Here is a 112,648-nt window from a genome sequence, read left to right on the forward strand (position 1 = left end):
CGCCAGCTTCACGACCGTGGGCTATGGCGATATGTTTCCGATCACGCCGGGCGGCAAGATTTTCACCACCTTTGTGCTGTTCATCGGGCTGGGCGTGATCGCTGTCCCGTCCGCCATCGTGACGGCCGCGCTTCTGGAAAGCGAAACCAACATACAACGACGCATTCGCGAGGCCGCCAAAAACGGCGAGGACCGCGACGACGAAACTTCAGAATCTGCTCAAACCATCAAGGGAGAATGAAATGCGTGCAGTAAAAACACTTCTGGCCAGTGTGGCCGTGGCCGCCGGGCTGTCCGGCGCGGCCATGGCCGAGGACAAGACCAAGGTCGGCTTTATCTTTGTCGGCCCGATCGGCGATGGCGGCTGGACCTATGAACACAACCAGGGCCGTCTGGCCGTGGAGGAAGAGTTCGGCGACAAGGTCGAAACCATCTATCAGGAAAGTGTGCCGGAAGGGGCCGACGCCGAACGTGCGATCACCCAGATGGCTCTGGCCGGGGCCGACCTGATCTTCACCACCTCGTTCGGTTACATGGACGCGACCATTGCAGTGGCCGAGAAGTTCCCGGACGTGAAATTCGAGCACGCCACCGGCTACAAGACTGCACCCAACGTGTCCGTCTACTCGGCCCGTTTCTATGAAGGGCGCGCCGTGCAAGGCCACATCGCCGGCAAGATGACCAAATCGAACATCATCGGCTATATCGCGTCCTTCCCGATCCCGGAAGTGATCCGCGGTATCAACGCGGCCTATATCCACGCCAAGAAGGTGAACCCCGACGTTCAGTTCAAAATCGTCTGGGCCTATACTTGGTTTGACCCCGCCAAGGAAGCCGACGCGGCCAAAGCCCTGATCGAGCAAGGCGCCGACGTGATCCTGCAACACACCGATTCCACCGCCCCGCAAGCTGCCGCACAGGAAGCCGGGGACATCATCACCTTCGGTCAGGCGTCCGATATGTCAGAATACGCGCCGATGCCGCGGGTCTCGTCGATCATCGACAACTGGGCCCCCTACTATATCGCGCGGACCAAAGCCGTGATGGATGGCACCTGGGAAAGCAAATCGACCTGGGATGGCATCGGGGCCGGCATGGTCGGCATTGGCGAGATTTCGGATGCGGTGCCAGCCGATGTGAAAGCCGAAGCCGAGGCTCTGCGTGACGCGCTGGGTTCAGGCGAATATCACGCTTTCACCGGGCCGCTGAACAAGCAGGACGGCAGCGCCTGGCTGGCGGAAGGCGAAACCGCGGATGACGGCACCCTGGCCGGCATGGATTTCTATGTCGAAGGGATCGAGGGCGAAATCCCCTCCAGCTGACCTGACCGGCATACGCCCTATTGGACCTCGCCCTCGGGCGGGGTCTTTTTTTGTGGCAGGCGACGGAAACGCCGCGCCCGTGCGTTTGAGAAACAGGTAACAATGGAGCTTACAATGCACGTCTCGAAACCCCTTTCTGTCATTCTGCTAACTTTTCTTTCGGTTCCAGTCTTCGCCCAACAGCAGCCCGGCCTGCACTTCATCGAAAACTGGGATCTGAACGAAGACGGCGTCGTCACCGTCGAAGAAACGCGCGAGCGGCGTGGCGACATTTTCACCACCTTCGATGCCAATGAGGACGATGTGCTGACCGCAGAAGAATACGTCATGTTCGATGAAGCCCGCGAGGCGGATATGAATGAAAACGGGTATGCGGTGATGGGCGGTCAAGGTCAGGGCAAGGGTCAGGGCAAGCGATCCGGCATGGGGGAGCACGGCGCCGCGATGGCCATGACCCGTCAGAACGCCGATCTTGACGGCGACGGGCGCGTCACGCGGGCAGAGTTTCTGTCAGGCGTCGACCTGTGGTTTCCGACGCAAGACCGCAATGGCGATGGTGTTCTGACACAGGACGATTTCGGGCGACGCTGATCGCATTGCCCCGATGCCATGATTTCGATTGACCCGGCATTGCCGGGTCTTTCGCTTTTCACGTCCCCATGCAACTGTCCGCATCATCACTCAACTGAATCAGGATCGGGCGGGATCATGCAGGACTTTATCGTTATTGGTGGCGGGATTGCAGGCGTTTCAGCGGGCGCGCGGTTGTCCCGGTTGGGCCGCGTCACGTTGATCGAGGCCGAAGATGCCCTTGCCTATCACGCATCGGGCCGGTCTGCTGCGATGTTCGAAGAAAGCTATGGCGCGTCCAGTGTCATCGCGCTGAACCGCGCTTCGCGCCCGTATCACGAAACGGCAAATGGCGGCGTGCTCAGCCCGCGCGGGTTGATGATCGTGGCCACCATAGGGCAGGAGGATACGCTGGCGCAGGACCTCAAGACCATGAAGATGGACCCGATTACGGTAACCGAAGCACAGGCGATGGTGCCCATCCTGAATGCCGGGGCCATCCTGGGTGCGGGGTATCACGCCGACGCATGGGACATCGACACCGACCTTCTGATCCAGAACTTCGCCCGCGAGATCCGCGCGGACGGCGAGGTGATCACCGGCGCGCGCGTCGAACAGATCACGCGCCATGATGCAGGCTGGATGGTCACGACCCCAAAAGGTACCTTCTCATCGCGCATGTTGGTCAACGCAGCCGGGGCATGGGCCGATCAGGTGGCGGCGATGGCGGGGATCGCGCCCATCGGCATTCAGCCGTTCCGCCGCTCGATGGCACGCATTCCGGCACCGGGCGGACATGACGTGGCAGGTTGGCCAATGTTCATGGGTGCGGGCGAAAGCTGGTATGCCAAGCCGGATGCTGGCGCCCTGATCGTATCCCCCGCCGACGCCGACCCGCTCGACCCGCAGGACGCATGGGCAGATGACATGGTTCTGGCCGAAGGCTTGGCCCGATATGAGGAGGTGGTCACAGAACCCGTCACGCGGATGATCGCCAACTGGGCAGGGCTGCGCAGTTTTGCACCCGACCGCAACCTGGTGATCGGGCCATCGCCGCAGGACGCGGGTTTCCTGTGGTTTGCAGGGCAAGGCGGATACGGGTTCCAGACCAGCCCGGCGGCATCGCGTTTGCTGGCCGATCTCGTTTCCGGGGCGTCATCCGAACTGGACGCAGGCACCGTGGCGTCGCTTGATCCTGCGCGGTTTTGCTGATTACCCCAGAAGCACGTTCAGGTGTTTGACCACCGACCGGGCCAACACATCCGGTTCATATCCGCCTTCCAGCATCGACAGGATCCGCCCATCGGCGAACTCATCTGCCACTGCCTTCAACTCGCGCGTGACCCATTCATAGTCGGCATCGGTCAGTTGAACGCTGGACATATCATCGGCGACATGAGCATCGAATCCGGCCGAGATGAACAGAAACTCAGGTTTGAACGCCTTGAGATGCGGCAGCCAGTGGGCGCTGACGGCCTCGCGAAATTCGGCGCTGCCCGCGCCTGCAGACAGGGGAATATCAACGAGATTGTCGGTTTCCTTCTCATGCCCGGTGAATGGATAGAACGGGTGCTGGAAACTGGAACAGAACAGCACGCGGGGTTCGGTCTTGAAGATCTCTTCTGTGCCGTTGCCGTGATGCACGTCGAAATCAATGATCGCGACGCGCGACAGATCATGCGCGTCCAGCGCATGGGCAGCCGCCACCGCGATATTATTGAACAGACAAAACCCCATCGCCTTGTCACGTTCGGCATGGTGGCCCGGCGGGCGGATCATGCAAAAGACAGGGTTGGCCTCGTTCGACATCACCAGATCGACCCCCAGCACGCCCGCCCCGGCGGCCCGTTCGGCGGCGCGCAAGGTGCCAGGGCTCATCACCGTATCGCCATCCACTTCGACACTTTGCATCCCCTGCCCTGGTGCCAGCGCATAGACGCGGTCCAGATAATCGCTGTCATGCACCCGTTCGAGCTGCGCCCGTTCGACCAGCGGCGCATCGCGGTGGCGCACAACGTAGTCCATGCCTGACATGATCAACTGGTTGTTGATCGCATCCAGCCGCGCCTTGCTTTCGGGGTGCAGGGGGCCTGCATCGTGGTCTCGGCACTCTGGGTGCGATATGATGGACAGCATTCGGTCTCCTCTCCTGAACCTGCGTTGTGCCGGGCCTAAAGTTCGCGTTCGACGATCACCACATCATGGTCATCCGGGTCGGGCCGCTGGGTGAAACCCAGATCCTTCATCAGGCGCAGCATCGGGGCATTCTTGCGCAGAACCGTGCCTTCGATCACTTTCAGCCCGTGATCCTGCGCGGCCTTGAACAGCCCCTTCATCAGCTTGGTACCCAGCCCCTGATTCTGAATGCGGTCGGACACGACGACCGCAAATTCGCAGCTTTTCCAATCGGGATTGATCACGTATCGCGCCACGCCGACCTGAACCGGCGCGCCGTCGATCTCGGCCATGGCGACCAGCGCCATTTCCCGGCGATAGTCGATCTGGGTGAACTGCGCGAGCAGCTCCGGGCTCAGCTCGTTCACCGACCCCATGAAACGCATCATCTTCGCCTCGTCCGACAAATCGCGCATGAACTGCTTTTCATGCTCGGCATCTTCGGGCCGGATCGGGCGGATGGTCAGGGGCGTGCCGTCGCGCAGGAAGGTCTGGCGCGCAAGATGGCGCGGATAGGGGTGGATCGCCATGTGGTCATATCGGCCGTCATTGGATGGCGGTCGCGCCACGGTGATGCGCGCATCCACCGCCAGAACACCGTCCGGTCCGGCAAACAACGGGTTGATGTCCAGCTCGACAATCTCGGGCAGTTCGCTGACGATGATCGAGATACGCTTCAGCACATCCACCAGCGCCGCCTTGTCGACCGGGTCATAGTCGCGGAAGCTGTCCAGCGCCTTTGAGACACGTGTACGATTGATCAGCCGCTCCGACAGAACCGCGTTCAACGGCGGCAGGGCCACGGCGCTGTCTTTCATCACCTCGACCATCGTGCCGCCGGCCCCGAACAGGATCGTCGGCCCGAACACCGGATCGCGGCTGGCCCCGATGACAAGCTCGCGCGCCTGCCTGAGATGTGACATCGCCTCGACCGTGACACCGGTGATTTCGGCGTCGGGCTGGGCCTTTCTGACGTTGGCAACGATCTCGTGAAACGCGCGTGTCACTGATGCGGCATGAGCGACGTTGATCTTTACGCCCCCCACATCGGTTTTATGCGACACGTCGGGGGACGAGATTTTCATTGCGACGGGAAAGCGCACGGTTTCGGCAGCGATCAGGGCGTCGTTCGATGTCTTCGCCTCGAAGGTCAGGTTCACTGGGATGTTGAACGCGCTGAGCAACGCCTTGCTTTCGGTATCAGAGAGCATGCTTCGCCCGGTGGCCAAAGCGTTTGCAATGATCATTCGCGCGCCGTTCAGATCAAGCCCTTGCTCAAAGGCGCGCGCGCGCGGCACCTCAAGCGAGAGCTGCCGGTTGCGATTGTGCTGCACGAGGTACGAAAACCCCTCGACCGCCCGTTCAGGTGTCTCGAAGACGGAAATCCCCGCTTCGGACAACAAGTTGCGCCCTTCTGCAACCACGTCTTCGCCCATCCAGCAGGCCAGTACCGGTTTCCTGTTGCGCTTTGGCAAGGCCGCTTTCACGGCTTTGGCAGCGGCGGTTGCATCGGTCATAGCCTGCGGCGTCAACAGAACCAGAACGCCATCGACCTCGGGGTCGGTAATGGCGGCCTTGACGGCGGCACCATAAGCATCGGGCGTGGCATCGCCCAGAATGTCAACGGGGTTTGCGTGGCTCCAGTACGCGGGCAGCAGCTTGTCCAGCGTCTTGCGGGTGGCATCGGACAGGGGCGGCAGGCTGATATCCAGATCGCCCGCCCGGTCCGCAGCCAGCACCCCGGCCCCACCCCCATTGGTGATGATGCACAGCCGGTCGCCGGAGGTTTTCTTTGTGTTCGCCAAAAGCTCGGCGGCGGCGAACAACTGCCCCAGCGTGTTGACGCGCACAGCGCCCACACGTTCCAGCGCCGCATCAAACACCTGATCCGAGCCGATCAGCGCCCCGGTATGGGTATGCGCGGCCTTGGCACCGACTGCATGTCGCCCTGATTTCAGAACGATCACCGGTTTCAGGCGCGCCGCCCGGCGCATCGCCGACATGAAGTTCGGCGCGTCCTTCACCCCTTCGACATACAGCAGTATGGCGTCGGTCTTGGGGTCATTCACCAGATAATCCAGCGTGTCCCCGATATCGACATCCAGCGAGCTGCCCAGCGACACCATGGCCGAAAACCCCGAATGGTGTGGTCCCGCCCAATCCGCAATGGCCGAGATCAGCGCCCCCGATTGCGACACCATCGCCAACCGCCCCTTCGGCGCCTGCGACTTCAGAAACGTGGCGTTCAGCCCCAACCAGGGCCGCACCAGCCCGACGCAATTCGGACCCAGCACCCGAATGCCAGCCTTGCGCGCCTCGTGCATGACCTGGCTTTCATAAGCGCGACCCTTCTGGTCACCGTCGCTGAACCCGGCAGACAGAATGATCGCAGCCTTCACCCCGGCCTGGGCACAATCGCGCATGATGCCCGGCACCGTGCGCGCCGGGGTGGCGATAACCGCAAGGTCAATATCCTTCGCGATATCCGAAATGGTCGGATAGCACTCTGCCGCGTCGATTTTCTTGTGTTTGGGATTGATCGGATAGATGGCACCGTCAAATCCGCCTGCAACCAGATTGGCATAAGCAAGCGCGCCGACCGAATGGCCAGAGGGGCTGGCCCCGAACACGGCGACGGATCGAGGGTCGAACAGAGGGCTAAGTGGGCTTTTGTCCATGATATGACATCCTACGCGCAAGGCACACCACAGGGTGGCCGACTATTCCTCCTGCCACGTTTCTGCACCTGCAAAACCGGGCTGTCTTTGATGTGGCTCAAGACCTGCGGGCAGGACCGCCCGCATGTTCGATCCCTTTCAGGATTGGGCAGTCGGGCCGATCATCTCCCGAACAGGCGCGCACCAGTTCCGACAGCGTATCACGCATGGCCCTGAGATCCGCGATTTTCGCTTCGATTTCTTCCAGATGCTGAGCGGCGATGCGTTTGACATCGCTGCTGGCGCGGGACTGATCTTCATAAAGCGCCAGCAGAGCGCGGCAATCCTCGATCGAGAAGCCAAGCGCGCGCGATCTGGCGAGGAATGTCAGCTTGTGCAACTCCTGATCAGCGAAGACGCGATAGCCGTTGGTGTCGCGACTGGGGGTGACGAGCCCGATATCCTCGTAATAGCGGATGGTCTTGGCGGGCAATCCAGTGCGTTGGGCAGCCTGGGAAATGTTCATGAGGTCTCCTCCAGCAGCGGGCGGACAAAGCGCAGGCGCAAGGCGTTGGTCAACACAAGGACCGAGGACGCCGCCATCGCCCCCGCCCCCAGCATCGGGGACAGCAGCAAGCCCCAGACGGGATAAAGCACACCCGCCGCCACCGGGATCAGCAACACGTTGTAGCCGAAGGCCCAGAACAGGTTTTGCCGGATGTTGTTCATGGTGCGGCGGCTGATCTCAAAGGCGTTGACCACACCCGACAACGCGCCGGACGACAACACGACATCCGCCGCTTCAATTGCAACATCGGTGCCGGTGCCGATGGCCAGCCCCACATCGGCGCGTGCAAGTGCCGGAGCATCGTTTATCCCGTCACCGACAAATGCCACCTTGCCGAAGCGCGATTGCAAGACTTCGATCGCTTCCACTTTCCCATCGGGCAACACGCCGGCATCCACGTGGTCGATACCAAGCTGGTCGGCAATCGCTGCTGCCGTCGCCGGGTCATCGCCAGTGATCATGGCCAGTTGTTTGCCCATGGCGCGCAAAGCGGCCAAGGCGGGTCCGGTGTCGGGCTTGATCGGGTCGGACACTCCGATCAACGCGGCCAACTGCCCGTCAATCGCCACGAAAAACACAGTGTGGCCCTTTGCCCGCATGGGGTCCGCACGATCGGTCAGGTCGGACATGGGAACATTTTCGCGCGCCATGAACGATTGTGACCCGACAAGAACCTGAGATCCGTCAATATCCGCCTGCAATCCAAACCCGGTCACGGTCTGCACGTTGCTGGCTTGCAAAGGGGTAACACCACGTTCCTCGGCTCCGCGCAGGATCGCTTGCGCCAATGGGTGCTCACTTTGTGCCTCGGCCCCGGCGACCATGGCCAGCACGGTGTCTGCATCGCGGTCCCCCACGGTTTCAAATGCCGTCATCTCGGGCCGACCCTGTGTCAGTGTGCCGGTCTTGTCGAAGGCCACGACCTGCGCGGATTGCAGCGATTGCAACGCATCGCCCCGACGAAACAAGGCACCCAGTTGCGCCGCCCGTCCGGTGCCCACCATGATCGAGGTGGGCGTCGCCAATCCCATGGCACAGGGGCAGGCGATAATCAGAACCGACACACCCGCAACCAGCGCCAGACCCAGCGCGGGGTCGGGGCCGAACACCAGCCAGACCAGCACGGTCAATGCCGCGATCCCCATCACGATGGGCACGAACACTGCCGTGATCCGGTCGACCAGCGCCTGAATGGGCAGGCGCGCACCTTGCGCGTCTTCGACCATCCGCACGATCTGCGACAAAAGCGTATCTGGACCGACCGCCGTGACCCGCGCCTTCAGCGCCCCTTTCCCGTTCACGGTGCCGCCTGTCACGCTGTCGCCCTTCGCCTTGGCCACGGGTACGGGTTCGCCGGTGATCATGCTTTCATCAACAGGGCTTTCACCCTCGATCACCTCGCCGTCCAGCGGCACGCGTTCACCGGGGCGAATCACGACAATCTCGCCGGTGACGACTTGCGACACGGGGCGGGTCAGAATCTTGCCATCGGCGTCTACCAACGCCTCGTTGGGGGCAAGCGCGACAAGGGCGCGGATGGCCTCTCCGGTGCGGCCCTTGGCGCGCGCCTCCATCCAGCGACCGATCAGGATCAGCACGATGATGACGGCGGCGGCCTCAAAATAGACATTTGCCGTGCCAGCCGGCAGGATGCCCGGCGCGACCACCGACACGACCGAATAAAGATAGGCGGCAGAGGTGCCCAACGCGACCAGTGCGTTCATCTCGGGCGCGCCGCGCAACAGCGCGGGAATGCCCTTGGCAAAGAACACCCGACCCGGACCAGCCATGACAATCGTCGTCAGAACAAGCTGGATCCAGTGCGAGGTGCCAAGGCCGATGGTGCGCGCAATCCAGTGGTGGAAGGGCGGAAAAAGATGCCCGCCCATTTCAAGGATGAACACGGGCAATGTCAGGGCGGCGGCCAGAAGCGCCCTTTGCTTCAGGGCCAGTGCCTCGGCCTCTTTGTCGCGTGGTCCGTCGGCGGCGCCGTCGTCACGCGGGCGCGACGGAAATCCCGCCTTCGTCACTTTCGCGGCCAGATCATCCGGGGAAGCGGCACCGGCCAGATAGGTCACGAACGCCCGTTCCGAGGCCAGGTTGACCCGTGCCTCAAGCACACCGGGGGTCGCTGCTAAGATCCGCTCGACCCGCCCGACGCAGGAGGCGCAGGTCATCGACCCGACCTCCAGCACCGCGGTTTCGCGCCGCGCCGGATAGCCCGCGCGATCCAGCGCATCGGTCAACTTGTTGGCGCTGGCCGGATCCGAAAACACGACACGCGCGGATTCATTCGCCAAATTGACCGGGGCGCTTTCGACCCCGTCAACAGCGGTCAGGGCGCGTTCAGCCCGCCCGACGCAGGACGCACAGGACAGGTTTTCAAGTTTCAGGGTCAGGGTATTCGCAGCCGACATGGGGCACTCCGATTTCGTTGTGCAGTTTAGATAAGGCTTCCAGTAACTGGAAGGTCAAGATGTATCACGAAATTTCTTTCCCGCGCTTGACCCGTTGAAAATTGAGCGTATGGAAAGGGAAACACCGTTGCGAAAAGGGTTTCCATGACAACATTTCACGTGCCCGACATGAGCTGTGGACATTGCAAAGCCTCGATCACCGAGACCCTGACGAATGCCGGGGCCGAAAAACTGGCGTTCGACATGGAGGCCCGCACGGTCGACGTTCTTGGCCTGTCACCCGAAGAGGTGATCGAGAAGCTGGACCAGATCGGTTTTCCCGCCGAGCAGAAATAGAAAACCCCGGCACGGGCCGGGGTTTCTGTGAACCGGGAACGCTCCGGGTCAGATCACGTGGCAGGCCACCTGTTGCCCGTTGCCGCGATCCGTCAGCGGTGGCTTGGTTTCCGCGCAAACCTTTTCTGCCAGCGGACAACGGGTGCGGAACACGCAGCCCGATGGTGGATCAAGCGGCGACGGCAGGTCAGCATCCAGCAACATAACCTCATTCTCGGCGTGGGCCTTGGGATCGGGGATCGGAACCGCCGAGATCAGCGCCTGCGTGTAGGGATGGCCGGGCGCACGATAAAGCTGCTCGGCCTCGCTGATCTCAACGACATTGCCCAGATACAGCACCATCACCCGGGTCGAGATGTGTTTCACCACCGACAGATCGTGGGCGATGAAAATGAGGCTCAGCCCCATTTCCTGCTGGATGTCCATCAACAGGTTGATCACCTGCGCCTGAATGGACACGTCCAGGGCCGACACGGGTTCGTCGCAGATGATCAATTGTGGGCGCAGGATCAACGCACGCGCGATCCCGATCCGCTGACATTGCCCACCGGAAAACTCGTGCGGATAGCGGTTGATCATGTTGGGCAGGATGCCCACCCGGTCCAGCACCTCACGCACGCGGGTTTTCACCTCGGCCTTCGAGACCTCGGGGTAATGGGTCTTGAGCGGCTCGGCCACGATCTGGCCAATGGTCATGCGCGGGTTCAGGGACGCCAGCGGGTCCTGAAAGATCATCTGCATCTCTTTGCGATGCTCGCGCATGCCCTGTTTGTTCAGCGACAGAAGATCATCCCCCAGCCACAAAACGGTGCCACCTTCGGCCGGAACCATGCGCATGATGGCACGTGCCAGCGTGGATTTTCCGCAGCCACTTTCCCCCACGATACCAAGGGTTTCACCGGGCATGAGGTCGAAGTCGACACCATCCACGGCCTTCAGTTTGTCGGGTGACGTCCAGGGCATCGCGCCCTTGGGCTTGATGTCGAACCACACTTTCAGGTCACGGACGGACAGCAGAGGCGATTGGGCGTTCATACAAGCTCCTCCAATGGTCTGATACAGGCGCGCCGACGCACTTTACGACCCGCAACCCCGTTCAGAGTCGGTCGGATCGTGGCGCAATCCTTGATTGCAAACTCGCATCGGGGCGAGAATGGGCAGCCGATTGGCATATTCATCATGTTGGGCGGGCTGCCCGGAATGGTCGCCAGGCGCGGACTTTCAAGGTCAAGGCGCGGCACGGCTTTCAACAGGCCCATCGTGTAAGGATGGGTGGGCATCTCGAACAGGCCCTCGGTGGTGCCGTATTCCATCTGCTGCCCGCCATACATGACCAGCGTTTCCTTGCACGACCCGGCCACGACGCCAAGGTCATGTGTGATCAGGATGATCGACATGCCGAACTCGGCCTGCAGATCCTCAAGCAGTTTCATAATCTGCGCCTGCACCGTCACGTCCAGCGCCGTGGTCGGTTCGTCCGCGATCAGGATGTCGGGCTTGCACAGAAGCGACATGGCGATCATGACCCGCTGGCGCATCCCGCCCGAAAACTCATGCGGATACATGGTGACGCGCTTCTTCGCCTCGGGGATGCGCACCGCATCCAGCAACTCGACCGACTGGCGCACGGCCTCGGATTTCGAGATGCCTTTGTGATGAGTCAGCACCTCGGCCATCTGGTCGGACACCCGCATGAACGGGTTCAGACAGGTCATCGGATCCTGAAAGATCATCGCGATCTTCTGGGCCCGGATCTTGTTCAGCCTGCTGGTCGAGATGTTCAGGATCTCTTCCCCGGCCAGCTTGACCGACCCGGTCGCCTTACCGTTGCGGGCCAAAAGACCCATGATCGCAAAGACTGTCTGGCTTTTGCCCGACCCGCTTTCGCCCACAACGCCCAGTGTTTCACCCGCGGTCAGATCGAAACTGATCCGGTCCACGGCGGTGACTGTGCCGTCAGGGGTGTCGAAGTGAACGCTCAGTTCACGAACTTCAAGTAGTGCCATGTTGCGAAACCCCTATCGGTCTTTCGGGTCCAGCGCATCGCGCAGACCGTCACCGAAGAAAAAGAAAGCAAAAAGCGAGATCAGGAAGAAGAACAGCGGGAAGCCCAGCATCCACAGGGTGCCATAGCGCATCTGCCCTGCCCCTTCGTTGATCAACGCACCCCAGCTGGTCAGGGGTTCCTGCACACCCAGCCCAAGGAACGAAATGAAACTTTCGAACATGATCATCGACGGCACCAGAAGTGTGGCATAGACGATGACGACGCCCAGCAGGTTCGGCACGATGTGGCGAATGATGATCTTCGGTGTCGACACACCAGTGGCAATCGCGGCCTCGACAAACTCCTTGTTCTTGATCGACAGGGTCTGGCCCCGCGCGATCCGCGCCATGTCCAGCCACGAGATCAGGCCGATCCCGACGAACAGCATGAAGATCGACCGCCCGAACACCACTAGAAGCAGGATCAGGACGAACATATAGGGGATCGCCATCAGGATATCGACGATCCGCATCATGATGTTGTCCAGCCGCCCACCGATGAACCCGGCAGTGGCACCATAGAGCGTGCCGACGATCACTGAAATCAGCGCACCGACGATACCGATCATCAGAGAGATCTGCGTCCCCTGCACCACGCGGGCAAACAGGTCACGTCCCAGCGGGTCCAGCCCGAAATAGTGCTTGGTTTCGAACGACGGCCCACCAAGTGTGCGCACATCGCCCATCAGGTTCCAATCGATCTCTTCATTGGACCAGGGCGTCAGCATCCCGCCGAACAGCGCAAACAGCGAGACAAGGATCAGGATGACCATCGACGCGACGGCCGCCTTGTTGCGAAAGAACCGGGCCCGCGCGTCTTGCCACAGCGAGCGGCCCTTGACGACTTCGGCGGTTTCCACGTTTGTGACATGTGTCATGTGCGTGCCCCCCTCAGTACCGAATCCGCGGGTCGATCCATGCGTAAAGCACGTCCACCAGCAAGTTGAACATGATAGTCAGCATCCCGACCAGAATGGTGATCCCCATGATCACCGAATAATCGCGGTTCAGCGCGGCCTGCACGAAATCCTTGCCGATGCCGCCCGTGGACAGGAACATGTCCACCACGACCGAACCGGTGATCATGCCGACAAAGGCCGGCCCCAGATAGGAAATCACCGGAATCAGCGCCGGTTTCAGCGTATGACGCAGGATGATCGTGCGGTCCGGCAGGCCCTTGGCCCGCGCAGTGCGAATGAAGTTCGAGTTCATCACCTCAAGCATCGACGACCGCGTGAGTCGCGCAATCGACGCAAGGTAAGATGTCGCCAGCGCAATCACCGGCATAATCAGGTATGAGGTATAGGAGTTCGGATCCCCCGGCCCGCCCCACCAGCCGCCACCGGGCAGCCAGCCCAGCCAAAGCGTAAAGACAAGCACAAGAATGGGTGCCATGATGAAGTTGGGCAGCGCCTGCGCCCCGATGGAAAATCCGACCGCCAGATAGTCGATCCAGGTGTTCTGTTTCAACGCGGCAACGATGCCCAGCGCCCCCCCGACAAGAACGGCGAATACAAAGGTCCAGAACCCGTATGTCAGTGTCACAGGAAACCCGTCCGCGATGATTTGGTTCACCGTCCGGTCCTGATAGACGAAGCTCGGCCCGAAATCGAAATGGAACAGGATGTTTTTCAGATACGTCCCGATCTGCACAAGAAACGGGTCATCAAGCCCGTATTTGGCGTTGATATTTTCCAGCACCACCGGCGGCAGCGCGCGTTCTTTCGTGAACGGCCCACCGGGCGCGGCGCGCATCAGGACGAAGGAGAAAACGATCAGGATCAGGATGACTGGAACGGCCATCGCGATGCGACGAATAACAAAACCCAGCATGTGAAAGCCCCGCTATTAGGTGGGCGGCCCGGTTGCCCGGGCCAGCCCCGATTAAGTTTGAACAGGTCAGGCTTATTCAGCCACCTTGTACATCCGGCGGGAATAGATGTTGTTCATCAGATCTTCAAACGGATATCCCTTCAGATCCGGTTTGACCATGATCACGTTGGTGTATTGATACACCGGAACGATCGGCATTTCGTCGGCCAGGATCTGCTCCATCTGCTTGTATTCCTCGGCGGGGTTTTCCGATGTCTTGGCTGCTTTTGCCAGTTCATCATACTTCTCGTTCGAGAATTTGCCGTTGTTGTGCCCCGAGGTCGAGGTAAACAGATCGGTATAGGTCGACGGTTCGTTATAGTCACCGCACCAGGCGTAACGGGCCATGCCGAAATCGCCGTTGCGCAGCTTGTCCAAGTGAACCTTCCATTCGAAGTTGGCCAGGGTGATGTTCGCACCCAGCGTCTGCTTCCACATCTGCGAAGCCGCGATGGCGATCTTCTTGTGGGCTTCCGAGGTGTTATAGTTCAGCGTCAGCTCAAGCGGCTTGCCGCCTTCGCCGTACCCGGCTTCGGCCAGCAGTTCCTTGGCCTTGGCTTCACGCTCTTCCTGGGTCCAGGTCGCATACTCGATGTTCGGCATTTCGAACCCGGCGGTTTTCTGGTGCGTCCAGTTATAGGACGGATATTGACCGCCTTTCAGGATACTGTCGACAATCACGTCGCGGTTCAACGCATAGGACATTGCCTTGCGAACGCGCACGTCCTTCAGGGCTTCAGGCCCGTTTTCACCCAGGTTGAACATGTAGATGTAAGAGCACGACCGCGGCGTCGAATAGGTCTCGTCCGGCAGTTTTTCCTTCAGCGCCGGATACTGGCCTGCGGGAACTTCGGTCTTGTCCACCTCGCCTGCGTCGTAACGCGTCAGGGCGATGTTTTCATCATTGATGACAAGCGCGGTCACGGTTTCGAGGATCGTGTTGTCATTGTCCCAATACATCGGGTTCCGCTCGCGCACGACTTTTACGCCGGGCACATAGTCGGTCAGGACATAGGCACCATTACCCACCAGGTTGCCGGGTTTGGTCCAGTCGTTGCCATGTTCCTCGATCACCTTCTGGTTCACCGGGAAGGTGGACGCATGAGTCAGCATCCCAGGGAAATAGGGGCGCGGCGCGTCGATCTTGACCTCAAGGGTCTTGTCGTCAATGGCGGTCACGCCCAGCGTGTCAACTTCGGCTTCGCCTGCGACGATCTTGGTCGCGTTTTCAACGCCCATCAGTTCCATGTACCAGGCGTATTCCGATGCGGTGGCCGGATCGGCCAGACGGCGCCAGGCATAGACAAAGTCACCAGCGGTCACCGGGTCGCCGTTCGACCACTTGGCATCGCGCAGCTTGAAGGTATAGGTCAGACCGTCTTCCGACACTTCCCAGCTTTCGGCCGCACCGGGAACCGAGTTGCCCTGCGGGTCCGAGTTCACCAGACCTTCGAACAGGTCACGCAGGATATGCGAACCTTCCACGTCGGTGTTGATTTGCGGATCGAACGACTTCACGTCATCCAGCATACGATAAGTATAGGTCTGGTTGTCTGCCAGCGCCTCGCCCGTTACCGGGTGGGTGCCCGCAGCCATAGCCGGGCCTGCGACCGCAAACGCCGAACACAGAAGGGCTGCTTTGATTGTAAATTTCATGAAGGTTCTCCCTAGTCAGATATCAGGGGTGATGCCCTGAACAGTATTCTATCGTTCCGCGAGAGACTCAGCTCTCGGGCAATCACCGATGCAGCATCCTATGCGCATCCGACACGGGGTGACAACTCCTTGCGAGGCGACCGGTTTTTCAACAATCCGAGAGCCCGGATCGTCGTAACCCTCCGTCAACATCCGTGAAAACGACGTGATGTTTCGTCAATATGTCGGCGGGATTGACGTAAAGGCCGCTTGCGACCCTGAATATTGCCAATTCCCAAGCCACATGCGAACGTGACGTAACTAAGGCCACTGGACCAATCCGAGGGAAATCCGTGCAAAGCGAACAGACATCAACCCGCACCTCGAAACGGGATCGGGACACGGCGCAATTGCCGCAAGTGACCCCTGCCCGCAATCCGGGCATGGCGCTGGACATGAACTGGGTGCGTGCCGTCCAAGCCAACACGTCCGCCATCGAACGCCGCTGCGCGACCCTGCCGGGGCGGCGCAACGTCAAAAAGGAACATCAGGCCGCGTGGCTTCTGAAAGCCATCACCATGATCGACCTGACCACGCTTGCGGGTGATGATACGCCCGGGCGCGTGCGCCGCCTGTGCGCAAAGGCCGCGCACCCCGTACGCCCGGAAATCATGCAGGCGCTAGGCGTCGACGCCATCACCACCGGTGCCGTCTGTGTTTACCATGACATGATCCCCACCGCGGTCGAGACCCTGAAACACATGGGAGTCAGCTTGCCGGTCGCCGCCGTATCGACGGGATTTCCGGCGGGCCTGAGCCCCTATCACCTGCGGGTCGAGGAAATCCGTGAAAGCGTGCGCGCTGGCGCGTCCGAGATTGACATCGTGATCTCGCGCCAGCACGTGCTGACAGGCAACTGGCAGGCGCTGTATGACGAGATGCGTGACTTCCGCGAAGCCTGTGGTGACGCGCATGTGAAAGCCATACTTGCCACCGGCGAACTTGGCAGCCTGCGCAATGTTGCGCGGGCATCGCTGGTTTGCATGATGGCGGGGGCGGATTTCATCAAAACCTCGACCGGCAAGGAAAGCGTGAACGCGACCCTGCCCGTCAGCCTCGTGATGATCCGCGCGATCCGGGATTATTACGAAGCCACTGGATATCAAGTCGGCTACAAGCCTGCCGGTGGCATTTCGAAAGCCCAGGATGCCCTGACCTATCTGGCGCTGATCAAGGAAGAACTGGGCGATGACTGGCTGACACCCGACCTGTTCCGCTTCGGCGCCAGCTCGCTTCTGGGCGATATCGAACGCCAGTTGGAACACCACGTGACAGGCCATTACTCGGCCACCTACCGCCACCCGATGGGCTAAGGACACTGACATGACCGTGAAAGAGATTTTCGAGACCATGGATTACGGCCCCGCGCCGGAAAGCGCGAAAGAGGCGCTTTCGTGGATTGCCGAGCGTGACGGCAAGTTTGGCCTTTACATCGGTGGCAAGATGACCGCGCCGGGCGATCTGTTCGACAGCAAAAACCCCGCCACCGGCGAGGTGCTGGCGCAGGTCACGCAAGCCACCCCTGACGATGTGGATGCCGCCGTGTCCGCGGCGCGCAAGGCGCAACGAAAATGGGCCGCGTTGTCGGGGCATGAGCGGGCAAAATACCTCTATGCTCTGGCGCGTCTGGTGCAGAAACATTCGCGTCTGTTTGCGGTGCTGGAAACGCTGGACAACGGCAAGCCGATCCGCGAATCCCGCGACATCGACATCCCGTTGGTTGCGCGCCATTTCTACTACCACGCGGGCATGGCGCAGTTGCAGGACGCCGAACTTCCCGACCGCGAGGCATTGGGCGTTTGCGGCCAGATCATCCCGTGGAACTTCCCGCTTCTGATGCTGTCGTGGAAAATCGCGCCCGCGATTGCGATGGGCAATGCGGTGGTTCTGAAGCCCGCCGAATACACGTCTCTGACCGCGCTTCTGTTCGCGCAGATTTGCGAGGAAGCCGGGCTGCCCAAGGGCGTCGTCAACATCGTCACCGGCGATGGCCGGGTGGGCGAGGCGATCGTGACCCATGAAGAGGTCGACAAGATCGCCTTCACCGGCTCGACCGAGGTGGGCCGCGTGATCCGGCGTGAAACGGCGGGGTCTGGCAAGTCGTTGACGCTGGAGCTTGGGGGCAAATCGCCTTACATCGTCTTTGACGACGCCGATCTGGATTCAGCCGTCGAGGGTCTGGTCGACGCGATCTGGTTCAATCAGGGTCAGGTCTGCTGCGCCGGTTCGCGCCTGATTGTTCAGGAAGGCATCGCCGACCGGTTCTATGCCAAGCTGCGCGCCCGGATGGACAAGCTGCGCATGGGCGACCCGCTGGACAAATCCATCGACGTGGGCGCGGTGGTGGACCCGGTGCAGCACAAGCGGATCACCGAACTGGTCGACGCAGGCGCAGGTGACGGAGAGCTTTACCAAGCCCCCTGCCCGATCCCCACGGCGGGTTGTTTCTATCCGCCCACGCTGATCACCGGACTGTCGCCCGCATCCTCGCTGATGCAGGAAGAAATCTTCGGACCGGTTCTGGCCGCCACAACCTTCCGCACCCCGGCCGAAGCGGTCGAGATCGCCAACAACACGCTCTATGGTCTGGCGGCAACGGTGTGGAGCGAGAACGTGAACCTGACGCTCGACATCGCGCCGAAACTGGCGGCGGGCGTGGTCTGGGTGAACGGCACCAACATGTTCGACGCCGCCGCCGGGTTTGGCGGTGTGCGCGAAAGCGGGTTTGGTCGCGAAGGTGGATGGGAAGGCTTGCAAGCCTATACCAAGCCGCGCGGAGCGGCGAAGGCTCTGAAACCCATCGCCGCCGTCCCCGCCCCGAAAGAAGCCAAGGTCGACGCGCTGGACCGCACCGCGAAATTCTATATCGGCGGCAAACAGGCGCGGCCGGATGGGGGCTATAGCCAAGCGGTGTGGTCGAAACAGGGCGACCTTCTGGGCCATATGGGCGTTGCCAACCGCAAGGACATCCGCAACGCGGTCGAGGCGGCGAATGCGGCTGCCGGATGGTCCAAGACCACCGGCCACCTGCGCGCACAGATCCTCTATTACATCGGCGAAAACCTCTCGGCCCGCGCTGACGAATTCGCCGCGCGGATCGACGCCATGATGGGCGGACGAAATGGCGTGAAAGAGGTCGCTGCCACTGTCAGCCGCCTGTTCACCTACGCCGCATGGGCCGACAAATATGACGGCGCCGCAAAGCCCGTGCCACTACGCGGCGTGGCGCTGGCGATGCACGAACCGGTCGGCGTAATCGGCGGCTTCTGCCCGGACGATGCGCCGCTCTTAGGCCTCGTGTCGCTGATGGCCCCGGCGATCGCGATGGGCAACCGTGTGGTGCTGGCCGCAAGCGAGCCGTTCCCGCTGGCCGCGACCGACTTCTATCAGGTGCTCGACACATCCGATGTACCCGCAGGCGTGGTGAACATCGTCACCGGTAGCCACGCAGAACTGGCGTCGCCCTTAGCGGGCCATTTGGGCGTGGATGCGGTCTGGACGCAGTCTGGCAGCGATATCTCGGCCATTGTCGAAGCGGAAAGCGCGGGGAACCTGAAACGCACCTGGGTCAACAACGCGTCTGCGCGGGATTGGGTCGGGGCAGCAGGCGAAGGGCGCGAATTTCTGACCCATGCGACCGAGGTCAAGACGATCTGGGTGCCTTACGGCGAATGAAAACCAACTGAAAAGAAACGCCGCGCAGAACCTCTGCGCGGCGTTCTCTATTGCGTTACTTCTTGCGCCAAGACCCGAGCCAGCGCGAGAACCGGCCCCGCGCCTCGTCCGCACGTTCGTCCACGGCGTCCCATGCCTCGCCCGCATCCTCTAGCGCGGGATCAATCGAGCGTTCGCGGAACTGCCGCCACAGGGCGCGCACGAAGCCGATGATGGCAGCAAGCACGATGAAGAACAGGATGTTGAACCACGGGATGATGGTCACGTCCGGGCTTGCGACGGGGCGTATGGCGACCGCGTTGGGGAAAGCTGAAATTAGCTCGTTGCGCCACCCGTAATGCGTCATCACCGCCCATTTCGGGTTCTCGGCGGTGGATTGCAGGTCGTCCGCCTCGGTCTGTAGATTGGCGGTGTCAAACTTGAAATAGAAAGGCCAGCCCCAGCCGGTGTCTTCGTTGCGATACACCATGACCTCTTCCGCGTCGGTGCGAATGAATCCCAGAAGATAGGTTTTCTTCTTTCTGGTCTGAATGAACTGCACATCCCGGTTGACCAGGGTCGCGGATTGATCGTCCGGTTTCGCCCAGAAAATCCGGGTCCAGTCCCCAAGATCCTGCCGTTCCTGATAGGTGTTGACCACCCGCACCACGTCATGCTGCGGCAGAACATAGTGAAACACGCCGAACAGGATCAGGAAAATCAGGCTGCGGATGATGATACGAAAACGGCGCATGGGGAACCTCAGTTGATTAGGATAAGAGACATCAGCACGAACAGCGCGGGGATCACATAAACCAGCAGGATCAGCTTGGGACGAAAGCTTTTCTTGTAATCTTCCATCCCCTGTTGCAACCACGCCTCGCGATCGGTTTCATCGCCGTCGGGGTGCTCCTCGGCCCACTGGTTTTCCAGCTTTTCCAGCCGCACGGACCGGGAGTACAGACTGACCAGCACATAGACGACGCTGAGCCCGATAAACCCGAAAATGACAAGTCGCACCAATCCCATCGTTACCTCCTGTTCACAGCGCCCCATGGGCCGACAATCTCGATAATGTCGTCGCGGGTCTTTTTGCGGGCGTGACGCGGCACTTTCAACGGGTCTTTGCGCCCGCCAAACAGCGCCTCGCGTGCACCGGCCTTGTTTGCCATATAATCACGATGCAGGAATTCTGCCACAAAAACGCGCTTTTCATCGGGCCATGTGGCGTAGGAAGCATAGAAAAGCTCTTTGTGGCAGATGAAAAGCTGGCGGAAATCCATCGGGGCCAGTTCGGACAGCAGTCGGTTGATCAGGTCGCGGTCCGGGTGATCAGGACGCGCGCGCAAGGTATAGAAATAGGCCGGGTGGCGACTGTCGATCCGGGGCCATCCGCCCCCTGCTTCGGCCCAGCGCACCATTGCGGCCAACCCGCGAAACGCCTCGGGCAGATGCGCCCCCATGCGTTGCGCCACATGGCGCAAGGTGCGCGAGGACATATCGCCCAGATCAAGCCCCGCACTGGTGGCGGCATCGACCAGAATGAACTCCATCTTCTGGCGCAGAATTGCCGCGCCGCTGTCGCCGCGTTCCTTTACGACGGGTTCGACAAGATCATTGCGGTTCAGAAACCCCGCCAGACGGTTCGCTTCGCCAGTGTCCAGCACCTTGATGGATGGCGGCAGGGTCAGCCACGTCTTGTCGCCCGACACGATCACCGCCGGGTTTTCCACGTCGCGGAAGATGTAAAGCCCGCCGAAATGAGCGGTCCAGAAATTGCCCTGCTCGTATTCCTGCACGCCCAGATCGACCGGAACCTTGGTCACGTCCCCGGTTTCACGCGCCAGTTCAATCATCTCGGCGATCAGGTCGTCATCGAACCACGCATTTTCTTCGGTCTGGAACTGGTCGATCTTGTCGGCCAGAAGGCGGGCGTTCTTGACATGGCTTTGCGTCGTATCCGCCTCGATCGTGATCTTGCGTATGTCAAAAAGGCGCGCGGGATCCGAGATGTCATAGACCGAGTTCATCAACTCGCCCGCCACGGCGTCATGGGCGGTCAGCGCGAAAAGTTTCGCCTCGTTATCCATAATGAACTGGCGAATGATCCCGCGCGAGGTCGAGAACATGGCATTCAACAGCGGCGCGGTCTTCTGGTCCACCGTCAGAATGATGAACTGCCGGTTGCAACCATTGGGGTTGAGGTAGAGCGGGTCTTTGAATTCCTCTCCGATCTCAGGCGAAAACCCAGAGACGTCGATATGAAATTCCTTGAGCTTCGTCTGCTTGCCCGAAAGCCCCTTGAGCGCGCGGTTATACCGCTCGATCAGCGCCGGGCTGTCGACCCGGATCAGATTGCCAAACATAAGGCCGCGTTGGATGAGGCGTTTCATATGTTGGCACTCCGCTTTGATGCCCCATGGCGCAGGATGAAGGTGAAGACCACCGACCAGACCAGCAGGTAAAGCATGCCGTTGCCAATCAACATGCCGATTGCCAATTCGAAATTGTGGGTCATATCGGGCGCTCGTGGAATGATGCTTAGACCGGCGTCAATCGCCCAAACGGTCGTGGCGGCTGTGAACGCGAAAACGCCCGGTAGGGCCGAGAAAAACCGTGCGCCACGATGCATTGTCCACCGCGCCGTGAACCATGGCAGGGTCGCAAAGATCAACAGAGCAATTGCGTTCGCAACAAACGAGACTGGGTCTGAACCGTATGAGCCTTCCATTACGTGATCCCCTTGGCATAGCGCTCAATGCCTACAAAGCGATGCGCCCAGCCCGAGGGTGGGTGCGGAACGCGCCCGCTCACGCCAAAGGCGTGCTTCTCGCACGACGGGGTGGGTCGGGCGCGTCGCGGCGTTGCCGCGAAGGAGTTCCTCTGCAAATAATCGTAGCGGTAACAACGAGACATCATGAACGCACACCGCCTTTCGTCAGCGCAGGAGAAAACCGAAAAAGGAAAAACACGACGGCGGCTTGAAACACCCAGCCAACGATCAGAGTATTCGAGGTCAACAGTTTCTTAAAAACCATTAGTACGAGCATTGCGATATTTGAAAGACTGAGGCTGTAGTAGCTAGCGATGACCGTCACCATCAAGAATACGGTTACGAAAAACAGAACAAGATTGCTTGCAAGGGTTGCTCCGATCCCTCTTCGCCAACTGATCACCTTTTGCTTTCCCATGGCCAGTTTTGAGAACGCTACCGGCGCAAGGTTCAAACATACGACGACATAAAGAATATAAACCCAAGTCGGCAGTTGTGACATCAGTTCAGCCTTAAGGTTTATGTCGCCGCCGCCCATCTACTTCCCCTCCAAATACCGCTTCTTCGCCTCTTCTTGCCGCCCGAAACCCCGCACCATCGCGTCAATCGCTGCTTCGTCCGACTTGTCGGCATAGCGGAATTCTGAATCGGCGTAGCGGTTGATTTCCTGGATCACCATTTCGGTGGTGATTGGGACGCGCAGTTCCTCGATCATCGCTTTTTTGGTGTCGTAGTCTTTCACCAAGAACAACTCGGGGTTCTCCATCCATTCGTCGGGCAGTTCAAAATCCATCGCGCGGACTTTCACCGCGTCGGTGATGTTCTTGATCGATCGGCCGGTGAAGCGCTCATCCGCCTCCTGAATGGCTTTGAGATAGGTGCCCATCTTGGCGATGCTGTCCAACTCACCGATCTTGTCGTGCACCCGGTCGAAGACCTCCAGCAGTCCGTCTTCCTGTGGGCGGTTGTGCGCTGCAAAACTGCGGGCGACCGCCGATTTGATCTCTTGCGCGGCGTAAAGGTCATGCTCACCAAGCGGGATGTCGTGGTTCTTGCCCATCAGCAGATGCAGGATGTCGATGTAATCCTCGCGCGTCCGTGGCCCATCGACCAGGAACCGCGCACCGGCGCGTTGGCGCAGGGCGTCATCCACATTCTCGGGATAGTTCGAGAACATGCCAAAGGTGCAGTTCCCGCGCACCACCGTATTGGCGCCCGAGAAGCTTTCCATCAGGACCGCCGTGACCTCTTGCTGGCCCGCCGAGGACTGCCGATCCCCCCGCTTGCCCGCGATCTGGTCGATGTCGTCCACGGTGCCGAAGCCGATCACATTCGGGTCGAGCACATTGTTGATGAACGCCTTGGCGTTCTGGCCCGACTTGCCCTGATAGCTGTCGATATTGTCGATGCCGAAGTTCTGATAGCGGAACGGATAGCCCGCCACCGCGCAGTAATCATTGATCAGCCCGGCCATCATCTGGATCAGCGTGGTTTTCCCGGTGCCCGGCTTGCCGTCGCCCATGAAGGTGAAGATGAAACCGCCAAGTTCGGCAAACGGGTTCAGTTTACGGTCAAAGTCATAGGCCATCAGCATCTTGGCCAGCTTCATCGCCTGATATTTCGCGATGTGGTTGCCGACAACCTCGTGCGGTTTCTTGAAGGTCATCGTGAGTGTCGAGCCGCGATGGGCACGGGCAGGCGTGAAACCGGAAATCGTCAGGTCATCGGCCTCGACCCGGTAATTGGCGGATGTAAACGGGCCAAGATGCGACGCGGTCTGGGCGCGCAGGGCGACCTTTTCCATCAACTGTTCGACATAGGCGAGCACGGTGGGAACCAGCTTGTCTTCGGAGGTCACAAAGGTCGCAAGCTCCTGATCCAGCTCCCACAGCGCACCTTTCAGGGCAAGCGGCGCGTTGTCGGTCAGGATTTCTTCGACCGCGCCGACCTCGATCGCCGCTTCGCTAGCGTGATCGGCCAGCAGGAATGAGGTCGCGTTGGCGAACACGTGCAGGACGATCAGCGCCTCGGCGGTCAGAAGCTCGGAGAACGCGGTGGATTTGTCCGCACCCAGTCGCCCCTCCAGATTGGCGCGACGCAGCGCGGCCAGTTCGGTTTGCTCGGCAAAGCCTTCCCCCACGGCCAGCGCAACGGCAATCGCGCGGCGCAACCCGTGCAAGACAGTCGCCTGAAGCGGAGAGACCAGCGGGTCATCGCCGTCAGAAGCCTCGACCCGCTCGGTCAGATGGACGCCTTCCGGTCGGGCCGTCGATCGCGTCACAAGGCCCGGCGTGGTGGTGCGAAAGCGGCGGGTGCGGGCAATGCCGGGGCTGCGTTCAGCGGCGGGGGTGGCGTCCTTGGGCTTGGCAATGCGCGGCGTGTGGTCGAAGCCGTCCAGTAGCCCCGCAGCCGCGTCGTAATGTGCGCGGATTTCCTCTTCGCGAAGCTCCATAAGGTCGGCGGGTAAAGACATCGAATACTCCTAAAATCAACGGTATGACAGCACCCGGCCACCGGGGCTGACAACAAACTTGCGTACATCGTGAAAGCCAGCCGGGTTTTTCTCGGCCAGCACCTGAAAAGGGCGGGCAGGCATGATGATGGCGCGCTCCATGCTGGTTGCACCAATGTTCGACCCGGACCCGGCGAACGGATCGAGTGCAAAAATCTCGCGCTCCACCGTGCCGAACCAGCCGGACTTCTCTTCCTTGACACTTTGGCTTTTCAGTTCTTCGACGGTCCAGGCCAGCGCCCAGTCCTCGCCCGGCGGGCTTTTCGCCTCGGCCAGCACTTCGCGCAGCGGGCCGGTTTGCTGGGTGAACGTATGGCTATACATCGGGCCGACATGAAACCGGCGCAGTCGTTTGGGGTGCAGGTCGTCGAAATCCTTGTCGAACCCAGTAGCGATGGTGACAAGCTGCAAGCCGGCCATCGACTGCGCCATCAAATGCGACTGCATCTGCGGCCAGCGGCGTTCGTCCTTGGGCAGCGCGGTGCGGCCAGTGTCCTCAAGCTCCATCAGATAGATGGTGGGCAGGTTCACTTCGCTGTCATAGACCGCCCAATGGGCAAGATAAACGCGGCGGGTGTTGCGGCCTTCACCCTTATTGTGCCGCCAGACCACGTCCGGATGCATCTGCGGCCAGAACAGGTCGCCGCGCGCCAGTTCCTCGTAATAGAGCCGTTGAGACAGCGCGTATTGAAGTTGTTTGGGCACTGTCAGGTCGCCAACAATCTGGCTGACCATCTGGCTTTTCAACTCTTCGACCGAGGCCATGCCCTTCAGATGCGTGCCCGCCTGCGCAGCGTCCGACGCCATTTGGAGCAATTCCGCATGGATCGGAAACCCACTGTCGCGCCGATCAAAGGTCAAGGTCGCAGCACCCAGCCCATAGGCTTTGTCGGACATATGGTATTTGTTGGCCAACGCCTTGAAGCTCAGCCCCAGCTTGATGAGGTAACGTGCAAGCACATCAACCTCATCCCGCGCGAGCTTTCCCTCGACCTCCATCTGTCCGGCCACACGGGCCAGATGCGCGGTGATCTTCTCGAACTTCGAGAAATATCGCCGCGTGATCTGCGTGTCCGTCAGCTCGGCGTGGTCACGCGGGGCGAAACCGGCAGATGTGCGTTCGGAGGTTTTGATGTCAGGCATCGGCAGGCTCCTTTTGACCGTCCAACCCTCGCCCGATCTCACGCCCCATACAGGTTCTTGTCATGTTTCTCGACGATCTCAGCAAAACGGCGCGCGAAGCGTTCGTCGGCTTTGGCCTTCTGCTCCAACACGTCGCGGGCAAAGACCATCTGGTCTTCGTGGGCTTCCATCATGTCGGCCATGCGCTGGTTCGTCGCGGTGCCAATCGCTGCCATCGCAGCCTGCGCTTCCTTGTCGGTCTCGACCCCGATCTCGTTGATCCGGTGCGCCACGTCCTGCTGCTGCGCGGTCTTCAGTGACTTGGTCAGCGCATCATACAGCACCACGCGTTGCTTGGTGTCTGTCTGCAACTTGTTGATCAGCACCATCTGCGTGGCTGCCTGGTTTTGCAGTGAATCGACCCAGGTCTTGCCCTTCTCGATATAGCGTTCCAACGTTTGCGACTTCGCAAGCTTCACTTGCTCTTCCTGCACCATCTCGTTGTATTGAGTATTCAGGTCGGCCAGTTCAGTTTCCAATTGCGTGCGCTTGGCAGCGTCCTGTTCATTGGCAATCTTGCCCTCAAGCTCGATGATCTTGGGGTCCATGCCCAGAATGTCGGCGCGCAGGGCTTCCAACTCGCCCACCGTCATTTCGCGCTCGTCCAACGTGGCGGTCAGGTTTTCGCCGACCTTATCCTTCTGCTCGTTCAGCATAGCAAGCTGACCTTCCAGCAGGTTTACAATGCTATCCGATTGCGCAATCAGTTCCTGCAGCTTGTCGTCAATCGACGCGGTCCGCATCCGTTCCTGCCGCATGCTTTCCGATTTGGCTTTCGAGAACATGCCGACAAATGTCTCCCACCCGGTCTTCGACCGCATTTGATCGAAATCCTTGGAAAACCCGGCCGTCACATCATCCAGCCCCATAATCAACTCGGCGATGTTGGCGTTCATTGCCTCGGTGTGAGCATGGACATCCTCAAGCGTCGCGTTCTCGATATCGATCGAGATATCCTCGCCCGCCGCAGCTTTGGCGCGCGCGGTTTCGATCCGCGTCGTCAGCTCTGAAATCTTGGACTGCGCTTCCTGAACCTGCGCCTGGCTTTCGCGAATTTGCTTGTCAAAACTGGACATTTGCCCTCCTCGGCTCCACCAAATCCCGGCAACCCTGTCGAATTTTCGGAATAAAGTTAATCACTGTAACATTACAATTAGTCCGAGCTTAGCGCGATTTAAAGACCCGCAACAGAGATTTCGCTCATGCCTCGAGCGAAATGATCGTTCGCCATCGGTCAGCCATTGCCTGACCCGATCTTGCCGCCTAGGTTTTGAATATGGCCCATTCTACAGACCCCCTTCTTGCTGAAATCGCGCACCGTCAGGATGATCTGATCACCTTGACGCAAGAGCTGATCCGTATCCCGACCCTGAACCCGCCGGGCCAGAACTATCGTGCGATCTGCTCGTTCATCGCGGAACGGCTGGGGAAACAGGGCTGGACGGTCGAAATGATACGCGCCGACGGCACGCCGGGCGATTGTGCCGACTACCCCCGCTGGAATGTCATCGCCCGGCACCAGGGTGACACGCCCGGTGACTGCGTCCATTTCAACAGCCACCATGACGTGGTCGAGGTGGGCCATGGCTGGACGAAAAACCCGTTCGGAGGTGAGCTGGACAACGGGCGCATTTACGGGCGTGGTGCGTGTGACATGAAAGGCGGCCTTGCCGCATCAATCATCGCCGCCGAAGCCTTCGTTGCGCGGCACCCGGATCACAGGGGCACGGTGGAAATCAGCGCCACGGCAGACGAGGAATCGGGTGGCTATGGCGGCGTGGCCTATCTGGCCGAGAAAGGGTATTTCGATCCCGATCGCGTGCAGCACGTGATCATTCCGGAACCGCTGAACAAAGATCGTATCTGCCTGGGCCACCGCGGCGTCTGGTGGGCCGAGATCGAAACCAAAGGACGCATCGCCCATGGCTCGATGCCCTTCCTCGGGGATTCCGCGATCCGCCACATGGGTGCGGTGCTGGAAGAGATGGAGCGCCACCTGTTCCCGCTTCTGGCGTCGAAACAGACCGACATGCCGGTGGTGCCGGAAGGCGCAAAGCAATCTACGCTGAACATCAACTCGATCCACGGCGGCGAGGGCGAACAGGCAAACGACTATACTGGCTTGCCCGCCCCCTGTGTCTCAGACCGCTGCCGAATTGTCATCGATCGTCGTTTCCTGATGGAAGAAGACATCGACGAGGTGAAAGCCGAAGTGACACGGATGCTGGAAAAGATCCGCGCCGAGCGACCCAGCTTCGACTACGATATACGCGACATGCACGAGGTCATTCCGACCTTGACCGAAAAAGACGCTCCGGTGGTGACGACGACTGCCGCAGCGATCGAAAAGGTGCTGGGTCAGCAGCCCTCCTACGTGGTTTCACCTGGCACCTATGACCAGAAACACATCGACCGCATCGGCAAGTTGAAGAACTGCATCGCCTACGGGCCTGGCATCCTCGATCTCGCGCACCAACCGGATGAATGGGTGGGTGTCGACGACATGACTGACAGCGCAGGCGTGATGGGATTGGTGCTGAATGAACTGCTCAGCTGACGGAAGCCGCGCGATGCGCGGCCGATTTCAGGCCTCCGGCGGGGATATTTTCAGCCAGAAGAAACAGCGCGTCGGGGTCGGGCTTCTTCTGGCCTAAAATATCCTGGGGTGAGCGGTGCAGCCGCGAGGGGCATCGCCCCTTATTAAGGTCGACTATACCGGGATGTTGTCGATCAGGCGAACACCCCCCAGCGTCGCCGCAACCAGAAGCCGTGCTGGTCGGTCCAGTGCCATGACTGGCGACAGGTCGGCGGCGTCCCGCAGTTCAAGATACTCGACCGTATCAAACCCTGCCCGTTCGATCTGCGCCTTGGCACTGTTCAACACAACGCGTTTATCTGCTCCACGGCGGATGGCTGTGGCGGCGCGGTCCAGTTCGGTTTTCAGGGCCGGGGCAATCGCGCGGTCCTGCGCTGAGAGGCGCACATTGCGCGAGGACATTGCCAAGCCGTCTTTTTCCCGGATGGTCGGGCAACCCAGGACCTCGGTTTCAATGTCGAGATCTTCGGACAAGCGGCGCACCAGAAGCATCTGTTGATAGTCTTTTTCACCGAAACACGCCACGTCGGCGCGGGTTTGCAGGAACAGCTTTGCCACAACGGTCGCCACCCCGTCGAAGTGGCCCGGACGATGTGCCCCCTCCAAATCCTCGGTCAGGCCAGCGACGTGGACATTGGTGGCGAACCCGTCTGGATAGATCTGGTCCGGGGTCGGCACATAGAGCGCATCGACCGCGTAGGGGGCTAGTTTTTCGGCATCCTGTTCTTCGGTCCGGGGATATCTGTCCAGATCATCGGGGTTATTGAATTGTTTGGGGTTCACGAAGATCGTGACGATGACACGATCGGCATGCTGCCGCGCGACCTCGACCAGAGACAGGTGTCCCGCGTGAAGGGCACCCATTGTCGGCACCACGGCCACGCGTTCGCCTTTGAAGATCCAGCTGCGGCGCAGGGTGCGCAGATCGCCCTTCGACCGAATGATCTTCATTTTGTGTCAACCTCGTCGGCAAAGACATGCTCCGGGGCCGGGAAGCTGCGTTCGCGCACTTCTTTGGCGTAGTGAGCAATCGCCTTCTCACCCTCCTCGCCCAAAGCGGCGTAGCGTTTGGCGAATTTCGGTTTGAACGCCGTGAACAGGCCCAGCATGTCATCCACCACGAGGATCTGGCCATCGCAACCCGCCGACGCGCCGATGCCGATGGTCGGAATGGACAGCGCGTTCGTGATTTCGTTCGACAGGCCCTCTGGCACCTTTTCCAGAACGACCGAGAACGCGCCCGCCGCCTCTACGGCCTTTGCATCCGCCAGCACGCGGGCCCGGTCTTCGCCGCGCCCCTGCACCTTGTAACCGCCTAGCGTGTTGATGGCCTGCGGCGTCAACCCGACATGCGCCATGACCGGGATCGAACGGCTGGTCAGAAAGCGGATCGTGTCGGCCATTGTCACCCCGCCTTCCAGCTTGACCGCTGCCGCCCCGGTGACGCGCATCAGGCGCGCGGCATTGCGAAACGCCTGTTCGGGGCATTCCTCGTAGGATCCGAACGGCATATCCACGACCATCATGGCCTGCTTGAGCCCGCGTTTCACCGCTGCGCCATGCAGTTCCATCATCTCCATCGTGACCCCCAGGGTGTCGGGCAGGCCATGCACCACCATGCCTACGCTGTCACCAACCAACACGATGTCGCAATGGGCATCCATCATCTGCGCTGTAGGGGTTGCATAGGCGGTCAGGCACACCAGCGGCGTGCCGCCTTTGCGTGCAAGAATATCCGCCGGTGTGGGCACTGTTACCTTGGCCGAGGCGCTCATGTTTCTCCTCCCCTGATCCTCATCGCGCGTTCACTATAATGCTGCATTGCAGAAAATCAAAGAGACTTCAAAGGCGACTGACCCGAGGTCTTTTCCTTGCGTCGGAACGATTTCCCGCGTTTCATGTTGCCAATCCCGTTTCTTGGGCCAAGGAGGATCGACCATGACCAACCTGAAATTCACTGCTGCCGCATGGGCTCTGATGGTGACGACCGCGCTGGCCGATGGTGACACGATCACGCTGGGCATGGTGTTGGAGCCCCCCAACCTTGATCCGACCGCAGGGGCCGCCGCCGCGATTGACGAGGTGGTCTATGTCAACATCTTCGAAGGGCTGACCCGGTTCGGCCCCGATGGGTCGATCCTTCCCGGTCTGGCCAGTGAATGGTCGGTCAGCGATGACGGTCTGACCTATACCTTCAAGCTGCGCGATGGTGTGACCTTTCATGACGGCACCACGATGGACGCCGAGGACGTGATCTTCTCGCTTGATCGGGCGCGGGCAGAAGACTCGACGAACGCCCAAAAGGCACTGTTCAAGGATATCGAGGCCGTGACAGCACCCGATCCGCTGACCGTCGAGGTGAAGCTGGCATCGCCCAACGGCAATTTCCCGTTCAACATGGCGTGGGGGGATGCGGTGATCGTGGCCCCAGAAAGCATCGACAACGCTGCCACGGCCCCGGTGGGCACAGGGCCGTTCAGCTTTGTCGAATGGGCCAAGGGCGATCATGTGAAGATCAAACGCAATGATGCATATTGGGGCGAGGCACCCGCGTTGGCAGAAGCCACGTTCAAGTTCATTTCGGACCCCAACGCGGCGTTTGCTGCGATGATGGCAGAGGATGTGGATGCCTTTCCAAACTTCCCCGCCACCGAAACCCTGTCGCAGTTCGAGGCCGATCCCCGCTTCAACGTGATCGTCGGCTCGACCGAGGGTGAGACGATCCTGTCCATCAACAACACCGCCGGGCCGCTGGCGGATGTGCGGGTGCGCAAAGCCATCGCACATGCCATCAACCGGCAAGATATCATTGACGGGGCAATGTTCGGCTATGGCACGCCGATCGGCACCCATTTCGCGCCACACCACCCGGATTACGTGGACCTGACGGAAAACTCCGCCTATGACCCCGAACTGTCAAAAACCCTGCTGGCCGAGGCTGGTGCCGACAACCTGACCCTGCGTCTGATGCTGCCGCCGCCCTCCTACGCTCGTCGCGGGGGCGAGATCGTTGCGGCCCAACTGCGCGCCGTCGGGATCAACACCGAGATATCGAACCTTGAATGGGCGCAGTGGATCGAACAGGTGTTCAAGGGCAAGGATTTCGACCTGACCATCGTCAGCCATACCGAGCCTGCGGACATCAACATCTATGCCCGGCCGGATTACTATTTCCAGTATGACAATGCCGAATTCCAGGCGCTGATCGAGAAATTGTCGGTCACGTCCGATCCAGCCATGCGGTCGGAGTTGAACAAGCAGGCGCAGAAGGTCATCGCCGAGGACTATGTGAACGGGTATCTGTTTCAACTGGCGAAAACCGGTGTGGCGAACGCCAAGATCAACGGATTGTGGGAAAACGCACCCACGCAGGCCAATGACCTGACGGGGGTCAGCTGGTCAGAGTAAGGATTGAGCGAAACAGTGTCGGGGCGCCTGTCGCGGGCGCCCCGTTGTCATGACTTCGCCGCGTTGGGGTTCGGTGTCACACGGCGGTTCAACATCGCTTCGCGCCAGGTGATGTAGGTCACGGAGCCAATAATCACACCCGCGCCGGCGATCACCCAAACATCCAGCGGTTCGGCGAACAGCCACGCCCCCATCATCGTCGCCCAGATGATTTGCAGGAAGGTCACGGGCTGGGTGACGGACACCGGCGCTTCGGCAAAGGCGCGCGACATGGCGTAGTGTCCGGCGGTCGCGCAGAAGGCAATCAGAACGGACCACCCCAAATCTGTAAGGCTGGGCGGCACCCAGACCAGCCAGGCCGCCGGGGCCAGCCCGATCGTTACCGTGACCGACATGATGGCGACCACGACGGCTGCGGATGCTTCTTGCGACAGGCGTTTGGCAATCAGGTAGGAGATGCCCAGAAAGATGGCGGTGAACACCATCGCCAGATGGCCCGATCCAAGCTCCCGCACGCCCGGGCGCAGGATGATCAGCACGCCGAGGAAGGCGAAAACCACAGCGGTCATCCGACGGGTCGAAAACCCTTCACCCAGAAACAGCGCCGCCCCCAGCATGACATAGATCGGGTTGAGGTAGTTCATCGCCACGACCTCGGCCACGGTGATCTGGGTCATGGCATAGAACCAACACAGCACCGCGCCCGTATGCACCACACCGCGCAAGGCAAACAGCCGCCACATCGGGGGCGAAAACCGCGCCCGCTTCAACTGCCCAAGCGCGGGCAGTACGAAGATCAGCCCGAACAGGTATCGCAAGAATGCGGCCTGCGATGACGGCAGGGTCTGACCGACATACTTCACCAACCCATTCAGCAGGACAAAGAAAAACCCCGCCGCCAGCATCCACAGGATGCCATGCAGGGGTCTTTGTGATGTTGGGGTCAGGGTGGTCATTCCGCGACCTGACCCGAGTTTGGTCCGAAAGACAAGAGACCCCGGCACGGTGATCCGGGCCGGGGTCTTGTGAACAACGCGAAAGGGCGCGTGTCAGAGCTGGGCCAGGACCTCGTCCGTGGCTTCGAAGTTGGTGGTGACACGCTGAACGTCGTCGTCATCCTCCAACGCATCCACCAGCTTCATCAGTTTTTGCATCCCGTCCAGATCCAGTTCGGTGGTCATGTTGGGTTGCCAGATCAGCTTGGTCGATTCGCTTTCGCCCAGCGCGGCCTCCAGCGCGTTCGACACTTCGTTCAGGTCAGTGTCGGCGCAGGTGATGCGGTGGCCGTCCTCGGTTGTTTCGCAATCCTCAGCGCCCGCTTCGATGGCGGCTTCCATCACGGTGTCGGCGTCGCCGGCCTCCAGCGGATAGATCACCTCGCCCTTGCGGTCGAACATGAACCCGACCGAGCCGGTTTCGCCAAGGTTCCCACCGTTTTTCGAGAAGGTCGAGCGCACGGTCGAAGCGGTGCGGTTCTTGTTGTCGGTCATGGTTTCGACGATCACCGCAACACCGTTCGGCCCATAGCCTTCATAGCGGATTTCGTCGTAATTCTCGGCATCTCCGCCTTGCGATTTCTTGATCGCGCGGTCAATCACATCCTTCGGCACGGATTGCGATTTCGCCTCTTTCACCGCCAGACGCAGGCGCGGGTTCTTGTCCGGGTCCGGATCACCCATCTTGGCGGCGACGGTGATTTCCTTTGCAAGTTTCGAAAACAGCTTTGAACGGGCAGCATCCTGACGCCCCTTGCGGTGCTGGATGTTTGCCCATTTTGAGTGGCCAGCCATGGCGCCCTCCGAATTGATACAGATATGGATATGTTGCGCGGTTCAATACAGCAGGGCTTGGGGGGGCCGCAAGCCCCGCTTGTCTGTCGCCCGGGCGTCGTCAGGCGCGTTCGTCCTTGGGCGAGCCCATGACTACATGGGTGACGATCTGGTGCACCTGCGCAAGCGTGCCCAGCTTGTCGGTGTGAAATCGCTTGTAGGCCACCAGATCTTCTGCCTCGACCCTAAGCAGGTATTCCACCGTTCCGGTGATGTTGTGACATTCGCGCACCTCGTCGTAACGCGCGACCGAGCGTTCGAACCCTTCCTGCGCAGCCTTGGTGTGGTCGGACAGGCCAACCGTGACATACGCAACAAAGCCATTACCCAGCGCGACCGGGTCCAGAACCGCGCGATACCCTTTGATCACGCCCTGGCGTTCAAGTTCCTGCACCCGGCGCAAACAGGCCGAGGGCGACAGGCCCACGCGGTCGGCAAGCTCTGTGTTGGGCAAGCGACCATCGCGCAACAACTCGTGCAATATTTTCTGGTTTATCCGATCAATCTTCGCCATTTATTGCCAAATTATTTCTTTCCGAGACCTGATTGCAATTCTCTGCCCTCATTTTCAGTTGATAATTGCAGCCATGTCAATCGAACTTCTCTCGGCCTTTGTGGCCTTCGCCTTTGTCTCGTCAATCACGCCGGGGCCAAACAACCTGATGCTGATGGCCTCCGGGGCTAATTTCGGATTCCAGCGCACGATCCCGCACATGCTGGGCATCGGCATCGGGTTCACCTTCATGATCGTGCTGGTCGGCGCGGGGCTGATGACGTTGTTTGACCTCTACCCCATCAGCTACACGATCCTGAAGGCGGGCAGCGTCATCTATCTTCTGTGGCTGGCATGGAAAATCGCTCATGCCTCCGAGCCGGGCAGCGGCAAGACAGACGGCACACCAATGACCTTCCTGCAAGCCGCGGCGTTCCAATGGGTCAACCCAAAAGCCTGGGCGATGGCGTTGACCGCGATCAGTGTCTATGCACCATCCCGCGATATGGGGGCCGTCATGCTTGTCGCCGTGATTTTCGGGATCGTGAACCTGCCGTCCGTTTCGATCTGGACAGTTCTCGGGCAGAAAATACGAGTGATCCTGACCAACCCGGTACGCCTTAGGTCGTTCAACGTGACAATGGCCCTGTTGCTGGTCGCCACGCTTTTCCCCGTAATCTACGGGTGACGTTCCATTCCGCAGGCGCTAAGCCTTGGGTATGACAACTGATCAGATCATCCTGTTTTCACTTTTCGGTGCGGTGTTTGGCCTGCTGCTTTGGGGCCGCTATCGCTATGACCTCGTGGCCTTTACCGCCCTGATGGTCGGTGTCGTTTTAGGGGTTGTCCCCACCAAGGATGCGTTTTCGGGCTTCGGTCACCCGGCCACACTGATCGTGGCGCTGGTGCTGGTTGTATCGGCGGGGCTGGTGCGGTCGGGTGCTGTGTTTCTGATCACCCGCACCATGGTCGATGCCTCTCGCTCGCTGGGCGCGCATATTGCGTTGATGGGCGCGATTGGCGGCGTCTTGTCGGCCTTTATGAACAACGTGGCCGCCCTTGCCCTGTTGATGCCCGTAGATGTGCAGACCGCACGCAAGGCCGGTCGCGCGCCGGGGCTGAGCCTGATGCCGCTGTCCTTTGCCACCATCCTTGGCGGCATGGTCACACTGATCGGCACGCCGCCCAACATCATCATCGCCTCGATCCGGGGCGAGGCGCTGGGCGAGCCGTTCCACATGTTCGATTTCGCCCCCGTGGGCGGGGTGACGGCGATTGCGGGGCTGATCTTCGTCGCCCTGATCGGCTGGCGGCTGATCCCGCAAGCCGATGCGGCCGAGTCCAATGCCGACCCGATGGAGGCCTTCGGGCTTTACGTCGCCGAACTGACCATTCCGGAAGGGTCGAAACACATCGGCAAACGGTTGCAGGATCTGGTCGAAACGGCCGAAAAGAACGACGTTGCGATCCTTGGGCTCGTGCGCGACAACAAGCGACGTTATGGCACCCAGCGCGCGACCAAACTGGCTGCAGGTGACGCGCTGGTGATCGAGGCGCGCCCCGAAGCCCTGGACGAATTTCGCGCGGCCCTGGGGCTGGCCTTCACCGATGCCAAGCGCGAAGAAACCCTGCGCGCCGAAGGTGCCGGCCTGTCCAAGATCGAGGTCGCCGTTCCCGTCAACGCCCGCATCGTCGACAAGACCGCGCAATCCGTGGGGCTGCATTGGCGGCAACGCTCGGTCCTTCTGGGCATCTCGCGGTCGGGCAAGCGCATCACCAAGCAGGTGCGCAAGACCAAGATCCGGCCCGGAGATATTCTGCTGCTGCTGGTTCCGCAGGGATCGGAAAGCGATGTCACCGAATGGCTGGGCGGTTTGCCTCTGGCTGAACGCGGATTGACCGTTACGCAGGATGAAAAGGTCTGGCTGGCCATCGGCCTTTTTGGCGGCGCTGTGGCTGCGGCCAGCTTTGGCCTTGTCTATCTGCCGGTCGCGCTGGGTCTTGTCGTCGTCGGCTATACCCTGACCAAGATCGTCCCCCTGTCCGAACTTTATACCCACATCGAATGGCCGGTGGTCGTGCTGCTGGGGTCGATGATCCCGTTGGGGGCGGCGTTGGAAACATCGGGCGGCACGGAACTGATTGCCAATGGCCTGGTTGGGCTTACGCAGGGCATGCCCGCCTGGGCCGTGTTGACGGTTTTGATGATCGTCACCATGACCCTGTCAGATGTGCTGAACAACACCGCCACCACCATCGTTGCCGCCCCGGTGGGCATCCAGATGGCCCAGACGCTGGGAAAAAACCCGGACCCGTTCCTGATGGCGGTCGCAGTGGCGGCAAGCTGCGCCTTCCTGACGCCGATCGGTCACAAAAACAACACGCTGATCCTTGGCCCCGGCGGCTACAAGTTCGGCGACTATTGGCGCATGGGCCTGCCGCTTGAGGTGTTGGTGGTTGCTGTGTCGATCCCGGCGATTCTTGTGTTCTGGCCGCTCTAGCTGCCGCGCGATCACAGCGGCCAGATGAACGGGATCAGGAACGAGGCCAACAGCCCGACGGACAGGTTCAACGGAACCCCGACCTTCAGGAAATCCGAAAACTTGTAGCCCCCCGGTCCATAAACCAGAGTATTCGTCTGGTATCCGATGGGTGTCGCGAAACTGGCCGAAGCCGCCACCATCACCGCCACGACCAGCGGGCGCGGATCCAGCCCCAGCGCATTGGCAAGGCCGATGGCGATGGGTGTGACAACCACGGCGACAGCGTTGTTTGAGACAAGCTCGGTCAGGATCGAGGTCAGCAGATAGATCGCCCAGACGATCAGGAAGGGTGGAAGATTGCCCAGAAGCGGCGCCACGCTTTCCGCGACCAGACTGACCGCGCCCGAGTTTTCCAACCCCGCACCGATTGCCAGCATCGAGAAGATTAATACAAGCAAACGCCCGTCGACGGCCCCGAAGGCCTCGTCCGCGTCGATGCAGCGGGTCAGCAGCACCAGCGCCACCGCCAGCACCGTCAGATAGAAGATCGGCGCCACGCCCAGACCGGCAAGCACAACCAGGCCGACCAGCGTTCCAATAGCAATCGGAGCATGGCCGCGCCGGTATTCGCGCGCCGAAGGTTTTGACACGTCCAGCAGGTTCATGTCCTGCGCCAGCCGTTGAATATCCTCGGGGGCGCCTTCCAGCAGCAGGGTGTCGCCGACCCGCACCACCAGGTCATCAAGCTGTCGGCCGATATTCTGGTTCTTGCGATGCACCGCAAGGGGATAGACGCCATACCGCCGACGCAGGCGCATCCGCCCCAACTGCTTGCCGACCATGCCGCAATCGGGGGTGATCAGAACCTCGACCGTCGTGGTTTCAACCGCTGACACCTGATCCACGCGTTTCAGACTTTTGTCGCGCTGCAGGCTCAGAAGTTCGGCAATCGCCGTACGCAGAACCACCCGGTCGCCCACCTGCAGCGTCACGCCATCCAGATTGCGCCGAAGCGATGCATCGCCACGCACCACATCGATCAGCCGCACCCCGTCACGCTTGAACAGTTGCACCCCGTTGACCTCGCGCCCGATCAGGTTGCTTTCGGGTGGAACCACGGCCTCGGTAAAGAACTTCTTGCGGGACCGGTCCGACAGAAGCGAGGCCATGCTGTCACGATCCGGCAGGATCTTTGGCGCGATGAAGTAGATATAGATCATCCCCCAGGCGACCAGCGCGATGCCCAGGGGTGTGATCTCGAAAATCGTGAATGCCTTCAAACCGTTGGCGCGTGCTACACCATCCACCAACAGGTTGGTCGATGTGCCAATCAGGGTCAGCGTGCCCCCCAGAATGGCCCCATAGCTCAGCGGGATCAGCAGTTTCGAGGCCGAGGTGCCGATCTTCTTCGCCAGTTGAACAAAGACCGGAATCATCACCACGACAACAGGGGTGTTTGAGACGAAGGCCGACGCCAGAACCACAAAGCCCATCAAGGCCGAGAGGGCGATCGCCGGGCTTCTTTCCGCGCGTCGTTCAGCAATCAGGGTAAACCAGTTCAGCGCACCCGTGCGCACCAGCGCCCCCATCACGATGAACATGCCCGCAATGGTCCAGGGGGCAGGGTTCGACAGAACCTGCAAGCCTTTCTCATAGTCCAGAATGCCCAGGATCAGCATGATCGCGACCCCACCGATGGCCACGACCTCGGTCGGAAAGGTCTCGCGCAGGAACATCACGAACATACCAGCCACGACCAGCAGCGAAAGCACCGCCAAAGTCATATCGCCAAAATCAAAAAGGCCCATTGGTTGTCCCTGTTCGCATCGTCAGTGCAGTCTTGCCCCGTGCGCAGGCGCTGGGCAAGCACGGTTTTTGCCGAGAGCACGTAAGATACGTTCATAATGCAAGCGCAAACCGGCTTGCGTCGCCTGCGAAGATCAACCCGGGGCGCCCGGCGTCGACGGGGCAAGCCGTCCGCCCTCGCGGATCATCTGAACATGTGTGGCCTTGCCGGTGCGGTCGTCGGTTTCGACAAACAGACCCGACAGCGTCGCCTCGCCCGTGGCCGGGGTGAACCGGGATTTCGACATGCCGGTCACGAAGCGCCGCATTGGTTCTTCCTTTTGCATGCCGATCACGCTGTCATAATCTCCGCACATCCCGGCATCGGACTGGAACGCCGTGCCTTTGGGCAGGATTTGCGCATCTGCGGTTGGCACATGGGTATGGGTGCCGACGACCACACTGGCCCGCCCGTCGCACCAATGCCCCATGCCCATTTTTTCCGATGTGGCCTCGCAATGAATGTCGACAAGCGTGGCCTGGACCGCCCCCCCAAGCGGGTGGCGTTTCAACACCGCATCCACCGCTGAAAACGGATCGTCGAACGGGCGTTTCATGAACACCTGCCCCAGGACCTGCGTCACCAGAACCTTGCGCCCGCGCGCGTCCGAAAACACCCGCGCGCCCGTTCCCGGCGCGTCTTTGGCATAGTTCAGGGGGCGGATGATCCGCGTTTCCTGCTCACAAAAGGTCAGCATTTCACGTTGATCGAACGCATGATCGCCCAACGTGATCACATCCGCGCCCGCGTCCAGTATCGTGCGCGCATGGGCGGCGGTCAGCCCGGCCCCGCCCGTCGCGTTTTCGCCATTCACCACCACGAAATCCAGCTTCCATGCCTCGCGCAGAGCCTTCAGTCGTTCGGTCACCGCACGCCGTCCCGCGCGCCCCATGATGTCGCCAAGAAAAAGTATCTTCATGCCCAAGCCCTAGGTGGAATGGGCGACAAGGGCAAGCCAAAGCGTCGGGATCACACCCAATGCACACCATCTTCGGTGACTATGGCATCCAGCAGCTGGTCGGTGGGTTCCAGCGGCACCGCGTCCACCTCCTGCCCGCTATAGGCATAGCCGATGGCAAGGGTGGGCCGCTTGGCCCGCAGCCCTTCCAACGTGCGATCATAAAACCCGCCGCCATAGCCCAGACGCCCGCCCTTGCGGTCAAAGGCCAGCAGGGGCACGATCAGCACCTCGGGCTCGACAAACTGCCGGGTCGCGGGAATGAAGGCCCCGAAGGCCCCCTCGACCATTTCGCATTCCGGGGTCCAAAGCGCGAAGCGCAGGGGCTCGCCCAGCTTGCCGATGACCGGCACACAGACCGGCCCATGCGCGGACATGGCGGCCATCACAGGCACCGGCGTGATTTCGGTGCGGATGGGCATGTAACCGGACAGCACCCTGCCCTTGTGATCCATCACCACGGACAAAAGATGCGCCACAGCGGCGGCGGAACGTGCTTCGCTGTGCACCGCTTGCCGACGGGCAAAAGCGGCCTTTCGCGCGCGCGCCTTGGTTTCTTTCAAACCGTCCTGATCCATCGTCACAACAACATCACCGCAGCAAGTCCAAGAAAGGCAAAGAAGCCAACAACATCGGTGACCGTGGTCACAAACGCACCGGAGGCCAGCGCGGGGTCGATGTCAAAGCGTTCCAGCACCACCGGGATGATAACCCCGGCAAGCCCGGCAACCACCAGGTTCACGACCATCGCAACGGCAATCACGACACCCAGCATCGGCGTGCCGAACCACGCGTACCCCACACCGCCCATCACCACGGCAAAGATCAGCCCGTTGATCAGACCCACTGCGGCCTCACGCCGGATCACCCGCCAGACGTTGGCCGAAGTCAGGTCTTTCGTGGCCAAAGAACGCACGGCCACGGTCAGCGACTGCGTACCCGCATTGCCGCCCATCGAGGCCACGATGGGCATCAGGACGGCCAGCGCCACAAATTGCGCAATCACGTCATCGAATTGCGCGATCACCATAGATGCCATAATTGCTGTCACCAAATTGACCGCCAGCCAGGGAAACCGGCGTTTGGTGGTATCGATCACGCGGTCCGACAGGCTGCTTTCGCCCACGCCGGCCAGACGCATGATGTCTTCTTCATGCTCTTCGTCCAGAATAACCATCGCATCGTCGATCGTGATGACACCCACAAGGCGTTCATCGGCGTCGACCACCGGGGCCGATATCAGGTGATACTGGTTGAACGCATAGGCGACCTCGCCCTCGTCCTGCATGACCGGGATGGTGCGAAAACTGTCTTCGGCTATATCAACCATCTTGATTTTGCGGGCGCTGCCCATCAGACGGCCCAGCGTCACATACCCGGTCGGGCGCATCCGGGGGTCCACCAGAATGACGTGATAAAACTGCTCGGGCAGATCATCCTTGTTGCGCAGGAAATCAATGGTTTGCCCGACATCCCAGTGTTCGGGAACAAACACCAGCTCGCGCTGCATCAGGCGGCCCGCGGATTCCTCGGGATAAGACAAGGATTGCTCGACCACCGCCCGGTCGTCATCATCAAGCGCTTTCAGAACCGCCGCCGTTTGCGGTTCATCAAGGTCTTCGATCAGGTCGACGACATCGTCAGTCTCAAGCTCGCGCACCGCGTCGGCCAGAACCGTTGGCGACATGGCCCCGACGATTTCCTCGCGCAGCCCTTCGTCCAGTTCAGACAGAATCTCGCCGTCCAGTTCGCCACCATACAGGCGCACCAACGCGACGCGTTCTTCATGGCCCAACTGTTCGATGATATCGGCGATGTCTGCGGCGTGAACCGGTTCCAGCGCGCGGATCAACGCGTCAGCGTCTTCCGCTTCAAGCGCATCCAGAACCGGCTGGAACACCTCGTGGTCCAGCTCGTAATCCCCTTCTTCGAGCGCATCGTCGTTATGTTGATCGTCCAGCACCACGAAGCCCTCCGGTTTGGTGAGCGTGAACATAGGGCAAGGCTGAACGCTTGGGAACTGCAAGAAACTCGTTGCCACTGTATTTCTCAAGGCCTAGTCTGCCCGATGGCGCAGACGAAAGGCACGACATGCAGCTTCTTCTTGGTCAAACCATTCGCTTTACCGCGGATCCGTTCACAAACCCGCTGACCGACAGCGTGACATACGAGCGGCATGGCGCGGTGGCGGTCGAAAACGGACGGATCGCCGATGTGGGACCTGCGGACGACCTGCGCAACAAACATCCCCAGGCGCGCGTGATCGACTATGGCGATGCGCTGATTTCGCCCGGGTTCGTGGATGCGCATGTGCATTATCCGCAAACCGCCATCATCGCGTCATGGGGCAAGCGGCTGATCGACTGGCTGAACAGCTATACCTTCCCCGAGGAAAGCCGCTTTGGCGACCCGGCCCACGCAGCCCAGATTGCCGAAACCTATTTCGACCTCGTCACTGCGGCGGGCACCACGACCACGGTCAGCTATTGCACCATTCATCCCGAAAGCGTTGACGCCTATTTCACCGCCGCCGCCAAGCGTGGACTGCGGGTGTTGGGCGGCAAGACCTGCATGGATCGCAACGCCCCCGACACCCTGCAAGACACAGCGCCACACGCCTATGACGACAGCAAAGCCCTGCTTGAACGCTGGCATGGGCAGGATCGGCTGACTTATGTCATCACGCCCCGATTTGCGCCGACATCGACGCCCGATCAGCTGGCAGCCCTCGGCGCGTTGTGGGCCGAGCACCCGGATGTGCTGATGCAGACCCATATCAGCGAACAACACGAGGAAATCGCATGGGTCGCGGACCTGTTTCCCGACGCGCGTGATTATCTGGATGTTTATGAACACCACGGCCTTCTGGGGCCGGGCGCGTTGTTGGGTCATGCCATCCACCTGACCGACCGTGAACGCGACCGCATTCGCGAGGTCGATGCCAGCCTGATCCACTGCCCGACCTCGAACCTGTTTATCGGGTCCGGCCTGTTTGACATGCAGGGGTTGATGGAACAGGGCCACCGGATCGGGCTGGCCACCGACACGGGCGGAGGGTCGTCCTTTTCGATGCTGCGCACCATGGCGGCAGCTTACGAGGTGGGCCAATTGCGCGGCCACCCCCTGCACCCCGCGCAGCTTTGGTGGCTGGCGACCGAAGGCTCGGCACGCGCCCTGCACATGGCGGACAGGATCGGCACGCTGGAGCCGGGGTCCGAGGCGGATCTGGCGGTCATCGACCTGTCCTCGACACAAGCCATCGCTCAGCGCGCGGCACGCGCCGAGGATATATGGCAAGCCATCTTCCCCACCATCATGATGGGCGATGATCGCGCGATCAAAGCCGTCTGGGCAAACGGGTCATGCCTTAGAAGCTGACCAGAGCCACCCCGACCAGCACAAACGCCGCCCCCGCCAATTCCTGCCGCGACAGCCCTTCGCCGATGACGAAGGCATAGGCCAGCACAAGCAGAGATTCGGTGGCGATGATGGCGATATAGGCCAGGCCCAGTTCGACCTGTCGCAGCAAAAGCACCTCGGACACCACAGTACCCGCCAATACGGCGACCAGCAGCGCCAGTGGCAACAGCGCAAACCCATAGGAAAAATGCTTCATCAAGATGGTCGAGACCCCGTAGCCAAGGGCCGCAGCCAAAGCCAAAAATGTTTTGTCACTCATTACTGAAAGCATGGTGAGTCCATCCTTTCTGCGGCAATATCCGCGTGAGTTATGGTTCTAAAATACCATTGATCTTACCAGAAAAAGACTGCGCTGGCAAAGCGGCGCGGATTAGGGGTCAGCCGGCCACACGCGCCGCCAGCCTATTCTGATCTTCGACAAGGCGCGGCAGGTCGAGCGTCGCGATCCGCCCATCCTGCACAATCTGACGCCCGTCCACGAACAGGTCGCGCACCTGTCGTGGTCCGGCCAGAACCAGCGCCGCCGGGTCCCAACTGCCTGCGGAGTCCAACCCCGAAGCATCCCAAATCGCGATATCCGCGCGCTTACCGACCGCGATCTGGCCGCAATCGGGGCGGCCCAGAACCTCGGCCCCGCCGCGGGTGGCTATGCGCAACACCTCGCGGGCGCTCATCTTGTCGGCGCCGAAGGCCACGCGTTGCAACAGCATGGCCTGGCGCGCTTCGTCGATCAGATTGCCCTGATCGTTCGAGGCCGATCCATCCACACCCAAGCCAACCTTGACGCCCGCATCGCGCATCCGGCGCACGGGCGCGATCCCCGATCCAAGGCGGCAGTTTGAACACGGACAATGCGCCACCCCGGTGCGGGTATGGGCAAACAGGTCGATCTCGGCGCCGTCCAGCTTGACGCAATGGGCGTGCCAGACGTCATCCCCGACCCAACCCAGATCTTCGGCATACTGACCGGGGCGACAGCCGAACTGTGCCTGACTATAGGCGATATCCTCGTCATTCTCTGCCAGATGGGTGTGCATCATCACACCTTTGTCGCGCGCCAGAACGGCGGCGTCCCGCATCAACTCGCGGCTGACGGAAAAGGGGGAACAGGGCGCCACGCCCACGCGCAACATCGAACCTTCGGACGGGTCGTGAAAGGCGTCAATCACGCGAATGCAATCTTCAAGAATGGCGCTTTCACGTTCGACCAGCCCATCCGGCGGCAGGCCGCCATCGCTTTCCCCGATCGACATGGCCCCGCGCGTGGGGTGAAACCGCAGCCCAACTTCCTGCGCGCCGTCAATCGTATCCTCAAGACGGGCACCATTGGGGTAGAGATAAAGGTGGTCCGAGCTCATCGTGCAGCCTGACAGGGCCAGTTCAGCCAGCCCGACCATCGCCGACACGCGCATTTCATCCGGTCCGAAGCGCGACCAGATCGGATACAGCGTCTGAAGCCAGCCGAACAGAAGCGCGTCCTGCCCCCCCGGCACTGCCCGCGTCAGGGTCTGATACAGGTGATGATGCGTGTTCACCAAGCCCGGTGTCACCACCGCGCGGCTGGCATCCAACACCTCGGCATCTTGGGGCAGATCGGGGCCGATTTCCGTGATCACACCACCCGAGATGCGGATGTCGTTAGATGACAGCTCGCGGCCATCATCATCCATGGTCAGAATGGTTTGTGCATTGCGGATCAGCAGGTCCATGTTGTCTCCTCCCGCCCGTTTCGGTGAGACAGCATTGGCGGCGACAGAAAGGGCAAAGGACTCGCGCGCAGGGGCAAGGTGCCACGAGTAGCCGGCACCGGGCAAGGGTCTTGCTCGGTGGATCAGGTACCAGACAGGTGCTCCAATGCAGCCGCGTGAATCTGTGCATTGGCCGCCGCGACCACCCGTCCGCCCTGATGCGCCGGGCCACCTTCCCAATTTGTGACAACGCCACCCGCCGCCTGGATCACCGCCATCGGACCCTGGATGTCGTAGGCCTGCAAACCTGCCTCGACCACCAGGTCGATCTGCCCCGAGGCCACAAGACCATAGGCATAGCAATCCAGCCCGAACCGCGTCAGCCTTACCTGTCGCGACAGCCGTTGAAAGGCCTGACCTTCGGCAGGGGTGCCGACCTCGGGAAAGGTGGTGAACAGGATCGCGTCGGACAAATCACGTGGCGCGCGGGTTTTCAGGGCGCGCGTTCCCTGTGGCCCGACGACGCGAGCTTCACCGAGGCCCCCAATGAAACGTTCGCCGATATAGGGCTGATCAATGACACCCAGCAGTGGGCCGCTGGCGTCCGCCACCGCGATCAGGACACCCCAGGTCGGCGTGCCCGACAGAAACGCGCGGGTGCCGTCGATCGGGTCAAGCACCCAGGTCAGACCGCTTGTCCCTTCGGTCCGGCCGTATTCCTCACCCAGAATGGCATCTTCCGGGCGTTGTGCGGACAGGATATCGCGCATGGCGCGTTCTGCGGCGCGGTCGCCTTCGGTAACCGGATCAAACCCTTCGCTGATCTTGTTTTCGGCAGCCAGATCACTGGCCCGGAAATAGGGCAGAACGGCAATGCGCGCCGCGTCGGCCAAAGCCTCTGCAACGCGCAACAGGTCGTCTTTCACCTCGGATTTCAGATCGATCACCATGTCACCCCGGCAGTTTCCTGCCCGCGCGGTAGCAGGGCAACGGGTCTGGCGTCAAGCGCAGGCCCAAATGCAGGGCCCGCCTTCTGAGCCGGTGCGCTCAGGCCACGTCCGACAGGACACGCGCCAGTTCGAACAGGCGGCGGCGCTGATTGTCCGGAATGGCATAATAGCTGCGCACCAGTTCCAACGCTTCCTTGTCCGCCAGAATATCGCCGGGCAGGGCGTTTTCGGTGTCGGCATCGGGCTTGCTTTCCAGCCCTTCAAAGAAAAAGCTGACCGGCACCGAAAGGGCCGCTGCAATATCCCAAAGCCGAGACGCCGAGACGCGGTTCATGCCGGTTTCATATTTCTGGATCTGCTGGAACTTGATCCCGACTTTTTCAGCCAACTGCTGCTGCGTCATTCCCACCATCCAACGGCGATGACGCACCCGCTTACCAACATGGACATCCACCGGATGTTTCATTGAACCACTCCTCGTTACTAGATTGTATTACGCAACCACTGATCACGTGTCGACGCCGTCACTCAACCTGTCTTTTTGGTCAGCCTCCACGCCAATCATGAAAAACTTATTAATTACAACGCGATATGAGCATCTAATCGCATTTTCCACGCATCCACCACAACGAAAGTCGCACTTGTGGACGCACACGCAAAAGGAGATTAGCAAATTACTTCGCATTTTGCAAACCCACAACGCAGGGGTGAGCAGATGATTCTCGACTATCTTGCTCGATTTTTGGGGCGGAACCCACTAAGCAGTGATCAAAAAGGAGGCCGTATGAAAACCTTTCTTGTCACTGATTTCGACCACCCCGCACAGTTGACCGAAATTCCCACTCCCACCCCGACACAGGGGCAGGCCTTGGTGGACATTCGGGCCTGCGGCTTGAACTTCGCCGATCTTCTTATGACGAAAGGCAAGTATCAGGAGACCCCCACCCCACCCTTTTCACTTGGGATGGAACCAGCAGGGATCGTCACCGCCCTTGGGCCGGACACGGACGGACCTGCACCGGGCACACGGGTCGTCGCCTTTTCAGGGCAAGGCGGGTTGGCAGAGCAAGGCGTGTTCGATGCGGCCCGCTGCCTGCCCCTGCCCGACAACATGAGCTTTGAGGACGCGGCTGCCTTTCAGGTCGCCTATGGCACCAGCCACATGGCGCTGGATTACAAGGCGCGTCTGCAACCGGATGAAACCTTGGTCGTCCTAGGCGCCGCTGGTGGGGTTGGCCTGACCGCCGTCGAGGTGGGCAAGGTCATGGGCGCACGCGTCATCGCCTGCGCGCGCGGCGCGGACAAGCTGGAGGTCTGCCGCCGTGCGGGTGCGGATCACCTGATCGACACCGACACGCAGGACATCCGGGACGAGATCAAGGCGCTGGGTGGGGCGGACGTGGTCTATGACGCGATCGGTGGCGATCAATTCAACGCAGCCTTCCGTGCCTGCAACCCGGATGCCCGGATCCTGCTGATCGGATTTGCCAGCGGTGATCTGCCTGATGTGCGCCCCAACCACATGCTGGTCAAGAACATCACACTGATCGGGTTCTATTGGGGCGGCTATCTGGCCTTTCGGCCTGAGCCGCTGATCGACAGCCTGCGACAATTGTTGGCATGGTATGGCGAGGGCAAGATCAGGCCCCATGTCAGCCACACCCTGCCACTGGATCGCGCGGACGAAGCGCTGGACCTGCTCAGGCAGCGCAAATCGACGGGCAAAGTCGTCGTCACCATGTCGCCATCGACCTAGAGCGCGGCAAAGGCGCGACGGATCATCGACAGAAGGTCCTGCATCGCCTGCCCGCCCGTATTGTTCGCCGCATACATATTCACGCAGGTCATTGCCAGGTCGGGCAGTGCTCCGCCATGGTCAATCTGTTCCAGAAATGGCTGGACGGTGCCATCAATCACGGCATGCACCGCCAGATCGGCAGACAACGAGGCTTCGATGGTGCGGGTCGAGTCGCCATCCACGCCCATTTCCCATTGGATATTCGCGGCGTTCAACGCCTTTTGAACCCCTTTGCGAAAGATGCAGTTGCGTTCAAAGGCAAGGCGCAGGGGGCGGGTGCGCCAGGCTTGACCGTTTGGTGCCCCGACCCAGACCAGCGGCAGCTCGGCCAGGGTTTCCGCGCCTGCGTCCTTCTCTTCTTCGGTGGTCAGAGTGATGTCGCATTCGCCGCGCGCGAACATGGATTTCAGGCGGCTGGTATAGGACGAAATCAGTTGAACGCGCATACGCGGATATTCGGCGTGAAACTGCTTCAGAACCGAAGGGATCGCAGGATAAACCACGTCAGACGGCACCCCCAGTACGATTTCGCCCTCATAGGCGTGATCGGTCAGGCGGGAATAGACCTCGTCATTCAGACGCATCATGCGACGTGCATAGCCCAGAAGCTGTTCACCATCGGCCGTCAGCGACACGCCACGCCCCGACCGATCCAGCAGCGGGCGACCCAGATTATCCTCGAGCCGCTTTAGCTGCATCGACACGGCGGACTGGGTCAAATGCAACAGGCCCGCCGCCCGCGTCACACCGCCCGCATCCGCCACGGTGACAAAACTGCGCAGGGCTGTCAGGTCAAGATTTCGGGGCATATCACACCTCTTGATATATGAACGCAAAAACATTCATTTTACTTATTGATCGGGAAGCAGCATAACCATCACGAACGGTGATGCAACGCCAATAAATTATGTATTTCAGCGAAGGAGATCCGAGATGTCTGCTGTAATCTGCACCAACACCCCCACCATCAAACGCGCGTTTTCGCCGCTGTCCTGGCTGATTCATGCGTTCGAGGTCCAACGCGAGCGTCGTGCCCTGGCCGATCTGGACGCGAACATGCTGAAAGATATCGGTCTGACACCGGATGCGGCATATCGCGAAGCGCATCGTCCGCTCTGGGATATTCCGACCCACTGACCGGATACCTGATCTTTCTGATCAAGCTCTCCTATTCCTCTTGAAATGCAGCCCGCCCTTGCCGATATTAAGGCCAAGGGCGGTTTCCGTTTGGGGCTCGCCAGTTGTGATTTTCTGGAGGTCTAAATGGCTCAATATGATACGGTTCGTGCAGGTGTAGGCACCCGCGCGGCAATCGACGAAGGGCTTCGCGCCCACATGAACAAGGTCTATGGGCTGATGTCCATGGGCCTTCTGATCACGGCGTTGGCAAGCTGGGCCATTGCCGGTCTTGCTGTAACGACGGATCCGACAGGTGCCTCCGCTGCCATCAGCGAAGGCAAGTATCTGACCGGTTTGGGCGAGGCGATCTATCTGTCGCCGCTGAAATGGGTTGTCATGTTTGCCCCGCTGGCGATGGTCTTTGCCTTCGGCGCTGCGATCAACCGCCTGTCCGCCGCTGGCGCACAGTTGTTTTTCTATGCCTTTGCCACGCTGATGGGTCTGTCGATCAGCTCGATCTTCCTGGTGTTCACCGGCGTGTCGATCGTGCAAACCTTCCTCATCACCGCCATCGCCTTCGCGGGTCTGAGCCTTTACGGCTACACCACCAAGCGTGACCTTGGCCCGATGGGGGCGTTCCTGATCATGGGTCTGATCGGCCTGATCGTCGCCTCGATCGTGAACATCTTTGTCGGAAGCTCGATGCTTCACTTCGCGATCTCGGTGATCGGTGTGCTGATCTTTGCCGGTCTGACGGCCTATGACACGCAGAAGATCAAGACCGACTACATTGCCCACGCTCAGGCGATGGACAGCGAATGGTTGGCGAAATCCGCGATCATGGGGGCATTGAACCTGTATCTGGACTTCATCAACCTGTTCATGTTCCTGCTGCAATTCCTGGGCAATCGTGAGTAATCTCTGACCCATACGATCAAGGGGCCGGTCAACATGACCGGCCCTTTTTTTGGTTACACGCATACGCCCCATGAACCGATATTTCGAGACCATCATCAAGCTCGTGCTCAGCCCGTATCTGGCAACACAAGCCTTGAAAGTTCGCAAAATGGCGAAGATCCTGCCGGACCCGCCCGGGCATCGGAGCGGAGAGACAGGCACCGGGCCAACCCTGACCCTGATGATCGTAGGCGACAGTTCGGCGTCAGGTGTCGGTGCGCCGCACCAATCCCTGGCCCTGTCCGGACAGATGGTGCATGTTCTGGGCGGCTCGTACCATGTAAAATGGCGCGTCATGGCGCGGTCGGGCGCCACCTCCTGCACCGTGCGGCCGATACTGAAATCGCAGGATCCGCAAAAGACCGATGTGGCGCTTGTGGTTCTGGGGGTCAACGACGTGACCAGCCAGATGCCGCTAAACCGTGTTCTGTCCTGCCGCGCCGAGCTTTACACCATGCTGTTCGAAAGCTGGCAGGCGAAACGCGTCATTGCCACCGGCGTACCTCCGATTGACAAGTTTCCACTTCTACCCAACCCGTTGCGATGGGTTTTGGGACTGCAAGCGCGCCGTTTTGACAAGGCGCTTGCCGAACAGGCCGGATCCATGGGCGTGGAGTACATGCCGTTCGACGTGCCATTGACGCCCGAGATGATGGCCGAGGATGGCTTCCACCCCGGCCCGAATGCCTATGCCCTGCTGGGACACAAGATGGCCGCGCAAATCATGCATCGCTGACGCCCGCGGTCGCACCACGCCCCATCCCAATATATCGGCACAACAAAAAAAGGCCGCGCATTCCGGCGCGGCCCCTTTTCGTTCAAGGTCACAAGATCTTACTTGATCTTGCCTTCCTTATACTCAACGTGCTTGCGTACAACCGGGTCGTATTTCTTCACGACCATCTTCTCGGTCATGGTGCGAGCGTTTTTCTTGGTCACATAGAAGTGGCCGGTATCCGCGGTCGAGTTCAGGCGGATTTTAATCGTGGTCGGCTTCGCCATGTCGTCAGCTCCTCATCGGGTGGGCGCACCCCGCCCGGGTAAATCTCTGGAACCCGCCTTTTAGCGCCATTGGCCCCCGAGTCAACAGGCAATCGGCAAAATTGCACCTGTTCTGCAGGGCGTCGCCACAGGCGGCGGAAACGATGCGCGGATGGCCTGTAAGCCGGATTCTGTCCGGGTGTTGCCACCCTGGATGACCATTCCTCTAGGATGCCTGTTACCAGGCACCTCAAGCTGCCAACCCGGATCTGCTCGGGCCAAGACACCCCTGGGGTTGCCCCCGCGCGATCCCTATTTGGCATTGCTCCTGGTGGGGCTTGCCGTGCCGCCCATGTTGCCAGGGGCGCGGTGGGCTTTTACCCCACCGTTTCACCGTGACCCGCGACAGGCGCGGGCCGTCTGTTTTCTGTGGCGCTTTCCCTCGGGTTTCCCCGGCCGGGCATTACCCGGCACCATTGCCTTGTGGAGTCCGGACTTTCCTCGCGTCACGCAGGGGCACGCCCCTCCAGTCACCCGCGGTCATCCAGCCATCCGCGCAACGCCGGAGTTAGAGAAGCGCAGCCAATGCGTCAAGAGAGCGAAGGCGGAAGGGGCGCTGCCCCCGCATGAATTTCCGGCGGAAACTCATGCTCCCCCGGGATATTTCAGACAAGAAAATGCGAAACTTTGGGAAGGGCCGCGAAATCCTCTTTTGACAAAGGGCCGTTGCCCCACGGGCGGTGACGCAGGCGCACGGCGGTAAGCAGCGCGGTGTCGTCGATGTCGGTTGGATAGCCCAGCTTGGCTGCGCAGCTGCGGAAGGTTTCGATTGCGAGGTCGTCAATCGGTTCAGACGTGCCCGAGCGTGCAACAAGCCCCTGTCGCGCCAGGCGCGCCCAGTCAAAGCGCGGGCCGGGATCTGCTTTGCGCCCCGGGGCCATGTCGCTGTGACCAATGATGCCCTCGGGCGCAATGTTCCATCGCTGCATGATCTCGGGCAACACGGTTTCAAGCGTCGACATCTGCGGCTCTGAAAAGGGTGAGGCACCGTCATTGTCCATTTCGATGCCGATCGAACGGGAGTTGATGTCATCCATCCCCCCCCAAGTCCCTGCACCCGCATGCCACGCCCGCATGTCTTCTTGAACCATCTGAAACAGCCGTCCGTCGCGATGGATCAGATAGTGCGCGGACACCTCGTGCTCAGCGGCGCAGAGCCGGTTCAGCGCCTCGTCCGGGTCCGCCATCGCGGTGTAATGCAGGACGATCAAAGATGGCACCAACCCGTCCCGTCGCGGGCCGAAATTCGGGGACGGACGGGACGTGATCTGCACCTATTCGCTCGCGACGGTTTCGTCCGAGATGTTCAACGTGTCGCCCGGAAGCGGGGCCGGATCGGGCAGGACCGTCGTGTTGGCCGGCGCCGTCGTGCCGGGTGTGCTGTCGGTCGTAATGCCAACAGCCTCCAGGTCGGCTTTGCTGATACCGGAATCCTCGACCACTGTTTCTTCTGCGACTGCACCACGGGCCGTACGGAACGGGGCCGGATCCCAGCCGCAGGCAAATCCGTCGCCATCCGGATCCAACCCGTGCCGGTCGCGGTTCGGGCCACCAGCCTCAAGAAACGCGATCTGTGCGAAATCGGCCGAGGTATAACGGGCGCAATTGCGCTCTGCCCGCGCCTCGCCCGACAAGGCCGAGCGGGAATAGATCGACTGTCCCACAGTGTTGGTGGTCGACAAGGCATATTTTACCACCGATACATCAGAGCCAATGGGCCTGTCCGGCACGGCCACAACCTCGGCCTGCTGATAAGCCGCCTGGTAATTCTCAATGCGTTCCGCATCGCTTTCGATGCTTTCACGCGCCGCCACAGCGCTGAAATCCTGTTCATCCGAGATACCGGGCGCAGCGGCAGCGGCGCTGTCCTGACCCCCGTCAAGCGATTGACTGGTGACGGAACTGCCTTCGATCATCGCCGACAAGGGCGCGCCCGACACGGTCTCGGCGCGCGGCAGGGCGGTGTCCGGCGACCGGCTGTCGGGGGCATTGCTGACACAGGCAGACAGTGATGCAACAGCAGCAAACCCAATGAAGTACCGCATGAAACCCTCTTTCTGGCAGTTCAATTGTATAACCCGCCTGCGTTACCACCATTTTTGCGGCTTTGCCACAAATCCTGCACGTGCTTCGACCTCGTGAGCGATATTCAGCAAATCGCCCTCTTCCCACGGACGCCCGATCAGTTGCAACCCAAGTGGCAGGCCCTGCGCGTCCAGCCCGGCAGGAACCGAGATGCCCGGAAGCCCCGCAAGGTTCACGGTGACTGTGAAGACGTCGTTCAGATACATCTTGACCGGATCGGCATTTTCCATCTCGCCCAACCTGAAGGCGGCGGAGGGCGTGGCAGGCGTCAGAATCGCGTCGATCCCTTGCGCGAACACGTCATCAAAGTCTTTCTTGATCAGCGTGCGGACCTTGCGGGCGCGGTTGTAATAGGCGTCATAGAAACCCGCCGACAGAACGTATGTGCCAACCATCACACGGCGTTGCACTTCGTCCCCGAAGCCTTCGGCACGGGTCTTTTCATACATTTCGGTGATGCCATCGCCCTGCCCCAGCTTGGCGCGGTGACCATAACGCACCCCATCATAGCGGGCGAGGTTCGATGACGCTTCAGCCGGTGCGATCACGTAGTAGGCTGGAAGCGCATATTTCGTATGCGGCAGCGAGATATCGACGATCTCAGCGCCCGCGTCGCGCAGCATGTCGGCGCCCTTGGACCAAAGCGCCTCGATCTCGTCCGGCATCCCGTCCATGCGGTATTCCTTGGGGATACCGATTTTCTTACCCTTGATGTCGCCGGTCAGCATCGCCTCGAAGTTCGGCACAGGAATATCTGCACTGGTCGAATCCTTGGGATCATGGCCGCACATGGCTTCCAGCATGATCGCCGCATCGCGCACCGATTTGGTCATCGGCCCAGCTTGGTCCAACGAAGACGCGAAAGCCACAACACCCCAACGCGAGCAACGGCCATAGGTAGGCTTGATACCGGTGATGCCGGTAAACGCGGCGGGCTGGCGGATGGACCCACCCGTGTCCGTGCCGGTGGCGGCAAGGCACAGGTCAGCGGCCACAGCGGACGCAGACCCACCGGACGACCCGCCCGGTGTCAACTTGCGGTCGTCGATTTTCCACGGGTTCACCGCGTTGCCATAAACGCTGGTTTCGTTCGACGACCCCATTGCAAACTCGTCCATGTTCAGCTTGCCCAACATGACGGTGCCATTATCCAGAAGGTTCTGGCTGACGGTCGATTCGTATTCCGGGACGAAGCCTTCCAGAATCCGGCTGCCCGCCTGCGACGCCACGCCCTTGGTGCAGAACAGATCCTTGATACCCAAGGGAATGCCACACATATCCGGCGCGTCGCCTGCCTTGATGCGTGCGTCAGCCGCCTTGGCCTGTTCGCGTGCCAAATCGGGGGTGTTGTGGACAAACGCACCCAAAGCGCCCGCGCCTTCAATCTCAGACAGACATGCCTCGGTCAGCTCCACGGAGGTCAGATCGCCCTTACGCATCGCATCACGCGCGTCCGCAATCGTCAGTTTGTTCAGCTCAGCCATTATTCCACCACCTTCGGAACCGCAAAGAAGCCTTCGCGCGCGTCGGGCGCGTTGGACAAAACTTTCTCGGGCATATTGCCATCCGTCACCACGTCTTCGCGACGTTTCAGGCGCATCGGCGTGACCGAGGTCATGGGCTCGACGCCCTCCACATCCACTTCGTTCAACTGCTCGATAAAGCCGAGGATCGCGTTGAAGTTTTCGGCAAGCTCTGGCAGGCGGTCGTCTTCGACCTTGATGCGGGCCAGATGCGCAACCTTGCGCGCGGTTTCGATGTCGATCGACATGGGTGGCTCCCGTCTGTGTTTCGCCAGATCGTTTAGCGCGCACATGGCCCGCCCGCAAGCCATGTGCGTGGGGTTGCGGCACTGGCCCACGGGTGACAGGCGCGGTTTTGCTGTTACTCTGCCCTCAACCGACCAAAAAAGGAGGCTTCCATGAAAATCACGTTCCTTGGACATTCCGGCTTTCGGATCGAAATCGAAGGCGCCGTTCTTCTTGTCGATCCCTGGCTGATCGGCAACCCGTTGTTTCCCGAAGACCGCCGGGAAGAGGCGACCGAGGGCGCGACCCATATCCTGATCACGCACGGGCATGGGGATCACGCGTCGTCCACACTCACGATTGCGCGCGAGAAAGGCATTCCGGTTGCCGCGATCCATGAACTTGCCACCTTCTGGGGCAATGAAGACGGGATCGAGACGCTGGGATTTGGCAAAGGCGGCACCATCGACCTGAATGGCGCGAAGGTGACGATGGTGAACGCCTCGCATTCATCGACCCTCGACCATCTGGGCGGTGATCGCCTTCTACATGCGGGTTCTGAAGCCGGATTCATGATCGCGGGCGAAGGTCATGTGATCTATCTGTCCGGCGACACCGACATCATGGCGGATATGGAGTGGATGGGCGATCTGCACAAACCGGATATCGGCATCCTGTGCGCGGGCGGCCATTACACGATGGACATGGCGCGGGCCGCCTATGCCGCAAAGCGGTATTTCGATTTCGACACGGTGATTCCCTGCCACTACAAGACCTTCCCGGTGCTGGCACAGTCGGCGGATGAGTTGATCGAAGCCCTGCCGGATGTGAACGTGATCGAACCGGAGGTCTTAAAGACCATCACCATCTAGGCGTCATCGCCGGGCGGCAAAAAAATCCTTCAAGATACACTCGGCCTCATCCGCGCCGATGCCGTCATAGACCTCGGGGACATGGTGGCATTGCGGGTGCGTGAATATCCGCGCGCCATGCGCGACCCCGCCCGACTTCGGGTCCGCCGCCCCATAGTAAACCCGGCGAATGCGCGCGGCCGACATGGCGGTTGCGCACATCGCGCAAGGCTCTAGCGTCACATAAAGGTCGTGATCGGGCAGGCGTTCGGACCCGGCCTGCGCACAGCCTTCGCGGATGACAAGAATTTCGGCGTGGGCGGTGGGGTCATTCAACTCGCGTGTCCGGTTGCCAGCCGCCGCGATGATTTCGCCAGCTGGCGACACCAGCACCGCTCCCACAGGCACCTCGCCCCGCGCAGCGGCGGCGCGGGCTTGGTCCAGCGCGGCATCCATATGGCTTTTGAAACGGCTCATGCCCCCTTTTGCCCCGGACCAGAACACTTGCCAAGGCTTCCCCTTTGCCCCGCCCCGCGCTATGCGAAAGCATGACAGACAAAAAACGCCCCCCCGTTCCCAAATCGGCCCGCAAGCCAGCACCAAAAAAGCCGGACGCCGCGACGGCTGATCCGTCGAAAGGCGACCGCATCGCCAAAGTTCTGGCCCGCGCCGGTGTTGCCAGCCGCCGCGAGGCCGAACGCATGATTGAAGCGGGCCGGGTGACGGTAAACGGCACCGTGATCGACAGCCCCGCCCTGAATGTCACGCCGCGCGATGAAATCCTGTTTGACGGCGCACCGCTGGCCGACCCTGAACCGCCGCGCATGTGGCTTTACTACAAACCCATCGGCCTTGTGACGACGGAACGCGACGAAAAGGGGCGCGACACGGTGTTCAACAACCTGCCCGACGACCTGCCCCGCGTGGTCAGCGTCGGGCGGCTTGACCTGAACTCCGAAGGTCTGTTGCTCTTGACCAATGACGGCGAGGTGAAGCGCAAGCTGGAACTGCCGTCGACCGGGTGGTCACGCAAATACCGCGTGCGGGTGAACGGGCGTCCGACCGAGGACACATTGGCCCCGGTGCGCAAGGGCATCACCATCGACGGCGAGAAGTTTCAGCCAATGTCCGTGTCGCTGGACCGCCAACAGGGGGCAAACGCGTGGCTGACCGTCACCCTGCGCGAAGGAAAAAACCGCGAAGTCCGCCGCGCGATGGAGGCTGTGGGGCTGACCGTCAACCGCCTGCTTCGTGTCAGTTACGGCCCCTTCCAACTGGGCGAGTTGAAACCCGGCGAGGTCGAGGAAATCCGCCAGCGCGTGGTGCGTGACCAGTTGGGGCTGGAGGGTGCGAAACCCGCCCCGGTGCGCAAACGCAACGAGATACCGCGTGGCAAAAATGGCAGCAAACCGGGCGCCAAGCCCGCCCACAAGGGCGGTCGACCCGGTGGCAAACGGTCTGGCGGACAACCGCAGGGGCGATCGGGTCCGCGCAAAAGCTGACCAAACGGCGCGCTAGAACAGCGATCCTTGATCCGGCGCGTCGTTCTTGGGCTTCGGTGTCCGAGCCGGTGCAGCAGGTTTTGCCGCCCCATCGCCGCTGACGGCCAACCGCCCGTCGGCAAATTCAATCTCAAGCGCCTTGGCCTTTGCCGCGGCAACCTGCGTCGTCACCACATCCCCGTCGCCCCGCACCACCGCATAGCCGCGCTTCAACGTCTCGGTATAGCCCAGCGTCTGGCGCATCCGCTCAAGACCAGACAGGCGGTCGCGATGCGATTTGGTATTGGCGCGAAAAGCACGGTCCAGACGGTCGGACAGGTTTGCCATCTCGGTGGTGCGGCGCTTGTTGGCGTCGGTGATGCGGCCCGGGTCCAGCCTCGCCCCGGCCATCTTCAACCGCTCGTGCATCGGCTGAAGCCGCGCGGTCAGAACACGAGGACGCAGACCGGCGGATGCCTCGGCCAGTTTCACACGGCGCGATTGCGCGACATGGCGCAGGGCATTGGGCAGCTTGTGGCTGGCCGTATCCAGCCGCTGGCGCGGGTTGTCCAACAACGCGTCGGGTCGTGGCAGCGCGCGGGCCAAGTCGCGCAGGCGCTGGCCGCGTTGCGTCAATGTCTGCTCCAGAGATCGGGTCAGGCGGGTGCCTTGTTCCTCGGTCCAGGCCAGCAGTTCCAACCGCACCGGCACGGCATGTTCCGCTGCCGCCGTCGGCGTCGGTGCACGCAGGTCGGACACGAAGTCGATCAGAGTGGTGTCCGTTTCATGCCCAACAGCCGAGATCAGCGGAATGTCTGACGCGGCGGCGGCGCGCGCGACGATTTCTTCGTTGAAGCCCCACAGATCCTCGATCGAGCCACCACCACGCGCAACGATCAGCAGGTCAGGGCGGGGCAGCGCACCGCCCGGCGACAACCGGTTGAACCCCTCAATCGCGGCAGCCACTTGCGGTGCGCAAGCCTCGCCCTGCACGGCCACCGGCCAGATCAGCACCTTACGCGGAAAGCGGTCGCGCAGACGATGCAGAATATCGCGGATCACGGCACCGGAAGGCGAGGTGACAACCCCGATCACCTCGGGCAGGAAAGGCAGCTTTTTCTTGCGTTCGGGCGCAAAAAGCCCTTCCGCCGCCAGTGTTTTCTTGCGCTTTTCCAACATCGCCATCAACGCGCCTTCGCCCGCGACAACGACATCATCCACGTTGAGCTGATATTTCGACTGGCTGCCAAAGGTGGTCAGCTTGCCGGTGACGATCACCTCCATCCCCTCCTCGGGGCGGATCGACAAGCGGCTGACCTGCCCTTTCCAACTGACCGCGGCCAAGACTGACCGATCATCCTTCACGTCGAAATACAGATGGCCCGAGCGCGCCAACATCACGCGCCCGACCTCGCCCCGCACGCGCACGCGGCCAAAGGCGCCTTCGATGGTTTTCTTAACGGCACCCGATATTTCCGAAACGGTGAACTCGGGCGCGTTCTGGCCGGGGGTGGGGTCGTCAATCAGGTCGGACATGATGCCTCGGTTCTTGTGCATTGCTCCCCGCGACCTTAGAACGCCGGTGACAGAAGGCCAAGCGGGGGACGAGCCATGAACATCCTTATTCTGGGCAGCGGCGGGCGCGAACATGCGCTGGCATGGGCGGTGATGCAGAACCCGAAATGCGACCGGCTGATCGCCGCCCCCGGCAATGCAGGCATGGCACAGATTGCCGAATGCGCGGCGCTGGACATCGAGGATGGCGACGAAGTGGTGACGTTTGCGCAGCAAAACACCATTGATTTCGTGATCATCGGGCCGGAAGCACCCTTGGCCAAGGGGGTCGCGGACCGCCTGCGCGAGGCGGGTGTGAAGGTGTTTGGCCCATCTGCCGAGGCAGCGAAGCTGGAGGCATCCAAGAGCTTCACCAAGGAAATCTGTGACGCCGCAGGCGCACCCACCGCTGCCTATGGTCACTTTACTGACGCTGACGCCGCCAAGGCCTATATTCGCAAGCAGGGTGCTCCGATTGTTGTCAAGGCCGACGGGCTGGCGGCGGGTAAGGGTGTGATCGTCGCGATGGACGAGGCGACCGCGCTGGACGCCATCGACGACATGTTCGGCGGCGCGTTCGGCGGCGCGGGTGCAGAAGTCGTGATCGAGGAGTTCATGGAAGGCGAAGAGGCGTCCTATTTCATCCTCTGCGATGGCAAAACCGCCCTGCCCATCGGCACCGCGCAAGACCACAAGCGTGTGGGCGATGGCGACACCGGGCTGAACACCGGCGGCATGGGCGCTTATACCCCCGCCCCCGTCCTGACGGACGAGATCGCCGCCCGCGCCATGCGCGAAATCATCGAGCCGACTGTGGCTGAAATGGCCAAGCGCGGCACGCCCTATCAGGGGGTGCTATACGCAGGTTTCATGATCAAGGACGGTCAGGCACGATTGGTGGAATACAACGCGCGTTTCGGCGACCCGGAATGTCAGGTGTTGATGATGCGCTTGGGTGCGCAGGCGCTGGACTTGATGCTGGCCTGCGCGGAAGAGCGGTTGGACGAGGCACAGGTGAACTGGGCTGATGATCACGCGATCACGGTGGTGATGGCAGCCAATGGCTATCCCGGCGCCTATCAGAAGGGGTCGGTGATCAATGGGCTGGACGACCTGCCCGAAGATTCACAGAACATGGTCTTTCACGCCGGCACGACGGAAGTCGAGGGCAAGATCACGGCGACCGGCGGGCGCGTTCTGAACGTGACAGCGCGCGGCGACAGCTTGCAAGAGGCGCGCGACCGCGCCTATGCGATGATTGACAAGATCGACTGGCCCGAGGGGTTCAATCGCAATGATATCGGCTGGCGGGCGCTTTAACAGCCAAGGCGCGCCGAAAGGCTGTCCGGGCCCGTATAGGGGCCGACATTGGTCAGTTTCAGCTCTCCGCCATCCAGACGGGTTTCAATGACGCGCGACCAGTTGGCGCTTGCGGTCACGATCACTGGGGCTGTGTTAATGCAGTCGCGTACACCCCCTTCGATCACCGGGCTGCCAAACTTGTGATTGGTGATCCCGCCGACAGTGGCAAGATCGGTGAATCTATACCCTTCGGCACCGGGGTGGACCGTTACCAGCGTCAACCTGCGCGCCAGATGCGGTCGGTCAACAAAGGCGATTTCGTCCAGCCCGTCGCCATTGAAATCGGCAATCCCGGCAATGGCCAGCCAACGGTGTCGGCTGCCAATCGGCGTGTTGGCGCCGCGCAAGGACAGCTTACCATCCTGCCACCCATAGACGCGGATCATCGCGCCCACATCATCGCCGCTGAACACGGTCACAACCTCGGTCGCGCCGTCGCCGTCGAAATCGTGCAGGCGCGGCCTTGTATCCTCGAACACACCGCCGTGCACATGCACAAGCGCGTGTGCGCCATCGGTCAATGTCACTTCAAGCGCGCCATATTCACCACCGGGAACAGCCCCGTGACCATAGCGATCGGTCGGGTCAACATAACGGGCCTGCGTGATCTGAGCCGCGGCGGGCGCGGCAAGGCAGCAGAATATCAGCGCCGCCCGCAGAGCCATCATCAGATCTGTTTTTTAGGCAGATGCACCACCAGTCCGTCAAGATCATCCGTGACCTTGAGCTGACAGGTCAGGCGCGAACGTTCGGGATCAGGCTCATAGGCGAAGTCCAGCATGTCTTCTTCCATCGCATCCTTCGCAGGCACCTTATCGACCCATGCCGCATCGACATAGACATGACAAGTCGAACAGGCGCAGGCACCGCCGCAATCCGCTTCGATCCCCGGCACGTTATTGTCACGCGCGCCTTCCATCACGGTCAAACCGTTTGCCACATCCACGACGTGCTGTGTTCCGTTATGCTCGATATAGGTGATCTTTGCCATCGGGCGCCTCCTGTTCATGCTCGGATCGTTCTAGACAAGGCAAATAGGCAAGGCCAAGAGGATTTGCCAGTCAAGACAGCCTGATGTTGTGGAAAATGTGGCTTTGCGTCGCAACGGCATCGCAACAGCGGTGTATCCACGTGAAACCAACCCGAAACGCATCGTTGCATCCGGGTCAGATCTACGCAGTGATTTCCTGAGTCAGAACGGGTTGGACATGAACCCGGCAATGGCGGTGGTGACAGGATCGTCCTGCATGATCCACGCCCCGGCCTGTTCAATCATCGTCCCCTGTGCCAGTCGGTCAACGCGATCATTATAGTTGATCACACCAACCTGGCTGAACAGAAAGCCCTTGAACAACATGAACCCGACAACCGTCAGGATCAGCCCCTTGACCGGAAACCCACGGCGCAGTTTGGGCTTGCTGGGCACCAAAAGCCCATCACGTTCGACCAGTTGAACATAACCTTGCGACAGTCGACGGTGCTGACGGCTAATTCCGCGCACCCGTTTCTGAAAGTCTTGAACTTGTGCATCAGTCACTTTCAATACCCTCCCGAACAAATAAAATTTAAAATACACCCAGATCAGAATATGGCAAAAAAGTGTTTCTGGCTAGAAATCTGTCAAATTTTCGGTGAAAAAGGCTAAGTTTTTTCAAGAACCAGTGTCGTCCAGTCAACAATTTCGGTACGATCGACCAGATTGAACCCGTTCTGGATATAAACCGAGATCACTTCGTCCGCTTGCGGGTTCAGAATACCCGACAGAATCGCATAACCCTTGGTAGAAAGGTGTTTCGCCATATCCGGGGCCAAGCCGATCAGTGGACCTTTCAGAATATTTGCAAAAACCAAATCGAAGGGGGACGCTTCCTGAAGGGCGGGCGCGTTGAACCCGGCCGCTTCGACACAGTTGACACGTTCCTCCAGATTGTTGGCGGCGACATTCGCCTTGGCCACATCGACGGCCACCTGATCAATATCGCTGGCCAGGACCGGATTGGGCCAGACGCGCGCCGCCGCCATGGCCAAAACCGCAGTCCCGCAGCCAATATCGACAACGTTCTTTCCAACAAATCCCTTTTCCACCAACCTGTCCAGTGCCTTCAGGCAGCCCAGCGTTGTGCCGTGATGCCCGGTGCCGAAGGCCATCGCGGCCTCGATCAACAGGGCAATCTTTCCGTCCGGCACCTGATCGGCGTCATGGCTGCCATGCACAAAGAACCGCCCCGCCTCGACCGGAGACAGTTCACGGCGCACATGGGCGACCCAGTCGACCTCGGGCAATTGCGAAACGGTGAAATCCCTTGCGTTGTGCATCGCGGACAGAAGGGCCAGCCCGGCAGCGTCCGGTTCTTCGGTGAAATAGCCGCCGACCTCCCATATGCCGCTGCCATCTTCGACCTCGAACACCCCGACACCGGTCGGTTCGGGCGTCAATGCCTCCATCGCCACACCCAGGGCTTCGGCGGCGTCCTGGCCTTTCAGGGTGGTAAGAGCGGTCCATGTCGGCATGAGAGCATCCTTTCTGATGACACAATCGGCCTAGCGAGACGTGCGTGCCCGGTCAACCTCAACCAGCGCCACAAACGCCGGGCTATTCGGCCACCTGTGGCAGCGGGCGCGCAAACACCGTCTCGTTGCCCTTCGCGGGATGGCGCGGGATCAGAAGCGACAGCATCAAGGACACACAGGCCATACCCGCGGCCAAGGCAAAGACACCGCCCGGCGACACGACCCACAAATACCCCAAAAGCGCGGGCAGAAAGACCGCCGCGATATGGTTGATGGTGAAGGCCACGGCGGCTGTCGGGGCAATATCCTGCGGGTCCGCAATCTTCTGGAAGTAGGTTTTCAATGCAAACGCCAGAGCAAAGAACAGGTGATCCAGCACGTAAAGCGCCGCCGCCAAAATAACCCCCCAGCCGAAGTAGTAAATACCGCCATAGGCAAGGAACACGCAGATCAGTCCCGTGTATTCAAAGACCAAAGCACGGCGCTCGCCCCACTTCGCAACTGCCTTCCCCATCAGGGGTGCAAAGAAGATGTTGGCCAGATAGTTGATCAGGAACAGCGCCGTGACCTCGTGCACCTCGAACCCGAAGCGTTCCACCATCATGAACGCCGCAAACACAGTAAAGATCTGGCGCCGCGCGCCGGACATGAATTGCAGGGCATAATACAACCAGTAACGGCGGCGCAGCACGAACTGCTTCAGCTGCGGCTCCGGGCTTTCAAACTGAGGATAGGCAAAGAACGCGAACACCGCGATGGCCAACGTCGTGCCACCCGCGATCATATAGACAAGGTTGTAGCTCAGATCGAAGGTTTTCCAGGTCAGCACCAGCAAACCATAGCTGAGCAGCGCCGCCGCCGACCCAATGGACATGATCCAACCCAGCATCTGGGGCGCGCGTTTCTTGTCGATCCACTGAAGCTGAAGCGACTGGTTGACCGTCTCGAAATAGTGGAACCCGATCGAAGACAGCATCGTGATGGTCAGGATGCCGCCAAAACTCGGAAACCAGGCCGTGATCGCCGTCGCGGCCCCCAAAAGACCCAGCGCCACGATCCCCAACACCTGCTCACGAAACAACATCAAAAGGGCGATCACCCCGATAGCCAGAAACCCGGGGATCTCGCGCACCGTGTGCAACCAGCCGATCTCGACCCCGGTGAATCCTGCAGCCTCGATCACGAAGTTGTTCAAAAGCGCCGACCAGGTGAAAAATGCAATCGGCATCCCCGCCGCCATCAACATCAAAAGAAAGATGGGGCGCCGCCAGAACGGCAGGGTCCGGGCTTGGTCCAGGGTCAGGATCTGGTGTCTCATGCCCTCGCCTTACGCCTGTTTCTCCTGGTTGGCGAGATCAAAACGCATTCACCCAAGCGTATATGTTTATGATATATGTCAAGGCAGACACGCCCCACCTCCGGTATACCGACCGCCATTCAAAAGGAAACCACATGGACATCGTGCCCCTGATTGACCGTATCGGAGAAGCCCCGACAGCCGCCCTGTTCGGGTTGATCACCGGTATTGTCTTTGGCGTCGCAGCCCAACGGTCGCGGTTTTGCCTGCGCGCGGCCACGGTCGAATTTGCCCGCCGCAGGATGGACAGCTCGGTCGCGGTGTGGCTGCTGACCTTTTCAACCGCGCTGGTCTGGGTGCAGGGCGCAACTCTTCTGGGCCTGATGAGGCCCGAAGATGCGCGCATGATGGCAGTGACCGGAACGTGGTCGGGTGCGGTGATCGGCGGTCTAATGTTTGGTGTCGGCATGGTGTTGGCACGCGGCTGTTCGGGCCGACTGCTGGTGCTGGCCGCAACGGGTAACCTGCGATCTGTGGTGTCTGGACTGATCTTCGCAGTAGTCGCGCAGATGAGCCTGCACGGCTGGCTCGCCCCCACCCGCGACAAACTCGCCCGGCTGTGGATGACCGATGGCGGGACGAATGTGAACCTGATGAACGCACTGGGTGTTCCAAATTGGTCCGGGCTTGTGCTTGGCCTCCTGACCGCCGTGCTTGCCATCTATATCGCACGCCGCTCTGGAATAGGTTATAAACGGCTGGTCTTTGGATCCGGCGTGGGATTTGCCGTCGCGCTTGGCTGGGTGCTGACCTATCAACTGTCACTGGCCGCATTCGAACCTGTATCCGTCACCTCGGCCACATTCTCGGGCCCGTCTGCAAATACGCTCATGTTCTTCCTGATCCCCGACCCGGTGCTGGAATTCGACGTGGGGCTGGTGCCCGGTGTCGTCATCGGTGCCTTCGCCGCCAGCTGGCTGAACGGCGAGTTCAAGTTCCAGGGCTTCGAAGGCGAGGCGAACATGCGCCGCTCCATGTTCGGGGCGGTCCTGATGGGCTTCGGCGCGATGCTGGCCGGCGGCTGTGCGATCGGGGCGGGCGTCACCGGAACGTCTATCTTCGTCGGCACTGCATGGCTTGCCCTGGTCTGCATGTGGATAGGCGCTGTGCTCACCGATACGCTGGTGGATCAGCAGGGCCCTGTGGGTGTGGCGGCGGAGTAAGGGGCGCTGCCCCTCGCCTTTTACAAGGCTCACCCCGGGATATTTGAGACAAGAAAAAGCAGGAAAGTCGCGCCTTTTTCTTGTCTCAAATATCCTGGGGTGAATTGCCCCCAACGGGGGCAAGAGGGGCAAGGCCCCTTTTTGCTGACATTTCTGTCAATAGAAACTCTGCGGATCAATATCCACGGACACGCGCAAATCTCCTTTGATCTGGAACTGCGCGAGCCACCTTTTCAACGCGGCCTGAATGGGCGCTGTCTTCTCGGCTTTGACCAGAAGGCGCACACGGTGGCGGCCGCGCACGCGGGCGATGGGGGCCGGGGCGGGTCCGAAAAGCTGTGCGCCGATCTGGGTCAGTGGATCGGACCTGCGGGCCATTTCCGCACCCAGGTCAAACACCGCCTGGATGTCCGGCGAGGACAGGACAATCCCGGCCAGACGCCCATAAGGCGGCACCCCGGCGGCTTGGCGTTCGCCTGCCTCGGCCTTCCAGAATTTTTCTTCCTCGCCCGCCAGTATCGCGCGGATTACGGGGTGTTCGGGCTGAAAGGTCTGCAAAAGCGCAACACCGGGTGTTTCCATCCGCCCGGCGCGCCCAGCGACCTGACGGATCAATTGAAACGTCCGCTCGGCGGCACGCAGGTCGGACCCTTGCAGGCCAAGATCGGCGTCGATCACCCCCACAAGCGTCAACTTGGGGAAGTTGTGACCCTTTGCCACCAGTTGCGTGCCGATGATGATGTCGGCACCCCCGTCCGCAATCAGTTCAATCTGTTCCTTCAGCGCACGGGCTGACCCGAACAAGTCCGACGACAGCACCGCGACGCGGGCATCGGGGAAACTTGCCCGCACTTCTTCGGCCAGTCGCTCGACACCGGGGCCGACCGGGGCCAGCTTACCTTCCACCTCGCAGTCCGGGCAGGCCTCGGGCATCGGTTTCGTCTCGCCGCATTGGTGGCAGACCAGACGTTTCTGAAACCGGTGTTCCACCATCCGCGCGTCGCAGTGATCACAGCCGATCTGATGCCCGCAGGCGCGACAGATCGTGACCGGCGCATAGCCACGGCGGTTGATGAACAGAAGCGTCTGTTCGCCCTTGGACATCCGCAAGGTGACGGCGGCTTTCAATGTGGGCGAGATCCAGCTTTGCGAGGGCAAATCCTCTTGCCGCATATCAATCGCGCGCATGTCGGGCATGACGGCGGGCCCATAGCGGCTGGTCAGGTCGATACGTTTGTATTTGCCCGCCTCGCAATTGGCCCATGTTTCCAGCGATGGGGTAGCGGACGCCAAAACCACCTGCGCGTCACAGATCGAGGCCCTTAGCACCGCCATATCGCGCGCTGAATAAAGCACACCGTCTTCCTGTTTGTAGGAACTATCATGTTCTTCGTCCACGATCACCAGCCCAAGGTCGCGGAACGGCAGATAAAGAGCAGATCGCGCACCGACGACAAGCGATGCCTCCCCCTGCCCGACCATGCGCCAGCAGCGGCGGCGTTCGGTCATGGTGACGCCCGAATGCCATTCGGCAGGGCGCGCGCCGAAGCGTTCTTCGACCCGTTTCAGGAACTCGGCGGTCAGCGCGATTTCGGGTAAAAGCACCAGCGCCTGACGCCCCTTGCGCAAACAGGCGGCGACGGCTTCCAGATACACCTCGGTCTTGCCCGCGCCCGTGACCCCACGCAAAAGCGTCGTGCCATAGCGGCCCGCGCGCACGCCGTCGGTCAGTTGCTTGGCGGCGGCGGCCTGTTCTTCCGTCAACTCTTTTCCCGGCAGGTCCGGGTCCAGCCGGGGATAGGGCATGTCGCGTGGCGTATCTTCTTCCCGGATCGCGCCCAGCTTCACCAGCCCTTTGACGACCGACCCACTGACCCCCGCCAGATCGGCCAGTTCTTTCTGCGTAAACCCCACACCGGGCTGATCCATCAGCACGTCCATCACCTTGGCGCGCGCATCGGTCAAACGGTTCGGGCGATGCCCCGACGCCTTCAGCACCTTCCGCATCGAGGGCGGATCGGACAGCCCCGGCGCACGGGTGGCAAGGCGCAACATCTGGCTCATTGGGGTCAGGGTGTAATCGCCCACGCGGGTCAGAAACTCGGCCATCTCAGTACGCATCGGGGCCACGTCCAGCACACGGATCACCGACCGCAGCTTCGAGGCATCAAAACCGCCTTCACCCGGCCCCCAGACAACACCCAGTACCTTGCGCGGGCCAAGCGGTACCTCGACAAACGCACCTTGCACGCAGCCACCTTCAGGCGCGCGATAGGTCAGGATACGATCCAGGGGCTGCGCGGTCAGAACACCCACGCGCGCGCCTGTCTGAAAGTGCTGAATATCGCTCATTTCGTCCAAATCCCCTTCATCGCGCGCACCATAGGGGCTTTCTGCCCGCGCGCCCATGGGGTATGAGAGCGCAAACGCTCAACAGCTGCAGGAGCCGCGCTTATGAAATTCTTTGCTGACACCGCCGATATCGACGCCATCAAGGAACTGAACGACGTCGGGATGATCGACGGTGTGACCACCAACCCCTCGATCATCAAGAAATCGGGGCGTGACATCCTGGAGGTGACCAAGGAGATCTGCGACATCGTGGATGGTCCTGTCTCTGCCGAAGTCACGGCCATCGACGCTGAGAAAATGATCGCCGAAGGCCGCAAACTGGCCAAGATCGCGGATAACATCGCGGTCAAGGTGCCGCTGACCTGGGACGGGTTGAAGGCCTGCAAGACCCTGACCGACGAAGGTACCATGGTGAACGTGACGTTGTGCTTTTCGGCCAACCAGGCGCTTTTGGCCGCCAAGGCCGGAGCGACCTTCATTTCGCCTTTCATCGGACGTCTGGACGACATCAACCTCGATGGGTTGGAACTGATCGAGGACATTCGCACCATCTATGACAACTACGGGTTCGAAACGCAGATTCTGGCGGCCTCGATCCGGTCGGTCAACCATATGAAAGATTGTGCGTTGGTCGGGGCCGATGTGGCCACCGCGCCGACCTCGGTCATTCAGGCGATGGCAAAACACGTGCTGACCGACAAGGGGCTGGACGCGTTTTTGGCCGATATCAAGGCCGCAGGTATCAAGATCCTGTAAATCAGGCACCGACCGCTGACTGTTACGAGGGGGCCACGGCCCCCTTTTTCCTTGCCGGGAGCAAGAAAAAACCAACCACCTGACACGCGACTTGGTGTATCTTCATTCAAAACGACAAGAACAAGATACCGAGGCAGCAGATGAGCGTACCCGCGACGATTGATGAAGAATTGCGCGCGCATTTGATCGCGCAACCCGAAACCATTTTGGATGATCAGGACATTATGCGCGCCTTGATTGCCGCAAATGAACGATCCATGGGGGCCAATATCGTGGACCTGCGCGGCATCGCGATGGAGCGGCTTGAGGCGCGGCTGGACCGGTTGGAAGACACGCACCGCTCGGTCATCGCGGCGGCTTACAACAATATCTCGGGCATGAACCTGATCCACCGTGCGGTGCTGCGCATGCTGGATCCGGCAGACTTTGAGCTGTTCATGGCCGATCTGAGCGGCGAAGTGGCCGAGATCCTGCGCGTTGATTGCGTGCGCTTGGTTCTGGAAACTGAGCTTGGTCAGAAAAACAGCGCCGTTGAGCGGCTTGGCCCGGTCCTGTCCGTCGCCAATCCCGGTTTCGTGGATGAATATCTGGGCATGAGCGCCGAACAATCCTCGCGCCAGGTGTTTCTGCGGCAAATTCAGGAACAGGATGAGACGATTTATGGCGATACCGGCTTTTGGGTCCGGTCCGAGGCCTGTCTCCGCCTGGACCTGGGCGAAGGCCGCCTGCCCGGCATGCTGGTTCTGGGGGTCGAGGACGCACAGCAGTTCAAACCCGGTCAGGGCACCGACCTTTTGGCCTTTTTTGGTGGGGTCTTTGAACGTGCCATGCGCCGCTGGTTGTCGTGACCGCGAAAGATACATTGTCAATCTCTGGCGGGGCACGGGATGCGCTGTCGGACTGGCTTGATCACATCCGCGCCCTGGACGGTGCCTCGGCGAACACGATCACCGCGTATCAAACCGATCTGACAGGATTTCTGGCCTTCATGGCCGGACATTTGGGCGGATCGGCCGGACGCGGTGGATTGGCGCGCGTCAACCTGTCCGACATGCGGGCGTGGATGGCGCATGAGCGCGGGCGCGGTGTGGGCGCGCGATCCCTGGCCCGGTCCTTGTCGGCCGTCAAAAGTTTCTATCGCTGGCTCAGCGAACGGGACGAGTTTGACGCATCGGCCGTTCTGTCGACCCGCAGCCCAAAGTTCACCAAGAAGCTGCCCCGCCCGCTGGCGCCTGATGCTGCGAAAGCGGTGATCGAAACGGCCGGGATGCAATCGAAACATGGCTGGGTCGGGGCGCGTGATATTGCCGTCGCGACGCTTCTTTATGGTTGCGGGTTGCGCATATCCGAGGCGCTTGGCCTGACCTGTGCCGACGCGCCTTTACCCAATGCCCTGCGCATCAAGGGCAAAGGGGGTAAGGAGCGCGTGGTGCCGGTTCTGCCCGCCGCACGTGACGCGGTGGAAACCTATCGCCGCCTGTGTCCCCATCCCGAAACGCCCGATGCGCCCCTGTTTCGCGGCGTGCGTGGCGGGGCACTTGGCCCGCGCATGGTGCAGAAGGTGATGGAGCAGGTTCGCCTGCAACTGGGCCTGCCGGCCACTGCCACACCCCATGCAATGCGCCACAGCTTCGCGACACATCTTCTGGCCGCCGGCGGCGACCTGCGCGCCATTCAGGAACTCTTGGGTCATGCCAGCTTGTCCACCACGCAGGCCTATACAACGGTCGACACGTCGCGGTTGATGGAAGTGTACCGTTCGGCCCACCCACGCGCATGACGCTGGCACGCAATCGCGGTTTATCCTTTCCCCTCAAGGCAATTTCCGGCACAAAGCGCGCATGAAAATTACGACCAAAGCCCTTCTTGTCCACCTGCTGACTGCAACCGGCGCCGTATTTGCGATGTTGGCCATGCTCGCCGCCGTGGACGAGGAATGGAGCCTGATGTTCCTCTGGCTTGTTGTCGCCTTTGGTGTCGATGGTGTCGACGGACCATTGGCGCGGCGCTATGACGTGTCGGTCAACGCCCCGCAATATGACGGCGTGCTGATGGACCTGATCATCGACTATCTGACCTATGTCTTTATCCCGGCCTATGCGCTGTTCAAATCAGGGCTCATGCCGGGTTGGACCGGGTGGTTTGCCATCATCGTCATTACCTTCACCAGTGCGATCTATTTCGCGGACACGCGGATGAAAACCAAGGACAACAGCTTTTCGGGCTTTCCGGGGTGCTGGAACATGCTGGTGATCGTCCTTTTCGCCACGCAACCGAATTTCTGGTTCATGCTTGCGCTGGTCACGGCGCTGGCCGTGGCGATGTTTTTGCCGCTGAAGTTTATCCACCCGGTCCGTACCGAACGCTGGCGTTGGATCAACCTGCCCTGCGCCCTTGCCTGGACCTTCTTTGCCGGCTGGGCGGCCTGGGTCGATTTCCACCCGGAAAGCTGGGCGCATTGGGGGCTGGTCGTGACCTCGATCTATCTGCTGGCAGCAGGCATCGCCCAGCAAATCATTCCCGAACGTGCTGCGGGTTAAGGCACGACGCCTACCTGGACCACCGCGTCAAGGCGTCTTCGTCGTCCACCTTGGCATCCACCCATCCCGTCGACCCGTCGCGCTGAAGTTCTTTCTTCCAGAAGGGCGCGCGGGATTTCAGGTAATCCATCAGGAACTCGGCTGCCTCGAAGGCTGCCACCCGATGGCGCGCGGCGGTGGCGACCATCATGATCTGCGCGCCGGGGAGCAGCGGGCCGTAGCGGTGAATGACCAGACAATCGGCCAGAGACCAACGCGCCGTCGCCTCGTCAACAATGGCGCTGATCGCCTTTTCAGTCATGCCGGGGTAGTGCTCGATCTCCATCCGATCCAGCGTTCCGGAATCGTCCCTCACGACGCCCGTGAAGCTGACCACCGCACCGATATCGTTGCGGTCGTTTGCGAAATCCGAGAGTTCGGCCCCCGGATCAAATGTGTCGGCTTGCACCCTGACGGTCATATTAACCACCCGTCATCGGCGGAAAGAACGCCACCTCGCGCACGCCAGCAAGCGGCGCGTCGAAATCGGACAGTTCCTGATCCAGCGCCACGCGCAGGGCTGACAGATCCTTGAAGGCTTCGGCATAACGCGGCTCACGCACGCGCAACTCGTCCACCAGACCTGCGACTGTGGTCGCCGTTGTTTCGACCTTTTCGCGCGGCTCGCCGATGCGCTCGCGCACCCAGGCGAAATACATGACCTCAACCATTGTCGGGCTCCTCTCGTAAAAACGGCATTGCCTTGCGGAAATAGTCCCACCCCGTGATCACCGTCAGCGCGCCGGCAATCCACAACAAGGTGATGCCAAGCCAGGCAGACCAGCGCGCGGCGGCCTCATAGAACAACAATCCGATGTCATCGGAAATGGTGCCGTTGAATATGCCGTCTATGGTCGCCTGATCCATTCCCTGCATTCGGTCCAGAAGGCTGTGTTGGAAGATCCCGGTCGAAAACAGGACGGCGATGGCCACCATCTGCACGGTGGTCTTCCACTTTGCCAGATCGGTCACCTTCAAGGCACGCGCCTTGTCGCCCAAAGTCTCGCGCAGACCCGACACGAACACCTCGCGATAGATGATCAGCGCCGAGGGCAACAAGATCCACGGCGTCACCCCGGCATACCCGTTGATGACCAGAAGCGCGATCAGCACCATCGCCTTGTCCGCAATCGGGTCCATCGCCGCGCCAAACAGGCTTTCCAGTTTCCATGCGCGGGCAAGATATCCATCAAGATAGTCGGTGATCGAGGCGACGATGAACAGGATCATCGCATACCAATCCGCCCAGGGACGCGCGAAATACAGAAACATCAGGGGCACCAGCGGTGCCGCGATCAGACGCGCGATGGTCAGGATGTTGGGCAGGTTCCATTTCATAGGTTTCTCCTTACCCTGTCAGCCCTTCGCATGGAAGAAGCCATAGATGGTTTCGGCCATGGTTTCGGATATTCCATCGACCGCCTTGAGGTCGTCCAGCCCCGCGCGGCTGACCGCCTTGGCAGACCCGAAATGCCCAAGCAGCGCGCGCTTGCGGGCGGCGCCGACGCCGGGCACTTCGTCCAGCGGCGTCGCGCCTTGCGCCTTGGCGCGCTTGGCGCGGTGGGTGCCGATGGCAAAGCGGTGCGCCTCGTCGCGCAGTCGCTGGATGAAATACAGAACCGGATCATTCCTCTTCAACGCGAAGGGTCGCTTTTTCCGTCGATAAAACTCTTCTTTGCCTTGATCGCGGTCGATGCCCTTCGCCACACCAACCATCGGTATGTCGGTCACGCCCAGTTCTTCCATGATCTCATGCACCGCGCTGACCTGTCCCGCGCCGCCGTCGATCAACAGAAGGTCGGGCCAGTGTTCGCCTTCGCGATCCGGGTCTTCCTTCAGCAAGCGTTTGAAGCGGCGGGTCAGAACCTCTTTCATCATGCCGAAATCGTCGCCGGGGGTCAGATCGTCGCCCTTGATGTTGAACTTGCGATACTGGCTTTTCATGAAGCCTTCCGGCCCGGCCACGATCATCGCGCCGACCGCATGGGCACCTTGAATATGCGAGTTGTCATAAACCTCGATCCGCCTGGGTGGGCCGTCCAGGTCGAACACCTTTGCAATCCCGTCCAACAGCCGGGTCTGCGTTGCCGTTTCCGCCATCTTGCGGCCCAGACTTTCGCGCGCGTTGCGCTGCGCGCTCGCCACCAGCTCGGACTTCTCGCCGCGCAGAGGGACCGAGATTTCGACCTTGCGGCCCAACTTCTCGGTCAGCGCCTCGGCCATCAGATCCTGTTCGTCCAGCGGGTCGGACAGAAGGATCAGACGGGGCGGGTCCTTCTGGTCGTAAAACTGCCCGACGAACGCCTGTAACACCTCGCCCGGTCCGGCCCCTGCCCCGGTGCGCGGATAGAAGTCGCGGTTGCCCCAGTTTTGATGCGCGCGGATGAAAAACACTTGCACGCAGGCCTGCCCCCCTTCCATGTGCAGCGCGATCACGTCCGCTTCGGCCACGCCACGCGGGTTCACGCCCTGCGCCTGCTGCACTTGCGTCAGGGCCCGGATACGGTCGCGCAGGATCGCAGCCTTCTCGAACGCCATTGCGTCGGATGCCGCCTGCATTTCGGCGGCCAGATTTTCCTGCATCTTCGTGGTGCGGCCTGACAGAAAATCCTCGGCATCGCGCACCAGCTTGGCATAGTCCGCTTCGCTGATCTTACCCACGCACGGACCCGCACACCGCTTGATCTGATATTGCAGACAGGGCCGCGTGCGGGTTTCAAACATTGCATCCGAGCAGTTGCGCAGCAGGAACACCTTCTGCAACTGGTTCAGCGTCCGGTTCACCGCATCCGCGCTGGCAAAGGGGCCGTAATACGCACCCTTCTCTTTTCGTGCGCCGCGGTGTTTCTTGATCTGTGGAAACGCGTGCCCGGTGACAAGGATGTTCGGAAAGCTCTTGTCGTCACGCAACAGCACGTTGAAATGCGGCTTCAACTGCTTGATCAGGTTCTGCTCCAGCAGCAGCGCCTCGGTCTCGGTCTGCGTGGTCAAAAACATCATCGACGCGGTTTGGCTGATCATCCGCGCAATGCGCGCTGAATGCCCCGTGGGCTTTGCATAGCTCGACACACGCTTCTTCAGGCTGCGCGCCTTGCCCACATACAACACCCGCCCCTTGGCATCGAGCATCCGGTAGACGCCCGGCGAATTGTCCAGCGTTTTCAGGTAGGACTGGACGACTTCATGCCCCACCGGAACCACCGGTTTGCCCTGCCCATTCGTGGTGTCGTCACCGTTCATCTGACCGCTGCCCCGATTCTTTCTGCGCCTGCAATCTTAGCGCCCTGAACACAAGAGGAAACCTGCCCACAATTTCTGTGGATAACTCTGAGGAAATGTTTTGACCATCACGGAAAATCCCTTGTATTCAGCCCGCTTCACCAAACTGCCTATTTTTTAGGCGGTTACGTAAGTCATTGATAAATATATAAAGAATTGTAACGCTCGTGTAAATTCATGAAATCATTGCAAAAAATACGGTCTTGACCCAACGGCAACTTCACAGGTGCACAACTTTTTGCTGGCGCATCTGTTCACTGTCATCCCACCGGTGTTCAGAGGTCTTCGACACCGCGTATATCCGGCGTCTGCCAGGCCAGATGCTGACCGCCATCCACCGCGATCATCTGCCCGGTGACGGCGGGTGCATTCAGGAAAAACGCCAGGGCGGCGGTAATGTCCTCGACATTCGCGCCGCGTTGCAAAAGCGACCCCGACCGCTGGCCTTCAAAATGAGACTGGCTTTGCCGGGCACCGATCAAGGTGGTGCCGGGTGCGATGCCATTGACCCGCACATGGGGGGCCAGGGCCTGCGCGCCCGTTCGCGTCAGAGACCAAAGCGCGTTCTTGGCAAGGCTATAGGTCATGAACTCGGGCGTGGGCTTTTGCACACGCTGATCCAGCATGTTCACCACCAGCGCCTGCGCCCGGCTTTCCCCGGTGCCGTCGCGGGTGGCCCGGGGCGCCTGTACCGCAAAAGCCTGCATCAGAAAGAACGGCGCGCGCAGGTTGGATGACATATGCCTGTCCCAACTGTCCTGCGTGGCGCTGGCCAAGGTATCGTATTCAAAGATCGAGACATTGTTGACCAGAACGGTCAAGGGGCCGCCCAGAGCCTCGGTGGCGCGGGGGACCAGGTTTTCAACTTGGGACATGTCCAGCAGGTCCGCCTGTATGGCCACCGCCTGTCGCCCGATATTCTGAATGTCCCGAACCGTATCGGCAGCGCCATCGGCAGAGGTCGCATAATGCACCGCCACATCACAGTCCGCACGGGCAAGTTCGATCGCCATTGCGCGACCTAGCCGCGCGCCTGCCCCGGTGATCAATGCGCGAGGCCGGCTCATCACGACATCCCCAGAACGATCAACACATAGACAACGTAAAGCACCGACAGGACGATGCCCCAGACGCGCCCCATATGCCATTTCAGGAACACGAATGGCGCCAGCAGGACAGATGCGCCCAGCATGACCCACAAATCGAATTGCAGGATACCGCGTTCGACCGGGATTGGGCCAACCAGCGACGCAACGCCGATGATGGCCAAAAGGTTGAACATGTTGGACCCGATCACGTTGCCCAGGGCAACCTCGGCCTGGTTGCGAAGCGCCGCCATGACCGTCGTCGCCAGTTCCGGCAGCGAGGTGCCCAGCGCCACCAGCGTCAGCCCGATCACCGTTTCAGACACACCGAAATGGCGGGCAATATTGGTTGAGGCATCCACCAGAAGATCCGCCCCCAAGGGCAGACCGATCAGGCCTAGCACAAGAAACAGAATGACCTTCCACCACGGCATGTCCGGGTCGGCGCCCTCAATCTCTTCCTCATCCTCACAGCAGGCGTCATTGGCAACAGCCGCGTGGTTCGTTCGCCGATGTGACAATGCCACACGAAACGCCGAGCTCAGCATCAGGCCCAGTGCCGCCAACAGCACAAGCCCCTGCATCCAGGTGATCACGCCGCCCATGCACAGGATGATGAACAACACGCTGGCGCCCATCATCTGGATATAGCTTTTGCGCGTGTCACAGGTGGCCGTGGACAGGCCCGAAATCAGGGCCGGCACCCCAAGCACCAGCAGGATATTCGCCGTGTTCGACCCGACGACATTGCCCATGGCAAGTCCCGGCACACCCTCGATAATCGCCTGGACCGAGATCAGAAGCTCCGGTGCCGAGGTGCCGAAGGCCACAATGGTCAGCGACACAATCAGCGCCGGGACCCCAAGGCGCAACGACATATTGACCGCCCCGCGTACAAGGCTGTCGCCAGACAGCAACAGGATCAGAAGGCCAAGCGCGGCAAAGATCAGATCCAAAGCTCAGCCCTTTCCGTTGCAATCGCAGGGGGATTTCCCCAGCCGATACCGCCCGCAGCGCGGACATTTCATTGATTCAATGCGCCGCTGTCCGGGATATCTGAGCTTTCCGAACATCGCCAACACACCCATGGCAACCAGAAACAGAACGACAATCTTGATGACCATTCAAAGACCAAAGCGCGCGTATTCCGCCCGCTCCTCTATTGCCGCAATCGCATCGGCACCAAGCTGCAATCCGAACCGGGTGATGAACGGACGGCGCGGGCCATGCACCCGGAACCGCACCTTGTCGCCGTATCGCTCTTTCATGGTTGGCACCACATGCCCGATCCCGTCGATAAGGCCGAGCTCAAATGCTTCGTTGCCTAGCCAAACATCACCGTTGAACAAATCAGCACCAACACCTCTTTCCAACTTTCCTTTGCGGCGAGTGGCCACTTGCACCTTGAATGCAGAATGAATGTCTTCCTGCAGCGCCTTCAGGCGCTTGATGTCATCCGGTTTTTCCGGCTGGAACGGGTCCAGCATGGATTTCGACTTGCCCGCCGTGTAAACCCGCCGCTCGACCCCGATCTTTTCGATCAAGCCGGTCAGGCCGAACCCAGCCGAAATCACGCCGATGGACCCAAGGATCGAGCTTTCGTCGGCATAAATCTCGTCCGCTGCCGTGGCCAGCCAGTATCCGCCGGACGCGGCGACATCCTCGACGAATGCGTAAACGGGGATCTCTTTCTCGGTCGCGAGCCGGCGCACACGGGCGGCAATCAGGCTGGATTGCACCGGACTGCCGCCGGGCGAGTTGATCACCAACGCCACCGCCTGTGGCTTGCCCTTGCGAAACGCCCGCTCGATCACCGGGGCAAGGGCCGCATCGTTCAGTTGCCCACGCGCACCCGAGGCGATCACACCCGACAGACGGATCACCGCGACCAGCGGCGGCTTCTTGATAAACGGAATATAGGTCATCATAGCTGTCATGTAGATGGCACCTCCGGATCAAACAAGGGAAAGGGGCGATGCACATTCCCCCTGTTGCAAATCATCCATCATTAACTACGCAACCGATAGCCGGTGCGGAAGATCCAGCCGATGGTGGCAAGGCATGTCGTCATGAACACTGCAATCGCAAGCACCGACCAGCCCAGCGACACATCCGCCATGCCGAAAAAAGCCCAACGGAACCCCGAGATCAGATAGACCACCGGATTGAACAGCGTGATCGTCTGCCAGACCGGCGGCAACATCGAGATCGAGTAAAACGACCCCCCCAGAAACACGAGCGGCGTGATGACCAGCAGCGGCACCAGTTGCAATTGTTCGAAGTTCTGTGCCCAGATGCCGATGATGAACCCCAAAAGCGCGAAGCTGATACAGGTCAGCACCAGAAACGCCATCATCCAGACCGGATGCGCGATGGTCAGATCGACAAAGAAATGCGCGGTGGCCAGAATGATCAACCCGATCATGAACGCTTTGGTCGCCGCCGCACCGACATAACCGATCACGATTTCGAAGAACGAAATCGGGGCAGACAAAAGCTCGTACACCGTGCCGATGAATTTAGGGAAATATATCCCGAACGAAGCGTTGGTGGTGCTTTGCGTCAAAACGGTCAGCATGATCAGGCCGGGCACGATAAACGCGCCATAACTGACCCCTTCGACCTGATCGATGCGCGAACCGATGGCGGCCCCGAACACAACGAAATAAAGCGACGTGGACAGGACGGGTGACACGACAGATTGCATCAGGGTGCGGAAGGTTCGCGCCATTTCGAACCGATAGATCGCGGCAATCGCGTTCCAGTTCATGCAGCTTCCTCCTTCACAAGATCCACGAAAATGTCCTCAAGCGAGCTTTGGCGCGTCGACAGATCCGACATATGAAGCCCCGCCGCGCGCAGATCGGCCAGCAAAGCCGTGATCCCGGTGCTGCCCGCTTGCGCATCATAGCTGTAGACAAGCCCACCAGCCTCCGACACGGTCAACGGATATGCCCGAAGGCTCTCGGGCACTACCTCAATGGGTGTGTCCAATTCAATCAAAAGCTCTTTTCGACCCAGCCGCTTGATCAGCGCGGTCTTGTCCTCGACCAACAGAATCTCGCCTTTCGAGATCACCCCGATGCGATCCGCCATGGCTTCGGCTTCCTCGATGTAATGGGTGGTCAGGATGATGGTGACGCCGGTCTGCTTCAGCTTGGCCATGATCTCCCACATGTCTTTGCGCAGCTCGACATCGACGCCTGCAGTGGGTTCGTCCAGAAACAGGATCTGCGGGTCATGACACAGCGCCTTGGCGATCAGGACACGCCGCTTCATCCCGCCAGACAACGTCATGATGCGATTGTCTTTCTTGTCATGCAGACTGAGCAGTTTCAGGATTTCCTCGATCCGCGCATCGTCACGCGGACGCCCGAACAACCCGCGCGAAAAGCACACCGTGTTCATGACGGTCTCGAACGGCTCCAGATTGATTTCCTGCGGCACCAGCCCGATCAGGTCGCGCGCCGCACGGTAGTCTTTCACGTGGTCAAACCCGCCCACGGTGATCGAGCCTGAACTGGCCGTCGCAATGCCACAGATGATCGAAATCAGTGTCGTCTTGCCCGCACCATTGGGACCAAGCAAAGCAAGAATCTCACCCTGCTCGATCTCAAGATCGACACCTTTCAGCGCCTCATGTCCACCGTCATAGGTCTTGGTCACGCCACTGACATTCAGGATCGTGCTCATACTGTCCCCCTGTGTATCCGCAGGCCGTTTTGTTGCGCAACTGCTCGTCGCGGACCAAGCCCTTCAAATAAGCAACCCGGCCGCACCTTCAAGACGTAAAAGCCGAACTTTTGTCTCGACCCCGCCGGCTCCGGAAAATCCGACGAGCTTTCCACCCGCACCCATAACGCGATGACAGGGAATAATGATCGGAATCGGATTGACCCCACAGGCGCGCCCCACCGCCTGGGCCGAATGGCCCGTTACCTCGGCAATCTCGCCATAGGTCATGGTCTGGCCATAGGGGATCGCGGCAATCGCCTCACATACCGCGCGCTGGAACACGCTGCCACCCACACGGATCGGAAGGTCAAACCGTGTCAGCCGCCTGTCAAAATACGCTGACAACTGCGCGCAGGCCTCGCGTAACAAGGGCGTCGGCACGCCTTCCGGCACTGTCTCCCAAGCCAACCGGCAGATCGCGCCAGCCTGCTCCACCACGCCCAGACGTCCCACCGGGCTTTGCACAATTGCGACATTCATCTGCGCATTGTCGCGCGACAAGCCTGCACGGACAATCCATTCCATGCACGAACAGGCAACAATCTGTTTTTCTTCTGGCTTAAAATATCCTGGGGTAGCGTGAAACCCGCCAGGGTTTCACGCGTAGGGGCAACGCCCCTCAGGCTCACGAAGTGAGCCGCCGAAGACCCTAACCCAGTGCCTCGTCGCATCGACCGCAGGTGCCTGCGTGATCGTGGCTGCCCACATCCGGCAGAATTTTCCAGCAGCGCTGACACTTCTCGCCCGTGGCTTTTTCAAACACAACGCCCACACCTTCGACTTCCGGCACGCGGAAGGCTTCGGACGGCAACGGGTCATTCGTCAGCGACACGGCCGAGGTGATCGTGATATCCGCGAAGTTCACCGATTTCAGGGCCGCCAGCACATCCGCGTCACGAACATGCACCACAGGCGCGGCTTCCAAAGACGCCCCGATCACCTTGTCACGCCGCTGCACTTCCAGCGCAGCGGTCACGACCCGCCGAACCCTGCGGACACCCGACCATTTCGCGGCCAGGGGTTCATCCAGCCAATCGGCAGGTGTGTCGGGGAAATCGACCAGATGGACCGAGCTGTCATCACCCGGGAACCGTTCCAACCAAACATCTTCCATGGTGAACACCAAGATCGGCGCAAGCCAGGTGGTCAGGCGATGGAACAGGATGTCCAAAACCGTGCGCGCAGCGCGGCGGTTCAGGCTGTCCACCGCGTCGCAGTAAAGCGCATCCTTGCGGATGTCGAAATAGAAGCTCGACAGATCCACGGTTGCGAAGGTGAACACAGCCGAGAACACGCCCTGGAAATCGAAGGTCTTATACCCTTCGCGCACCGCGTGATCGAGTTCCGCCAGACGGTGCAGCACCCAGCGTTCCAATTCCGGCATGTCGGCTGCGTCCACACGCTCCGCCTCGTCAAACCCGTGCAGGTTGCCCAACATGAAGCGCATCGTGTTGCGCAGACGGCGATAGCTGTCGGCCACACCTTTCAGGATTTCCGGCCCGATCCGCTGATCGACCGTGTAGTCCGTCTGCGCCACCCACAGGCGCAAGATGTCCGCGCCATATTGCTTGACGACCTGTTCGGGCACGATGGTATTGCCCAGCGACTTGGACATCTTCATGCCCTTTTCGTCCAACGTGAAGCCGTGGGTCACAACGTTTCTGTAAGGCGCACGCCCCTTGGTGCCACACGCTTGCAGAAGCGATGAATGGAACCAACCGCGGTGCTGGTCGGTGCCCTCCATATAAACATCCGCGATGCCGTCCGGCGTCCCGTCTTCGCGGTCACGCAGAACGAACGCGTGGGTCGAGCCTGAATCGAACCACACGTCGAGCACGTCAAAGACCTGCTCCCATTCATCCGGATTGTGGTCATTGCCAAGAAACCGTTCTTTCGCGCCCTTGGCATACCAGGCATCGGCGCCTTCGGCCTCGAACGCCTCGGAGATGCGGGCATTCACGGCAGGGTCACGCAGCAGGAAGTCCTCGTCCGTGGGCAGCGCGCCTTTCCTGACAAAGCAGGTCAGCGGCACGCCCCAGGCGCGTTGGCGCGACAGAACCCAATCGGGCCGCGCTTCGATCATCGAGTAAAGCCGGTTGCGGCCCGACTGCGGCCACCATTTCACCAACTGGTCGATGGAATTCAGCGCCCGTTCACGGATGGTCTTGCCCATCTCGTCCTGCCCGTCGCCAACCTCGCGGTCCACGCTGGCGAACCATTGCGGCGTGTTGCGATAGATGATCGGCGCTTTCGAGCGCCACGAATGCGGATAGGAGTGTTTGATCTTGCCACGCGCCAGAAGCCCGCCAACGGAGGCAAGCTTGTCGATCACCGCCTTGTTGGCATCCCCCTCGCCGCCCTTGCGGTTCAGGATATAGGTGCCGCCAAAGAAGGGCAGATCGGAGCGGAACGAGCCGTCATCCATCACGTTATAGGTGATGACCTGATCCAGCATCCCCAGATCGCGATACAGCTCAAACTCCTCCATCCCGTGCGACGGTGCGCAATGGACGAAGCCCGTGCCTTCTTCGTCGGTTACGAAATCGGCGGCGCGGAAATCGCGCGGCGCGTCCCATTCGCCATTCGCCCCTTCAACCCCGGCCAACGGGTGGTGCAGTGTCATGCCGGACAATTGCGCGGGCGTGACATTGCGCACGCGCCGATACATGTCAGGTTCCAGCCGGGCACGCGCCATCACGTCTGCCGCCAGCTTGTCGGCCAGGATGAACCGGTCCCCTTTGGCGGCCCAGCATTCCTCGGGGCAGTCAGTGACTTCATAAAGCCCGTAGTCGAAGTTTTCACCGAACACGACGGCCTTGTTCGACGGGATCGTCCACGGCGTCGTGGTCCAGATCACCACATGCGCGCCGATGAAATCTTGCGCGGCCTCAACCTTGGCCTCTGCCACCGCTGTTCGGGTCTCATCGGTTTCCTCTTCATCCGACAAAACCATGTCAGGCAGGCTGAAATCCGTGACTTTGAATTTCACCCAGATGGCGAAACTTTCCTTGTCATGATATTCCACCTCGGCTTCAGCGAGTGCAGTTTTCTCAACGGGCGACCACATCACGGGCTTGGACCCCTGATACAGCGTTCCGTTCATCAGGAACTTCATGAATTCTTCGGCGATCACACGCTCGGCGTGGAAATCCATCGTCAGATAGGGATTGTCCCACTTGCCGGTGATGCCCAGACGCTTGAACTCGTCACGCTGGATGTCGATCCAACCTTCAGCGAACTTGCGACATTCCTGACGGAAATCGACCACGTCGACCTCGTCCTTGTCGCGGCCTTTCTTGCGGTATTGTTCCTCGATCTTCCATTCGATGGGCAGGCCGTGGCAATCCCAACCGGGCACATAACGGCTGTCAAATCCCATCATCTGGTGCGAGCGCACGATCATGTCCTTGATCGTCTTGTTCAGCGCGTGACCGATATGCAGGTGGCCGTTCGCATAGGGGGGGCCATCGTGTAGCACGAAGGGTGGGCGGTCACCGGCGGTTTCACGCAGGCGGTCATAGACGCCAATTTTCTCCCACCGGGCCAGCCATTCAGGTTCGCGCTTGGGCAGGCCTGCACGCATCGGGAAATCGGTGACGGGAAGCGTCAGGGTGTCTTTGTAGTCGGGGGTGTCGGCACACATCTGTCCGGTCCTTTTCAGGCGGTTGTCGCAATATGGGGGAAGGGGCGGCGCGGATATCCAAACGCCTTGTCCCGGCGGCTCGTCTGGATCAGAGCGCCGGGCATATAATTCGAATAATGATGGCCTGTGCGTGCATCATGGGGGCGTTATAGGCGCGTGGTTCGGCGGCGTAAAGCCTTGGTGGCCTGTCGACCTGTGCTGTTTTGTCCTTGCCGCACCCCTTGGCCGCCTTGCGTTTGTCGAGTATTTTACTCGGAAAAGAGGGCGCACAATGTCACAGACTGCTTCGAAGCCAAATCCACTCAGGCTTTTCGACATCACTCCGGCACAGATCGACCGGGTTCTGGCCGTGTTTTATGCGCGGATCCGGCAGCATCCCGAGCTTGGCCCCGTTTTCAACGGTCACGTGGGCGTTACGGACGATGAATGGGCCGCGCATATCGCCCTGATTTCACGGTTTTGGCGTGGGGCCATCCTGCGGGAACCCGGTTACGACGGCAATCCGATGCGGGTGCATATGCAAGCAGGCGATGTAAAACCAGCGCATTTCGACCCGTGGCTGGCCTTGTTCGAAGAGGTCACAACAGAGTTGCTGCCTCCGGATACGGCGCGCGCATGGATCATGCTGGCCCATCGGATCGGGCGTGGGTTGCGGATGGGTGTCGAGGACCTGTCACGTCCAGCGCAGCACGTGCCAAAACTGGGCTGACCCGCCCGGATCAGACGCTCAGCTTCCGAACAGCCCAGTCAATGCGCGTTTCACGATGCCGGACACGCTGGGGCGTTTTTTCGGCCCGAAGGGCAGCGGGCGGCAGACTTCGAGCGCGGCGACGCCAACGCGGGCGGTGAGCGCGCCGTTCACCACACCTTCGCCAAACCGGCGGCTGAGCTTGGACAGCATCCCGCCCCCGGCCAGCGACCCGATCATATCATCGCCGACGGCCACGGCCCCTGTAGCGACAAGATGCGCCATCACCGCGCGGGTCAGGCGCCAGCCGCCCAACACGCCGGACCGGCCACCATATATTTCCGCGATACGACGGATCATTCGGATATTGGCGGTCAGGGCGGTGACGACATCTGCAAGCGCAATCGGCACGATGGCCGTAACCATCGCGACCTGACGGGCGGCGGCCTCGACCTCTTTGATCGCGGCGGCGTCAAGCGGGGCCAGAAGCTCGCGTTCCGTCACTGCGAACAACGCATCCACGTCGAAGGTGTCGGCTTCGCGTTCGGCCAAACGCTCCAACCCCCAGCGTGTGTCGTCGCGCCCGCGATAAAGCTGTTTGAGCTTGTCGACCACGCCGCGCGCTTCGGTCAGGTCATTGTGCATCATGGCCGATTCAGCCGCGTGGTGCAGCGTATCGACACGGCGCAAACGGGCAAAGGCCACCCATTCTTTCAGCGCAATGACCAGCAGAACCAGTATGAAAGCGGCCACCAACCCCAAAGCAGCATAGCCCAACACGGGTTGGCGGGCGATCAGGCCGGTGACGAAGTCATACGCCGCTACGGACAACACAAATCCCATGATCGCCATCAGAAGCGACCAGAACCAGCGCGCCAGACGCGAGCGTTTGCGCCCCGCGAAGCTGATCGCGCCCTGCATCGCAGCCCCGGTGGCGTCCACCGCGGCGACCTCGGGCACTGGGGGGGCGTCCGCTGGCGAAATCGTCTGCGTGTCGTCCAGCTCGATCAGCACGGGTCCGGATTTGGGCGTCTTTGGTGTGCGCATCAGGCGGCTCTCCAACAAAAGCGGATGTCTGGAAGGTGTTCGTCATTGCCTGCTCCGTCGGTGCGGAACGCCTCGGTAAAGCCTTCGCGTCGGTAAAACCGGCAAGCCCCTGCATTGGCTTGAAACGTGTAGAGCGACAATCGTGGAACCGCTGCTTTGGCATCATCCAACAAGGCTTTTCCGATCCCCTGGCCCCGCGCGGCGGGGATCAGATATAGCGCGTGCACCTCGTCCCCGTCGCGCGACAGAAAGCCGACGACCCGGCCCCGGTCTTGCGCCACGATGGTCCAGCCACGATCCACCAGCAGGCGCGCAAAACCCTTTTCCGAACGACGGGAATGGACGCGCGGCATCCACGGAGTCGCCGCATTCCATCCGGTCAGGATGTTGGCAATGGCCGGGGCATCTGCCGGGGTTGCGAGCAGGATCTTCATAGCCGATCCCCGATCAGGAACTCGGCAGCCTTGTCCAGCCGGATATGCGGCGGTCCCTCGCCGGGTTTCAGCGACACGACCGCCGGGGCAAAACGCATGACCTCGTAATCCGCATCCAGCCACGCCTCGGCTCCGTTTCGGGCGGGCGACAGCAGGCGCGCGGGATCGTCCGGCAGATCACCCGGATAGAACGCAGCCGTCTTTCCGCTGTCCAGAAGCCGTCCGCGCACGCAATCCAGCGTTCGCCCATCATGCTCCATCCGCTCTTCCACGGTTGTGCGAAGGGCGGCGATGGACATGGCAGCGGTCTTGGCGCCTGCAAAATCCGCCCGGTCGCGCGCTTCGCGCAAAAGCGCCGCGGTGATTGCGGTCAGGCGCGGGTGTTGGCTGTGATGCAGGTGGTCAGCCTTGGTGGCGGCAAACAGGATCCGCTCGACCCGTCGCCCCAGAAAGATCGAGCTGAGGAACGCATTCGCGCCGGGGCGAAAGGCGGTCAGGATCTCAGCCATGGCGCGGCGCAGATCCTCAAGTGCTGCGGGGCCGGAATGGATCGCCCCCAGCACGTCAACCAACACAACCTGCCGGTCGATCTTGGCAAAGTGGTCGCGGAAAAACGGTTTCACCACGCGGGACTTGTAGGCTTCAAAGCGCCGCTCCATCTCGCGCCACAGGCTTTTGCGGGGCGTCGATCCGGGTTGCAGGATGGGGGCAAAGGTCAGGACCGGGCTGCCTTCCAGATCGCCGGGCAAAAGGAACCGGCCGGGTGTGCAGTCGCTGTATCCGGCCTCGCGCGCAGCGCTCAGATAGCCCGCGAACCCACCGGCAAGGCGCTTTGCCTCCATTTCGTCCAGCGGGGCGGCGGCGTCGATGCCCTGCAGCATCCCCAGATAGCCTGCTGCCTCGGGGCGGTCGGCAATCCGGTCCAGCACCTGCCCGGCCCAGTCGCTGTAGCTGAGATCAAGCAGTGACAGGTCCAAAAGCCATTCACCGGGATAATCCACGATGTCCAGATGCACGGTGCGCGGGCCGCGCAAGCCGCCCAAGAGGCCCGAGGGTTGCACCCGGAAAGACAGGCGCAGTTCGGACGTGGCGCGGGTCGATGCTGGCCAGTGCGGCGTTGGCCCCGTCATCGCGGCCAGATGCGTTTCAAAGTCAAAGCGGGGCACGGTGTCATCGGGCTGCGGTTGCAGGAACGCCGTCTGGATACGCCCTTCGGACGCGGCCAGCAGCCCGGACATACGCCCACGATTCATCAGGTTTGCCACGAGCGACGTGATGAACACAGTCTTGCCTGCGCGCGACAGGCCCGTGACACCCAGCCGGATCACCGGTTCGAACAACGCCTCGCTGGTGGCGTCGCCTATGGCCTCGATCTGTCGGGTGATGCTGTCTGCGATATCGCCAAGCCCCACGGGTGCCTCCGTCTTTCGTTCACCTGAACATATGTGCCCGGGATGCTCTGTGCCAGAGGGGAGGTTTCATTGCGACTTCCCCCCGGCGACATGCCTTGCCCGCATCCCCACCGCGCGGTATGCGGAAAGCCATGCCAAGATTTGCACTGAAGATCGAATATCACGGGGCCGGGTTCGCCGGATGGCAGCGCCAGAAGGATCACCCTTCGGTGCAAGGGGCCATCGAAACGGCCCTGGCCAAGCTGCAACCGGGCGATCACACCATCGCGGCGGCGGGGCGCACCGACGCCGGTGTGCACGGGCTTGCGCAGGTGGCACATTGCGACTTGGTCAAGGATTGGGCGCCGTTTCGCCTGTCCGAGGCGCTGAACTATCACCTGAAGGATCAGCGCGTCGCGATCGTTGACTGTGCGCAAGTGACCGATGAGTTCCACGCCCGCTTCTCGGCGACCGAGCGGCGCTATCTGTTTCGGCTGATTTCCCGACGCGCGCCGCTGACGCACGAACGGGGGTTGGCATGGCATATCAAGCACCCGCTTGACGCCGATGCCATGCAGGCCGGGGCGGATCATTTGCTGGGTCGGCATGACTTCACCACCTTCCGGTCGTCAATCTGTCAGGCCGACAGCCCGGTCAAGACACTGGATGAACTGCGGATTGAAGAAATCGAGAATCCGAATGGCGTCGAATACCGCTTTCACGTGCGCGCTCGGTCCTTTCTGCATAACCAGGTGCGCAGCTTCGTCGGCACGCTGGAGCGGGTGGGCGCAGGTGCGTGGGCGCCCGGGGACGTGCGCCGCGCCCTTGATGCGCGCAACCGGGCCGCCTGTGGCCCTGTGTGCCCGCCCGAGGGGTTGTATCTGGCAGGTGTAACCTATCCGGACGATCCGTTCAGCCAGTCGTGAATCGGCAGTTTTTCCCGGCGTGCAGGGTCTTTTGTGACGCTCTTCCCCCATGTTTCCCCTTATCTCAACGATGTTGCGGGCCTAGTCTCAGAACAGATCAGATCTGGGAGGTACGAACATGAGTCTTGTAGGAACGCTGGCCAAAATGGCCCTTGGCGCGGCCATCGCCAAGGGTGTCTCGAGCATGAGCAAAGGCGCGGCCCGACAACGCCCCGCATCCAATCCGGGCAGCGGCAGCATCTTTGGCAGCGATCATTCCCCCGAAGGTGGTCTGGGGGATTTGTTGGAAAACCTGACCGGCGGGTCGGCGCGCACGTCGCAAAGTTCGGGGCAAGGTTCGGGCGGCGGGTTGTCGGATATTCTGGGCGGTCTGGTGAACCCCGGAACCGGGTCACAATCGGGGCGCGGCGCGGCGGGTCCGGGTGGCGACCTGATGGAAATGCTTGGCGGGATGCTGGGCGGCGCACGCGCAGGCGGTGGCACGGCAGGGGGCGGTTTGGGGGGCTTGCTGGAAAGCCTGTCGGGCGGCGGCGAACCTGAACGGGGACCTGCCAGCCCTGCCCCCGGCTCGTTGGGGGACGTGCTGAACGACGCGTTTCAACATGGCGGCGCCCCGCAATCGACCCCGACCAAGGAACAGGAAGATCAGGCTGCCGTTCTGCTGCGGGCCATCGTGCAGGCTGCCAAATGTGACGGACGCATCGACGAACGCGAAAAAGACGCGCTGATGCAGCATCTGGGCGACATCTCTCCGGACGAGGCAGAGGTCGTGAACGACGCCTTCCGCCGTCCGGTCAGCGTGGACGGGCTTGTGCGCGACGTGCCGCGCGGGATGGAGGCACAGGTCTATGCCATGTCGCTGGTCGGCCTGGATCTGGACAGCCAGGCCGAGGCGAAATACCTGCACGAGCTGGGCCAGGCACTGGGCATAGATGCCCGCACCGCCAATGCCATTCACCAGCGGATGGGCGAGCCCGCGCTTTATAGCTGATCACGTTGGACAAAACACGTGACTGCCCCTCTCATCGGGGCAGTCAATCGGCTGTCGGCAACATCCCGCGACGGGCCAGCGCCACCACATCCTGAACCGCTGCGCGAATGTGGTGATCGCGCGTCCGGTGGTTGGTGAAGGCCGCGCGCAGGCAGGTGACCCCGCCCAGTTCGGTGGTCGAAAAGACCGCGCGCTGATCCAGTTGCAGCGTGGTGGCGATCTGGCGGTTCAGGCTCGACTGGTCCTGCTCCGACAGATCAGGGCGTGCCGTGAATACGCAGATATTCGAGACGACCGGCGCCATAAGCGCCATTCCCTGTGCCTCAACCAACTCCCCCAGCAGCGCCGCCTGTTTGCAATTGCGGGTGATTGCCGCGGCAAAGGCCTCTTCCCCGAACATTTCCAGCGCACACCAGACTTTCAGCGCCCGATTGCCGCGCGACAGGTCGATGCCATAATCGCAGAACCAGCGATCCCCACGCGACAGCCCGTCCTTTGACCGTTGCAGATATGGCGGGCGGATGGCGAAGGCGGCGCGGTGGTCGGCCTCGTCCGCGATCAGGGCCAGACCGACGTCGTATCCGACATACATCCATTTGTGAAAATCCAATGCAATGCTGTCTGCCCGCCCGATCCCGTCGGTCAGAGCGGACCACGGATTGCCCGCCAACCGCGTCCACGCCCCGAAGGCACCGTCAACATGCAGCCAGATACCCTGCGTCTGCGCCAGATCAGCAAGCGCGTTCAGGTCATCAAACTGGCCCAGATCGACCGACCCAGCGGTGGCAACGATGGCAAGCGGCAGGATGCCTTTTGCGCGATCCCTGTCGATTGCAGCCCGCAAGGCCTGCACATCCAGCACGCCTTCGCCAGTGGGGATCAGACGCAATGCCTCATGCCCAAGCCCCAACAGTTCGACCGCCTTGCGCGTTGCGTTATGCACCCCGTCCACGGCGTAAACCGTCATCGGGGCCGTGGCACCTTTGGCGCGCAGATCCGGAACGGCGCGCACGCGGGCTGCCTGCAAGCACAGGACCGTTGCCTGCGACGTGCCGGTGACCAGAACCCCACTGGCCGCGTCGCCCATCCCCATCTTGCGCCGCGTCCAGTCGATCACGGCCGCCTCCATCGCGTTTGCACCATGGTGCCGCCCGCCAACATTGGCGTTCATCGCTGCCCCCACCAGCCCGGCCATCAGATCCGACGGCAGCCCGCTGCCCTGCACCCAGCCCCAGAATTGCGGGTGGGTGTTGCCACTGTGATACGGCATGACCTCGTCTGCCAGACGCGCCACCAGATCGCCTCCTTGCCCGATCGCATAGGCCTCCTGCAGCCCGTCAGGCGGGGCTTGCCACGGGTGATCTTCGGCCCCCGCCATTCGGTCAAGGCAACGGTCCAGCAGATCATGCATCTGACCGCGAAAAGCCTGCCAATCGGCTGGCTCCAGCATGTTGCCACGATCACCCCGCCGGCCTTTTGACTGCTCGCCCACCTGCGTTTCCTTTCCCCGGTGCCGGAAAAACCGGCGTTTCTTTCCATCAAGCGGTGCGCCCGGCCTTTTCCCTGTCGGGGCGCTCTGTCATACTATGGCAAACAGCAAAGCAAAGCAGCATGCAGGGCGATACATCCATGAGCAACGACCTATTGGCCAGCCAGGGCCAGGATACCTATGATGCCTCCTCGATCGAGGTGCTGGAAGGTCTTGAACCTGTACGCCAACGCCCGGGCATGTATATCGGCGGCACCGATGAACGCGCGCTGCATCACATGGTGGCCGAGATTCTCGACAACTCGATGGACGAAGCCGTCGCGGGCCACGCCACCCGGATTGAGGTTGAGCTGCACGCGGATTATGCCGTGACAGTCCGCGACAATGGGCGCGGCATTCCGATTGACCCGCACCCCAAGTTCCCGGACAAATCCGCGCTGGAGGTGATCCTGTGCACCCTGCATGCGGGCGGCAAGTTTTCCGGCAAGGCGTACCAAACCTCGGGCGGCCTGCATGGCGTGGGTTCGTCGGTGGTGAACGCCCTGTCGGATACGATGGTCGTGCAGGTCGCCAAGAACAAGGAGCTGTTCGAACAACGGTTTTCGCGCGGCATCCCGCTTGGCCCGGTCGAAAAGATCGGCGCGGCCCCCAACCGGCGCGGCACCGACGTGACGTTTCACGCGGATGAAGAGATTTTCGGCCACCACCGGTTCAAACCGAAACGCCTGTTCACGATGGTGCGCTCCAAGGCCTATCTGTTCTCAGGCGTCGAAATCCGCTGGAAATCGGCCATCGACGATGGCGAAACCCCAACCGAGGCGACGTTCCACTTCCCCGGCGGCCTATCCGATTACCTTAAGGAAACGTTGGGTGGCGCGTCGGTCTATGCCGACCAACCCTTTGCCGGAAAGGTCGAGTTTCGCGAACGCTTCAATGAGCCCGGCTATGTCGAATGGGCGATCAACTGGACGCCGTCGCGCGATGGCTACATCCAGTCCTATTGCAACACCGTGCCGACGCCCGAGGGCGGCACCCATGTCACCGGCTTCTGGGCCGCGATCCTGAAAGGCATCAAGGCGTATGGAGAGCTGGTGGGCAACAAGAAGGGCGCCAACATCACCCGCGATGACCTGATGACGGGCGGCTGCGCGCTGGTGTCGTGTTTCATCGCCGATCCGTCCTTCGTCGGCCAGACCAAGGACCGCCTGTCAACCGAAAACGCCAACAAGATGGTCGAACAATCCGTGCGCGACCATTTTGACAACTGGCTCGCGGCGGACACGAAATCCGCGGGCGCAATCCTTGATTTCCTTGTCCTGCGCGCCGAGGAACGTCTGCGCCGCAAGCAGGAAAAGGAAACCGCCCGCAAGACCGCCACCAAGAAGCTGCGCCTGCCCGGCAAGCTGGTCGATTGCTCTGCCACCAACCGCGAAGGGACCGAACTGTTCATTGTCGAGGGCGACAGCGCCGGCGGCTCGGCCAAGATGGCGCGCGACCGCAAGACGCAGGCGCTTTTGCCCCTGCGCGGCAAGATCCTGAACGTGCTGGGTGCGGCGTCCTCGAAACTGGGCACCAATGCGGAAATCAGCGACCTGACACAGGCGCTGGGGGTCGGGCTGGGCACCAAGTTCAACGTCGATGACCTGCGCTATGACAAGATCATCATCATGACCGACGCGGATGTGGACGGCGCGCATATCGCGTCGCTTCTGATGACGTTCTTCTTCACCCAGATGCGCCCGATGATCGACGCGGGCCACCTCTATCTGGCCTGCCCGCCGCTGTTTCGCCTGACCCAAGGGGCCAAGCGGGTTTACTGCATCGACGAGGCCGAACGCGACGCGTGGCTGGAAAAAGGTCTGGGCGGCAAAGGCAAGATCGACGTCAGCCGCTTCAAGGGTCTGGGCGAGATGGACGCGAAAGACCTGAAAGAAACCACGATGGACCCGGCGTCCCGCAAACTGATCCGCGTCACGATTGACGAAGATGAACCGGGCGAAACGGCAGCCTTGGTTGAGCAGTTGATGGGCAAGAAGCCGGAATTGCGGTTCCAGTATATTCAGGAAAACGCGCGGTTCGTGGAGGAGTTGGATGTTTGAGGGATGATTTGGGAAAGCTCCTACTGGAAAGACCCACTGTTAGAAGCAGCTAATCTGATAGAGGCGTATTCTAGGACGGCAGAACCACCCGAGGCTTTGGCTGGTGCGGCTGAGTATGCCTTGATGACTAGTTTTTTCGCAATACGGAAACTAATCGACGCGAAGACAAAGCTAACCAAAGAGACAGAAGCCCAAGTCGTTTCTATGACAAGACATCGAAGCGTGTTCGCGCCATCTGATCCTGTCAACAAACCAAATTTGATGAACTGGCATGACTTGTATCGATTTTACGATTTCGAAACATCTCACACAGTTGAGAAAGAACTGTACTACGCCTGCAACCAAATAGTGCACTCCTTTATTTTCGCCTTTGTTTGTTCAGATGATGGGAAACCGGAGGGCATATTGTTCTCATCTGACAAGGACAAGGATAAGTTTGTTAACTATATGGAGCTTGACTTGATCGTTCGGGTGTTTCGTCGTGTGGGCAACGACCAAATAACAGAACTTACTATGTCGCGCGATTTGGATCCCAACAAAAAGCAATCTACGGGCGATTGGACTATTCGGAAATCAGTTTGAGTTTTTTAACTTAGTGAAAGGGCAGCGCCCGACCCTGGGTGGGCGCCCAATACCCTCTCGTGAGCCACCCGCTCACCACCACCGCACCCGTTCGGCATGAAGCCACGTCGCAAAAGCGCCCTCCCGTGGGGAGGGTCGGGCGCTGCCCGGTCTATCGACCGTGCAAAACGGTAGCGTCAGCTTCTACCCCTGCACACTCTCCAAATACTCCGCCAGCCGCACCAAGGCCCCCGGCGTCGGGGTCTGGACGCCTTTTTCGTCCACCCAGACCTCCATTTCGCTTTCCAGATAGGCGCCGAATTCGGGCATCGGGCCACGGTGGCTGCCTTGGGCGTAGCCGTCGATGGTCGACATGACATAGCGCGCGGGGAATTTGCCGCCGTGGCGGGCGGTCAGGGTGGTCAGGTCGGGGGCCCCCGCCATTGCGCCGCCCTTGGCATCGTCCCCGTGGCAGGAGGCGCAGTTTTCCGCAAAAATCTGCGCGCCGGTTTCGTCCGTCACGTCAACCTTATCGGTGTTTGCGGTGAACAGCCCCTCCGGCTCGCAGGCGGCAAGCGTCAGGGTTAGGGCAGGGATGATCAGGGCGGTGCGCAGCATGGAACCTCGCAGCTTTTCAAAGGGGTTACGCAACACTATCACGCCCTCCGGCAGGTTCAACCGGAACAGGAAGCCAAGCCGCTGCATTCCGCCTATTTCAGCACAAGATCCGTGATCTGCCCGCGTGCGATAGTGTCTGTGTCGTCGCTGTCGGACGACACGGCCAGCGCGACCAGCGCACCGGGATCGGTGCCGAAAGCGCGGCGATAGTCGGCGGCCAGATCGACGTTTTCGGCGTGCCCACCCGTGCCGGATGGCCGCAGCACCACGGTTTTGCCACGCGCGCCCAGATATGGCGACGGCAACACCGCCCCGCGCCCGTGATCGCCGCCCCAGACATAGACCAGCACCCGCCCCTCGGGATTTTTCAACAGGCGGCGTAGGTTGCGCGTGCCCTTCACGCGCTGCGCCTCGGCTTCGGGAAGAAAGGCGAAATAAAGCGCAAGGTTGCGGTCATCCCCGCCCTTCTGGCGCAGATCGGTTGCGGGTACGGTGTTGTCGACGGACCAGCGCCATTGCGCCGCCTTGGTGTCCCAATACTGTTGGTCCAGCAACTTGTAGGTGATCGACACGGCGCCATTGGCCTGAACGCTCAGCGCCTTGTTGGAATAGGTGAAATCCACATCGGCAAACCGGGCAAACCAGTGTTGCCGCCAGTCGCCAAACCCGACCGGCCCGGCGGTCGCCGCCTGCACACATAGCAGGGCTGCGAAAAGCGTGGTGATCGTCAGAAGACGCATGAGGCACTCCGATCCTCTGGTGACAAGAGAGGAGTTTGCCAGAAGGGTTGCGTGGCGCAATGGCTCTGTGTGACGCGTCACGCGAATGTCAGGGATCGCGAGCGGTCAGACGATCACGCCTGCATCCAGCCGCAGGGTCCGATCCATCCGTGCGGCAAGCTCAAGGTTGTGGGTGGCGATCAGGGCCGACAACCCGGTGTCGCGCACAAGCTCCATCAACGCGTTGAACACCGTATCTGCCGTGTCGGGGTCAAGGTTGCCGGTGGGTTCATCCGCCAGCAAAAGCGCGGGGCGGTTCGCCAGCGCGCGGCAGAAGGCGACGCGTTGCTGTTCGCCGCCTGACAGTTCTGCGGGCCGGTGGGTGGCGCGGGTGTCGACACCCACGCGCGCCATCAACTCCATCGCATGATCGCGGGCGGCTTTGTCGCCCACGCCATTGGCCAGTTGCGGCAGGACGATGTTTTCCAGGGCGGTGAACTCCGGCAACAGGTGGTGGAACTGATAGATGAACCCGACCTGATTGCGACGCGCAGCGGTGCGTCTGCGGTCCGACAGCGCCCCCATATCCTGCCCGTTGATCGCCACCTGCCCTGCATCGGCAGTGTCCAGCAGACCCGCGATATGCAGAAGCGTCGATTTGCCCGAGCCAGAGGGCGCGACCAGCGCGACCACCTCGCCGCGCGCGATCTGAAGGTCAGCCCCACGCAGCACGCGGATTTCGCCGGGCGTGCCTTCGTTATAGGTCTTTTCGATGCCTGACAGGTGCAGAACGGGATTACTCATAGCGCAGCGCCTCGACCGGGTTCATCCGGGCCGCTTTGCGTGCCGGAAACAGGGTGACAAGAAAGGACAGGGTCAGCGACAGGCCCACTGCGGACGCCACATCCCAGAACTCCAGCTTCGCGGGCAGGCGATAGATGCCGCGGATTGACGGATCCCACACCCCGCCCCCGGCAATGTAATTCACAGCCGAAAAGATCGCGTCGATGTTGATCGCAAAAAGGCACCCAAGGATGACCCCCGCGATGGTGCCGACGATCCCCGTCAGCGACCCACACAGGAAAAACACCCTCAGGATCGACCCTTCGGTCAGGCCCATGGTGCGCAGAATGCCGATGTCCCGCCCCTTGTTCTTCACCAGCATGATCAGGCCCGAGGTGATGTTCATCGACGCGATCAGAACCAGCACCGACAGGATGATGAACATGACATTGTCCTCCATATCCAGCGCGCGCAAAAACGCACCAGAGCGGTCGCGCCACGTCCAATAGGAGGACGGTTCTTCCGTTGCTGTCAGAATATCCTCGATCAACCGGTCCACGCGTTCGGGGTCTTCGACAATCACCTCGATCTGATCGGCGGCCCCTTCGCGGTTGAAGAAACTCTGCGCCTCGGCAAAAGGCAGATAGACGCGGGTGCGGTCAATGTCCCAGCGCCCGGCGGTGAAAATATAGGTCACGTCATAGGCATTCACCCGCGGGCTGGTGCCAAAAGCGGTCTTCACTCCGTTGGGCGAGATGATCTTGATCTTGTCCCCCAGCCCGATGCCAAGCTCGGCCGCCACGCCCGATCCGATGGCAATGCCTTGCTCAAACGCTGTGATGTCACCGACAAAACTTTCGGGCTTGGCCACGCGCGGGATGGCGAGCAAATCCTCATAGGAGATGCCGAACACCTCGACCCCTGCGTTATTCTGACCGGCATTCGCCATCACCTGCCCTTTGATCAGGGGCGCGGCGCGTATCACGCCGGGCACTTGGGCGATGCGGTCTGCCCAGCCATCGAAATCGGTGATCGTCCGTTCAACCTGCCCGTTCTCGTTCACATAGCTTTGGGCGAACACCTCGACATGGGCATTGGCCCCAAGGATCGTGTCGACAAACTCGTCACGAAACCCGGTGCGCACCGCCAGTGTGATGATCAGGGCGGCGACCGCCAGCGTGATGCCGATCAGGCTGATCCAGGTCATCGTGCTGACGCCCCCATCGGCGCGGCGCGCCCGCAGGTATCGCCAGGCGATCTGCCACTCGAACCGTGAAAACGGGGCTGTGTGTTTGGACACCTGTGACTCCTGACCTCTGATCTTTCGCGGCAAGTTGGGGGTTCCGGGGGGCAACGTCAAGCAGAGGGCGGCGCGCAGGCTTTCTTCCGCGCGACCAGCCCGACCCAATTAACCTGTGGAGAAACAATCGTTTTCTGTGGACAACTGCTTCACAGGCGAAAGTTTGTCTTTACAGGCGTAAGGCGACCTGACACCATATCTAGTAAGGGCAAGGCGCGCAGAACGCCGAACCTAGTACAGGCATCAAGCTTTAGTGGCTGCATGTGGCGCCAATCCGACCACCTGCCCCTGCCGCAAAGCCAACAAAGGGAAGGACAAGAAAATGTCCGCCACCGAGCAGTTCATCGAAAGCGACGATCTTCACCCGATCGACATTGTCGAAAGCATCGCCGAACATCACGCGTGGGAGTTCGACCGCGTGGCGGACGACCAGATCGCGATGGCGGTCGAAGGACAATGGCGCACCTATTCGATCACGCTGGCCTGGTCGCCCTATGACGAAACCCTGCGTCTGATCTGCACGTTCGAGATGGAGCCGCCGGAACACAGCCTGCCCCGGCTTTATGATGCGCTGAACCGCACCAACGACATGTGCTGGACCGGGGCCTTCACCTACTGGCACGAACAACGGCTGATGGTCTATCGCTATGGCCTTGCGTTGAACGGGGGGCAAACTGCCAGTCCGCAGCAGATCGACCAGCTGATTTCAAGCGCGGTGGCGACCTCGGAACGCTTCTATCCCGCCTTCCAACTGGTGTGCTGGGCGGATCGCAGCGTGGACGACGCGCTGCAGGTCGCCATTGCCGAGGCTTATGGCCGGGCCTGATCCGGCCATATGACACGTTCTGAAAGGCTCGGCTTCGGTCGGGCTTTTTCGCTGGCCCGTTGCCCGATCCGCGCGCTATCCATGGCGGCAACAAAGGAGGACCCGACATGAGCGACGGACACATGAACGAGCTTGAGGCGCGCGGCCTCGTGCTTCTGGGCTGTGGCAAGATGGGATCGGCGATGCTGGAAGGCTGGCTGGCGCAGGGGTTGTCCCCGACATCGGTCTGGGTGAATGATCCCTACCCATCCGATTGGCTGTCGGAAACAGGCGTTCAACTGAACACAACACTTCCCGACGCCCCGGCCATCGTTCTGGTGGCGGTAAAGCCGCAGATGATGGCCGATGCGCTGCCGACGCTGGCCGAATACGGCAACGGCGACACGCTGTTTCTGTCGGTCGCAGCGGGCACCGCGATTGCGACCTACGAAGCTATGCTGGGCGATCAGACCCCAATTGTTCGCGCCATGCCCAACACCCCCGCGGCCATCGCGCGCGGCATCACGGCAATCTGCGGCAATCGCCACGCCACAGCGGCACATCTGAACATGGCCGAGACGCTTCTGTCGGCCGTCGGGCAGGTAGTGCGGCTGGACGGGGAACACCAGATGGACGCGGTCACGGGTGTGTCCGGTTCCGGCCCGGCCTATGTCTTTCACCTGATCGAAACGCTGGCCGCAGCCGGTGTGGCGCAGGGGCTGTCGCCCGATCTTGCCATGCAGCTTGCCAAGGCGACCGTGGCGGGCGCGGGCGCGCTGGCGATGCAGGCGGATGATGACCCCGCACAGTTGCGGGTCAACGTGACCAGCCCCGGCGGCACGACCGCCGCCGCGCTTGAGGTGTTGATGGATGAAAAAGACGGCTTCCCCGCCCTTCTGAACCGCGCCGTCGCCGCCGCGGTCAACCGTTCAAAGGAGCTTGCCAATGGGTGATCTGAGTTTCGATGATTTCCTGAAAGTGGACATTCGCAAAGGCACCATCACGCGCGCCGAACCGTTCCCCGAGGCACGCAAGCCCGCCATCAAGCTGTGGGTCGATTTCGGGCCGGAGTTGGGCGAAAAGAAAAGCTCGGCCCAGATCACGGCGCATTACGCGCCGGAAACGCTGGTGGGGAAAGAGGTTCTGGCCGTCGTCAACTTCCCCCCCCGCCAGATCGGCCCGGTGATGAGCGAGGTTCTGGTGCTGGGCCTGCCTGACGAGAACGAGGATATCGTGCTGCTGACCCCCGACAAAACCGTGCCCAATGGCGCAAGGATGTACTGATGCGGCTTTTCATTTCGCGCCCCCTGCCCGACACCGTGATTGATCGTGCCCGTGCGGGGTTCGACGTGACTCTGCGCACCGACACCACATCCATGTCGCAGGACGAGATGGTGACAAGCCTGCGCGACTTCGATCTGGTGTTGCCGACGCTAGGGGATTTTTATTCCGCAGATGTGTTTACGGCCGCAGGCGACATCCGCGCCAAACTGTTGGCCAATTTCGGCGTGGGCTACAATCATATCGACGTGGACGCCGCCCGTGCGCATGGCATCGCAGTCTCAAACACGCCCGGCGCCGTCACAGATGCCACCGCCGACACCGCCATGACCCTGATCCTGATGACCGCCCGGCGTGCTGGCGAAGGCGAACGGATGGTGCGTGCAGGCCGATGGAAGGGGTGGCACCCGACGCAGATGCTGGGCTTGCACGTCACAGGCAAGACCGTGGGCATCATCGGCATGGGCCGGATCGGCGAAGCCATCGCCGCCCGTTGTCACCATGGCTTCGGGATGGATGTGGTGTTTTTCAACCGCTCGCCCAAATCCCCGCCCTTCCCGGCGCAACAGATGGACAGCATTCAGGACGTGGCCCGCGCCTGCGATATACTGGTGATCGCGGTCCCCGGCGGCGCAGATACCCGGCACCTGATCGGCGCAGACACCTTCGCTGCGATGCAGTCCCACGCCATCTTCGTGAACATCGCGCGCGGTGAAATCGTGGACGAAGCCGCGCTGATCGCGGCGCTTGATACGGGCCAAATCGCGGGTGCGGGGCTGGATGTGTACGAGTTTGAACCCAAAGTGCCGGACGCCCTTGTCGCCCGTGAAAACGTGACGTTGCTGCCCCATCTGGGCACCGCCACGCTTGAGGTGCGCACCGCGATGGGCATGTTGGCAATGGACAATCTGGAAGCCTTCGCCGCAGGCAAACCGCTGATCAGCCCGGTCTGACCTAAGCCTCGTTCACGGGATCACCCACCGCCTCGCGCCAGTGTCGCCGACACAGCGAAACATAGCTTTCGTTCCCGCCGATCTGCACCTGATCGCCTGCGGTCATCACGTTGCCTTCCCCGTCTTGGCGCACAACCATCGTGGCCTTCTTGCCGCAATGGCAAATCGTGCGCACCTCGCGCATTTCATCGGCCAGTGCCAGAAGCGCGGCCGAACCGGGAAACAGGTTGCCCTGAAAATCGACGCGCAGACCATAGCACATGACCGGAACGCCAAGGTCATCGACCACACGCGCCAGTTGCCAAACCTGATCGGGTTCCAGAAACTGCGCCTCGTCGATGAATACGCAGGCACATGGCCCCGCTTGTAACCGCGCGCCGATCTTCTGAAACAGGTCTTCACCCGCCGTGAATGTATCGGCCTCGGACCCGATGCCGATACGGCTGCCGATGCGCGCTTCGCCCGCCCTGTTGTCCAACTGTGCGGTGATCAGATAGGTCTGCATGCCGCGTTCGCCATAGTTATGGCTGGCCTGCAGAAGCAGGGTCGATTTGCCTGCGTTCATCGTCGAATACTGAAAATAGAGTTTTGCCATGCACCGGAATTACGCGGCGGCGGCCCTGCAATCAAGACCAACCGTCACTCCGCGTCGCGGCGAAAAGGGGGCCGCAGGGACGAATTCGTTACCGAGGTCTGCGGGTCGAAACCCTGGGGATGGAACGGACCTCAAACTCACTACGGCTTCCCTGCAGGCACTGATCCGATCAACCGACCGAACCCCCGTCATAACACACATGACGGCCCTTCCCGCGCGCTGGCGCGACTTGCGCCAAGCACTCGATAAACTCACCAACTTGCCACGGTTCAATAAAGCCATTCCATTGCGCGCAGATTAATGGGAAAAGAAATGCGGTTTTCCCCGCAAGTTAATGCGGACGCGACGAGGTGACGAACATGGACAGTATTGGCAGCTATCTGAAAAAGCACACCGAGGCTCTGGTCAAGGATGTCGGGCTTGAGGCCGCCTGCGAGCTTACCGGCAAATCGAAAGCCACGCTGGGACGGTATTATTCAGACAGCGACGAACACGCAGATCGCTTCATGCCCGTCGACGCAGTGGCCCTGCTGGAAGAGGCCGCCCGCTATCCACACGTTACCGGCGCGCTGGCCGAGCTGCGCGGGATCACCATGTCTTATGATGCCGAGCGCAAGAACACCCAGGGTGGGGGCGTCAATTCAGACGTGATCGCCCTGTCGCAGCGGTTTGCGATGCTGATGGGTGAATATCAGCAATCCATCGAAGACGGCGTGATCACCATCAACGAAGCCAAGCGCCTGTTGCGCGAAACACTGGCACTTCAGCACGTGCTGATCGACATGAAGCTTCATCTGGAAGCGGAAAGCGGCAGCTAGGGCGTCAGCCCAGCAGGATCGCCAACCACGCCACAGCGCCCGCCATCGCGGTCAGTACAACAAAGGCGCTGGCGGCATCTTTGGCCTGCGCGGCCAGGGGGTGCGTTTCCGTCGTGATCAGATCGACAGTCCGTTCAATGGCCGTGTTGATCAGTTCGGACGCGACGACCAGCAACGACAGCGCCAGCAGCAAGGCGCGCTCGGCCCCCGTCAGATCAAGCCACAGCGCAAGCCCGCAGGACAGCAGGCAAACGACGCTCCACTGCCGCACCGATTTTTCCGATTTCCAGGCCATGCGCAATCCGGCCCACGACCAATTCCACCTTTGCCACCAGCGTTTTAGTTCAGATTTGATCAATCCTGCGCCTCCGGTCGCGTGTTGGCAAGGTAATGGTCCACGCAATCCTGCACCCGGCGAAAGCGGTCACCACCCAGCTTGGTGCCACCAAACCAGCGCGTGACCACGATGATATGCCCATGCAACCCCTCGCGTTCCAGCATCCGCAGTATGACCAGACCCGCCCCGGCCTCTCCATCGTCGCCCTTGACCGGGCCTTCGTCGGGCAGGATCGCCGCCCAGGTGTTGTGCGTGGCCTTGGCAAAGCGCTTGTCACGGGTCAGCTCTTTCAAAAAGGACTTTACGTCACCGCGCGACGCCACCGGCCCGCCCGACACGGCATATTTCGATCCCCGGTCCGTCAGAAATCCGCTGAATTGCTGCACTTGCTGCCCCCTGATTTGCCCCGCAGCCAAACGTGGCGCTGGCCTTTGGCGTCTGAACGCGTAAACTCGACCCATGTTTACCATTGAGCACGAATTTGATGCCACTGTCGTCACCCTTGTGGACGAAGGTAGCGAGCATTTGAACGAAGATGTCACGATCAACGCCTTTGACGACTGTGTCACGCTGGAACAATGGGATTCGCGCACGGACCTGGTGCACCGGATCACGCTGTCGCTGGCGCAACTCAGGGATCTGACCGCCGCGCTGAACCTGCCCGAGGGGATTTACCGCTCGACCCAGGTTAAGGACGGCTGAGCGTCCGCCCCACCGCATCCTGCCACGCTGCATAGCGCCGGTCGCGGGTTGCTGCGTCCATCCCGACTTCGAACCGTTTGTCCAATGCCCAGCGCTTGGCGAACCCGTTCTGGTCGGGATAGATTCCCGCCTGCATACCCGCCAGCCACGCTGCGCCCAGCGCAGTGGTTTCCAGAACGGTCGGGCGATCAACCGGCGCCCCTGTGATGTCGGCCAGGAACTGCATGGTCCAATCCGATGCCGCCATACCACCATCGACGCGCAATACCGTTTTCGCCTGCGCACCCATATCCGCCTGCATCGCATCCAGCAGGTCACGGGTCTGGAACCCGACGCTTTCAAGGGCGGCGCGGGCAAACTCTTTCGGGCCGGACCCGCGCGTCAGGCCGAACACCGCCCCACGACAGTCCGCATCCCAATAGGGCGCACCCAGGCCTGTGAAAGCCGGGACCAGTATGACCTCCTGTTCTGGGTCGGCGCTGGCGGCCAACTCGCCCGTTTGGGCTGCATCGCTGATGAGCCCCAACCCGTCGCGCAGCCACTGCACGGCCGCGCCCGCAATGAAGATCGAGCCTTCCAACGCATAGGTCGTCTTGCCGCCCAACTGATAGGCAATCGTGGTCAGCAATCGGTTGGATGAGGCAACAGGTTCATCCCCGGTGTTCAAAAGCGCAAAGCAGCCGGTGCCATAGGTCGATTTCATCATGCCGGGCGTGAAACACGCCTGCCCGATGGTGGCCGCCTGCTGATCGCCTGCCACGCCCATGATCGGGACTTGCCCCCCCAGAAGGTCGGTGGTGCCGTAATCCGCGGCGCAATCCAGAACCTCGGGCAGCAAGGACATGGGGATGTTCAAAAGGTCGCAGATATCTTCATCCCAAGCGCCGGACTTGATGTCGTATAGCATCGTGCGCGCGGCATTGGTCGCGTCCGTGACATGGCGCGCGCCACCGGTCAATCGCCAGATCAGGAACGTATCGACCGTGCCGAAGGCAAGCTCGCCCGCTTCGGCACGGGCACGCGCGCCATCCATGTTGTCCAGTATCCAGGCCAGTTTCGTGGCCGAGAAATAGGGATCCAGCAACAACCCCGTGCGTTCGGTCACAAGCGCCTCATGCCCATCTGCCTTCAGCCTGGCGCAGATCTCGGCCGTGCGTCGGTCCTGCCAGACAATCGCATTGCAAACCGGTTTTCCGGTGGCTCGATCCCAGACCAGCGTCGTCTCGCGCTGGTTTGTGATGCCAATGGCCGCAACCTCTACCTCGCCTGCGGCGTCGCGACAGGTGTCACGCACGGTCTGCCAAATCTCTTCGGGGTCATGCTCGACCCAGCCCGATGCGGGATAATGCTGTCGAAATTCCTGCTGCGCACTGCGCACTGGCTGCATGTCACGATCAAACAGAATTGCCCGCGACGAGGTTGTTCCCTGATCAATGGCCAGGATATGTGTCATTTCGCCCTCCCGTCACATCTGATGAGAATCGCTAGCACTCCACATAGCCCCTGTCACGTCCCATTGTCCCCCGAGTGATTTAACGCCTATGTCAGGCAAGCGGCAATGTGAGGAGCCTCCGGCGGGGATACTTGAAACAAGAAAAAGAGAGGGGGTCGCCCTCTCTTTCAAGCTTGCGCTTTTCCTTGTGCGGTCATCGGCGTCCCCGCCTGTACCGCCCCTTGAGCATAGTGCGCGAGGGTTAACAAACCGTTGCGCCTTTTCTTGTTTCAAATATCCCGGGGGAGGCCGGCGCTCCAACGGAGCGTCGGGCGGGGGCAGCGCCCCCTTCTGCGATCAGTAGCTATACTCGGCATAGATCCGGCTCAGATCGCCATTCCATTCAACGTCATACTTCGCCAGCAGCTCACAGGCGGGCGAGCGGCCTTCCTCGACGCTTTCCTGAAGGGCGTTCAGGAAGTGGGTCTCATCCGGCACCAGCCCTGCGTTTCCAGCGCGGGCGCGAGCTTTCAGGCCAGCTTCGGCGATTTTGACCGCTTCACGCGCGAGGTCCAGCAGTTTCACGCCGCCAGCCTCGCCCTGCAGGCCTTTGACCGAGGCGGCGACCCGAAGCCCTTCGCGGGTGTCCGCGTCAAGGTTTTTCACCAGATCCCATGCCGCATCAAGGCTGCTCTTGTCATACATCAAACCGACCCAGAACGCAGGCAGGGCGCACAGGCGGCGCCACGGGCCACCATCGGCGCCGCGCATCTCCATATATTGCTTGATGCGGGCCTCGGGGAAGATGGTGGTCAGATGGTCGGCCCAATCGGACAGCGTCGGCGTCTCGCCGGGCAGCGCGGGCAGTTTTCCTTGCATGAAGTCACGGAACGACTGGCCCAGCGCGTCGATGTATTCGCCGTCGCGATAGACGAAATACATCGGCACATCGAGGGCGTATTGCACGTAACGCTCAAACCCCATGCCGTCCTCGAACACGAACGGCAGCATCCCGGTGCGCGCCGGGTCCAGGTCGCGCCAGATGCGCGAGCGCCAGGATTTGTGGCCATTGGGTTTGCCTTCGAAGAAAGGCGAATTGGCAAACAGCGCCGTGGCGACGGGTTGCAAGGCGAGCGCCACACGGAATTTCTGCACCATGTCGGCCTCGTCCGCGAAGTCGAGGTTCACCTGAACCGTGCAGGTCCGATACATCATCTGTTTGCCGTGTGTGCCGACCTTGTCCATATAGTCGGTCATCAGTTTGTAACGCCCCTTGGGCATCACTGGCATCTGGTCATGCGTCCATTCTGGCGCCGCGCCCAACCCGATGAAGCGTGCACCGATCCCATCGGCGACCTCTTTCACTTCGCGCAGGTGTTCGTTCACTTCGTCACAGGTCTGGTGGATGCTGTCCAAGGGCGCGCCGGACAGTTCGAACTGCCCACCCGGCTCAAGGCTGATGTTGGCCCCGTCGCGTTCAAGGCCGATCAGATTGCCCGCCTCGCGCACTTCGGTCCAGTTGAAGCGGTCGCGCAGCCCTTCCAGCATCGCCAGAATGGACCGCGGCCCTTCATAGGGCAGCGGGTTCAGGGTGTCTTGACAATAGCCGAACTTCTCATGCTCGGTCCCGATCTTCCACGCATCACGCGGTTTGCAACCGTCTTCCAGAAATTGGGCCAGTTGATCTTGGTGGGTGATCGGTCCGCCGCCGGACTGAGGGATGGACATGGGCGTCTCCTGCGTGTGTGCGCGCCTTTTGGGGTTGTTCAGTGGTGAGCCAACGGGCCGGAACTGTCAATGCAGCTTCGCGACGCCGCGTTGCCAGATCACGACGGTGTCATTGGGCGGTTGGTTGGCGGCACGGATGGCTGCGTCGATATTGGCGCCGGACAAGGCGGTCAGCGCGTCAAACAGCGCCTCGGCCCCTTCGGCGCGCACGGGAATGAACAAGATCTCATTGCCTGTTCGAAAGCGCCAGACCGCCAAGCCGGCACGGTCGGTGGCAATCTCGATCCGTCCAACATCATCCAACGATGCGAAACCGCCGCCGACGGGGGCCAGATAGGTGATCTGGCGTTCATCGACCTGCACCACTCCCACACCGCCATGACCCGCTCGAATACGCGCGTGACGCAGTCCCGACCATAGGATTGCAATACCGAACGCGACGACCGTCAGGCCAATCCACTTGATCAACCCCAACGAGCCAATTGCCCACCATAGGCCCAGAAGGATCACCGCAACGCCCACCATGGCTTCGCGATACCGGGCGAGTGCTTCGCCCGCTTCCGGGCGCACAAAGCTCATCCGTCAGCTCCGATCACCTGCGTTTGCGCAAGGATCGCCAACGTATAGGTGCCAATCTTTTGAAAACCGATCGCTTCATAGGCGCGACACGCAGGCGGGCCGCTGGCAAACAAGATCGCGGTTTGAACATCGCGGTCGCGAGCTTCCAGCAGATGCAGCGCAACCGCCGTGCGTGCATATCCGTGCGACCGGTGTTCCGGGGGCGTGTAAACGCCACCGATCTGCACCATGTCGGGCAATGCCGCGTTGAACGCTGTTTTCGCGACCGGTGTTCCGTCAACCTCCAGAATGCGGTGGCTGTCGGAGTTCATATGAGCGTCTGCATTCGCACGGGCGCGGTCGCGGGTTTCGTCAGTCATCGGAGAACCCAAAACGCTGGTGTCATAGTCGATGATCCAATCAACCAGCAGGTTGAAATCATCTGGTTGGACCGGGCGAAGCTGCGCTTCACCCTCAGGGTGCTTAAGATTGCGCAGCACCAGCTTGTAATGCGGTTCGTCGCGCATCACCGAAAAGAGTGCGCGGCGCAGATTCAGCACATCCAGTGCTGTCTTAATCTGAGGTGTTGCGCCGGTGATCCCTGCAACCGTTGCGCCACGCAACACATCACGAAAGGCCTGCCAATCCGACGGGAGATTGTCGGGCGCTTGGCCCATCAGAAACCCTGCATTGCTTCGCCCGAACACGGCGCGAATGGGGCCATCTTCGATCAGCCAAAAGGTTGTCCCGCGCGGATCATCGGACTTATCCGGACCAATACCAAATTGCGCCAGATTGGACCTCAGGAACATCGAGCTTTCGGAATAGGGAGCGAGAAACGCATCAATTGCAGCCTCATCGCCCGGCTTCGCCATGCGGATCACGTCCAGTCCCCCAAGACCTGCTGCCACAAGGTCATCGCCGCAACGGCTGCGGTATCGGCACGCAGGATACGCGGGCCAAGGCTGACGGGATGGGCAATGTCCATCGCGTGCAGGCGTTCGCGTTCCCGATCGGAAAACCCGCCTTCAGGCCCGATAAAGATCGCCCAGCGATGCCCACTGGCCGTTGTCAGTGTTTCGGCAGCGCCGACCAGAGCTTCGTCGCAAAACATGATCTGGCGGTCGTCGGGCCAAGCGTCCAGCAGCTTGTCCATGCGCATCAGGTCCACGACTTCGGGCACATAGGTTCCACCGCATTGCTCGGCGGCTTCAACGGCGTGGGCTTGCAGGCGATCACGGCGGATGCGTTCGGAGTTGGTAAACTCGGTTTGCATCGGCTGGATCAGCGCCGCCCCCATCTCTGCCGCCTTCTCAACGATGAAATCGGTGCGCGCCTTCTTGATCGGCGCAAAACACAACCAAAGATCAGGCGGCATATGCAAAGGTCGCGACTGGGCCTGACATTCCAGCACGCCCTTGCGTTTGCCTGCCTCGATGATCTCTGCCGGGAACTCTCCGTCCCGGCCATTAAACAGGGCCACGACATCGCCTTCACCAAGGCGCATCACCCCAAAAAGGTAATGCGCCTGTTCGCGGGACAGCGAAACGGTTTGCCCCTCGGCCAAGGGGTGATCTACATAGAGCCTGACTTTCGCCTGTTTCATGAGGGAAACCTATGACCCAAAACGCCGATATGCCAGAGCCAAAAGGACGCGTGTCCGACGCCTATACCGGCAATTGGGTGGACCATCGCGCCCCGGCCTGGAGCCGCCCCTATCTGCGCCTAAGCCGCGCGGACAGGCCCATCGGCACATGGCTTCTGCTGCTGCCTTGCTGGTGGGGCGTATTGCTGGCGGCCAATGTCACCGGCCGGTTCGGTTGGATGGATGTGTGGATCATGGCAGGCTGTGCCATCGGTGCCTGGCTGATGCGGGGGGCGGGATGCACCTGGAACGACATTACCGACCGCGATATTGACGCACAGGTTGACCGCACACGCAGCCGCCCCATCCCCTCTGGTCAGGTCACGGTGCGACAGGCGGTGATCTGGATGGCGGCACAGGCGCTGATCGCGTTTTGCATCCTTCTGACTTTCAATATGTCCACGATCCTGCTGGGCATCGTCTCGCTCGTGCCGGTCGCCATTTATCCCTTCGCCAAACGCTTTACATGGTGGCCACAGGTCTTTCTGGGCATCGCCTTCAACTGGGGCGCGCTTCTGGCCTGGACCGCGCATTCCGGCAGCCTTGGGTGGCCCGCGGTGGTGCTTTATGTCGCAGGTATCGCCTGGACGCTGTTTTATGACACCATCTATGCCCATCAGGACACCGAGGACGACGCGCTGATCGGGGTCAAATCCACCGCCCGTCTGTTTGGCGACAACAGCCGAAAATGGCTCTTTCTGTTTCAGGTGCTGACGGTCGGTCTGATGGCCCTTGCCGTTGTTTTGGCCTTGGTTCCGCGCGAAAATGTCCTGTCCCTGGCCGTCGCACTGGGGGGTGTATGGTTTATGGGCTGGCACATGATGTGGCAGCTTCGGCAGTTGAAAATGGATGATCCCGCGAACTGCCTGTACCTGTTCAGGTCCAACCGAAATACCGGCCTGATCCCTGTGCTGTTTCTCGCCTTTGCGATCCTGCTGTGATTGCACAGGGCTGCGACACGCCGTAAGAAGCATGGGATTCACAAGAAAACGGACGCCTTTCAGTATGCGCCTTTCGCAAGTATTTCTGGTTCCCGCCTCGTTCTTCATCGCTGCATTGGTGTCGCTTCTCGCTGCCAACCTTGCCGTGTCCACGATCGAGCGGACATCGCAAGACGGTGTCCGGGACGAGCTGTTTCTGCAAGGCCATGAATGGGCCAGTGTCGAAGCCGATGGGCTTCAGGTGGTCCTGTCCGGCGTCGCCCCCAGTGAAACGGCCCGGTTTCGCGCGCTTGCCGCTGCCGGGCAGGTGGTCGATTCCACCCGCGTCATCGACAATGTGACCATCCCGGCGGCCGAAGCGATCAAACCGCCGCGTTTCTCGATCGAGATCCTGCGCAATGATGCGGGCATTTCGATGATCGGGCTGATCCCGGCGGCGTCCGACCGCGACGGCCTGAACAGCGATGTAAAGGCGATCGCACGCGATTCGCATGTCACCGATCTTTTGGAAACCGCAGATTATCCGGTGCCGCCCAATTGGGACGAGGTGCTGGCCTTCGCGGTTTACGCGCTTGAGACCCTGCCGCGGTCGAAAATCTCGATGGATGCGGACAAGGTGGCAATCACCGCGCTGGCCGACAGCGAGGAGCAGAAAGCCAAATGGGCGCGTGATCTGAAACGCTCAGCCCCCCGTTCGGCGCTGCTGTCGATCGACATTTCCGCCCCGCGCCCGGTGATCACACCCTTCACCCTGCGGTTCCTGATTGACGAAGACGGACCGCGCTTTGACGCCTGTTCCGCCCATACAACTGTCGGGCGGGCGCGGATCGTATCTGCCGCGACCGAAGCGGGCCTGACGAAAGCTGCCAACTGCACCATCGGGCTTGGCGTGCCGTCACCGGATTGGCCCGACGCTGTTGAAACCGGTATTCGTGCGGTCAGCGAACTGGGTGGCGGGTCGATCACCTTCTCGGACGCAGATGTGACACTTGTCGCCCCCGACACCACTTCGCAAGCCACGTTTGACCGCATCGTGGGCGAGTTGGAAAACAACCTGCCGGACCTGTATTCCCTGCATTCGGTCCTGCCGGCACCCGTCAAGATCGATGGCAGCGGCGAAGGCAGCGGGCCGCCCGAGTTCGTCGCCACCCGCAGCCCCGAAGGTCTGGTCCAGATGCGTGGCCGGCTCACAGACGAAACTCTGCGCAGCGCCACCGAAAGCTTTGCCCGGGCCAAGTTCGGATCCGGCAACGTCTATCCGGCAACGCGACTGGACGGCGAATTGCCGAACGACTGGCCGACACGCGTTTTGGCCGGGCTGGAAGCTTTGTCTTTCCTGTCCAGCGGATCGGTCGTCGTGCAACCCGAAGTCGTGGACATTCGCGGCGTCACCGGCGACCCGGATGCCAGCGCCTCGGTCTCGCGCGTCCTGAGCGAAAAGCTGGGTGCATCGGAGAATTTCCAGGTCGATGTGGAATACCAGGAGAAGCTCGACCCGCGCCTGGCCCTGCCCACCCCCGAGCAATGCGCCGAAAGCATCAACGCCATCATGGCCAAACAGAAGATCACATTCGCCCCCGGCTCGGCGAATATCGAGGCAACCGCCGCCGGCACCATCGACGAGATTGCCGAGATCATGAAGGATTGCGCCGATGTGCGGATGGAAATCCAGGGATACACCGACAGCCAGGGACGCGAGGAAATGAACCTGGCGCTGTCACAAAGCCGCGCGCAGGCGGTTCTGAACGCTCTGCTGACCCGGCGTGTTCTGACCACGAACCTGACGGCCAAGGGCTATGGCGAAGCGGATCCGATTGCCGATAACAGCACCGAGGACGGGCGCGAAGCCAATCGCCGGATCGAGTTCCGCCTGCTCGACACCACCGTGCCTTCGGAGGGCGCGACGGATGCCGATGATACGGCGGACACCACCGATACGAGCGCGGAGCAGCAGGATACGGACACGGCCGACGCTGCCACAGACGACACCACACCGACCGGTGCCGATACCGATGCGGACACAGGCGAAAACGGCGCGCCTTCTTCAGACGAGGACGCGGAAGCAGACCCCGACGCACCGCCCTTTAGTGGTGTGGATGTCTTCACGCCCGAAACCGACGACACCCGCCCCCAACCGCGCCCCGAACGCTAGGCCTCCAGACAAGGACTTTTTACGATGAACAGAACCGAGTTTATCATCGTCACCGCCATCATCCTGTTCGTGGCCTTCGCGCTTGGATGGTTCGCCCACTGGCTGATCCACCGCTTCGTTCAGGTTGCCGGAAGCGACATGGACGAGCTGGACAAAATGGCGCAAGCCCTGCACGAAGCCGAGGAAACGCGCGATCAGGCCATGACCTATCTGCAGCAGCGCGAAGCGGAAATGTCCAACCAGCTTCAGCAGACGGAAGCCGAGCTGAGCGCCGCCATGGATGGCCTGCGCGATGCCCGTCAAGAGGCGGGCGAGTTGCGCGCCTATATTGAACGGGTCCAACAGGGCAACTGACCACGACGCTCTGCCCGCGGGCGTCAGATGTCCTTGACCAGCCGAAGCGCATCGTAAATCGCCGCGTGCGTGTTGCGCGCCGATACGGCGTCCCCGATCCGGAACAACTGGAACTTGCCCTCCGGGTTGGTGCGGATGGTTTGCGGGCGCCCTTCGATCAGGGCATCGTGATCCACCTCGCCTCGATTGACGGACTGTTCTATCAGATCAAAATACAGATCCGCCATCGGCAAGGTGCCGTAATTGACCACCACCTGATCATAGACCGCGTCGCGCGTGTGATCCGAGTAATCCGTGCCGATGGTAACCCGCAGGCGGTTGCCGTCGCGGGCGATCTTCAACAGCCGTTCAGCCACCGTGAACCGCACGCCCCTGGGCTGCATCGCCCGCATGTAAGGCACAAGGTTCATTGCCATGATATCCGGGGCAAAGATCCGGTCGGGGGTCATGACCTCGACCTGCGCCCCGGCCCCTGATGCCATCTCGGCCGCCTGCAACGCCGGGTGATCTCCGCTTTCGTCATAGATCAACACCTCGCCAGCGCATTTCACGTCGCCTGCGATCACATCCCACGCGCTGATCGCCAGAGGCTGTTCACCCGTGGTCTCGAACAGCTCAAGGTTCGGCAGCCCCCCGGTGGCCACGATCACCACATCCGGGTCCAGCGCAGTCACATCTGCGGCCTCGGCCCAGGTGTTGAAATGGAACTGCACATCCCGCGCCGCACATTGCGCCATACGCCAGTCAATGATCCCGATCATTTCACGACGCCGGGGGGATTGCGCGGTCAGGCGCACCTGCCCGCCGGGGTCAGGCTGCGCCTCGAACACCGTGACCGCATGCCCCCGTTCCGCCGCCACCCGGGCGGCTTCAAGCCCCGCAGGTCCGGCCCCCACCACGACCACTTTCTTTTGCTCGGCGGCAGGCGCGACTACATGCGGCATGGTCAGTTCGCGCCCTGTGGCCGCATTGTGTATGCACAGCGCATCCCCCGCCTGATAGATCCGGTCCAGGCAATAAGTCGCGCCCACACAGGGGCGAATGTCCTCCTCGCGCCCTTCGATGATCTTCTGCACGATATGGGGGTCGGCCATATGTGCACGGGTCATGCCGACCATGTCCAACTGCCCCGAGGCAATCGCGTGCCGCGCAGTGGCCACATCCGGAATGCGCGCGGCATGGAAGGTGGGCATGCCCACCTCGGCCCGCACCCGCCCGGCAAAATCCAGATGCGGCGAGGCAGGCGCACCCTGAATGGGGATCATATCCGTCATCGCAGGGTCGGTGTGAATGCGTCCCCGGTTGATGTTCAGATACTGCACCTGCCCGCAGTCGCGCAGCATCCGGGCAATTTCCAACCCCATCTCAGGATCAATGCCCCCCGCCTCGACCTCGTCCGGGGCAAAGCGCACACCCAGGATGAACTCCTGCCCGACACGCGCGCGCACTGCGTCAATGACATCCAGCGTCAGCTTCATCCGCCCCGCCAGATCGCCACCATAGGGCCCCTCCAGCCGGTTGGTCAGGGGCGAGATAAACTGGTCCAGCAAATGCCCATGGGTCATGATCTCGACCCCATCCATGCCGCCGTCTTTCATCCGCTCGGCCGCATCCGCAAAATCCGATATGATCCGCGCGATGTCCCAATCCTCGGCCAGTTTCGGGAACGCCCGATGCGCCGGTTCCCTGTGCGGCGTCGAACAGACAGGCGGCAGCCAGTCGCCCTTGTTCCACCCGGTACGCCGCCCCAGATGGGTCAGCTGGATCATACAGGCCGCCCCGTGCTCATGCACCGCATCGGTCAGGTTCCGGATCCACGGCACGACCTCGTCCTTATAGGCAAGGATGTTGTTGAAGACGGGCGGGCTGTCCTTGGACACCGCCGCCGATCCCGCCGTCATCGCCATGGCAATTCCGGCCTTGGCGCGTTCGGCATGATAGGCCGCATATCGTTCCTTGGGCATCCCGTCCTCGGGATAAGCCGGCTCATGGCTCGTCGTCATGATCCGGTTGCGCAGGGTCAAATGACCCAGTTGATAGGGCTGCAATAACGGATCGTTCGACATCTTCCATCCTTTCACATGCGCCATGCCGGCTTTTTTCTTGTTTCAAATATCCCGGGGGACGCCGAAGGCGCGGGGGCAGCGCCCCCTTCTTTTAGTACCAGGCATCCTCCAGCGACGCTTTCCGGCGTGCCACGAAATCCTTCAATGCCTCGTCCACGGCCACATCTATCGGGGGCATTTCATACGCGGCCAATTGCGCCTTCCAGCGCGTATTTGCCCGCGTGGCCATATCGACCGCCCCCTGTTCGTCCCAGGTTTCCCAGGGCTGGTTGTCGTCCAGAGCGCTGTCGTAATAGGCGGTCTTGTAATGGCGCATCGTGTGTTGGGTCGAAAACAGATGCTCGCCCGGCCCTTGTTCGGCCAGTGCATCGAAGCCCAGTGTATCCTCGTTCACCGCTACCCCATCCAGATAGGCGTGCAACGCGCCGCACAGGTCGAGGTCCAGCATGAATTTCTCATAGGACATGGACAGCAACCCATCCAGAAACCCCGCTGAATGCAAAAGGAAATTCGCCCCACAATGGACTGCGGACATCATCGACATCATGCTTTGCTGCATCGCCTGCGCATCCGGCAGTTTCGATGTCGAGAAGTTGCCCGCGCAGCGCAGAGGCAGGTTCAGCCGCCGCGCCAGTTGCCCATATACCAGGCTGCCCAGTGCCGGTTCCGCCGTGCCGAAGGTGGGCGACCCGGACCTGAGCGACATGGAACTGAGGAAGCTGGCCAGCACCACCGGCGCACCGGGGCGCTCCAACTGAGCAATCGCGCAGGACACCATGCTTTCGGCCAGGCATTGCGCCACCGATCCCGCCATGGTCAGGGGCGACACTGCCCCTCCCAACAGAAACGGCAGATGGATCGACCCCTGCCCCGCCCGCGCGTATTCACGAATGCCTTGCGAGGTTACACCGTCAATCACCAAGGGGCTTGTCGTGTTGAAATTGCCCATGATGACGCAATTCCGGTCGACGACGTCCGCCCCGAACAGGACGCGGCACATTTCAACACTGTCGGCAGCGCGCTCCGGGGCGGTGATCGACCCCAGAAACGGCCGGTCGGAATACCGCATATGGGCATAGACCATGTCCAGATGCCGCTTGTTTACCGGGATGTCGGTGGGTTCGCAGACCGTGCCGCCGGAATGGTGCAGCCATGGGCTGGCCTGCCCCAGCTTAACGAAGTTCTGGAAGTCCTCAAGCGTGCCATAGCGGCGTCCCTTGTCCAGATCCATCACGAAGGGGCTGCCGTAGGACGGTGCAAAGACGATGTTGTCGCCGCCAATCTCGACCGTGTTGGCCGGGTTGCGGGCGTGTTGGGTGAATTGGGCGG

General features: G+C 60.9%; 111 protein-coding genes and 1 other RNA gene (2 of these 112 cut by a window edge). 38 read left to right on the plus strand and 74 right to left on the minus strand.

Annotated features, from left to right (window positions below; all coding sequences use genetic code 11):
• The 4 genes from MUY21_RS03640 to MUY21_RS03655 all read left to right on the plus strand — a co-directional run.
• On the plus strand, window positions 1-241 hold the end of the coding sequence (locus MUY21_RS03640) for an ion transporter (RefSeq protein WP_248409009.1). It extends 548 nt beyond the left edge of the window; the window shows 241 of its 789 coding nt (coding positions 549-789); the start codon falls outside the window, past its left edge; the stop codon is at window positions 239-241.
• A gap of 1 nt (window position 242) precedes the next feature.
• Window positions 243-1,322, plus strand: a complete 1,080-nt coding sequence (locus MUY21_RS03645) for a BMP family ABC transporter substrate-binding protein (RefSeq protein WP_248409010.1) — start codon at window positions 243-245, stop codon at window positions 1,320-1,322.
• Between the two features lie 102 nt (window positions 1,323-1,424).
• Complete coding sequence (locus MUY21_RS03650) at window positions 1,425-1,913, plus strand: EF-hand domain-containing protein (protein WP_248409011.1); 489 nt, start codon at window positions 1,425-1,427, stop codon at window positions 1,911-1,913.
• 117 nt (window positions 1,914-2,030) lie between these two features.
• Complete coding sequence (locus MUY21_RS03655; protein ID WP_248409012.1) at window positions 2,031-3,104, plus strand: FAD-binding oxidoreductase; 1,074 nt, start codon at window positions 2,031-2,033, stop codon at window positions 3,102-3,104.
• Here MUY21_RS03655 and MUY21_RS03660 read toward each other — a convergent pair whose 3' ends face one another.
• The 4 genes from MUY21_RS03660 to MUY21_RS03675 form a co-directional block, all read right to left on the minus strand.
• Window positions 3,105-4,028, minus strand: a complete 924-nt coding sequence (locus MUY21_RS03660) for a histone deacetylase family protein (RefSeq protein ID WP_248409013.1) — start codon at window positions 4,026-4,028, stop codon at window positions 3,105-3,107.
• Window positions 4,029-4,063: 35 nt separating this feature from the next.
• On the minus strand, window positions 4,064-6,745 hold the full coding sequence (locus MUY21_RS03665) for a bifunctional acetate--CoA ligase family protein/GNAT family N-acetyltransferase (RefSeq protein WP_248409014.1): 2,682 nt from the start codon (window positions 6,743-6,745) through the stop codon (window positions 4,064-4,066).
• A 97-nt stretch (window positions 6,746-6,842) separates the two neighbouring features.
• Window positions 6,843-7,250, minus strand: coding sequence for a Cu(I)-responsive transcriptional regulator (gene cueR / locus MUY21_RS03670; RefSeq protein ID WP_248409015.1), 408 nt, complete (start codon window positions 7,248-7,250; stop codon window positions 6,843-6,845).
• Window positions 7,247-9,709 carry a heavy metal translocating P-type ATPase gene (locus MUY21_RS03675; RefSeq protein ID WP_248409016.1) on the minus strand — a complete coding sequence of 821 codons (2,463 nt, stop codon included), beginning with the start codon at window positions 9,707-9,709 and terminating at the stop codon, window positions 7,247-7,249. Before MUY21_RS03675 ends, cueR begins: the two co-directional genes overlap by 4 nt.
• A gap of 144 nt (window positions 9,710-9,853) precedes the next feature.
• Between MUY21_RS03675 and MUY21_RS03680 the strand changes: the two genes are divergently transcribed.
• Entirely contained in the window at window positions 9,854-10,045 is a 192-nt protein-coding gene (locus MUY21_RS03680) for a heavy-metal-associated domain-containing protein (protein ID WP_248409017.1), read from the plus strand.
• A gap of 48 nt (window positions 10,046-10,093) precedes the next feature.
• Here MUY21_RS03680 and oppF read toward each other — a convergent pair whose 3' ends face one another.
• The 5 genes from oppF to MUY21_RS03705 all read right to left on the minus strand — a co-directional run bounded on the left by oppF (window position 10,094) and on the right by MUY21_RS03705 (window position 15,559).
• Complete coding sequence (oppF, locus tag MUY21_RS03685; protein WP_248409018.1) at window positions 10,094-11,080, minus strand: murein tripeptide/oligopeptide ABC transporter ATP binding protein OppF; 987 nt, start codon at window positions 11,078-11,080, stop codon at window positions 10,094-10,096.
• Complete coding sequence (locus tag MUY21_RS03690; protein WP_248409019.1) at window positions 11,077-12,051, minus strand: oligopeptide/dipeptide ABC transporter ATP-binding protein; 975 nt, start codon at window positions 12,049-12,051, stop codon at window positions 11,077-11,079. Before MUY21_RS03690 ends, oppF begins: the two co-directional genes overlap by 4 nt.
• Window positions 12,052-12,063: 12 nt before the next feature.
• Window positions 12,064-12,969, minus strand: coding sequence for an ABC transporter permease subunit (locus MUY21_RS03695; protein WP_248409020.1), 906 nt, complete (start codon window positions 12,967-12,969; stop codon window positions 12,064-12,066).
• Between the two features lie 13 nt (window positions 12,970-12,982).
• The gene (gene oppB, locus MUY21_RS03700) at window positions 12,983-13,924 is read right to left on the minus strand and encodes an oligopeptide ABC transporter permease OppB (RefSeq protein WP_248409021.1); all 942 of its coding nucleotides are present in this window, start codon (window positions 13,922-13,924) and stop codon (window positions 12,983-12,985) included.
• 72 nt (window positions 13,925-13,996) lie between these two features.
• Window positions 13,997-15,559, minus strand: coding sequence for a peptide ABC transporter substrate-binding protein (locus MUY21_RS03705; RefSeq protein WP_248409185.1), 1,563 nt, complete (start codon window positions 15,557-15,559; stop codon window positions 13,997-13,999).
• A gap of 392 nt (window positions 15,560-15,951) precedes the next feature.
• Here MUY21_RS03705 and deoC point away from each other — a divergent pair, with 392 nt between their 5' ends.
• Window positions 15,952-16,971, plus strand: a complete 1,020-nt coding sequence (gene deoC, locus MUY21_RS03710) for a deoxyribose-phosphate aldolase (RefSeq protein ID WP_248409022.1) — start codon at window positions 15,952-15,954, stop codon at window positions 16,969-16,971.
• Between the two features lie 10 nt (window positions 16,972-16,981).
• Window positions 16,982-19,333: an aldehyde dehydrogenase family protein gene (locus tag MUY21_RS03715; protein ID WP_248409023.1), complete on the plus strand. Its 2,352-nt coding sequence runs from the start codon at window positions 16,982-16,984 to the stop codon at window positions 19,331-19,333.
• 55 nt (window positions 19,334-19,388) lie between these two features.
• Here the strand turns inward: MUY21_RS03715 and MUY21_RS03720 are convergent, their stop codons facing one another.
• From MUY21_RS03720 to MUY21_RS03755, 8 genes are all read right to left on the minus strand, one after another.
• Complete coding sequence (locus MUY21_RS03720; RefSeq protein WP_248409024.1) at window positions 19,389-20,066, minus strand: DUF1523 family protein; 678 nt, start codon at window positions 20,064-20,066, stop codon at window positions 19,389-19,391.
• A gap of 8 nt (window positions 20,067-20,074) precedes the next feature.
• Window positions 20,075-20,341: a hypothetical protein gene (locus tag MUY21_RS03725; RefSeq protein WP_248409025.1), complete on the minus strand. Its 267-nt coding sequence runs from the start codon at window positions 20,339-20,341 to the stop codon at window positions 20,075-20,077.
• Between the two features lie 2 nt (window positions 20,342-20,343).
• Entirely contained in the window at window positions 20,344-21,705 is a 1,362-nt protein-coding gene (locus MUY21_RS03730) for a DUF6638 family protein (protein ID WP_248409026.1), read from the minus strand.
• Window positions 21,702-22,043 carry a hypothetical protein gene (locus MUY21_RS03735; RefSeq protein WP_248409027.1) on the minus strand — a complete coding sequence of 114 codons (342 nt, stop codon included), beginning with the start codon at window positions 22,041-22,043 and terminating at the stop codon, window positions 21,702-21,704. The genes MUY21_RS03730 and MUY21_RS03735 overlap by 4 nt, the downstream gene beginning before the upstream one ends.
• Window positions 22,044-22,227: 184 nt before the next feature.
• Complete coding sequence (locus MUY21_RS03740; RefSeq protein WP_248409028.1) at window positions 22,228-22,623, minus strand: hypothetical protein; 396 nt, start codon at window positions 22,621-22,623, stop codon at window positions 22,228-22,230.
• The gene (locus tag MUY21_RS03745) at window positions 22,624-24,558 is read right to left on the minus strand and encodes an ATP-binding protein (protein ID WP_248409029.1); all 1,935 of its coding nucleotides are present in this window, start codon (window positions 24,556-24,558) and stop codon (window positions 22,624-22,626) included.
• A 15-nt stretch (window positions 24,559-24,573) separates the two neighbouring features.
• Entirely contained in the window at window positions 24,574-25,740 is a 1,167-nt protein-coding gene (locus tag MUY21_RS03750; protein WP_248409030.1) for a hypothetical protein, read from the minus strand.
• Window positions 25,741-25,778: 38 nt separating this feature from the next.
• Window positions 25,779-26,855 (minus strand): hypothetical protein, encoded by a 1,077-nt coding sequence (locus MUY21_RS03755; RefSeq protein ID WP_248409031.1) that lies wholly within the window; start codon window positions 26,853-26,855, stop codon window positions 25,779-25,781.
• A gap of 200 nt (window positions 26,856-27,055) precedes the next feature.
• On the opposite strand from MUY21_RS03755, the gene MUY21_RS03760 reads away from it, so the two are divergent.
• Window positions 27,056-28,336 carry an acetylornithine deacetylase/succinyl-diaminopimelate desuccinylase family protein gene (locus tag MUY21_RS03760; RefSeq protein WP_248409032.1) on the plus strand — a complete coding sequence of 427 codons (1,281 nt, stop codon included), beginning with the start codon at window positions 27,056-27,058 and terminating at the stop codon, window positions 28,334-28,336.
• Window positions 28,337-28,489: 153 nt separating this feature from the next.
• On the opposite strand, the gene panC is transcribed toward MUY21_RS03760, so the two are convergent.
• Window positions 28,490-29,326 carry a pantoate--beta-alanine ligase gene (panC, locus tag MUY21_RS03765; protein ID WP_248409033.1) on the minus strand — a complete coding sequence of 279 codons (837 nt, stop codon included), beginning with the start codon at window positions 29,324-29,326 and terminating at the stop codon, window positions 28,490-28,492.
• The gene (panB, locus tag MUY21_RS03770) at window positions 29,323-30,150 is read right to left on the minus strand and encodes a 3-methyl-2-oxobutanoate hydroxymethyltransferase (protein ID WP_248409034.1); all 828 of its coding nucleotides are present in this window, start codon (window positions 30,148-30,150) and stop codon (window positions 29,323-29,325) included. Before panB ends, panC begins: the two co-directional genes overlap by 4 nt.
• 163 nt (window positions 30,151-30,313) lie before the next feature.
• Here panB and MUY21_RS03775 point away from each other — a divergent pair, with 163 nt between their 5' ends.
• A complete protein-coding gene (locus MUY21_RS03775; RefSeq protein ID WP_248409035.1) occupies window positions 30,314-31,783 on the plus strand; it encodes an ABC transporter substrate-binding protein in 1,470 nt (489 codons plus the stop codon).
• Window positions 31,784-31,830: 47 nt separating this feature from the next.
• Here MUY21_RS03775 and MUY21_RS03780 read toward each other — a convergent pair whose 3' ends face one another.
• The 3 genes from MUY21_RS03780 to MUY21_RS03790 form a co-directional block, all read right to left on the minus strand.
• Window positions 31,831-32,739, minus strand: coding sequence for a DMT family transporter (locus MUY21_RS03780; protein ID WP_248409036.1), 909 nt, complete (start codon window positions 32,737-32,739; stop codon window positions 31,831-31,833).
• A gap of 93 nt (window positions 32,740-32,832) precedes the next feature.
• Window positions 32,833-33,573, minus strand: a complete 741-nt coding sequence (locus MUY21_RS03785; RefSeq protein ID WP_191286510.1) for a YebC/PmpR family DNA-binding transcriptional regulator — start codon at window positions 33,571-33,573, stop codon at window positions 32,833-32,835.
• 100 nt (window positions 33,574-33,673) lie between these two features.
• Entirely contained in the window at window positions 33,674-34,126 is a 453-nt protein-coding gene (locus MUY21_RS03790) for an Lrp/AsnC family transcriptional regulator (RefSeq protein ID WP_191286511.1), read from the minus strand.
• 73 nt (window positions 34,127-34,199) lie between these two features.
• Between MUY21_RS03790 and MUY21_RS03795 the strand changes: the two genes are divergently transcribed.
• Window positions 34,200-34,793: a LysE family translocator gene (locus MUY21_RS03795; protein WP_248409037.1), complete on the plus strand. Its 594-nt coding sequence runs from the start codon at window positions 34,200-34,202 to the stop codon at window positions 34,791-34,793.
• Between the two features lie 31 nt (window positions 34,794-34,824).
• Window positions 34,825-36,606 (plus strand): SLC13 family permease, encoded by a 1,782-nt coding sequence (locus MUY21_RS03800; RefSeq protein ID WP_248409038.1) that lies wholly within the window; start codon window positions 34,825-34,827, stop codon window positions 36,604-36,606.
• Window positions 36,607-36,617: 11 nt separating this feature from the next.
• Here MUY21_RS03800 and MUY21_RS03805 read toward each other — a convergent pair whose 3' ends face one another.
• The 4 genes from MUY21_RS03805 to mgtE all read right to left on the minus strand — a co-directional run bounded on the left by MUY21_RS03805 (window position 36,618) and on the right by mgtE (window position 41,388).
• A complete protein-coding gene (locus tag MUY21_RS03805; protein WP_248409039.1) occupies window positions 36,618-38,396 on the minus strand; it encodes an SLC13 family permease in 1,779 nt (592 codons plus the stop codon).
• A gap of 132 nt (window positions 38,397-38,528) precedes the next feature.
• Window positions 38,529-39,353, minus strand: a complete 825-nt coding sequence (locus MUY21_RS03810; RefSeq protein ID WP_248409040.1) for a TIGR00282 family metallophosphoesterase — start codon at window positions 39,351-39,353, stop codon at window positions 38,529-38,531.
• Window positions 39,354-39,403: 50 nt separating this feature from the next.
• Window positions 39,404-39,970 (minus strand): 5-formyltetrahydrofolate cyclo-ligase, encoded by a 567-nt coding sequence (locus MUY21_RS03815; protein WP_248409041.1) that lies wholly within the window; start codon window positions 39,968-39,970, stop codon window positions 39,404-39,406.
• 2 nt (window positions 39,971-39,972) lie between these two features.
• Window positions 39,973-41,388, minus strand: coding sequence for a magnesium transporter (mgtE, locus tag MUY21_RS03820; RefSeq protein ID WP_248409042.1), 1,416 nt, complete (start codon window positions 41,386-41,388; stop codon window positions 39,973-39,975).
• Window positions 41,389-41,483: 95 nt separating this feature from the next.
• Here mgtE and guaD point away from each other — a divergent pair, with 95 nt between their 5' ends.
• Entirely contained in the window at window positions 41,484-42,770 is a 1,287-nt protein-coding gene (gene guaD / locus MUY21_RS03825) for a guanine deaminase (RefSeq protein WP_248409043.1), read from the plus strand.
• Here the strand turns inward: guaD and MUY21_RS03830 are convergent.
• The 4 genes from MUY21_RS03830 to MUY21_RS03845 all read right to left on the minus strand — a co-directional run bounded on the left by MUY21_RS03830 (window position 42,760) and on the right by MUY21_RS03845 (window position 45,916).
• Window positions 42,760-43,071: a 5-aminolevulinate synthase gene (locus tag MUY21_RS03830; protein ID WP_248409044.1), complete on the minus strand. Its 312-nt coding sequence runs from the start codon at window positions 43,069-43,071 to the stop codon at window positions 42,760-42,762. The two genes, guaD and MUY21_RS03830, sit on opposite strands and share 11 nt — an antisense overlap.
• Before the next feature lie 118 nt (window positions 43,072-43,189).
• On the minus strand, window positions 43,190-44,521 hold the full coding sequence (locus tag MUY21_RS03835) for an 8-oxoguanine deaminase (protein ID WP_248409045.1): 1,332 nt from the start codon (window positions 44,519-44,521) through the stop codon (window positions 43,190-43,192).
• A gap of 122 nt (window positions 44,522-44,643) precedes the next feature.
• Window positions 44,644-45,450: a histidinol-phosphatase gene (hisN, locus tag MUY21_RS03840; protein ID WP_248409046.1), complete on the minus strand. Its 807-nt coding sequence runs from the start codon at window positions 45,448-45,450 to the stop codon at window positions 44,644-44,646.
• A 97-nt stretch (window positions 45,451-45,547) separates the two neighbouring features.
• Window positions 45,548-45,916: a helix-turn-helix transcriptional regulator gene (locus tag MUY21_RS03845; protein ID WP_191286520.1), complete on the minus strand. Its 369-nt coding sequence runs from the start codon at window positions 45,914-45,916 to the stop codon at window positions 45,548-45,550.
• A 318-nt stretch (window positions 45,917-46,234) separates the two neighbouring features.
• On the opposite strand from MUY21_RS03845, the gene MUY21_RS03850 reads away from it, so the two are divergent.
• Entirely contained in the window at window positions 46,235-47,206 is a 972-nt protein-coding gene (locus MUY21_RS03850; RefSeq protein ID WP_248409047.1) for an NADPH:quinone oxidoreductase family protein, read from the plus strand.
• Here the strand turns inward: MUY21_RS03850 and MUY21_RS03855 are convergent.
• Window positions 47,203-48,057 (minus strand): LysR family transcriptional regulator, encoded by an 855-nt coding sequence (locus MUY21_RS03855; protein WP_248409048.1) that lies wholly within the window; start codon window positions 48,055-48,057, stop codon window positions 47,203-47,205. The genes MUY21_RS03850 and MUY21_RS03855 overlap by 4 nt on opposite strands.
• Window positions 48,058-48,181: 124 nt before the next feature.
• Between MUY21_RS03855 and MUY21_RS03860 the strand changes: the two genes are divergently transcribed.
• The 3 genes from MUY21_RS03860 (at window position 48,182) to MUY21_RS03870 (ending at window position 50,060) form a co-directional block, all read left to right on the plus strand.
• Window positions 48,182-48,385: a DUF1127 domain-containing protein gene (locus MUY21_RS03860; RefSeq protein WP_248409049.1), complete on the plus strand. Its 204-nt coding sequence runs from the start codon at window positions 48,182-48,184 to the stop codon at window positions 48,383-48,385.
• Window positions 48,386-48,511: 126 nt separating this feature from the next.
• Entirely contained in the window at window positions 48,512-49,285 is a 774-nt protein-coding gene (locus MUY21_RS03865) for a Bax inhibitor-1/YccA family protein (protein WP_248409050.1), read from the plus strand.
• A gap of 70 nt (window positions 49,286-49,355) precedes the next feature.
• A complete protein-coding gene (locus tag MUY21_RS03870) occupies window positions 49,356-50,060 on the plus strand; it encodes an SGNH/GDSL hydrolase family protein (protein WP_248409051.1) in 705 nt (234 codons plus the stop codon).
• Between the two features lie 98 nt (window positions 50,061-50,158).
• Here MUY21_RS03870 and rpmG read toward each other — a convergent pair whose 3' ends face one another.
• The 6 genes from rpmG to gatC form a co-directional block, all read right to left on the minus strand.
• Window positions 50,159-50,326, minus strand: coding sequence for a 50S ribosomal protein L33 (gene rpmG, locus MUY21_RS03875; RefSeq protein ID WP_008034579.1), 168 nt, complete (start codon window positions 50,324-50,326; stop codon window positions 50,159-50,161).
• A 143-nt stretch (window positions 50,327-50,469) separates the two neighbouring features.
• Window positions 50,470-50,861: RNase P RNA component class A (gene rnpB, locus MUY21_RS03880), an RNA gene on the minus strand.
• Window positions 50,862-50,970: 109 nt separating this feature from the next.
• Entirely contained in the window at window positions 50,971-51,585 is a 615-nt protein-coding gene (locus MUY21_RS03885) for an N-acetylmuramoyl-L-alanine amidase (RefSeq protein WP_248409052.1), read from the minus strand.
• A gap of 54 nt (window positions 51,586-51,639) precedes the next feature.
• Window positions 51,640-52,410: a hypothetical protein gene (locus MUY21_RS03890; protein ID WP_248409053.1), complete on the minus strand. Its 771-nt coding sequence runs from the start codon at window positions 52,408-52,410 to the stop codon at window positions 51,640-51,642.
• A 42-nt stretch (window positions 52,411-52,452) separates the two neighbouring features.
• Complete coding sequence (gene gatA, locus MUY21_RS03895; RefSeq protein WP_248409054.1) at window positions 52,453-53,934, minus strand: Asp-tRNA(Asn)/Glu-tRNA(Gln) amidotransferase subunit GatA; 1,482 nt, start codon at window positions 53,932-53,934, stop codon at window positions 52,453-52,455.
• Window positions 53,934-54,221: an Asp-tRNA(Asn)/Glu-tRNA(Gln) amidotransferase subunit GatC gene (gene gatC / locus MUY21_RS03900; RefSeq protein WP_191286528.1), complete on the minus strand. Its 288-nt coding sequence runs from the start codon at window positions 54,219-54,221 to the stop codon at window positions 53,934-53,936. The genes gatA and gatC overlap by 1 nt, the downstream gene beginning before the upstream one ends.
• 150 nt (window positions 54,222-54,371) lie before the next feature.
• Between gatC and MUY21_RS03905 the strand changes: the two genes are divergently transcribed.
• Window positions 54,372-55,070 (plus strand): metal-dependent hydrolase, encoded by a 699-nt coding sequence (locus MUY21_RS03905; RefSeq protein WP_248409055.1) that lies wholly within the window; start codon window positions 54,372-54,374, stop codon window positions 55,068-55,070.
• Between the two features lie 3 nt (window positions 55,071-55,073).
• Here the strand turns inward: MUY21_RS03905 and MUY21_RS03910 are convergent, their stop codons facing one another.
• A complete protein-coding gene (locus MUY21_RS03910; RefSeq protein WP_248409056.1) occupies window positions 55,074-55,526 on the minus strand; it encodes a nucleoside deaminase in 453 nt (150 codons plus the stop codon).
• 71 nt (window positions 55,527-55,597) lie between these two features.
• Here MUY21_RS03910 and MUY21_RS03915 point away from each other — a divergent pair, with 71 nt between their 5' ends.
• Window positions 55,598-56,551 (plus strand): pseudouridine synthase, encoded by a 954-nt coding sequence (locus tag MUY21_RS03915; protein ID WP_248409057.1) that lies wholly within the window; start codon window positions 55,598-55,600, stop codon window positions 56,549-56,551.
• A 12-nt stretch (window positions 56,552-56,563) separates the two neighbouring features.
• Here MUY21_RS03915 and xseA read toward each other — a convergent pair whose 3' ends face one another.
• Window positions 56,564-58,066, minus strand: coding sequence for an exodeoxyribonuclease VII large subunit (gene xseA / locus MUY21_RS03920; protein ID WP_248409186.1), 1,503 nt, complete (start codon window positions 58,064-58,066; stop codon window positions 56,564-56,566).
• A gap of 75 nt (window positions 58,067-58,141) precedes the next feature.
• On the opposite strand from xseA, the gene purD reads away from it, so the two are divergent.
• Window positions 58,142-59,404 carry a phosphoribosylamine--glycine ligase gene (purD, locus tag MUY21_RS03925; RefSeq protein ID WP_248409058.1) on the plus strand — a complete coding sequence of 421 codons (1,263 nt, stop codon included), beginning with the start codon at window positions 58,142-58,144 and terminating at the stop codon, window positions 59,402-59,404.
• Here purD and MUY21_RS03930 read toward each other — a convergent pair.
• The 5 genes from MUY21_RS03930 to MUY21_RS03950 form a co-directional block, all read right to left on the minus strand.
• Window positions 59,401-60,114, minus strand: a complete 714-nt coding sequence (locus tag MUY21_RS03930; protein WP_248409059.1) for a VCBS repeat-containing protein — start codon at window positions 60,112-60,114, stop codon at window positions 59,401-59,403. The two genes, purD and MUY21_RS03930, sit on opposite strands and share 4 nt — an antisense overlap.
• Complete coding sequence (locus MUY21_RS03935; protein ID WP_248409060.1) at window positions 60,114-60,437, minus strand: 2Fe-2S iron-sulfur cluster-binding protein; 324 nt, start codon at window positions 60,435-60,437, stop codon at window positions 60,114-60,116. Before MUY21_RS03935 ends, MUY21_RS03930 begins: the two co-directional genes overlap by 1 nt.
• A gap of 201 nt (window positions 60,438-60,638) precedes the next feature.
• On the minus strand, window positions 60,639-60,983 hold the full coding sequence (locus MUY21_RS03940; protein ID WP_191286536.1) for a hypothetical protein: 345 nt from the start codon (window positions 60,981-60,983) through the stop codon (window positions 60,639-60,641).
• A gap of 104 nt (window positions 60,984-61,087) precedes the next feature.
• Window positions 61,088-61,957, minus strand: coding sequence for a 50S ribosomal protein L11 methyltransferase (locus tag MUY21_RS03945; RefSeq protein ID WP_248409061.1), 870 nt, complete (start codon window positions 61,955-61,957; stop codon window positions 61,088-61,090).
• Between the two features lie 82 nt (window positions 61,958-62,039).
• Window positions 62,040-63,275, minus strand: coding sequence for an MFS transporter (locus tag MUY21_RS03950; protein ID WP_248409062.1), 1,236 nt, complete (start codon window positions 63,273-63,275; stop codon window positions 62,040-62,042).
• Between the two features lie 134 nt (window positions 63,276-63,409).
• On the opposite strand from MUY21_RS03950, the gene MUY21_RS03955 reads away from it, so the two are divergent.
• On the plus strand, window positions 63,410-64,477 hold the full coding sequence (locus MUY21_RS03955; RefSeq protein ID WP_248409063.1) for a YeeE/YedE family protein: 1,068 nt from the start codon (window positions 63,410-63,412) through the stop codon (window positions 64,475-64,477).
• A gap of 156 nt (window positions 64,478-64,633) precedes the next feature.
• Here MUY21_RS03955 and MUY21_RS03960 read toward each other — a convergent pair whose 3' ends face one another.
• Complete coding sequence (locus tag MUY21_RS03960) at window positions 64,634-66,829, minus strand: primosomal protein N' (RefSeq protein WP_248409064.1); 2,196 nt, start codon at window positions 66,827-66,829, stop codon at window positions 64,634-64,636.
• A gap of 102 nt (window positions 66,830-66,931) precedes the next feature.
• On the opposite strand from MUY21_RS03960, the gene fsa reads away from it, so the two are divergent.
• From fsa to MUY21_RS03980, 4 genes are all read left to right on the plus strand, one after another.
• Window positions 66,932-67,585, plus strand: a complete 654-nt coding sequence (fsa, locus tag MUY21_RS03965; RefSeq protein ID WP_248409065.1) for a fructose-6-phosphate aldolase — start codon at window positions 66,932-66,934, stop codon at window positions 67,583-67,585.
• A gap of 140 nt (window positions 67,586-67,725) precedes the next feature.
• A complete protein-coding gene (locus MUY21_RS03970; RefSeq protein ID WP_191286542.1) occupies window positions 67,726-68,433 on the plus strand; it encodes a DUF484 family protein in 708 nt (235 codons plus the stop codon).
• Entirely contained in the window at window positions 68,430-69,365 is a 936-nt protein-coding gene (locus MUY21_RS03975) for a tyrosine recombinase XerC (RefSeq protein WP_248409066.1), read from the plus strand. The genes MUY21_RS03970 and MUY21_RS03975 overlap by 4 nt, the downstream gene beginning before the upstream one ends.
• A 61-nt stretch (window positions 69,366-69,426) precedes the next feature.
• Complete coding sequence (locus MUY21_RS03980; RefSeq protein ID WP_248409067.1) at window positions 69,427-70,125, plus strand: CDP-alcohol phosphatidyltransferase family protein; 699 nt, start codon at window positions 69,427-69,429, stop codon at window positions 70,123-70,125.
• Window positions 70,126-70,135: 10 nt separating this feature from the next.
• Here the strand turns inward: MUY21_RS03980 and MUY21_RS03985 are convergent, their stop codons facing one another.
• From MUY21_RS03985 to ileS, 11 genes are all read right to left on the minus strand, one after another.
• Window positions 70,136-70,585, minus strand: a complete 450-nt coding sequence (locus MUY21_RS03985; RefSeq protein WP_248409068.1) for a molybdenum cofactor biosynthesis protein MoaE — start codon at window positions 70,583-70,585, stop codon at window positions 70,136-70,138.
• A 1-nt stretch (window position 70,586) separates the two neighbouring features.
• Window positions 70,587-70,835 (minus strand): molybdopterin converting factor subunit 1, encoded by a 249-nt coding sequence (gene moaD, locus MUY21_RS03990; protein WP_248409069.1) that lies wholly within the window; start codon window positions 70,833-70,835, stop codon window positions 70,587-70,589.
• Window positions 70,828-71,502, minus strand: a complete 675-nt coding sequence (gene pgsA, locus MUY21_RS03995) for a CDP-diacylglycerol--glycerol-3-phosphate 3-phosphatidyltransferase (RefSeq protein WP_191286546.1) — start codon at window positions 71,500-71,502, stop codon at window positions 70,828-70,830. Before pgsA ends, moaD begins: the two co-directional genes overlap by 8 nt.
• Before the next feature lie 18 nt (window positions 71,503-71,520).
• On the minus strand, window positions 71,521-73,404 hold the full coding sequence (gene uvrC / locus MUY21_RS04000) for an excinuclease ABC subunit UvrC (RefSeq protein WP_248409070.1): 1,884 nt from the start codon (window positions 73,402-73,404) through the stop codon (window positions 71,521-71,523).
• A gap of 314 nt (window positions 73,405-73,718) precedes the next feature.
• Window positions 73,719-74,510 carry an SDR family oxidoreductase gene (locus tag MUY21_RS04005; RefSeq protein ID WP_248409071.1) on the minus strand — a complete coding sequence of 264 codons (792 nt, stop codon included), beginning with the start codon at window positions 74,508-74,510 and terminating at the stop codon, window positions 73,719-73,721.
• Window positions 74,510-75,484, minus strand: coding sequence for a calcium/sodium antiporter (locus tag MUY21_RS04010; RefSeq protein WP_248409072.1), 975 nt, complete (start codon window positions 75,482-75,484; stop codon window positions 74,510-74,512). Before MUY21_RS04010 ends, MUY21_RS04005 begins: the two co-directional genes overlap by 1 nt.
• A 168-nt stretch (window positions 75,485-75,652) precedes the next feature.
• On the minus strand, window positions 75,653-76,456 hold the full coding sequence (locus MUY21_RS04015; protein WP_248409187.1) for a S49 family peptidase: 804 nt from the start codon (window positions 76,454-76,456) through the stop codon (window positions 75,653-75,655).
• Window positions 76,457-76,536: 80 nt separating this feature from the next.
• Entirely contained in the window at window positions 76,537-77,298 is a 762-nt protein-coding gene (locus tag MUY21_RS04020; protein ID WP_248409073.1) for an ABC transporter permease, read from the minus strand.
• Complete coding sequence (locus MUY21_RS04025; RefSeq protein WP_248409074.1) at window positions 77,295-78,221, minus strand: ABC transporter ATP-binding protein; 927 nt, start codon at window positions 78,219-78,221, stop codon at window positions 77,295-77,297. The genes MUY21_RS04020 and MUY21_RS04025 overlap by 4 nt, the downstream gene beginning before the upstream one ends.
• A gap of 63 nt (window positions 78,222-78,284) precedes the next feature.
• Window positions 78,285-78,743 (minus strand): methylated-DNA--[protein]-cysteine S-methyltransferase, encoded by a 459-nt coding sequence (locus tag MUY21_RS04030; protein ID WP_248409188.1) that lies wholly within the window; start codon window positions 78,741-78,743, stop codon window positions 78,285-78,287.
• Window positions 78,744-78,912: 169 nt separating this feature from the next.
• Window positions 78,913-81,906, minus strand: coding sequence for an isoleucine--tRNA ligase (ileS, locus tag MUY21_RS04035; protein WP_248409075.1), 2,994 nt, complete (start codon window positions 81,904-81,906; stop codon window positions 78,913-78,915).
• A gap of 271 nt (window positions 81,907-82,177) precedes the next feature.
• Between ileS and MUY21_RS04040 the strand changes: the two genes are divergently transcribed.
• On the plus strand, window positions 82,178-82,615 hold the full coding sequence (locus MUY21_RS04040) for a group III truncated hemoglobin (protein ID WP_248409076.1): 438 nt from the start codon (window positions 82,178-82,180) through the stop codon (window positions 82,613-82,615).
• An 18-nt stretch (window positions 82,616-82,633) separates the two neighbouring features.
• Here the strand turns inward: MUY21_RS04040 and MUY21_RS04045 are convergent, their stop codons facing one another.
• From MUY21_RS04045 to MUY21_RS04055, 3 genes are read right to left on the minus strand one after another with little or no spacing between them, the layout of a single operon-like run.
• Window positions 82,634-83,641, minus strand: coding sequence for a TIGR01620 family protein (locus MUY21_RS04045; protein ID WP_248409077.1), 1,008 nt, complete (start codon window positions 83,639-83,641; stop codon window positions 82,634-82,636).
• Window positions 83,641-84,075, minus strand: a complete 435-nt coding sequence (locus MUY21_RS04050; protein WP_248409078.1) for a GNAT family N-acetyltransferase — start codon at window positions 84,073-84,075, stop codon at window positions 83,641-83,643. Before MUY21_RS04050 ends, MUY21_RS04045 begins: the two co-directional genes overlap by 1 nt.
• On the minus strand, window positions 84,072-85,487 hold the full coding sequence (locus MUY21_RS04055; RefSeq protein ID WP_248409079.1) for a YcjX family protein: 1,416 nt from the start codon (window positions 85,485-85,487) through the stop codon (window positions 84,072-84,074). Before MUY21_RS04055 ends, MUY21_RS04050 begins: the two co-directional genes overlap by 4 nt.
• A 131-nt stretch (window positions 85,488-85,618) precedes the next feature.
• On the opposite strand from MUY21_RS04055, the gene truA reads away from it, so the two are divergent.
• A complete protein-coding gene (gene truA / locus MUY21_RS04060; protein WP_248409080.1) occupies window positions 85,619-86,392 on the plus strand; it encodes a tRNA pseudouridine(38-40) synthase TruA in 774 nt (257 codons plus the stop codon).
• Between the two features lie 118 nt (window positions 86,393-86,510).
• Complete coding sequence (locus tag MUY21_RS04065; protein WP_248409081.1) at window positions 86,511-87,383, plus strand: DUF533 domain-containing protein; 873 nt, start codon at window positions 86,511-86,513, stop codon at window positions 87,381-87,383.
• 43 nt (window positions 87,384-87,426) lie between these two features.
• On the opposite strand, the gene MUY21_RS04070 is transcribed toward MUY21_RS04065, so the two are convergent.
• On the minus strand, window positions 87,427-88,875 hold the full coding sequence (locus MUY21_RS04070) for a pyridoxal-dependent decarboxylase (protein WP_248409082.1): 1,449 nt from the start codon (window positions 88,873-88,875) through the stop codon (window positions 87,427-87,429).
• Window positions 88,876-89,012: 137 nt separating this feature from the next.
• On the opposite strand from MUY21_RS04070, the gene parE reads away from it, so the two are divergent.
• Together parE and MUY21_RS04080 are read left to right on the plus strand one after the other, a co-directional pair.
• Window positions 89,013-90,971, plus strand: a complete 1,959-nt coding sequence (gene parE, locus MUY21_RS04075; protein WP_248409083.1) for a DNA topoisomerase IV subunit B — start codon at window positions 89,013-89,015, stop codon at window positions 90,969-90,971.
• A gap of 3 nt (window positions 90,972-90,974) precedes the next feature.
• Window positions 90,975-91,553: a hypothetical protein gene (locus tag MUY21_RS04080; protein WP_248409084.1), complete on the plus strand. Its 579-nt coding sequence runs from the start codon at window positions 90,975-90,977 to the stop codon at window positions 91,551-91,553.
• A 183-nt stretch (window positions 91,554-91,736) separates the two neighbouring features.
• On the opposite strand, the gene MUY21_RS04085 is transcribed toward MUY21_RS04080, so the two are convergent.
• From MUY21_RS04085 to MUY21_RS04100, 4 genes are all read right to left on the minus strand, one after another.
• Window positions 91,737-92,237 carry a cytochrome c gene (locus MUY21_RS04085; protein WP_248409085.1) on the minus strand — a complete coding sequence of 167 codons (501 nt, stop codon included), beginning with the start codon at window positions 92,235-92,237 and terminating at the stop codon, window positions 91,737-91,739.
• 5 nt (window positions 92,238-92,242) lie between these two features.
• Window positions 92,243-92,890 carry a DUF3047 domain-containing protein gene (locus tag MUY21_RS04090; RefSeq protein ID WP_248409086.1) on the minus strand — a complete coding sequence of 216 codons (648 nt, stop codon included), beginning with the start codon at window positions 92,888-92,890 and terminating at the stop codon, window positions 92,243-92,245.
• 105 nt (window positions 92,891-92,995) lie between these two features.
• On the minus strand, window positions 92,996-93,673 hold the full coding sequence (locus MUY21_RS04095; protein WP_248409087.1) for an ABC transporter ATP-binding protein: 678 nt from the start codon (window positions 93,671-93,673) through the stop codon (window positions 92,996-92,998).
• On the minus strand, window positions 93,666-94,952 hold the full coding sequence (locus tag MUY21_RS04100) for a lipoprotein-releasing ABC transporter permease subunit (protein ID WP_248409088.1): 1,287 nt from the start codon (window positions 94,950-94,952) through the stop codon (window positions 93,666-93,668). Before MUY21_RS04100 ends, MUY21_RS04095 begins: the two co-directional genes overlap by 8 nt.
• A 322-nt stretch (window positions 94,953-95,274) precedes the next feature.
• Between MUY21_RS04100 and MUY21_RS04105 the strand changes: the two genes are divergently transcribed.
• The 4 genes from MUY21_RS04105 (at window position 95,275) to MUY21_RS04120 (ending at window position 97,991) form a co-directional block, all read left to right on the plus strand.
• Window positions 95,275-95,778 carry a YbjN domain-containing protein gene (locus MUY21_RS04105; protein ID WP_191286566.1) on the plus strand — a complete coding sequence of 168 codons (504 nt, stop codon included), beginning with the start codon at window positions 95,275-95,277 and terminating at the stop codon, window positions 95,776-95,778.
• A gap of 107 nt (window positions 95,779-95,885) precedes the next feature.
• Complete coding sequence (proC, locus tag MUY21_RS04110; protein WP_248409089.1) at window positions 95,886-96,710, plus strand: pyrroline-5-carboxylate reductase; 825 nt, start codon at window positions 95,886-95,888, stop codon at window positions 96,708-96,710.
• Entirely contained in the window at window positions 96,703-97,041 is a 339-nt protein-coding gene (locus tag MUY21_RS04115) for a tRNA-binding protein (protein ID WP_191286568.1), read from the plus strand. Before proC ends, MUY21_RS04115 begins: the two co-directional genes overlap by 8 nt.
• Window positions 97,041-97,991 (plus strand): D-glycerate dehydrogenase, encoded by a 951-nt coding sequence (locus MUY21_RS04120; protein WP_248409090.1) that lies wholly within the window; start codon window positions 97,041-97,043, stop codon window positions 97,989-97,991. Before MUY21_RS04115 ends, MUY21_RS04120 begins: the two co-directional genes overlap by 1 nt.
• A gap of 1 nt (window position 97,992) precedes the next feature.
• Here the strand turns inward: MUY21_RS04120 and MUY21_RS04125 are convergent, their stop codons facing one another.
• Window positions 97,993-98,586, minus strand: coding sequence for a thymidine kinase (locus MUY21_RS04125; RefSeq protein WP_248409091.1), 594 nt, complete (start codon window positions 98,584-98,586; stop codon window positions 97,993-97,995).
• Window positions 98,587-98,945: 359 nt separating this feature from the next.
• Here MUY21_RS04125 and MUY21_RS04130 point away from each other — a divergent pair, with 359 nt between their 5' ends.
• On the plus strand, window positions 98,946-99,404 hold the full coding sequence (locus MUY21_RS04130) for a hypothetical protein (protein WP_191286571.1): 459 nt from the start codon (window positions 98,946-98,948) through the stop codon (window positions 99,402-99,404).
• A gap of 4 nt (window positions 99,405-99,408) precedes the next feature.
• Here the strand turns inward: MUY21_RS04130 and MUY21_RS04135 are convergent, their stop codons facing one another.
• Both MUY21_RS04135 and MUY21_RS04140 read right to left on the minus strand, forming a co-directional pair.
• Window positions 99,409-99,807, minus strand: a complete 399-nt coding sequence (locus MUY21_RS04135; protein ID WP_282568915.1) for a diacylglycerol kinase — start codon at window positions 99,805-99,807, stop codon at window positions 99,409-99,411.
• The gene (locus MUY21_RS04140) at window positions 99,759-100,127 is read right to left on the minus strand and encodes a YigZ family protein (protein ID WP_248409092.1); all 369 of its coding nucleotides are present in this window, start codon (window positions 100,125-100,127) and stop codon (window positions 99,759-99,761) included. Before MUY21_RS04140 ends, MUY21_RS04135 begins: the two co-directional genes overlap by 49 nt.
• Window positions 100,128-100,200: 73 nt before the next feature.
• On the opposite strand from MUY21_RS04140, the gene MUY21_RS04145 reads away from it, so the two are divergent.
• Window positions 100,201-100,443 (plus strand): hypothetical protein, encoded by a 243-nt coding sequence (locus MUY21_RS04145; RefSeq protein ID WP_191286574.1) that lies wholly within the window; start codon window positions 100,201-100,203, stop codon window positions 100,441-100,443.
• On the opposite strand, the gene glpK is transcribed toward MUY21_RS04145, so the two are convergent.
• The 5 genes from glpK to MUY21_RS04170 all read right to left on the minus strand — a co-directional run bounded on the left by glpK (window position 100,430) and on the right by MUY21_RS04170 (window position 105,767).
• A complete protein-coding gene (gene glpK, locus MUY21_RS04150) occupies window positions 100,430-101,896 on the minus strand; it encodes a glycerol kinase GlpK (RefSeq protein WP_248409093.1) in 1,467 nt (488 codons plus the stop codon). The two genes, MUY21_RS04145 and glpK, sit on opposite strands and share 14 nt — an antisense overlap.
• A 336-nt stretch (window positions 101,897-102,232) precedes the next feature.
• Entirely contained in the window at window positions 102,233-103,603 is a 1,371-nt protein-coding gene (locus MUY21_RS04155; protein WP_248409094.1) for a glutamate--cysteine ligase, read from the minus strand.
• Between the two features lie 66 nt (window positions 103,604-103,669).
• Window positions 103,670-104,182 (minus strand): hypothetical protein, encoded by a 513-nt coding sequence (locus MUY21_RS04160; protein ID WP_248409095.1) that lies wholly within the window; start codon window positions 104,180-104,182, stop codon window positions 103,670-103,672.
• Entirely contained in the window at window positions 104,179-105,072 is an 894-nt protein-coding gene (locus MUY21_RS16140; RefSeq protein ID WP_248409096.1) for a GNAT family N-acetyltransferase, read from the minus strand. The genes MUY21_RS04160 and MUY21_RS16140 overlap by 4 nt, the downstream gene beginning before the upstream one ends.
• The gene (locus MUY21_RS04170) at window positions 105,042-105,767 is read right to left on the minus strand and encodes a 16S rRNA (uracil(1498)-N(3))-methyltransferase (RefSeq protein WP_248409097.1); all 726 of its coding nucleotides are present in this window, start codon (window positions 105,765-105,767) and stop codon (window positions 105,042-105,044) included. Before MUY21_RS04170 ends, MUY21_RS16140 begins: the two co-directional genes overlap by 31 nt.
• A gap of 11 nt (window positions 105,768-105,778) precedes the next feature.
• Here MUY21_RS04170 and ubiA point away from each other — a divergent pair, with 11 nt between their 5' ends.
• The 3 genes from ubiA to MUY21_RS04185 all read left to right on the plus strand — a co-directional run bounded on the left by ubiA (window position 105,779) and on the right by MUY21_RS04185 (window position 109,253).
• The gene (ubiA, locus tag MUY21_RS04175; protein WP_248409098.1) at window positions 105,779-106,747 is read left to right on the plus strand and encodes a 4-hydroxybenzoate octaprenyltransferase; all 969 of its coding nucleotides are present in this window, start codon (window positions 105,779-105,781) and stop codon (window positions 106,745-106,747) included.
• A 64-nt stretch (window positions 106,748-106,811) separates the two neighbouring features.
• The gene (locus tag MUY21_RS04180) at window positions 106,812-108,899 is read left to right on the plus strand and encodes an OmpA family protein (protein WP_248409099.1); all 2,088 of its coding nucleotides are present in this window, start codon (window positions 106,812-106,814) and stop codon (window positions 108,897-108,899) included.
• A gap of 24 nt (window positions 108,900-108,923) precedes the next feature.
• The gene (locus tag MUY21_RS04185; protein WP_191286582.1) at window positions 108,924-109,253 is read left to right on the plus strand and encodes a hypothetical protein; all 330 of its coding nucleotides are present in this window, start codon (window positions 108,924-108,926) and stop codon (window positions 109,251-109,253) included.
• Between the two features lie 23 nt (window positions 109,254-109,276).
• On the opposite strand, the gene MUY21_RS04190 is transcribed toward MUY21_RS04185, so the two are convergent.
• The gene (locus MUY21_RS04190) at window positions 109,277-111,319 is read right to left on the minus strand and encodes an NADH:flavin oxidoreductase (protein WP_248409189.1); all 2,043 of its coding nucleotides are present in this window, start codon (window positions 111,317-111,319) and stop codon (window positions 109,277-109,279) included.
• A gap of 91 nt (window positions 111,320-111,410) precedes the next feature.
• Window positions 111,411-112,648, minus strand: partial view of a trimethylamine methyltransferase family protein gene (locus MUY21_RS04195; RefSeq protein WP_248409100.1) — the 3' portion only. It continues 322 nt past the right edge of the window; only the last 1,238 of its 1,560 coding nucleotides appear in the window; the start codon falls outside the window, past its right edge; its stop codon occupies window positions 111,411-111,413.

The organism is Aliiroseovarius sp. S2029, assembly GCF_023195575.1.
Classification (GTDB): domain Bacteria; phylum Pseudomonadota; class Alphaproteobacteria; order Rhodobacterales; family Rhodobacteraceae; genus Aliiroseovarius; species Aliiroseovarius zhejiangensis.

Excerpts from the sequence above, each read along its gene's own strand:
- MUY21_RS04040 (WP_248409076.1), top strand. The coding sequence starts at position 82,178 with ATGTCACAGACTGCTTCGAAGCCAAATCCACTCAGGCTTTTCGACATC.
- MUY21_RS03860 (WP_248409049.1), top strand. The coding sequence starts at position 48,182 with ATGTCTGCTGTAATCTGCACCAACACCCCCACCATCAAACGCGCGTTT.
- MUY21_RS03680 (WP_248409017.1), top strand. The coding sequence starts at position 9,854 with ATGACAACATTTCACGTGCCCGACATGAGCTGTGGACATTGCAAAGCC.
- MUY21_RS03795 (WP_248409037.1), top strand. The coding sequence starts at position 34,200 with ATGTCAATCGAACTTCTCTCGGCCTTTGTGGCCTTCGCCTTTGTCTCG.
- MUY21_RS04190 (WP_248409189.1), bottom strand. The coding sequence starts at position 111,319 with ATGTCGAACGATCCGTTATTGCAGCCCTATCAACTGGGTCATTTGACC.
- purD (WP_248409058.1), top strand. The coding sequence starts at position 58,142 with ATGAACATCCTTATTCTGGGCAGCGGCGGGCGCGAACATGCGCTGGCA.
- MUY21_RS04015 (WP_248409187.1), bottom strand. The coding sequence starts at position 76,456 with ATGATGACCTATATTCCGTTTATCAAGAAGCCGCCGCTGGTCGCGGTG.
- parE (WP_248409083.1), top strand. The coding sequence starts at position 89,013 with ATGAGCAACGACCTATTGGCCAGCCAGGGCCAGGATACCTATGATGCC.
- MUY21_RS04145 (WP_191286574.1), top strand. The coding sequence starts at position 100,201 with ATGTTTACCATTGAGCACGAATTTGATGCCACTGTCGTCACCCTTGTG.
- MUY21_RS04005 (WP_248409071.1), bottom strand. The coding sequence starts at position 74,510 with ATGAGCCGGCCTCGCGCATTGATCACCGGGGCAGGCGCGCGGCTAGGT.
- MUY21_RS03845 (WP_191286520.1), bottom strand. The coding sequence starts at position 45,916 with ATGAAACATCCGGTGGATGTCCATGTTGGTAAGCGGGTGCGTCATCGC.
- MUY21_RS03905 (WP_248409055.1), top strand. The coding sequence starts at position 54,372 with ATGAAAATCACGTTCCTTGGACATTCCGGCTTTCGGATCGAAATCGAA.
- panC (WP_248409033.1), bottom strand. The coding sequence starts at position 29,326 with ATGAAGATCATTCGGTCGAAGGGCGATCTGCGCACCCTGCGCCGCAGC.
- MUY21_RS04050 (WP_248409078.1), bottom strand. The coding sequence starts at position 84,075 with ATGAAGATCCTGCTCGCAACCCCGGCAGATGCCCCGGCCATTGCCAAC.
- MUY21_RS03790 (WP_191286511.1), bottom strand. The coding sequence starts at position 34,126 with ATGGCGAAGATTGATCGGATAAACCAGAAAATATTGCACGAGTTGTTG.
- ubiA (WP_248409098.1), top strand. The coding sequence starts at position 105,779 with ATGACCCAAAACGCCGATATGCCAGAGCCAAAAGGACGCGTGTCCGAC.
- MUY21_RS03720 (WP_248409024.1), bottom strand. The coding sequence starts at position 20,066 with ATGCGCCGTTTTCGTATCATCATCCGCAGCCTGATTTTCCTGATCCTG.
- MUY21_RS03735 (WP_248409027.1), bottom strand. The coding sequence starts at position 22,043 with ATGGAAGGCTCATACGGTTCAGACCCAGTCTCGTTTGTTGCGAACGCA.
- moaD (WP_248409069.1), bottom strand. The coding sequence starts at position 70,835 with ATGGTTGAGGTCATGTATTTCGCCTGGGTGCGCGAGCGCATCGGCGAG.
- cueR (WP_248409015.1), bottom strand. The coding sequence starts at position 7,250 with ATGAACATTTCCCAGGCTGCCCAACGCACTGGATTGCCCGCCAAGACC.
- MUY21_RS04115 (WP_191286568.1), top strand. The coding sequence starts at position 96,703 with ATGGGTGATCTGAGTTTCGATGATTTCCTGAAAGTGGACATTCGCAAA.
- MUY21_RS03705 (WP_248409185.1), bottom strand. The coding sequence starts at position 15,559 with ATGGCTGCGGGCACCCACCCGGTAACGGGCGAGGCGCTGGCAGACAAC.
- MUY21_RS04020 (WP_248409073.1), bottom strand. The coding sequence starts at position 77,298 with ATGAACTGGAACGCGATTGCCGCGATCTATCGGTTCGAAATGGCGCGA.
- MUY21_RS04185 (WP_191286582.1), top strand. The coding sequence starts at position 108,924 with ATGAACAGAACCGAGTTTATCATCGTCACCGCCATCATCCTGTTCGTG.
- MUY21_RS04170 (WP_248409097.1), bottom strand. The coding sequence starts at position 105,767 with ATGAAACAGGCGAAAGTCAGGCTCTATGTAGATCACCCCTTGGCCGAG.
- MUY21_RS04160 (WP_248409095.1), bottom strand. The coding sequence starts at position 104,182 with ATGAGCTTTGTGCGCCCGGAAGCGGGCGAAGCACTCGCCCGGTATCGC.
- MUY21_RS03985 (WP_248409068.1), bottom strand. The coding sequence starts at position 70,585 with ATGACCGTCAGGGTGCAAGCCGACACATTTGATCCGGGGGCCGAACTC.
- MUY21_RS03780 (WP_248409036.1), bottom strand. The coding sequence starts at position 32,739 with ATGACCACCCTGACCCCAACATCACAAAGACCCCTGCATGGCATCCTG.
- MUY21_RS03755 (WP_248409031.1), bottom strand. The coding sequence starts at position 26,855 with ATGTCCAGTTTTGACAAGCAAATTCGCGAAAGCCAGGCGCAGGTTCAG.
- MUY21_RS03645 (WP_248409010.1), top strand. The coding sequence starts at position 243 with ATGCGTGCAGTAAAAACACTTCTGGCCAGTGTGGCCGTGGCCGCCGGG.
- MUY21_RS03750 (WP_248409030.1), bottom strand. The coding sequence starts at position 25,740 with ATGCCTGACATCAAAACCTCCGAACGCACATCTGCCGGTTTCGCCCCG.
- MUY21_RS03955 (WP_248409063.1), top strand. The coding sequence starts at position 63,410 with ATGGACATCGTGCCCCTGATTGACCGTATCGGAGAAGCCCCGACAGCC.
- MUY21_RS04045 (WP_248409077.1), bottom strand. The coding sequence starts at position 83,641 with ATGCGCACACCAAAGACGCCCAAATCCGGACCCGTGCTGATCGAGCTG.
- oppB (WP_248409021.1), bottom strand. The coding sequence starts at position 13,924 with ATGCTGGGTTTTGTTATTCGTCGCATCGCGATGGCCGTTCCAGTCATC.
- ileS (WP_248409075.1), bottom strand. The coding sequence starts at position 81,906 with ATGTGTGCCGACACCCCCGACTACAAAGACACCCTGACGCTTCCCGTC.
- MUY21_RS04065 (WP_248409081.1), top strand. The coding sequence starts at position 86,511 with ATGAGTCTTGTAGGAACGCTGGCCAAAATGGCCCTTGGCGCGGCCATC.
- gatC (WP_191286528.1), bottom strand. The coding sequence starts at position 54,221 with ATGTCGATCGACATCGAAACCGCGCGCAAGGTTGCGCATCTGGCCCGC.
- MUY21_RS03715 (WP_248409023.1), top strand. The coding sequence starts at position 16,982 with ATGACCGTGAAAGAGATTTTCGAGACCATGGATTACGGCCCCGCGCCG.
- MUY21_RS03730 (WP_248409026.1), bottom strand. The coding sequence starts at position 21,705 with ATGAAACGCCTCATCCAACGCGGCCTTATGTTTGGCAATCTGATCCGG.
- MUY21_RS03810 (WP_248409040.1), bottom strand. The coding sequence starts at position 39,353 with ATGAAGATACTTTTTCTTGGCGACATCATGGGGCGCGCGGGACGGCGT.
- MUY21_RS03830 (WP_248409044.1), bottom strand. The coding sequence starts at position 43,071 with ATGAGTGACAAAACATTTTTGGCTTTGGCTGCGGCCCTTGGCTACGGG.
- MUY21_RS04105 (WP_191286566.1), top strand. The coding sequence starts at position 95,275 with ATGTCCGCCACCGAGCAGTTCATCGAAAGCGACGATCTTCACCCGATC.
- MUY21_RS03725 (WP_248409025.1), bottom strand. The coding sequence starts at position 20,341 with ATGGGATTGGTGCGACTTGTCATTTTCGGGTTTATCGGGCTCAGCGTC.
- MUY21_RS03775 (WP_248409035.1), top strand. The coding sequence starts at position 30,314 with ATGACCAACCTGAAATTCACTGCTGCCGCATGGGCTCTGATGGTGACG.
- pgsA (WP_191286546.1), bottom strand. The coding sequence starts at position 71,502 with ATGAAATGGAACCTGCCCAACATCCTGACCATCGCGCGTCTGATCGCG.
- rpmG (WP_008034579.1), bottom strand. The coding sequence starts at position 50,326 with ATGGCGAAGCCGACCACGATTAAAATCCGCCTGAACTCGACCGCGGAT.
- MUY21_RS03935 (WP_248409060.1), bottom strand. The coding sequence starts at position 60,437 with ATGGCAAAGATCACCTATATCGAGCATAACGGAACACAGCACGTCGTG.
- MUY21_RS03785 (WP_191286510.1), bottom strand. The coding sequence starts at position 33,573 with ATGGCTGGCCACTCAAAATGGGCAAACATCCAGCACCGCAAGGGGCGT.
- MUY21_RS03690 (WP_248409019.1), bottom strand. The coding sequence starts at position 12,051 with ATGGCACTACTTGAAGTTCGTGAACTGAGCGTTCACTTCGACACCCCT.
- gatA (WP_248409054.1), bottom strand. The coding sequence starts at position 53,934 with ATGGCTGAGCTGAACAAACTGACGATTGCGGACGCGCGTGATGCGATG.
- MUY21_RS03870 (WP_248409051.1), top strand. The coding sequence starts at position 49,356 with ATGAACCGATATTTCGAGACCATCATCAAGCTCGTGCTCAGCCCGTAT.
- MUY21_RS04130 (WP_191286571.1), top strand. The coding sequence starts at position 98,946 with ATGGACAGTATTGGCAGCTATCTGAAAAAGCACACCGAGGCTCTGGTC.
- MUY21_RS03910 (WP_248409056.1), bottom strand. The coding sequence starts at position 55,526 with ATGAGCCGTTTCAAAAGCCATATGGATGCCGCGCTGGACCAAGCCCGC.
- MUY21_RS03660 (WP_248409013.1), bottom strand. The coding sequence starts at position 4,028 with ATGCTGTCCATCATATCGCACCCAGAGTGCCGAGACCACGATGCAGGC.
- MUY21_RS03930 (WP_248409059.1), bottom strand. The coding sequence starts at position 60,114 with ATGATGGCTCTGCGGGCGGCGCTGATATTCTGCTGCCTTGCCGCGCCC.
- uvrC (WP_248409070.1), bottom strand. The coding sequence starts at position 73,404 with ATGAACGGTGACGACACCACGAATGGGCAGGGCAAACCGGTGGTTCCG.
- guaD (WP_248409043.1), top strand. The coding sequence starts at position 41,484 with ATGCAGCTTCTTCTTGGTCAAACCATTCGCTTTACCGCGGATCCGTTC.
- panB (WP_248409034.1), bottom strand. The coding sequence starts at position 30,150 with ATGAGCGCCTCGGCCAAGGTAACAGTGCCCACACCGGCGGATATTCTT.
- MUY21_RS04180 (WP_248409099.1), top strand. The coding sequence starts at position 106,812 with ATGCGCCTTTCGCAAGTATTTCTGGTTCCCGCCTCGTTCTTCATCGCT.
- MUY21_RS04125 (WP_248409091.1), bottom strand. The coding sequence starts at position 98,586 with ATGGCAAAACTCTATTTTCAGTATTCGACGATGAACGCAGGCAAATCG.
- MUY21_RS03655 (WP_248409012.1), top strand. The coding sequence starts at position 2,031 with ATGCAGGACTTTATCGTTATTGGTGGCGGGATTGCAGGCGTTTCAGCG.
- MUY21_RS04120 (WP_248409090.1), top strand. The coding sequence starts at position 97,041 with ATGCGGCTTTTCATTTCGCGCCCCCTGCCCGACACCGTGATTGATCGT.
- oppF (WP_248409018.1), bottom strand. The coding sequence starts at position 11,080 with ATGAACGCCCAATCGCCTCTGCTGTCCGTCCGTGACCTGAAAGTGTGG.
- fsa (WP_248409065.1), top strand. The coding sequence starts at position 66,932 with ATGAAATTCTTTGCTGACACCGCCGATATCGACGCCATCAAGGAACTG.
- MUY21_RS04025 (WP_248409074.1), bottom strand. The coding sequence starts at position 78,221 with ATGAGCACGATCCTGAATGTCAGTGGCGTGACCAAGACCTATGACGGT.
- MUY21_RS03960 (WP_248409064.1), bottom strand. The coding sequence starts at position 66,829 with ATGAGCGATATTCAGCACTTTCAGACAGGCGCGCGCGTGGGTGTTCTG.
- MUY21_RS04095 (WP_248409087.1), bottom strand. The coding sequence starts at position 93,673 with ATGAGTAATCCCGTTCTGCACCTGTCAGGCATCGAAAAGACCTATAAC.
- MUY21_RS03665 (WP_248409014.1), bottom strand. The coding sequence starts at position 6,745 with ATGGACAAAAGCCCACTTAGCCCTCTGTTCGACCCTCGATCCGTCGCC.
- MUY21_RS03695 (WP_248409020.1), bottom strand. The coding sequence starts at position 12,969 with ATGACACATGTCACAAACGTGGAAACCGCCGAAGTCGTCAAGGGCCGC.
- proC (WP_248409089.1), top strand. The coding sequence starts at position 95,886 with ATGAGCGACGGACACATGAACGAGCTTGAGGCGCGCGGCCTCGTGCTT.
- MUY21_RS03945 (WP_248409061.1), bottom strand. The coding sequence starts at position 61,957 with ATGCCGACATGGACCGCTCTTACCACCCTGAAAGGCCAGGACGCCGCC.
- mgtE (WP_248409042.1), bottom strand. The coding sequence starts at position 41,388 with ATGTTCACGCTCACCAAACCGGAGGGCTTCGTGGTGCTGGACGATCAA.
- hisN (WP_248409046.1), bottom strand. The coding sequence starts at position 45,450 with ATGGTGATCGATCTGAAATCCGAGGTGAAAGACGACCTGTTGCGCGTT.
- MUY21_RS04155 (WP_248409094.1), bottom strand. The coding sequence starts at position 103,603 with ATGTCCATCCCTCAGTCCGGCGGCGGACCGATCACCCACCAAGATCAA.
- MUY21_RS04030 (WP_248409188.1), bottom strand. The coding sequence starts at position 78,743 with ATGAATGTCGCAATTGTGCAAAGCCCGGTGGGACGTCTGGGCGTGGTG.
- MUY21_RS04080 (WP_248409084.1), top strand. The coding sequence starts at position 90,975 with ATGATTTGGGAAAGCTCCTACTGGAAAGACCCACTGTTAGAAGCAGCT.
- MUY21_RS04090 (WP_248409086.1), bottom strand. The coding sequence starts at position 92,890 with ATGCGTCTTCTGACGATCACCACGCTTTTCGCAGCCCTGCTATGTGTG.
- MUY21_RS03850 (WP_248409047.1), top strand. The coding sequence starts at position 46,235 with ATGAAAACCTTTCTTGTCACTGATTTCGACCACCCCGCACAGTTGACC.
- MUY21_RS03745 (WP_248409029.1), bottom strand. The coding sequence starts at position 24,558 with ATGTCTTTACCCGCCGACCTTATGGAGCTTCGCGAAGAGGAAATCCGC.
- MUY21_RS03915 (WP_248409057.1), top strand. The coding sequence starts at position 55,598 with ATGACAGACAAAAAACGCCCCCCCGTTCCCAAATCGGCCCGCAAGCCA.
- MUY21_RS03890 (WP_248409053.1), bottom strand. The coding sequence starts at position 52,410 with ATGCGGTACTTCATTGGGTTTGCTGCTGTTGCATCACTGTCTGCCTGT.
- MUY21_RS03980 (WP_248409067.1), top strand. The coding sequence starts at position 69,427 with ATGAAAATTACGACCAAAGCCCTTCTTGTCCACCTGCTGACTGCAACC.
- MUY21_RS03835 (WP_248409045.1), bottom strand. The coding sequence starts at position 44,521 with ATGGACCTGCTGATCCGCAATGCACAAACCATTCTGACCATGGATGAT.
- xseA (WP_248409186.1), bottom strand. The coding sequence starts at position 58,066 with ATGTCCGACCTGATTGACGACCCCACCCCCGGCCAGAACGCGCCCGAG.
- MUY21_RS03950 (WP_248409062.1), bottom strand. The coding sequence starts at position 63,275 with ATGAGACACCAGATCCTGACCCTGGACCAAGCCCGGACCCTGCCGTTC.
- MUY21_RS03760 (WP_248409032.1), top strand. The coding sequence starts at position 27,056 with ATGGCCCATTCTACAGACCCCCTTCTTGCTGAAATCGCGCACCGTCAG.
- truA (WP_248409080.1), top strand. The coding sequence starts at position 85,619 with ATGCCAAGATTTGCACTGAAGATCGAATATCACGGGGCCGGGTTCGCC.
- MUY21_RS03805 (WP_248409039.1), bottom strand. The coding sequence starts at position 38,396 with ATGGGCCTTTTTGATTTTGGCGATATGACTTTGGCGGTGCTTTCGCTG.
- glpK (WP_248409093.1), bottom strand. The coding sequence starts at position 101,896 with ATGACACATATCCTGGCCATTGATCAGGGAACAACCTCGTCGCGGGCA.
- MUY21_RS03855 (WP_248409048.1), bottom strand. The coding sequence starts at position 48,057 with ATGCCCCGAAATCTTGACCTGACAGCCCTGCGCAGTTTTGTCACCGTG.
- MUY21_RS03800 (WP_248409038.1), top strand. The coding sequence starts at position 34,825 with ATGACAACTGATCAGATCATCCTGTTTTCACTTTTCGGTGCGGTGTTT.
- MUY21_RS03650 (WP_248409011.1), top strand. The coding sequence starts at position 1,425 with ATGGAGCTTACAATGCACGTCTCGAAACCCCTTTCTGTCATTCTGCTA.
- MUY21_RS04085 (WP_248409085.1), bottom strand. The coding sequence starts at position 92,237 with ATGCAGCGGCTTGGCTTCCTGTTCCGGTTGAACCTGCCGGAGGGCGTG.
- MUY21_RS03675 (WP_248409016.1), bottom strand. The coding sequence starts at position 9,709 with ATGTCGGCTGCGAATACCCTGACCCTGAAACTTGAAAACCTGTCCTGT.
- MUY21_RS03970 (WP_191286542.1), top strand. The coding sequence starts at position 67,726 with ATGAGCGTACCCGCGACGATTGATGAAGAATTGCGCGCGCATTTGATC.
- MUY21_RS03865 (WP_248409050.1), top strand. The coding sequence starts at position 48,512 with ATGGCTCAATATGATACGGTTCGTGCAGGTGTAGGCACCCGCGCGGCA.
- MUY21_RS03815 (WP_248409041.1), bottom strand. The coding sequence starts at position 39,970 with ATGGATCAGGACGGTTTGAAAGAAACCAAGGCGCGCGCGCGAAAGGCC.
- MUY21_RS03740 (WP_248409028.1), bottom strand. The coding sequence starts at position 22,623 with ATGGGCGGCGGCGACATAAACCTTAAGGCTGAACTGATGTCACAACTG.